Genomic DNA, 115,343 nt, shown 5'->3' on the forward strand with positions numbered 1-115,343 from the left:
CGGCCGGCAGGCGCTGGTCGGCGATTTCGCGGCCACCCATCTCCAGCAATGCGCGCAGCTTGCCGGCCGGATCGGCGTCAGCCGGCTCGAAGTGCCGGCAGGCCTGGAGTGGATCGACGAGGCCGTCGCCCTGATCGAGCGCGATCTGGCCCGGGCAAGGTGAGCAGCGGCATGGCCTGGTCCTCGAAACTTCGCCTGACACTTTTGCGGGACGTGGCCGGCTTCGGTGGTGTCATGGCGCATATCGGCGGGCAGCGCACGCTGACGGCGCTTGCTTTCCTGGTCCTCGGGAGTCTGACCGAGGGCCTTTCGATCCTGCTTTTGATCCCGCTCTTGCATCTGATCGGCAGTGCCGACCAGGATTTCGCCGTGCGCGTACCGGGCGCCTTGCGCTGGCTGGTGCCGGGCGGGACGCTCTCGCTGGCGACGGTGCTCTGCCTGCTCGTCGCGCTGGTGGCGCTGCAGGCGATGTTCAACCGCTTCAAGTCGCTCTACATGGCGCGGCTGCTCTACGACTTCGTCAACCGGGTGCGCATGAACCTGTTCGAGAGCATCGGCAAGGCGCGCTGGGGTGTCTTCACCCGCATGCGCAGCTCCGATCTCGACCACGCGCTGACCGGCGACATCGACCGCGTTCAGGCCGCAGCCTTCTCGCTGCTGATGCTCGCCCAGACGGCGCTGCTGCTTGCCGGCTATCTCGTGGTGTCGGTGTTCATCTCGCCGGTGATGACGTGCTTCGCCATCCTGATCGGCGTGCTCTTGTTCATCGCGCTGCAGCCCTTCCGTGCGCGCGCCACCGCCTACGGTCGCGTGCTGACCGGCAGCCGCCAGGACCAATACCGCACGGTCTCGGAGTTCCTCGGCGGCATCAAGGTGGCCAAGAGCCTGAATGTCGAGACGAGCTATTTCGCGCAGCTCCGCGCGACGCTGGACAAGATGAAGACGGACAATGTCGCCTATGTCCGCAACAGCACCATCGGCACCGCGCTGTTCCAGGTCGCGAGCGTGATCGGGCTCAGCCTGTTCATCTATATCGCGCTGGTCCGCTTCCATCTCTCCCTTGCGGAAATCGTCGTGTTGCTCCTGGTCTTCATGCGGGTCGCGCCCCGCTTCATGGACATTCAGGTGCAGGCGCAGCAGATGCTGATCAACCTGCCGGCCTACACCGCCATGCAGGCCCTGCAGGCGCGCTTCGATGCCGAGCGCGAGATGGAGCCCGGCGATGCCGCGCCGAACGCAAGGCTGTCGCTCGACAGGGGCCTGGATATCCGCGACGTCTCGTTCGCCTATGGCGACGGCGATGGAAGGCCGGTGGTGAGCGGCATTAGCTTCGGCCTTCCCGCTGGCGAGGTGACGGCGCTGATCGGCCCGTCCGGTTCGGGCAAGAGCACGATCGCCGACATGCTGCTTGGGCTGCTCGAGCCGAGCCAGGGCGGGATCCTGGCGGACGGTGTCGAGATCACCGCGCAAAACCGCAGGGCCTGGCGCGGCCAGGTGGCCTATGTGCCGCAGGACGTGTTTCTGCTGCACGACACAATCGGCGCCAATCTGCGCCTGGCGGCGCCGCAGGCCGGCGACGAGGAGCTTTGGGCTGCGCTGCGCAAGGCTCATGCGGCCGACTTCGTCGAGCGGCTCGACCGGAGGCTCGAAACGGTGGTGGGCGATCGCGGCGTCAGGCTTTCCGGCGGCGAACGTCAGCGCATCGCGCTGGCACGGGCGCTGCTGCGCGAACCCTCGCTGCTCATCCTCGACGAGGCGACGAGCGCGCTCGACTGGCAGAATCAGTCGCTGATCGCTCAATCGATCGAGGAACTGCGCGGCAAGATGACTATCCTCACCATCGCGCATCGGCCGTCGATGATCGCCTTTGCCGACTGGGTCGTGGCCATCGAGGGCGGCCGCATCGTCGAGGTCGGGCAATATCAGCGGCTGAAAGCAAAGTCGGGCAGCCGGCTGGCCAGGATGCTCTCCGGCGAACGGGCCGAACGGGAAACCGCAACATGGGCCGACAATGCGCCGCCCCCTGCGCCGGCTGAACGATCAGCGGAGGCTGCCGCGCCGCGCGGTTAGCTTTTCGCCATCGGGCACCTTGATGCCACGGTCGGCCTGCCGCGCCTTGTCGGCGGGTATCGGCCCGCTCCTGGCGATCATGGCGAACACCAGAACGAAGTACCCCACCTGAATGACGACAGCGCAAATCACGGCGCGCATGATGATGGTGCCAAGCGAATCGCCGTCGAGCCAGGACCAGCCGACTACAACAGCGAGCGTGAATATCATCCCGACGATGAACTTTGGCAAAGACATGCTCGTCGGCCCGTCAACCGGCACGCGCATGCAAAGGCTGTGGCTTACCCACCCGCGTAACTCCCCGTTCCGCCAGAGAGCTATTTCTGGCTGCCCAATCCGACCGGTTGCTTCCGGCCTTTCCGACCCATCCAGACTATGACAGCAACAGTTTGCCACTCTATTAAGGCGAGACCTTTGCGGCAAGGCCAAATGCACATCAAGTCAAGGGTTTCGCGGCATCGACTCTGCCATGCTGCGGCGCACACCCCTGCATCGCCACCTATTCACTATAGCGAAATCCTCGACAGTAGAACCCGAAACATTAACCAGTATTTAATGCGAAGAACTTACCTGCGCGAGTGATTCCTACGACGTGCAACCGTCGTTCGTCTGCAGCAAAGAATGCATTGCCCAAAATCAGCCTGAAAGCTGTACTACATCTCCCAAAAAACCTCTCACCTTGTCATAAACATGCCACAAAGGCCAAAATTTGGGCAGGGCAGGTTTATTATTTGATCAATTCATGACGGGAACATTTCACGCGAATGGGAAATTGTGTGTTGCGCTGCAGCATTTTTTTGGTATCGTGCCGTAAACCATCCGTTCAACGTATGGAGCTTTTGCATGAGGGACGTCGCCAAGCCGGCTAATGCGGGTTTTTCGCAGGCCGGCATTGATTTTCCACCCCCCATCGGCGGTCTGCTCAAACGCAGTTTCGATATCGTCGGTTCCCTGGCGGGTCTGGTCCTGCTCAGCCCGCTTTTCCTGATGGTCGCCCTGCTGGTCAAGCTTTCCGACCGCGGCCCGATCTTCTACGGCCACAAGCGGATCGGTCGCGGCGGAAGGATTTTTGCCTGCCTCAAATTCCGCACCATGGTGCAGGATGGCGAGAAGGTGCTCGCCGCGCACCTGGCCGCGAATCCGGATGCCGCCGCCGAATGGGCGGCGACGCGCAAGCTGAAGGACGATCCGCGCGTGACGCGTGTCGGCGCGGTGCTGCGGAAGCTCAGCCTCGACGAGCTGCCGCAAATCATCAACATCCTGCAGGGCGACATGAGCCTGGTCGGGCCCCGCCCTGTCGTACGCGACGAGCTCGAGATCTACGGCAGCGCCGCAGTCTATTATCTGAAGTCGCGCCCGGGCCTCACCGGGCTGTGGCAGGTGAGCGGGCGCAACGACGTGTCCTACGACACGCGCGTCGCCTTCGATCGCCACTATGTCGAGAACTGGTCGATGGTCGAGGACATTCGCATCATCGTCAAAACCGTGCCTGCCGTGTGGATGGCGCGCGGCAGCTATTGACCGCCAGGCCTGTCCCGCCAATCTCGGGACAGGCGTCCGGCAGTAATCTCATCGGGCGGATGGGGCTAACGCGGATCGGAAACGTTCATTGAAAAACCACCCCCTCGGACTCCTTTCCAAGGCGCCCAGCCGATTTGCGGCCGTGGCGCTTGCCCTGTCTCTTGCGATTCCCACCATGGCGGTGGCTGGAGACTATCGTCTCGGGCCGCAGGACAAGCTCAACATCCGCATTGCCGAGTGGCAGACGGTCGACGGCACGTTCCGCGACTGGTCATCCATCAACGGCGACTATTCGGTCGGCCCCGCCGGCACGCTCTCGGTACCGTTCGTCGGCGAGATGCAGGCGGCCGGCAAGACGACCTCGGAGATCGCTGCCGCGATCGGTCTCGCGCTGCAGCGCAAGCTGGCACTGCCCGACAAGCCTGAAGCCTCGGTCGAGATGGCGCAGTTCCGGCCATTCTACATTTCGGGCGAAGTGCAGAACCCTGGCCAGTTCCCCTACGTGCCGGACCTTACGGTACTGAAGGCGGTGAGCATCGCCGGCGGCATCCGGCGCAACGCCGATTACGGCCCTCAGCTCGGCAAGGACCTGGTCACCGCCAAGGGCAGTTTCGATATCTATGACGACCAGCGGCTGCGGCTGATCATAAAGCGTGCCCGCATCGACGCAGACCTTGCCGGCAAGACGAGCTTCGAGATTCCGAAGGAGGCTGCGGACGACCCGAGAACGCAGGCCATCGTTGCCGACGAGATGCAGATCCTCACGGCCGACCAGAAGGCGCTGAAGCTGAAGCTGGACGCGCTCGATGACCTGAAAGGCGTGCTCGAAGGCGAGATCGAATCGCTGCAGAAGAAAATCGCCAATCAGCAGCAGCAAGTGGATCTGGCGCAGCAGCAGCTCACCAGCATCGGTCCGCTGGCCCAGAAGGGCCTTGTCGCCAATGCGCGACTGCTCGATTCGAAACAGTCGGTGGCGGACCTGCAGGGCAAGATCCTGGATTATGAGACGGCCATCCTCACCGCCAAGCAGTCGATCAGCAAAGCTGATCAGGACGCCATCGATGCCCGCAACACGCTCAATTCCAACCTGGCCGCGAGCCGGCAGCAGGCCGAGGCCGACCTGAACGAGGCGACGCTGAGGACTGCCATGCAGAAGGGCCTGATCGCCGCGGCCTCGGATCCCGCAATGGCGGCTGCCATAACAGGCGGCCAGGAACCGGCCCTGCTGTATTCGCTGGTGCGTGTTGCCGACGGCAAGACCAGCGAGATCGACGCCAAGGAAGACACGCCGGTGCTGCCGGGCGACGTCATCAAGGTGAAGCTGGCGCCGAGTGCCGGCGGCCCACCCATGGCCAGCCAGTAGCCGGGCGCCCGGGCCTCGCTCAGCGCGGTCCGCGGGAGGAACAAGTCAGGCTCGTTCGCGCCAAGGTGCGGGCGAGCAATCTGTTTGGACCGCTTGAAGGCATAGAATGCAGCCTGCCGCTCCGCGTCACGTCTACCTGAACCTCGACGCCATCCGCGGCGTGGCGGCGATCAGCGTGATGCTCTATCACTTCTCGCCCTTTCTGGCCGACGGCAAAGTGCTGCCGTCGAGCTATCTTGCGGTAGACCTGTTCTTCCTGCTCAGCGGCTTCGTCATCGCCCACGCTTACGACCGCAAGATCGAGAACGGCATGGGCTTCGGCACCTTCCTGGCCATCCGCTTGATACGCCTCTACCCGCTCTACCTCGCCGGCACGTTGCTCGGCTGCTTCTATCTGCTGGTCAAGAACAGGCTGATTGCGACGGAATACATGCCGTTGTCGGAGATCGGCACGCAGCTCACGACAGGCATGCTCTTCATTCCGCTGGTCGGCGATGCCTACCATACGATCTTTCCGCTCAATCCCGCTTCGTGGTCGCTGTTCTTCGAGCTGATCGTCAACATCGCCTATGCCGCCGTCTTCTTCCTGCTGTCGAAACGTGTGCTGACGGTGCTGGTAGCCGTCAGCCTGGTGCTGCTGATCGTCGCCTCGGCACTTGCCGGCACGCTCGATTTCGGCATGACCGGCAAGACCATCATTAGCGGGCTCCCGCGCGTGTCGTTCTCCTTCTTCCTCGGCGTGCTGCTCTGCCGGTCGATGGCGCGCTACCAGGATGGCCTCGGCTTTCTGCGGCGCGGCTGGTGGGTCGAGGCCGCGATCCTGCTTACGCTGATCGTCTTCGCCATCGCGCCTGCGGGTGCTGCCGGGCGTGTCGCCTACGACCTCGCCTCTATCGCCGTCGTGTTCCCGCTGATGGTGGTGACCGGCGCGGTGGCACCCACGGCGCCGCGGCTGGCTAGCTTCTATGGCTGGCTGGGGCGGGTCTCCTACCCGATCTACATCATCCACACGCCGATGCTGATGATCATCGCGGGGGCCGGCAAGGCGGCGTCGGTCGACCCGTTCGCGCATCATCCCTGGTTCGGAATCGTGATGGCCGTTGTAGTCATCGTCATCGCCGACATTGCCACCCGCGTCTATGACGAGCCGGTGCGCCGCTTCCTGCAACGGCAAATGCAGCGCTCGCGAGCCGTGGCCTAAATCGCGTCGCAATCCTTCAGATTTGCTCCGTGCTCTTTTAGGCTTTTGGTCTTACGCATGTCCTTGACCCGAAACCGGTTCTCGCTTTCGGGGGACTAGGCGAAAACCGCGATCAGACCGGCGCCGGCATGTGGCCGTTGGCAGATTTTTCATCCTGGACAGGAATGGCAACCCGCCGTCGCCGGGCAACCGGCAGCGGGGTCAGCTTGAACAGGCCATAATAGACGATGAAGGAGGCCATGAAATAAGGGCCGAGGATCTCGACCTCGAAGAAGGAGCGGATCAGCATCAGCCCGACGGCGCCGGCGAGCACCACCGAATCGGCGCTCCAGACCCCGAACACCACCTTCGAGATATGGCCGTAGAAGGCGCGCAGGATGATCAGCGCCAGCATGGTGACGCCGACGAAGCCGATCTCGACCAGGGTCTCGATATAGGTGTTGTGGAAATGGAAGCCGGTGCGGGTCGTGATATAGAACTCCGCCCACAACCGTTCCGGATCGGCGAACCCTTGCACCCAGTAGGCGGCATAGCCGTAGCCGAGCAGCGGGTGCAGCTGCGCCGCCTCCCAGCCCTGCTGCCAGAGATAGGTGCGGCCGGTCAGCGTCGAATCCTTGCCGAAGATGCCGAGCACGACGTCCAGCAGGCCGAGGTTCAGCGCGGCCACCACGCCGGCTACCAACGCGCCGCCGCCGACCACGAACAGCACGCGGCGGTAGCGCCGCGACAGGACCCTGCTCATGGTGAGCAAGATGACGATGCCGAGCACCGCCGGCAGCGAGGCGACGGATGTCGCCGAGTGGGAGATTGCCAGCATGTATGCCGACATCAGGATGATCGGCGCGGTCCAGAAGAAGCTCAGCCAGTTGCGCCGGTAAAACATCAGGAAGACGAAAGACAAAAAGATGCCGAACGACGAGAAGAACCCGACCTGGTTCTTGGAGGCGAAGGCGCCGACGAAATTGAAAGTGCCGTCCATTATGTCCAGCGCGTAAGCGTTGACTTTCAGCGAGTAGAGCAGGACGACGAATATCCCGATCAGCGATCCCAGGACCAGCGTCCGCACGCTGATGGTGCGGGCCGCGATATAGGCACAGACGATATGCGAGGAATATTGCACCGCCGCACGCGCGCTGATGCCGGCGGCCTGCGACCAGAAGACCGACAGGCAGACATAGGTCGCGAAGAGTATCGGCAGCCAAGCGTTTGAGAGCTTCCAGGTGAAACGCCGGTAGTCGACGAAGAACAGCGGCAGCCAGACCGCGTAATAGGCGAGGATCAGGACCTGACCGAAATTGCTGGAATAGGCAAAGGCAAGAACGGAAACCGCGACGGCAAAGGCGCCATAGGCCTTGTTTGCCTCCGGATCGAGCAGAATGGATTTTGGAATCTTCATGCCGGATTTTTCGTCCGTTCAGCCTTGGAGCAATTCCAGGAAAAGTGTGTGACTGTCTTTCGTCGGGAATTGCGTAAACAACAGTTAGCGCGGTTCAGTGTCTGATAGCCGGCACGAGCCGACGTTCGGCCCTACCGGGTTCATTGTGCACTGCAGCATAATCTATCGCCCTATCGCCGGTGGCTCAACCGGAAATGTTGCCACGGGCAAAGAGGCGTTATCACAGGCATATTGCATAGCGAAAAGGCCGGAATGGGGCGGCCTGTTGCTCGTTGGCGGATGATCCTTCCCGAAAATCGATTTCGATTATGGCTCATGCGAGAACAGGTCCCCGAGCATCACCACCGAGCGCGAGCTCTTCCTGCAGTTCTTCCAGCACCGCGCGGAGGTGTAGCTGGAGGCGTGCCATGGTAATGCGGTCGTTGCAATGAGATAGGACAACCGCCTACGCTGTGAGGAGTCTATTGCGCCGGAGAGAGACGAATGGCCAAACCGCGAATCTTCCTGGGCTCGTCAGGAAAACAGAAGAAGCTGTTGCAGGCGCTGCAGCGTGGCCTTGAAGATATTGCCAATGTCGAACCTTGGACGACATCCTTCAATCCCGGGACGACAACACTGGGGCGTCTCCTCGAGCTGACGCGCGAGGTCGACTTCGCCGCTTTCGTGTTCGCCCAGGACGACTGGACGAGCGCGAGCCAGCCGGAATCGACCACCACTGTTCCCGCCCAGGCTTCTCCGCGAGACAATGTGGTTTTCGAGGCCGGCCTGTTCGGCGGGGTTCTCGGCATGCGCCGGACCTTCATCCTGCATGCGAATGGTGCCAAGCTTCCCAGCGATCTGCTCGGCCTGACGTCGGTACGCTACGGCGAGGCAGCGACCGCCGCGGAGACCAGAGCGATCAATCAAAAACTGCGAAATGCCATCGAAAATGAGGGGCGAGTCGCCCGCATAGAGGGGTTTTGGTGGCAGTTCTCCCTGTCAGAGCGCACAGCAAGGGAGCCTTCCGCGGTCAGTCTGCTCAGGATCTCGCGGGACCGCAACGGCGCGCTGGAGCTGAACGGCCGCTCATGGCAAGAGAATGGCAGCCTGTCGGCCAGATACTGGAGCGAGGCGTCGAAGGAGAAAGGAGAGTCTTCGGGCATCTTCTACTATTGGAACGGGGAACGGCCGTTGGACGCGAACGCGCCGCAGCTGCACGGGACAGGCGAAATCCGGCTGGAATCCGCCGAGCGCGCGTCCGGATATTTCACCACACGTTCGGACACGAATCCGGAGGTGAATGCGCGAACGTCCGGCGTCTATCTGCGCGCCGATCCGCAGGACTTAACCATCCTGGACGGGAACGACAATCAGCGGCGCGTGGAGTTGATCGCAGAACGGCTAAGTCACTGGAAGTCGATCAAGAATGTCTGACGACAGTGCGGGCGATCGCGGCGAAGGCGCCGGCGCTTGACGAACGCACCGTTCGGCCCAACAGATTGTCGGGAACGTCTCGATCCCGGAACATTGGCGGATGCAGGCTGGGGCACTGACCGACTATACCATAAGGCTGTTCGAGCGCGGCTATATCTGCCTGCCGCTTCGTGCCGGCGGCAAGCATCTCGACCTCGCGGCCATGGAGTATGATCCGTTGCACCTGCGGACGCTGCGCAAGGACCTGAAGGAACTGGCGTTCACCTCCATCACCTTCCAACTGGCGCAGAAGCCGCCGGGCCGCAGCGACATCGCGCGCTGGTTTGGCGACTTTGCCGGCAATGTCGGCATATTGGGCGGATTTGCGAACCTGATGATCCTCGATTTCGATGACGACGCCGGCTACCGTGCCTGGCGGTCCGGTCACAAGGCGATTGCGGACGGCACGCCGATAGCAAAATCGCCGAGCGGATTTCATGTCTATCTAAGAACGCGGGAACCGGTGATCTCTTCCAGCCTCCATTTCGGCTTGCGCCGGGTGGGTCACGCGAAGGCGCTGGGCGGTTATGTCGTGGGCTGCCCGTCGGTGCTGAAGGACGGCTCCTCCTACAGCTGGATCGAAGGCCAGTCGCCATTCGACATCGAACCTCAGGTGGTGGGCAATCTTGACAGTCTTTCGCTGCGCCCGGTGTCGGTGCTCAAGCATTGCTATGACCGCCTGCTCAAGCGTGGCTTCTTCGAACAGCAATGAGCGGCTCACCTGTGGCGGCTGACATTACCGTCGTTATCCCGGCAAGAAATGCGGCTGCAACCATCGAAGCGGCAGTCGGCAGTCTGGCCTCCGACAGAGCGGTCATCCGCGAGATTCTCTTGGTCGACGACGGATCGGACGACCAGACGGCTGCGATGGCGAGGCAAAGCGCGCACCGCCACGGCTTGCCGCTGGACGTGGTGGGCGTTCAACTGCGCAGAGCGGGCGCCGCGCGCAATGTCGGACTCGAGCGGGCAAGCGGCACATCCATATTCTTTCTCGATGCCGACGACGAGGTGATGCCCGGCAGCCTGTCGCGGCTGAGCGCGGCGCTGGCAGGCCGGCCTTGCGCCGGCCTTGCCGTCGGGGCCAGCATACGGCGGACAAAAAGCCGGCCGGACAAGCTCAAGGCACCGCAAGGCTACGGCGCGGACCGGCGAGAGAATGTGCGACACTACCTTCGCAACGAAGTGTGGCCAATCGCGATGGGAAGCGCGTTGGTCGCCGACTGGGCGACCGCAAACCTCCGCTTTCCGGAAACGATCGGCCTCGATGAGGACACCTGCTACTGGACCGCCGTGCTGGCCCGTGCCGACGTGGTTACCGTCGAGACCCCGGTGCTGCTCTACCACCATGACGAGGAACGTATGGCGCGCCGCTTCATCACGGCACCGCGCAGGACCTTCCTTGCCATAGCGCTGGAACTGAACGGGCTGGCTGCCGCCGGCGTCGAACGGGAGGCGGTGCAGTGGCGCAAGGCCTGGATAGCTCAGCGGATCGCCCGACAGCTGATCAGGCACCGCAAGTTCGCCGATGCTGGCGGCATGATGCGCGCGGTCCGAGCGCATAAGGAGCTGGGCCGCAGTTGGAAGGCGATGCGATATCTGGCCAGGATCCGAATCGGGCGACTGACCGAGACTGAGGCTAGGATGTCGCCAATGCCCAATTCAGCGACGTCGCGCCGCACGCTGATCATATGCCACGACCCGCCGTTTCCGCCGAGGTCCGGCGCCGATCTCAGGAATTTCGGCAACGCCATGGCGGCAGCCGCGTTCGGCCCGGTCTGCCTGGCCTCGCTCCTGCCGCGAAGCAGCGACGTCCAACCTGCCGGGCCAGACATTCGCGTGACCGAGCTTATCAACAAGCCCGAACCGCGAGCGCCTTCGCTCGCCCGCTGGAGGGCCAAGGGCGAGAGCCGGATACCGCTCCCGGCGCTGGCGCGGCTCAAGGCGCTCGTGGCGGATTTTCGCCCGGATACTATTGTCGTCGAAGGCGTTGGTCTGTTCAGATTTCTCGCTCCGTTGCGGCCGATGGTCCGGCAACTCGTTCTGGACATGCACAATGTCGAATCGGATCTCGCCGGTCAGTTGCCGCGCAAGAAGCGTTGGCGGCCGTTTTCCTCAGACCTCAGGGCGCTCGAGAGAAAGGCGGCAGCCATCGTCGACCGTATCTGGGTGTGCTCGCAACGGGACCGTAAGCGGCTGGAGGCGTTTGTCCGGCCGCAAGTCCCCGTCCACATCGTGCCAAACGGCATCCCGCGAGCGGACGATCTGCCGCGGCTACTGCCGCTGCAACGAGCCGTCTCGGATGCGTTTCCGCTCATCCTTTATGTTGGCCATCTGAGCTATCAGCCGAACGTCGACGCCGCCGAGCGGCTGGGGCACACCATCTTGCCCCGCATTCGCCAGACGCTGCCGACCGCGAAGCTCGTTCTTGCCGGGCGTTCGCCCGAGTCGCGCGTTCGCGCCCTGGCAGGACTGGACGGGGTCAGTCTGGTCGAGGATCCGGACGATATCAGACCTCTGTTGTCCGTTGCCCATCTCAGCATCGTCCCGCTTGCCATGGGCGGAGGCACGCGCATCAAGCTCCTCGAAGCAATGGCCTGGGGGGTCCCGGTCATTGCAACGCCGCTGGCAGCCGAGGGTCTCGACCTGATCGAGGGCGACGAGGTGCTTCTGTCGGACACCGACGAGGGATTGGCCGACATGGCGGTCAGACTTTGTTCCGACGATGCGCGCATGGCCAGCCTTCGCGCCCGGGCCCACGACGCCGCATGGTCGCGGTTCGGGCCGCAAGCGATCCGCGAGGCCGTCGGTCAGGGCCTGGGCCTGGATGCCACCCGCGTCGACGCCGACTGTGACCAAGTTCAAGCCGTGAGCCGCGGATGATCCCGAAAATCCTGCACCAGACGTGGAAGACCGACATCGTCCCGGCCCGCTTCCAAGGCTATGTTGAGAGCTGGAAGCGGCATCATCCGGACTGGACGATGATGTTCTGGAACGATCGGACTTTGCTCGAGTTCGTGGCCGCACACTATCCCAGCTTCCTGCCGACCTTTTGCAGCTACGAGTATGGTATCCTGCGCGCCGACGCGGGCCGCTATCTGCTTCTCCACCATTTCGGCGGCGTCTATGCCGATATCGATTGCGAATGCGTGGCGCCGTTCGATCCGATCCTGGGCGAGGATCGGATCGTGTTCTGCACGGAGCCGGACGCCCACGCACGCCTCCAGGCCGACTTTCGCGGATTGCCTTACCTTCTGTTCAACGGGACCATGGCCAGCCCGCCGGGGCACCCGTTCTGGCTTCATTTGCTGTCGTTCCTGCCCGGGCTCGTCCGCGCAAAACAGGCGATCGACGCCACCGGGCCTTGCGTGCTTACCTCCGCGCAACTCGCCTATCCAGACCAGACGGCGTTTGCGATCCATCCGGCCGAGTTGTACTCGCCTCTCGATTCGTCGGGAAAGCGGGCGGGCAGCGGCGGCATGACGTTGTCGATCCACCACTGGGCGGGCACATGGTGGACGCCGGAGAGGCCCACCCGGTTGCGGCATAGGCTGCGCAAGTTGATCTACCAGGCCCGGCACCGCCTGACGCGCGGGACTGTTTCCGATGAGCAAGCCGCCCGGCAAAGCGTCAGCCAAGCGGCCATCGCGGCGCCGCCGCCATCGGGATCCAACCTCGCCGTGCTGGTGCCGCTGCGCGATGCGGCCCAACACATAGAGCCATTCCTCGCCGCGTTGCGGCAGCTCGACTTCCCAAAAGACAAGATGAAGCTCGTCTTTTGCGAAGGCGACAGTTCAGATGGCAGCTGGGAGCGGTTGCAAGGCGCCACTGCGGCCCTGGGCAAGGACTATCGCGATGTCGTGCTGCTGCGGAAAAAACTCGGCACCGAGCTTGATCGCGACAAGCGAGCGAACCGGCAGCTGCAACGCTTCAGGCGCAGCGGCATCGCCAAGGTGCGTAACCATCTGATCGATCATGGGCTGAGAGACGAGGACGACTGGGCGCTGTGGATCGACATCGATGTCTGGCGTTTTCCAGCGGATGTCGTGACCCGGCTGATTGCAAGGGGGCACCGCATCGTCGCGCCGCACTGCGTGAAAGTCCCAGGCGGCGACAGCTTCGACCTCAACAGTTTCGTCACGGTGCGGCACAACAGAGATCATAACTACTTCCGCCATGTTCACGACGGTCTCTATCAGCCTCCGCGGCACACCCATGCAAGGCTGCATATGAGCGATGTCCGCCACCTCGACAGCATCGGCCTGGACGGTGTCGGCGGCACCATGCTCTTGGTCGATGCCGCCTTGCATCGCGGCGGCCTTCGCTTTCCGGAGATCCCCTATCGCGACCTGATCGAGACCGAGGGTTTCGGTGCCCTGGCGAACGATCTCGGCATCAGGCCGATCGGACTGCCGCGGCTGGAGATACAGCACGTCCCTTGGTGAGGCCCGTCTTTCCCAGTTTCCTTCCAGAAACGGCCGGCCGCGGAGGGCAGCGTCGCAGGTGCGCGCGGGCAGCGCCGCGCCACTATCAATCGTGCAACTCTCTCGCGATTGGCGGGCCAACGCTGAAGCCCGAGAACATCACCTCGAAGCCTTCGCGCTGCGGCGAGCAGCACATCATGCCGACGTTGACGCTCCGCGAGACCGGGAAATGGGCCAGCCGCACCGGTTTCCAGCGGCCGTCCGCGGCTTCGAGGTACTGAACGCAAATGGCTTCGGCGTGGCGGGTCAGACGAATCCGTACGCCGTCGGGGTCGGTCGGAATGCTGACCAGCGACCAGTCGGAGGCGTCGTTGGTGACGACAACGGAAAAATAGGCGAGGCCGTCCGTGTATTCGATACCGGCCTTGATCCAGTGCGTTTCGCTGAGCCGCAGCATCAGGCCGGCCTGATCGTAGAGCGCCTTGTATTCGCCCTTGACGGTGACCTCGGCGCTGAAGTCGCCCGCCACGGGACGATAGAGGAAATGGCCATTGTCGCGGCGGAAGCCGTAGAAGGTCTCGCGCCAAAAATCCGTCTCCTTGCCGGTGCGGACATGAAGCGTCCCGTCGCCAAACACATGGCGCGGCGGCGGGTTGAGCCAGGCCATTCCGGCGAAGTCGGACGTCATGACGCCTGCCCGTCAGCCGGCGAACGTATAGGCCGTCTTGACGGTGGTGTAGAACTCCATGGCGTAGCGGCCCTGCTCGCGCGGGCCGTAGCTCGAGCCCTTGCGGCCGCCGAACGGCACATGGAAGTCGACGCCCGCCGTCGGCAGGTTGACCATTACCATGCCGGCTTCGGAGTTGCGCTTGAAATGCGTCGCGTGCTTCAGGCTTGTCGTGCAGATGCCGGAGGTCAAGCCGAACGGCGTGTCGTTGCCCACAGTCAGCGCCTCATCATAATCCTTGACGCGGATGACATTGGCGACCGGGCCGAAGATTTCTTCGCGCGAGATGCGCATGGCGTTGGTGGCGCCGGTAAACAGCGCCGGCCTGAGATAGAAGCCGGGAGTCTCGCGCTCCAGCCGCTCGCCGCCGAAGGCGAGCTCGGCGCCTTCCTGGCGGCCGATGGCGATATAGTCCTCATCCTGCTTGAGCTGGGTCTGGTCGACGACCGGGCCGATCTGGGTCTTGGCGTCCAGCGCGTCGCCGATGACCAGCTTGTCCAGGCGCTCCTTCATGGCGTCGACGAAGCGGTCGTGGATGCCTGCGGTGACGATGAGGCGCGAGGACGCGGTGCAACGCTGGCCGGTCGAGAAATAGGCGCCGTTGACGGCGCAATCGACGGCCACCGCAAGGTCCGCATCGTCGAGCACGACGAGCGGGTTCTTGCCGCCCATCTCGAGCTGGAACTTGCGCATATGCTCCACACTCGCCGCGGCGACACGCTTGCCTGTGCCGACCGAGCCGGTGAAGGAGATGGCGTTGACGTCCGGGCTGTCGAGCATTGCCTGGCCGACGACAGAGCCCTTGCCCATGACGAGGTTGAGCACGCCCTTGGGCAGCCCGGCACGATGCAGGATGTCGACGATGGTCCAGGCGCTTTCGGGAACCAGTTCCGCCGGCTTGAAGACGATGGTGTTGCCGTAGGCCAGCGCCGGCGCAATCTTCCAGGCGGGAATGGCGATCGGGAAGTTCCACGGCGTGATGATGCCGACGACGCCCACGCCTTCGCGGGTCATCTCGACGCCGATGCCGGGCCTGACGCTCGGCACCATCTCGCCCGACAGTCGCAGCGTCTCGCCGGCGAAGAAGTCGAAGATCTGCGCGGCGCGGATCGTTTCGCCGACGCCTTCGGCCAGGGTTTTGCCTTCTTCACGGGCGAGAGACCGGCCGATCTCGTCCTTGCGTGCCATGATCTCGTCGGAAGTCTTCTTCAGCACGGCATGGCGTGCCAGGGGGCCGGAGCGCGACCAGCCCGGGAAGGCCGCCTTGGCGGCCGCGATGGCCTGCTTGGCCTCCTCCGGCCCGGCCGAGGCGTATTCGCCGACCACATCGTTGGTGTTCGATGGGTTGATGTTGCGCGAGCCGGCCTCGCCCAGCCACTCGCCGTCGATCAGGTTCTTGCGGAGCACGGTCATCTTCATTCCTTCGAGATTGGCTTGTTTCTTCGAGATTGGCTGGCGTGGCAAAGCGCCGGTCATTTGTCAGACAAATGATATAGCCATGGTCTGCGGAAACGTCTACCCGAGAAGCTTTCGATAAAGGTAGGCGCGCGGCGGTGGAAGTCCACCGGCTTCGTCCGCGCCCTGTCACGACAAAGGCCTGACGGCCTCCTTCAGACGGAAAACGACCAGAACAGGCAGGCGAGCGTGACCGCGGCGAAGATGACGAAGAACAGGCTTCTGAGCAGGATGTTGCGGCGAAGCTCATTCATGGCGAGATGCGCGCCGACGATCGCCGGGACGAACAGGAATCGCCAGTTGAGAAGGGTCCAAGGCACCTCACGCTGGCCGAGCGCCCATCGAGCGAGAAGCGAACCGACAATGGCGGCGAACAGCACGATCGTTGCCCAGAAGATCGCGTCGGCGGCATGCGTAAGCACAACCCCGGCGGCGCGGATGGGCAGGATCATCATCAACAGCGCGCTGAAGAAATAAATGGCGGCGATGGCCAGGAACGAACCCGCGTCGGCAATGCCGTCGAGGCGCTTAACGCCGAAGGCGCCTTGAGGGTAGCCGTGCTTGGCGACCGCCAGCGACAGCGCCATCAGCAAGGCGCTCAGAACCGTGACCAATGCGAATGTGCCGAGAGCCTTGCTCATGTCGTTCCCTGTCGAGACGAATCACGGGAGTCTAGCAGAGCGCGGCTGCCGAAAACCGCAATTCACCTCGCGGCAGTATCGAAGCGTCAGGGCTCTTGCGAGACCGAGTGGAGTTCGGCCTTGCGCCGGGCGGTCTCCAGGCCGACGTCGATGAAGCGGCGCGCATGGCGGGCCAATTCCATGTTGTCGGTCCACAATTGCGCCAGATCGCCGTCTTTCTCAAGAGGTTCTCGCCGACGATCTCGGAGGAGAAGGATTCGCGTCGAGCACGACAGCGCAGGCGGGGCCGGTGCAGGCGTGGCGACGACGCTGGTCTTGTCCGGGATATTGGCCGATCTAGGCGACCTGACCGGCCCGATTACACATTGGACGCCTTCCGCCGGCGCTGACCTATCCGATGCGAGCGCCGCTTGCCGGATCGAACAGATGCAGCGCCGCTGGGTCGGCGGCGAGGCGGACCGCGTCGCCCGGTTTGACATTGCTGCGGCCCATGACGAAGACGCAGATCTGCTGGTTGGCCAGCCTGACATAGAATTGCGTCGACAGGCCGAGCGGCTCGACGACCTCGACCTGACCTTTCAGCGGGCCGTCGTCGGCCAGCCGGATGTGTTCCGGCCGCAGCCCGACGGTCAGCGCATCGCCATCCTTCAGCGGCAATCCGTCCGGCAGCCTCAGCTTCTGGCCGTCGGCCAGCACGGCATCGACCTTGCCGCCCTTGGCGACCTTTGCCGGCAAAAAATTCATGCCGGGCGAGCCGATGAACCCGGCGACGAAAGTGTTGGCGGGACGATCGTAGAGCTCCAGCGGATGGCCGACCTGCTGCACATAGCCGTCATGCATGACGACGATGCGGTCGGCCATGGTCATCGCCTCGACCTGGTCGTGCGTGACATAGACCGAGGTCGTCTTCAGCTGCTGGTGCAGCGCCTTGATCTCGGCGCGCATGTGGACGCGGAGCTTGGCGTCGAGGTTCGACAGCGGCTCGTCGAACAGGAAGACTTTGGGATCGCGCACGATGGCGCGGCCCATGGCGACGCGCTGGCGCTGACCGCCGGAGAGCTGGCGCGGCAGGCGGCCGAGAAACGTCTCCAGACCGAGGCGCTTGGCGGCGGCGCCCACCCTGCTGTCGATCGTCGTCTTCTCGGCCTTCTTCAGCATCAGGCTGAAGCCCATGTTCGAGGAGACGTCCATATGCGGGTAGAGCGCATAGGACTGAAACACCATAGCGATGTCGCGGTCCTTCGGCGCCACATCGTTGACCAGCCGCTCGCCGATTCGGATCTCGCCGCCGGTGACCTCCTCCAGGCCGGCGATCATGCGCAGCAGCGTTGACTTGCCACAGCCGGACGGGCCGACCAGCACGACGAACTCGCCGTCGGCGATCTCGAGATCGACGCCGTGCAGGATGCGCAGCGCTCCATAGTCCTTCTCGACATGTTGCAGGGTGACGGAAGCCATCGATTATCCTTTGACAGCGCCGGCGGTAAGGCCGGTGACGAGATAGCGTTGCAGGAAGGCGAAGAAGATGCAGACCGGGATCAGCGCCAGGATGGAGGCCGCCATCATCTGCCCCCAGTCGACGGCGAACTTGCCGATGAAGGTGAGCAGGCCGACGGCAAAGGTCTTCTGCTCGTCGCTGGAGATCAGCATCAGCGCGAACAGCAATTCGCTCCAAGCGGCGGTGAAGACGAAGCCGAGCGTCGCCCCCATGCCGGGCAAGGTGAGCGGCACGATCACCCGGCGCATGGCCTGGGCGCGCGTGCAGCCGTCGATCATCGCCGCCTCCTCCAGATCCTTCGGAATGCTGTCGAAGAAGGACTGCATGAGGAAGGTGGCGAAGGCGGTGTTGAAGGCGGTGTAGATGATGATCAGCCCGGTCAGGCTGTTGGTCAGGCCGAGATCGCCCATGATGCGGTAGATCGGCGGGATGACCATGACCAACGGGAAAGTCTGGGTCAGCAAGAGCAGGATCGCTAAAGTCGCCTTGCCGCGGAAGGTAAAGCGCGACATCGCATAGCCGGCAAGCGTGGCGATGACCGTGACCAGTGCGGCCGTCGACACCGAGACGATGACGCTGTTCAAGAAGTAGCGCGGGAAGTCGGAAGCCTCCAGCACGGTGTCGAAGTTCTTGAGCGTCATTTCCGATGGCCAGAAGGTTATGCCTTCGGAATAGAGCAGCCGCTCCGGCGTCACAGAGATCTTCAGCGTCCAGAAGATCGGGAACAGCGCGAAGACGACATAGGCGGCGATCGCGGCGTAGAGGCCGATGCCGCCAGCGATGCGCGAGGAGGTGGAGCGGCCGGCAATCATCAGACATGCCTCACAAGCGTGCGGCGGATGGCGATCAGGCCAACCGCATAGGCAATGAGCAGCACCAGCAGCAGCACCGCGACTGCGGACGCATAGCCTTTGTCCAGCGACTTGAAGGCGCTGACATAGATGTAGACCGGCACCGTGCTGGTCGAGCCTGCCGGTCCGCCCTCGGTCATGACGAAGATCAGGTCGGCGAAGGTCGCGATCCAGATGGTGCGCAGCATGACGGTGATGACGATGGTCGGCGCCAGGAACGGCAGCGTCACCTTGGTGAAGCGCTGCCAGGGCGAGGCGCCGTCGATGGCTGCCGCCTCATGCAGTTCCGACGGGATCGACTTCAACGCCGCAAGCAGAGTGATGGCGAAGAAGGGAATGCCGAACCAGATGTTGGCGACGATCGGCCCCCACATAGCTGTGGCCGGATCGGAAAGCACGTTGGTCGGCTCGGCCTTCAGGCCGAGCGCGAAAAGCCAGTGCGGCAGCGGGCCGATGATCGGGTTGAACAGCCAGGCCCAGGTAAGGCCGGAAAGAAAGGACGGCACCGCCCAGGGCAGGAACACCACGGCCTGCACGACCTTGCGGCCATAAAAGGGCTTGTCGAGCAGCAGCGCCAGACCAAGCCCGAGGAAGAACTGGAAGAACAGGCTGGCGGCCGTCCACCAAAGCGTGTTGACCAGCGCCTGGCCGAGCACCGCGTCGGAGAGCATCGCTTGGTACTGGCCGAGCCCGACATATTCCGATTTGAAGGCGGAGAATTTGCGGAAGGAATAGCTGATGCCGATGATCAGCGGCACCAGGAGCACGACGACCAGCAGGACGATAGCCGGCGAAAGATAGAGCCAGGGCTCGATCGCGGCCTTGCTCAGCCGCTTCTTGCGCGGCCGGCCGGTCGATCGGATTTCGGACACTGCGTAGGTCATTCGATTTGGCTCTACGGGTGATGGTGAGGCCAGCGTGGCGACAGCGTCCTTCTCCCCGTTCACGGGGAGAAGACGCCGGTTCACCCTCCGTAGCTGCAGCGCAGCTGCTGCGGAGGAGGGCAGGCAGATGAGGAGCGGAGGCGACTTTCAGGATTCGGCGCTGCCCTCATCCGTCACTTGTCCGTGAATGTCGTTCTCCCAAAACCGCTTCGCACTTTTGGGCGACATTCATCGGGTGACACCTTCTCCCCGCAAGCGGGGAGAAGGAAGAAAGGTCACTTCTTGTTCTTGGCTAGCCAGGCCTGCTGCTCCTTGGTCAGGAACGCCGCCCACTCGTCGGCCACCTGCTTGGCCGGCTTCTGGCCAAGCAGCACTTCCTGGAAGTTCTTGATCGCCACCTGGTCGACGAAGTTGCCGAGGTTTTCCAGATGGGTCGGCGGCGTCACCATTTCATATTTCGAGCTGTCGTTGAGCTCGGTGAACCAGCCCTTGAACTGCTCGGTCTTGAAGTGGGCGTCCTGATCGGCGCCGTTGTGGATCGGGACGACGCCGACTTCCTTGGCCCATTCCAGATTGTCCTTGGGCGACAGCAGCGTCGCCATCAGCTTCCAGGCTTCGTCCTTGTGCTGCGAATTGGCGAACATCGCCCAGCCGGCATAGCCCAGCGTCGGATAGGATTTGCCGCTCGGGCCGACCGGCAGCGGCGCGACCGCAAAGTCGTCGGCGCTCATCTTGTCGGCGATGCCGAGCAGCGCGTCCGGATCCTGGTTGAGCATGGCGCAGGTGCCGGAATAGAAGCCGGTCACCGTCTCGTTGAAGCCCCAGCTCACGGAATCCTTCGGCGCCAGGCCGTTCTTGTACATGTCGGCCAGCATCTGCAGCCCCTTGACCGAGCCCTCCTCGTTGATGGTCGAAGTGCCGTCCTCGGTGAAGTAGCCCCCCTTGCCGTTGGCGATGTTCATGAACATGTGCATGCCGTTGAAGGCGCCGGGCCCGCCGCGCAGGCAATAGCCGTATTTGCCGGGGATGGCGGAGATCTTTTTGGAGAACTCGACGAACTCGTCGAGGTTTTCCGGCGGACGGTCAAGACCCGCTTCCTTGAACAGCTTCTTGTTCCAGAACAGCGCGTTCACATAGTAGCCGTAAGGGATCATGAACTGGGTGTTGTTGACTGTCGAGCCGAACTGCTTGGCCCGGTCGCCGAGCGTCTTGGCGTCGTCCCATTTGGCCATGTAGGGGCCGAGATCCTCGAGCTGGCCGTTGTTGGCATAGAGGCCCATCCAGCGCTCCGGCATCTCGACCACGTCGGGCGTGTCGCCGGCCTGAACCATGGTGAGAAACTTCTCGAACGCCTGGCCCCAGGGCAGCGAGACGAGCTCGACCTTGATCCCGGGATTGGCCTGCTCGAATTCGGCGATCTGCTTCTTCAGGAATTCGGTGCGCGGCGGGCTGGTGATGACCTCGACCATCTTGATGGTGGTGTCGGCCAGCGCGGCCCCGGCGGAAATCGCGAGGCCGGCAGCGGCGGCAAGCAGGATTGTCAGTCTTTTCATGTTCGGAACTCCCATTTTGAACACCTTATTTTTTTGCCTTGTCGAAGGCCTGGGCGATGTCGGCCCAAAGATCCTCGACATTCTCCAATCCGACGTTGAAGCGGATGGTTCGGGGGCTGACGCCGAAGCGCGCCATCGAATTGAGACCCGGCGTCTGCTCGAGCGAGGCCTTGGCGGGCACGACCAGGCTTTCATGGCCGCCCCAGCTGACGCCGATGCGGAACAGCTTCAGCGCGTCGATGAAAGCCGGAATGTCGACATCCTCCGCGACCTCGAAAGAGAACAGCCCGGCATAGCCGGCAAGCGTCTTCTTGCCGGGATGATTGGAGTAGGCGGGATGGTTGACCCGCTCGACCTTGCCATGCGCCTTCAGCCGCTCGGCGAGCGTGAGACCGCTCTTCATATGATGCGGCAACCGCAGCGGCAGCGTGCGCAGGCCGCGCAGCAGAAGCCAGCCCTCGAAAGGCGACAGCTTGCCGCCAAGCGATGAATAGGTCTGCTCGTTAATGTGCTTGATATGCGCGGCCGAGCCCGCCACCACCCCGGCGACGGTGTCGCTGTGGCCGCCGAGATATTTCGAGGCCGAGTGCAGCACCAGATCGACACCATGCGAAATCGGCTTCTGGAAGACGGGCGTCGCCCAGGAATTGTCGATGGTGGTGACGATGCCCTCACCCTTTGCCAGCCGCGTCAGGTGCTCAATGTCCTGCAGCTCGAACATCATCGAGGTCGGGCTTTCGAGGTAGAGCAGCTTGGCGCCGGGAAGTGCTGCCGCCACCGCATCGGGGTCCGAGCCGTCGACATAGTCGACCTTGATTTGCAAGCGCGGGAACAGGCGCTCGAACAGGCGGTAAGCGTCGCCATAGCAGTTGCGTACGGCAACGATCCGCTCGCCGGCGCCGACGAAGGCGAGCACGGTGGCGCTGATAGCCGCCATGCCGCTGGAGAAGCCCCGCGCGGCTTCCGCGCCTTCCAAGGCCGCAACACGCGCCTCGAATTCCATCACCGTTGGGTTGTCGCCGCGCGAATAGATCGGCTGCCTTCTCCTGCCGGCAAAGGTGTCGGCCATGTCGGCGTAATTGTCGAAGGTGAAGAGCGATGTCTGGTAGATCGGCGGCACCACAGCGCCGCCGGGGAACGGATCGTCATGCGCGAGAAGAGTCGCCGCCTCGCCGAGATAGTCGCTGGCCAAAGAAGCCGGGTCGAACCCTGTGGGATGCTCGTTCATTTGCGGTCCAAAAGCTTGAGGTTGGCGGCGCCGCGCTTGAGGTCGTTTTCGACAGTAGCGATGAGCTTCAGCGCTTCGGCCCGGGCTCCCTCCGGGTCGTGCGCGGCGATGCGGTCGAAGATGGTGCGGTGATAGGGAAAGCTGGCATGGCCGAAATCGCGCACGCCGAGCGGATGCTCCCAGAAGCGGTGGAACAGCTCGTGCATGGCGCTGATGATCTGCTCGAACAGCGGATTGCCGGAGGCGCGGTAGACCGACTGGTGGAACTCCCAGTCTTCCTCCGACGACATGCCGGCGCGGCTGTGGAAGGCTTCTTCCATGATGTCGAGCTTGCTTTCGATCTCGGCGACCTCAGCCTTGCCGGCGCGGACGGCGCAAAGAGCGGCGGCCTCGGCCTCCAGCGCGCGGCGGATCTCCAGGGTGCGCATCAGGCCGGCAAAGTCGTTGCCGCCGGCAAGGGTCAGCGGCATGTGCAGCATGTCGGGCGAAACCGCCGCCTTGAGGTAAGTGCCGCTGCCCTGGCGCCGCTCTACGAGGCCCAGCCCCTCCCAGCGGGTGAGTGCCTCGCGAACCGTGTTGCGGCTGACCTTAAGGCGCTCGGCCAGGATGCGCTCGGTCGGCAGTTTTTCACCGGGACCCAACGCCTCCTGCCGCACGAAGCCGGCCAACGCCTTCAGGACCGCATCATCGCGGGCCGTCGTCTGGATCGGCGGGAGAGGGTCGGTCACGCTGGTGAATTCCGAAAGTGGTTCAATGGTCCAACCAATTTCTGCATGAACGAAGAGGTGAGTCAACCACGCATGGTGCGATTCGACGATCTCGATCGGTAGCCGACACTGCGCGAGCGGCGTCAGCCGCTCACGCGCCGAGCTTCGCTCCAAGTTGCTCGACTTGAAACGGAGCGACCTGCGGCGGACCGTCGAGGACCCCTTGCGACTGCAAGGCAGCCTGCCCGAGTTCGGTCAGAGCGTAGATGCCGCGCTCGGCCCTGGCGAACCAGCCATAATAGTTGTGCAGCAGGATGCTGGCCGCGCGGGGGGCAACGAGTTTCAAATCGCGCGGCCGCTTCGGGCCGTCGGCCATGGCGGCGGCGCAGGCAATTGCTTCCTGGCGGTATGCGGTCATGATCGGCTTTTGCCGCGTGCTGCCGCCGATGGACGGATCGCCCTTGCGGCGGTGATGCTCCTCGACCAGCCGCGAGCGCCGCCTCGGGTCGCGCCGCGGCGGCACGGCGGCCGGGCTGAGCAGCAACTCGACCTTGCCTTTCCCATTGACCGCGAGCAGGCCGAAGCCGAGCCGGCGGCAGAGCGCGCGAAAACGTCGATCGTGCTCGCGGCCCTTGCCGCGCGCCGACATCCGCGCGGCGAGCCAGACCTCGTCGCAGGCCGCCGCCCGATCGACGCCTTGCAGAACGAGCTCGAGATTGAACTGCAGCTTCAGCTCGCAGATGACGACCACGGGCGGCTCGCCTTCGCGCAACCCGACGATGTCGCAGCCGCCGACCTCGCCTTTGACGGTGAAGTCGAGGCTCTCGAGGAACCGCTTCACCGGTGCATAGAGGGACGTTTCCTGCATGGGAGAGGCATAGCCGATTCGAGCCCGGCCGACACGGCAGAAGGCGACGCGACCGCCCGCCGCTATTGCTTGGCGAACTGGCCCCTATAGGTCTGGCCGGCAAGCGTGTAGGTGCCGGCCAGCGTTTCGTCAGGCTGCATCGTAAACGTGATGTCTGCGCCGTTCGGCAGGCGTCCAAGCTTTAATGTGTTCCCGGCGATCCTGCCGGCGCCGTCGGCGATCCCCGGCTTGTTGTCGGCCATATCGCCCCACGCGTAGCTGACCGTCACCTGCCCGCCCGGTGAAACGGTCAGCACGGCCAGCTTGCCTTCAAAGGTGCCATCCAGCCGTCCCGCCCAAATGCCTGAAAACGCCGCATATCGGGCGGGGACACTCTTGCCCGGAGGCGTGATCGCCACGGTTTGGTCGAGCACCGCAGTGTCCGGGACAGCGGAAGCCGCGACAGCAGCCGGGGCAGGTTGAGGAGGAGGCGGGGCCTCGGATACCGATTCACAAGCGACAAGCGCCAATGCCGCGAAACCGAGCATCACAGAAAGACTGTTTGGTGGAGCCAATCGGAATCGAACCGACGACCTCTTGAATGCCATTCAAGCGCTCTCCCAACTGAGCTATGGCCCCACTCCCGGCAGTCAGCCGGCGCCGTTTCCGGCGAAGAGATCCGGCGCGGTTGGGCACCGCGCCGTCGTTTAGTGCTGGCGGCTTCTAGCGCCGCCTTCGGTCAAGATCAAGCCTTGAAAAGCCGCTTTTTCGTCACAGGTCAAAATGGCCGGCAAACAATCGCGCCGGGGCCGAAATCAGACCTCGTCCTCGTCGTCGCCGACGCCGATCATATCGGAAACGTCGTCGTCCTCTTCCTCCTCGTCGGCAAGGAAGGTGTCATCGTCATCGTCACCGAGATCGACATCATCCTCGTCGTCGCCGAGATCGGGCAGATCGTCGCCGCCGCCCTTGGTCTCCTCGTCCGCATCTTCGAGCGAGACGATTTCGGCGCCTTCTTCCTCCTCGGAGTCGACTTCCTTGTCGGCGACGTCCTCATCGTCCTCGATCGCGGAAATCTTGCCTTCCTCGAAATAGGAGCGCGGATAGCTCTTGCCGGTGTAGGGCGAGACGATCGGGTCCTTGTTCAGATCGTAGAATTTCCGCCCCGTTTCGGGGTCGACACGTTTTGTGCCAAGTTCAGGTTTTGCCACAGCAAGCCTCGTCAAAAAAAGAATGGTCCCCTTAACCGCAGTTTTCCGCGCTGTCAAAGCCAAAAGCCGGCATCGCAAAACCTTGCATTCGAAGGCCCGCGTGAGGGGATGACCATTGCGGCGCGCCGTGATACGAGACCGCCGCAACACGACGAATTGAGCCGGCCCGCCGGCACCCGCATTTGGAAAAGACAATGTCTCACGCTGCCGCCCCGAAGCCGGCTACGGCCCGCAAATCCCCTGCCCTTGCCGGCACGGCGCGGGTGCCGGGCGACAAGTCGATCTCGCACCGCTCCTTCATGTTCGGCGGCCTGGCTTCCGGCGAGACGCGCATCACCGGCCTGCTGGAAGGCGAGGATGTGATGCGCACGGGCGCCGCCATGAAGGCGATGGGCGCGCATATCGAAAAGAAGGGGGCCGAATGGGTGATCCGCGGCACCGGCAACGGCGCGCTGCTCGAGCCGGAAGGCCCGCTCGATTTCGGCAATGCGGGCACCGGCTCGCGGCTCACCATGGGCCTGGTCGGCACCTACGACATGGAGACGACCTTCATCGGCGACGCCTCGCTCTCCGGCCGGCCGATGGGCCGGGTGCTGGAGCCGCTGCGGCAGATGGGCGTGCAGGTGCTGAAGGCGGCGCCCGGCGACCGCATGCCGATCACGCTGCGCGGCCCGAAACATGCCGCGCCGATAACCTATCGCGTGCCGATGGCGTCCGCCCAGGTGAAGTCGGCGGTGTTGCTTGCCGGGCTCAACACGCCGGGCATCACCACCGTGATCGAGCCGGTGATGACGCGCGATCACACCGAAAAGATGCTGAAAGGCTTCGGCGCCAACCTGACCGTCGAGACCGACGAGCGCGGCGTGCGCCACATCTTCATCGAAGGCCAGGGCAAGCTCACGGGGCAGACCATCGCCGTGCCCGGCGACCCCTCCTCCGCCGGCTTCCCGCTGGTGGCGGCGCTCATCGTGCCGGGTTCCGATATCGTGATCGAGAACGTGCTGATGAACCCGACCCGCACCGGGTTGCTCCTGACATTGCAGGAGATGGGCGGCCGCATCGACATCCTCAACCCCCGCATTGCCGGCGGCGAGGACGTGGCCGACCTGCGCGTGCGCTCCTCCGACCTCAAAGGTGTCGTGGTGCCGCCGGAGCGGGCGCCGTCGATGATCGACGAATATCCGGTGCTGGCGGTTGCCGCTGTTTTCGCCGAAGGCGAGACGCTGATGCAGGGTCTGGAGGAGTTGCGCGTCAAGGAATCCGACCGGTTGTCGGCGGTGGCCAACGGGCTGAAGCTCAACGGCGTCGACTGCAGCGAGGGCGAAGCCTCGCTCGCCGTGCGCGGCAAGCCCGGCGGCAAGGGCCTGGGCGCTCATCCCAACGGGCCGGACACGGCGGTGAAGACGCATCTCGACCACCGCATCGCCATGAGTTTCCTGGTGATGGGGCTGGCGACGGAAAAGCCGGTGACCATCGACGAGGCCAACATGATCGCGACGAGCTTTCCGGAATTCATGGAGCTGATGAAGGGGCTCGGCGCCGAGATCGAGTGACGGGCGATGGGTTGGAGCCGAACCGAGATGCAGGTGGAACAGCACCCCGCTTTTTCCTGCCGGACATCTCCCCCGCAAGGGGGGAGATCAGATGTCGCGCAGGCTTTCGCCAATCTCCGACGCCGGACGGAATGCGCCGGTATCGGAACTGCCAATCTCCCCCCTTGCGGGGGAGATGTCCGGCAGGACAGAGGGGGGTGTGAAGGATCGCGGCGCTTGTCATATTCATCGCGCTCTTCGACTACGTCGGCCGACCCATGACTCACCCCTTCACCATCGCAATCGACGGCCCCGCGGGCGCCGGCAAGGGCACACTCGCTCGCCGGCTCGCCGATCATTACCGGCTGAACCTGCTCGATACCGGCCTCACCTATCGCGCCGTCGCCCATAAGCTGCTCGAGCTCGGTCTGCCGCTCGACAATGTCTCGGCGGCGGAAACCGCGGCACGCCAAGTCGATCTTTCGAACCTCGACCGTACGGTGCTTTCGGCGCATGCGGTAGGCGAGGCCGCCTCAAAGGTCGCCGTCATTCCGTCGGTCCGGCGCATCCTGGTCGACAAGCAACGCGAGTTCGCCAAGGCGCCGCCAGGCGCGGTGCTCGACGGACGCGACATCGGCACGGTCGTGTGTCCCGACGCCGATATCAAGCTCTATGTCACAGCGAGCGCGGAAGTGCGGGCAAGGCGCCGGCTGGCCGAGATCGAAAGCATGGGCGGCAGCGCCGATTTTGCCACGATCCTCGCCGACATCGAGCGCCGCGACGAGCGCGATATGGGCCGTGCCGACTCCCCGCTCAAGCCGGCGGCGGACGCGCACTTGCTCGACACCAGCGACATGGCAGTCGAGGCCGCGTTTCTGGCGGCCATGGCAATCGTTGACCGAGCCATGGCCGCGAAAGACCTCGCCTGAGCTTGGCTATCACGACCGGATCGTGCCTTCGATCGCATGTCTGCCTGACCTGCTCACGACGGCTACGAAAACCGCCGCGGTGACATAGGCAATCAAGGCGTAAAGCGCTGGCGAGATCGCCATTTCGGCATTGTTGAGCAGATATTCGCTAAGCGCCAGGGCTATGACGAACGCGGCGTTGTGGATGGCCGTTGCCATGGTGATGGCGACCGCCTGCCGCCTCTCCAGGCGCAGCAGCGACGGAACGGCGTAGCCGAGCGCCATGCTCACCACGTTGAACGCAAAGGCGGCAAAGCCGACAACAGGTCCCCAGGTCACGATGACCTGCCGCTGATCGACGACGGCAAAAATAACGACCGCCGCAAGAAAAAGCGTCGCCAGTAGCTTGACGGGCCCTTCCAGGCGCTCGGCCAAGGCCGTGTAGCGGTGCCGGACGGCAACTCCGATCGAGACCGGGACAAGCACAACGGCAAAGAACTGCAGGAATTTCTCGATCGGCAGCGGGATGACGTGCCCGGCGCCATAGAAATGCAGCAGCGAAAAATTGGTGATCAATGGCACCGACACCAGCGCCACCATTGAGCTGATCGCCGTCAGCGTCAGGCTGAGCGCCGTATCGCCCTTGGCAAGGTGGGTGAAGAGAACCGCGGACGGGGCGCCGGGACTGGCCGCGAGCAGCATCATGCCGACCGCCATGGCAGGCGGCAAAGCCGAAACCGACACGATGCCGAAGCAAAGGACGGGAAGAACCAGTATCTGCACGATAAGAGCCACCAGGAGGGCCTTCGGTCGCAGCACCACCTGCAAGAAGTCCTGGAGCTTGAGCGACAGGCCAAGCCCCAGCATGATGATGACGAGGGCAACCGGCAGGAAGATGTTGAAAGTGGCGCTTGACTGCATGGTGATGCTCCCCGTGACAATCCATGTCGGCAAAAAAGAACTGCAACCGCGAACGCGTAATCGCAAAAACATTCGGGCGGAGCACGCGCACCGCCGCGACGCGCACTTGCCTGACACCGGCGAAGTGTCTATAGAGACCGCGTTTCTGGCGGCCATGGCTAACCATCAAAGACTGCTGGCCAAGAGAAACAAGGCCTGATCCGGGTTTTCCTCGTGTTTTCCGTTGCCGGAGGCGATGAAAATACCCATATCGGGCACGAACCAGCCTGCCAGCATTCTCTATGCGCCGGACTTGCCGCTTAAGCGGCCGAGGGCTCTTCAGCCCGGAACGCCGGCAGGCTCACGCAACGCTAACCCACGGCGCCCGCTTCGCTTGTTGTGCGAAGCATTCCAGGAGAAACAATGTCAGCTGCAAATCCCACTCGCGATGATTTCGCGAGCATGCTCGAAGAATCATTCACCGCCGGCCATTCCGGCGAGGGCCAGGTTGTCCGGGGCACGATCACCGCGATCGAAAAGGACATGGCCATCATCGATGTCGGCCTCAAGGTCGAAGGCCGCGTGCCGCTGAAGGAATTCGGCGCCAAGGGCAAGGACTCCTCCCTCAAGGTCGGCGACACCGTCGAGGTCTATGTCGAGCGCATCGAGAACGCGCTTGGCGAGGCCATGCTGTCGCGCGAGAAGGCCCGCCGCGAGGAGAGCTGGGTGCGCCTCGAAGAGAAGTTCACCAAGGGTGAGCGCGTCGAAGGCGTCATCTTCAACCAGGTCAAGGGCGGCTTCACCGTCGATCTCGACGGCGCCGTGGCGTTCCTGCCGCGCAGCCAGGTCGACATCCGTCCGATCCGCGACGTCTCGCCGCTGATGCACAACCCGCAGCCCTTCGAGATCCTCAAGATGGATCGCCGCCGCGGCAACATCGTGGTGTCGCGCCGCACCGTGCTCGAGGAGAGCCGCGCCGAACAGCGTTCGGAAATCGTGCAGAACCTCGAGGAAGGCCAGGTGGTCGAGGGCGTGGTCAAGAACATCACCGACTACGGTGCTTTCGTCGACCTCGGCGGCATCGACGGCCTGCTGCATGTCACCGACATGGCATGGCGCCGCGTCAACCATCCGACCGAGATCCTCAACATCGGCCAGACGGTTAAGGTGCAGATCATCCGCATCAACCAGGAAACCCACCGCATCTCGCTCGGCATGAAGCAGCTCGAGAGCGATCCGTGGTCGGATATCGGCACCAAGTTCCCGATCGGCAAGAAGATCAAGGGCACCGTCACCAACATCACCGACTACGGCGCGTTCGTCGAGCTGGAGCCGGGCATCGAGGGCCTTATCCACGTTTCGGAAATGTCGTGGACGAAGAAGAACGTGCATCCCGGCAAGATCCTGTCGACGACGCAGGAAGTCGACGTGGTGGTGCTCGAGGTCGATCCGGCCAAGCGCCGCATCTCGCTCGGTCTCAAGCAAACGCTGGAGAACCCGTGGGAAGCCTTCGCGCGCAACCATCCGGTCGGCAGCCAGGTTGAGGGCGAGGTCAAGAACAAGACCGAGTTCGGCCTGTTCATCGGCCTGGAAGGCGACGTGGACGGCATGGTGCACCTCTCCGACCTCGACTGGACCCGTCCGGGCGAGCAGGTGATCGAAGAGTACAATCGCGGCGACATGGTCAAGGCGCAGGTGCTCGACGTCGACATCGAGAAGGAGCGCATCTCGCTCGGCATCAAGCAGCTGGCCCGCGACACGGTCGGCGAGGCGGCGAGCAGCGGCGAGCTGCGCAAGAACGCCGTCGTCACCTGCGAGGTCACCGCGGTGAAGGATGGTGGTCTGGAAGTGCGGCTGGTCGACAGCGGCCTCGATACCTTCATCAAGCGTTCGGACCTTTCCCGTGACCGCGACGAGCAGCGCCCCGAGCGCTTCACCGTGGGCCAGAAGGTCGACGCCCGCGTCATCGCCTTCGACAAGAAGACCCGCAAGCTGCAGGTCTCGATCAAGGCGCTGGAAATCGCCGAGGAGAAGGAAGCGGTCGCCCAGTACGGCTCGACCGACTCCGGTGCCTCGCTGGGAGACATCCTGGGCGCGGCGCTGAAGAAGCAGGGCAACTAAGCTCCTTCCTCTACCGAAAGCAAAAACCCCGCCGGAGCGATCCGGCGGGGTTTTTCATTGCACTTTGATCTGTGAGCTCAGGCTCGCCCGTAGAGCGGCACCAGCGTGCCGCTCATCGCCTGATTGGCGGGCGAGGCGAGATAGGCGATCGCCTCGGCGGCGGCCTCGAGGCTGACCCATTTGGTGAAATCGGCGTCGGGCATGTCGGCGCGGGTGGCGGGCGTGTCGAGCGTCGAGGGCGCGACCGCATTGACCAGGATGCCCTTGTGCTTCAGCTCCTCGGCCATCGCCTGCGTCATCGCGGCGACCGCCGCCTTGCTCGCGGCGTAGGCGACCATTCCGGCGCCGCGCCTGGGATCAAGCCCGGCGCGCGCGCTGACGTTGACGATGCGCCCCGCGGTGCCCGACGTCAGCATCGAGCGCACCGCGGCGCGGCTGCAAAGGAAGGTGGTCCGGGCATTGGTGTCCATCATCTCGGCAAAGGATGCCGTCTCGATCTTTTCGACCGGCGCCATGGTGAAACCGCCGGCAAGATGGATCGAAGCCCAAAGCTCCGGAACCTGATGGTAGAAGGCCTCGACCTTGGCGGAGTCCGACAGGTCGACATTGTGTGCCAGATGGACGCTGGCGTGAGCCGCGTAGGGAAAATGCGGCGGAGCCGCGGCATGCGCATTGGGCACGTGGCAAATCGCGCCCTGCTCCAGCAACCTGCCGACAACCGCGCCGCCGAGCGCCCCGGTGCCGCCCGTCACCACGACATGCCTGCCGTTAAGCGTTTCCGTCATATTTCGACCGCTCCTGTCGTATTCTTATGGTTATGCCGCCCCAGCCTCGAACGTCGCGCCTTTCGCGTTGTCACTCAATTGAAATATCGACATGGCAGGCGTCCCGTCTTTGCATGCGTCGACACGCAGCCGCGTGACGTGACGCGGGCCGCGTCTCGGCCGGATGGGACGATCGCCAGGAGCCTCAATCGAAGGTGATTTCTATAACCCGCGGCTTGCCGCCCGCCCGCGCGCGCTTCAGCGCACCGGCCAGGTCACCGACCCCTGTTAGCCGCTCGGCTTCGATGCCGTAGGCCTCGGCGAGCTTGCAGAAATCCGGCGGTGCCGGCGACACGCCGACCGGCTCGACGCCGGCATCAAGCATCGAGGTCTCGATCTCGCGATAGCCGCGATTGTTCCAGACGACGAAGATCACCGGCGCCTCGGCGTCGAGCGCCGCGCCGAGCTCCGGCAAGGTGAACTGGAAGCCGCCGTCGCCGGTGAGGCACACGACCGGCGCTTCGGGCACGGCAAGGGCGGCACCGATCGCCGCCGGCGGACCGTAGCCCAGCGCGCCGAAACCGGTCGCGGCATTGAACCAGCCGGCCGGACGGTCGTGGTCGTAATAGAGGTTGGCGGCGTAGATCGGTTGCGTCGAGTCGCCGACGATGATGGCGCCGGGCAGCGCGTCACGGATCGTCTCCACCGCGCGCAGCTGCGCCAGGTAGTCCGGCCGCAGCTCCGCCAGCGCGGCCTCTCGCCCTGCGGCAGCGCGGGCTTCGCCCTCTTTCGCGGCGACATGAGCGGCGCCGAGTGCAGCCAGCAGGGCAGAAAGCGCCTCGGCACAATCGGCGTGGATGCCAACCGTCACCGGACGGCGCGCGAGTTGGTCGGCGCCGATATCGATGCGGATGAGGCTCGGCGGCAGCACGAAGCCGCCATCGCCATAACCGTCATAGTCGGTGGGGCCGAATTCGGTGCCGGCGGCGATCACCAGATCGGCGTCCGCCATCATCGCGCGCACCGCCTTGAGGCTTGGGCTTGCCGGCACCAAGAGCGGGTGGCCATGCAGCAGGCCGCGCGCATTGGCGGTCTCGACCACCGGCGCGCCGAGCGCTTCGGCGAAACGCGTCAGCGCCGCGTCGGCTTTCTTGGCACCGCCACCGGCAAGAATCAGCGGACGGCGAGCCGCCTTGATCAACCTCGCAGCCTCGGCAACAGCCGCCGCGTCCGGAGCGGGCGGCGCGGCGTTGCCGAGCACCGGCGCGAGCCCCTCGGCGGGCTTCACCATGACGTTTGTCGGGATCTCGATGTGAGCCGGACCCGGCCGCGACGAGGAGAAGACGGCGAAGGCTCGGGCGAGCGCACCCGGCAGTTCCTCGGCCTCGGTGACACGCTCAGAAGACAGCGCCACCTTCTCCATCATGCCGCGCTGGTCCGGCAGTTCGTGCAGGAAGCCCAAACCCTTGCCGAGCGTATCGGTGGCATTGACACCGGAGATCACCAGCATCGGCACCGAATCGGCGCGCGCCTGTCCCATCGCGGTGATGGTGTTGGTGAGGCCGGGTCCGGTGATGACGAAAGCCACGCCCGGCCGGCCGCCGGCGCGGGCGTAGCCGTCGGCCATGAAGCCGGCGCCCTGCTCGTGGCGCGGCGTGATGTGGCGGATCTTCGAACGCGCCAGGCCGCGATAAAGCTCGACCGTATGCACGCCCGGAATGCCGAAGACGGTGTCGACGCCATGCGCCTCGAGCAAGGTGATGAGCGCTTCGCCGAGCGTGGTCATTGGTTTTCTCCCTTTGGAGCGGATCACCGTTTAACGGAAACAGTGATCCTCCGCTCTATCTCTTTAGTTTGTTACGCAATCCCGGGCGGGAAACCGCTTCTCACCTTTTCCTGGAATTGCTCCAGACCGTGATGGCGTTTCGTTGAATTGCCATCCCGATCTAACCTTTGTTGAGCATGATCTTTCTCCGAAAACCGGGTCCTACTTTTCGGGATCATGCTTCAGCGGCGCGAGGCCGAGTTCGGCCTCGACAGCCTTGATGCCAATCGCCGCCAACTCGCCGGGCGAGAACATCTCACCGGCCAGGCAGCCTTCGATCCAAAGCCCGTCGATGATCGCATTGATGGCGATGGCATGACGGCGAAGCTGACTTGCGTCCGGTTCGCGCTGTTCGGCGGCGAGCACCTCGGCGACGACCGCTTCCACCTCGTTGCGAAAGCCAAGATAGCCTTCGCGGTGAGCGCGGGCGAGTGTCGGATCCGCGCTCGCACGGCCGATGAACGTCGCCCAGAGCGAAAACACCCGCTGGTCGATGATCGGCGCGCTGAGATTGGCGGTGACGAAAGCTGCAAGGCATTGACGAGGCGACGCCTCTTCCATGACCAATGCCGCTTTCGCCTGCTCGGTCATGCGGCCGACCAGCGCCGTATAGGCCCCCTGCAGCAATTCTTCCTTGCCGGGGAAATAGTGCCGGATCAGGCCGGCGGTGACGCCGGCACGCAATGCGATGGTGCGCAAAGTGGCGCCCTGCAGGCCATATTCCGCCACGCAGTCCAGAGTCGCTTCGATCAGATCCTGCCGCCGCCGCTCCTCGCCCTCGCGACGGAACTTGCGGCGCGCCGTCATCGGCGCAGGATCGGCCGCGTCAGGCATGTCGGCCCGCCTTCGCAGGCGATACAGAGCGCATCCGCCTCGAAAATCTCAACCGTGCAGCCGGCGGCCTCCATCGCGGCTTTGGTCTTGGGAAAGCCCGCAACGGCAATGACCTTGTGCGGGCTGGTCGGCAGCACGTTCAGGCTGAGGCCGTTGGAAGCGGCGAATTCTCCGGCGTCGCCTTCGACCAGCCTGATGCCGCGCGCCTTCAGCATCTGATAGAACGGAGCCGGCAACAGCGGCGAATAGACCAGCGCGAGATCGTCGGCCAGCGGGCTGATCACCGACATCAGATGCAGGCACGCCTCTTCCCCCTGCCACAGCGGCAGATCAAAACCGTAGACGGAAATTCCCAGCGGCGTCAGCAGGTTCGAAACCTGCTGGATGCCTTCCTGGTTGGAGCGGACCCCGCGCCCGATCGCCAGCGTGCGGGCATCCACCCATACGCAATCACCGCCTTCGACCTGGCCAGGAGCCTCGACGCGGCCAAGGATCGGAATGCCCAGCCCTCTGTAGGTTTCCTCATGAAGGGAGGGCTCCCTGGCGCGCAATGGCTTGCCCATGGACAGGATCAGCGCACCGCGGTCGGTCATCAGCGATGGGTCGTGCGTGAACACCGAATCCGAAAGGCCGTCCGCCTTGTCCTCGATCCATTCGATTTCGGCGCCGGAAGCGGCTACCAGTTCAGCAAGGGCCGCGTGCTGCGACGCTGCCTTCGCCGGGTTGAACCCGGGGCCATAGTGCCATTGAGCTCTGTCGGCGTCGCGCATCGCGTTCGCCGCCGACCGCATGAGCACGCGCCGCAGTGGCGCCGCCATGGATTGTGATCCGAAAGCGCTCATCAATGCCCTTTTGAGATGAAAAAAACCGAAAAAATTTCATGAACGGCTATTTATACACTTGCGCAACAAGGTCGCAAGTGCCGTAATGAACGGGATTGACGGGCTCGCGCTGCCGGGTCCATGCTGAAGTGAGGAGCGGGACAGTACAGCGTATGTTGATGAGCCGGATGGACGTTCGACGAACTGCCGTCGCCCCTATAGAGGTTACCCGGTGAGCGCGGTGGAAGCCGCCGCAGTCCCAGCCGACCAAGCGCAGAGCGGCGCCGCCGAAGCCATCCATGTCGAGAACCTGCACAAGAAGTTCGGCCAGTTGCATGTGCTGAAGGGCGTTTCGCTGTCGGCGCGCGACGGCGAGGTGATCGCCATCATCGGCGGCTCGGGCTCCGGCAAGTCGACGCTGCTGCGCTGCATCAACTGCCTGGAAAACCCGACCAGCGGCATCATCCGTGTCAATGGCGAGGAGATCAAGCTGAAGGCCGACAGCCACGGCCATACGGTTCCTGCCGACCGCAAGCAGATCGAGCGCATCCGCTCGAGACTCGGCATGGTGTTCCAAAACTTCAACCTGTGGAGCCACATGACGCTGATCGAGAACGTCATCGAGGTTCCGGTGCACGTGCTCGGCGTCAAGCGCGACGAGGCGATCGCCCAGGCCGAGAAGCTGCTCGCCCGGGTCGGGCTGGCGGAGAAGCGTGACGTCTACCCGGCATTCCTGTCGGGCGGCCAGCAGCAGCGCGCCGCGATCGCCAGGGCGCTGGCGATCAATCCGCGCGTCATGCTGTTCGACGAGCCGACCTCCGCGCTCGATCCGGAACTGGTCGGCGAGGTGCTGAAGGTGATCGGCGACCTGGCGCGCGAGGGGCGCACCATGGTGCTGGTGACGCATGAAATGAAATTCGCCCGCGAGGTCGCGACCCATGTCGTCTACCTCTACAACGGGCTGGTCGAGGAAGAAGGCCCGCCGGAACAGCTGTTCGGCGCGCCGAAATCCGAAAGGCTCAAGCAATTCCTCCGCAATGTCGGCTAGGGCCGGCGTCAAGCGGAGCGAAAACCGGGAACGACAACAAACTGGGAGTCCTGAAATGAAGACTGTTCTCAAGACCTTCGCCGCGGCGCTGCTGTTCGGCGTCGCCGCGATGGGCGTGGCCAAGGCCGATCAGGTCAAGATCGGCGTCGCCGCCGAGCCCTACCCGCCGTTCACCTCGCCGGATGCGACGGGCAAGTGGGTCGGCTGGGAGATCGATTTCATCGACGCCGTCTGCGCCGAGGAGAAGCTCGACTGCGTCATCACGCCCGTTGCCTGGGACGGCATCATTCCGGCGCTCACCACCAAGAAGATCGACCTCATCGTCTCCTCGATGTCGATCACCGACGAGCGCAAGAAGACGATCGACTTCTCGGATAAGTACTACAACACGCCGACAGCAATCATCGGACCGAAGGATCAGAAGTTCGGCGCCACGCCGGACGATCTTAAAGGCAAGGTGATCGGCGTTCAGGTGTCGACCGTGCATGCCGTCTACGCCAAGAAGCACTTCACCGGCGCGCAGGAGATCAAGGAATACCAGACGCAGGACGAGGCCAACAACGATCTCGCCGCCGGCCGTCTCGATGCGGTGCAGGCCGACTCCATCGCGCTCGGCGAATTCCTCAAGACGGACCAGGGCAAGGCCTGCTGCGATCTGAAGGGCATGGTCGCGCCGGACGACGAGGTGCTGGGACCGGGCGTCGGCGCCGGCGTGCGCAAGGAAGACACCGCGCTCAAGGAAAAGATCAACGCCGGCATCAAGGCCATCCGCGCCAACGGTAAGTACGATGAGATCTCGAAGAAATACTTCGACTTCGACATCTATGGCGGCGCCACGCAGTCGAACTGACGCCTCCTTTTGATGTTGGGGGCATGGCCAGCGCCATGCCCCTTGGCCCAAACCTTGCCACGCATGCCCGCCGCTGAACGCTGCGGTCGGCGGCTGCCAGCAATTCGGGGGCGAAGCTGATCAATGCCTTTCTTCCGGCCTCGGCGGCCGGCATCATCGAGCTCCTGTCGCCCGTGCCGCCCGGCTGGGGCGGCACCCTGCTGGTCGGATTGCTGCATTCGATCGAGATCGCCATCGGCGCCACCTGCCTTGGCCTTTTGATCGGCACCGGCGGCGCCTGGGGCAAGCTCTACGGCGGACCGGTGGCGCGCGATCTGCTCGCCGTCTACACCACGGTGGTGCGCGCCGTGCCGGAACTGGTGCTGATCCTGCTGCTCTATTACGCCGGCACCGATCTCATCAATCAGCTGCTGACCGCGATGGGTTACCAGCGCGTCGACATCAGCGGGCTGGCCGCCGGCATCTTTGTCCTTGGCGTCGTGCAGGGCGCCTATTCGACGGAAGTCATCCGCGGCGCCATCCTGTCCATCCCACAAGGCCAGATCGAGGCCGCCCGCGCCTATGGCATGCCGCCCGGCCTGATGTTGAGGCGCATAACATTGCCGGCAATGCTGCCTTTCGCCATTCCCGGCCTTGCCAATCTCTGGCTGATCGCCACCAAGGACACCGCGTTGCTTGCCGTCGTTGGCTTCTTCGAACTGACGCTGGCGACGCGTCAGGCGGCCGGCGTCACCAAGGCCTATCTGGTCTTCTATCTTGCTGCCGGCGCGCTTTATCTGGCGCTGACGCTGTTTTCCAACGTGATCATCGGCCGCGTCGAGGCCTGGTCGCGGCGCGGCATGCCTTCCGTCAAGGAGGCGCGCTGATGTCGGCCGAAGCGACCGCGATCAACATGGCGGCGCGTGCCTCGCTCTGGCTGAAGCCGCACCGCATCGTGCTGATCCTAATCGCGCTGGGATTGGTCCTCTGCGCGGCCTTCTTCATGCGCTGGGACTGGCTGCCGCAATATTGGCAGATGGGGCTGCTCGGCATCTGGCGGTCGCTGTGGATCCTCGTCGTGACCTGCGCGCTGGGCTTTATACTGGCCGTACCGCTTGGGCTGGCGCAGGCCGGTGGGCCGTTCTGGCTCGCCGCACCGGCCAAGATCTTCTGCACCATCATTCGCGGCACGCCGCTGCTGCTGCAGCTCTGGCTGCTCTACTACGGGCTTGGATCGCTTTTTCCGCAATATCCATGGATTCGCGAGTCCTGGATGTGGCCCTATCTCAGGCAAGCCTGGCCCTACGGCGTGTTGGCGTTGACCTTGTCATTTGCCGGCTATGAAGGCGAGGTGATGCGCGGCGCCTTCGCCGGCGTGCCGAAAGGGCAGCTGGAAGCCGCGCGCGCCTTCGGCATGAGCCGCTTCAAGATCTTCCGCCGCATCTGGCTGCCGCAGGCCTTCTTCCGTGCGCTGCCGACACTGACCGGCGAAACCGTGCTGCAGCTCAAGTCGACGCCGCTGGTGGCGACGATCAGCGTCATCGATATCTTCGCCGTCTCGTCCAAGGTGCGGCAGGACACTTATCTCACCTACGAGCCCTTGCTGCTGCTGGCGCTGATCTACATGACCATCACCGGCATCCTGGTTGTCATCTTCAGCCGCATCGAGGCCCGGATTCCGGTCAAGATCGGTTAGTAGGGGAATAGGGGAATAGGGGAGTGTTCAGCCACGATCCGCGTTCACATTTCCATCCCCATTCGCTATTTGCTCCACAATTTCCCCCTACTCCCTTATTCCCTTACTCCCCTACTTCCTCAGGACGGCTCCGATGCAACTCACTCTCGACCAGGCAACAGGGCTGTGCCGCATGGCGGCGCTCGGCGCCGGCGCCAATGAAGAAGTGACGCAGTCGCTGGTTGCCTCGATCATCGCCGCGCAAGCAGAAGGCCTGTCGGCGGTCGGCCTGTCGCATTTCATCGACTATCTGGAAGCCATCGAGGACGGCCGCATCGACGGCGATGCCGATCCGGTCGTCACCCGGCCGGCGCTGGCCGTCTACCTCTCCGACGCGCGCGGCGGGCTTGCCCATACCGGCTTCGACCGCACTATCGATGACCTCGTCAAGGCGGCGAGGCTGTTCGGCGTCGCCATCTTCTCGCAAAGGAACGCCTATACCTGCGGCGCGCTCGGCTATTTCACCGGACGGCTGGCAGCGCAGGGGCTGGTCTCGTTCGCCGCCACCAACGGGCCGGCGGTGCTTGCAGGCTCGGGCTCGGTCAAGCCGGTCTACTGCACCAACCCGATGTCCTTTGCCGCGCCTGCCGCGGACGGGCCGCCGTTGGTGATCGACCAATCGTCGAGCGCCACCGCCTTCGTCAACATCCGCAAGGCGGCGGAAGACGGAAGGAAGATCCCCGAGGGCTGGGCACTCGATGCCAGCGGCAACCCGACCACCGATCCGGCGGCGGCGATGAAGGGCGCGATGCTCGCCTTCGGCGGCCAGCGCGGCGCCAACATCGCGCTTATGGTCGAGGTGCTGGCGGCGGGGATTTCCGGCGCCAACTGGTCGCTCGACGCACCCTGGTTCTCAGGCGGGCCGGACAGCCCCGGAACCGGGCTCTTCGTGCTCGCTATCGAGCCCAAATTGGTCGACCCGGATTTTGAACAGCGCATGAAGGACCAGCTTGACCGGCTGCGGCGGCGCTACGGCGTGCACATCCCCGGCCGCGCCCGGGCAGAGGCCGCTGAAAAGGCGACGGCGCGTGGAGTCGATATCCCGAAGGCGGTCGTGCAGCGCATTTCCGAATTCGCCGAACGCTACTCGGCCTGATCGGGGCATCGCCCGGCAACAAGGCGCGCATTTGCTTCGCGCCCTTTGAACCTTTCTTAGCCCGGCAGCGACCCATCAGCGGCACCCCACATCGCAAGCCGCAAAAGGGTGGCTTGGGTCGCGGCTTGCGATTGGCGGCCGTCGCGCCGGGCGTCCAGGTCCGGGGCGGGCGTGCTTGCTTCACGCCGCCTTGATACGGTCTCAGGTCAAGCCGCCTCGTTGGACCCTGTTTCGGTGCGCTCACTGCCCGGAAACCCCGCTTCGGCGGGATTTTCTGTTTCTCACTGCGGCAATAAAACATGCGAAAGTTCGTCAGGTTTATCCTATTTGACGGAGTGGACGCCTTTGCGTCCGTCAAATCAGCAAAAAGGAGACCGCATGTTCGCCAGCACCGACACGTCCAGACCAAGGCTTATCGTTCCGGCCCTAGGCGGACTCTATGCGACGCTGAACAATGCGGCCGAAACGCTGTTGCGCGCCGTTGCCGGGGCCTTCCTCGCCATTCATGGCTCGCAGAAGATCGTCAATCCGTTTGGCGCCACGAAAATGGTCGAAGGTCTGGGCTTCTATCCTGGCGTCTTCTGGTCGCCGCTGCTCGCCTGCACCGAATTCTTCGGCGGCATTTTGATTGCCATCGGCCTCGTCACCCGCCCGGCCGCTTTCGCCGGCTTGATCGTGCTTCTGGTCACGGTATGGTTCCACTGGGTCACCATGGGCCAGGGCTTTTCGGGCGCGGAAAAATCGCTGCTCTGGGCGGCAATCCTCGCCTTCTTCGTCATCCGCGGCGGCAACCGGCATTCGCTCGACGCGCGCATCGGCCGGGCGTTCTGAGCGGCTTTTACCCTGACGCAATTCGGCACGGAAAACCGCTCCACACTTTCCTGGAATTACTCAAAAACAAGGCGGCGGCGACCTCCGGTCGCTCTTTGCCTTTGACGCGAAACGGATTAAGAAGCGGCTCAGCCAAGCTTTTGCGCGCGGAGCCAGCCATGACCGAAATCCTGCAGACCCCCAAGCTCGTCGTCGTGTTCGGCGGCTCGGGATTCGTCGGCCGTCATGTCGTTCGCGCGCTCGCCAAGCGCGGCTATCGCATCCGGGTCGCCTGCCGGCGACCCGACCTTGCCGGCCATGTGCAGCCGCTCGGCAATGTCGGCCAGATCCAGCCGGTGCAGGCCAATGTGCGCGTGCGCTGGTCGGTCGACCGCGCCGTTCAGGGCGCCGACCACGTCGTCAACCTCGTCGCCATACTGCATGAGAGCGGCCGGCAGAAATTCGGCTCCGTGCACGAGTTCGGCGCGCGCGCCGTCGCCGAGGCCGCGCGATCGGTCGGCGCCGGCCTCACCCATATATCGGCGCTCGGCGCCGACCTCAACTCGCCGTCGGGATATGCCCGCACCAAGGCTCTCGGCGAGAAAGCAGTGTTCGAGACGGTGCCCGACGCCGTCGTCTTGCGGCCCTCGATCAATTTCGGACCCGAGGACGCCTTCTTCAACCGCTTCGCCAACATGGCGCGCTTCTCGCCCGTGCTGCCGCTGATCGGCGGCGGGGAGACGAAATTCCAGCCGATCTATGTCGGCGACGTCGCCGAGGCGGTGGCACGCTCGGTCGACGGCAAGGTCGAGCGTGGCCAGACCTATGAGCTCGGCGGCCCGCAGGTGTTGACCTTCAAGGAATGCATGCAGGAGCTGCTCGCCGTTATCGACCGCAGACGCCTCCTGGTGCCGGTGCCGTGGTGGGTGGCCAATATCCAAGCCTCGATCCTGCAGCTGTTGCCCAATCCGCTGCTGACCAAGGACCAGGTGCTGCAGCTGCGCGAGCACAACGTCGTCTCCGAAGCCGCCGCCCAGGCGAACAGAACGATCAATGGCCTCGGCATCCAGCCGCAGGCGATCGCCGCGATCCTGCCGAGCTATCTCTGGCGCTTCCGCGCCGCCGGCCAGTTCCAGCAGCGCCGGCCGATCGCCGACCGGTAGACTGTTCCCGATCGGGACCCGTTCCAATCAGGCGCGGCGGGAAATCTGCATCGGCAGGCCGCCCTGCGGCTGCGTGGTCAGCTTCTGCACCGGCCATGGCCGAGTTTGTGACGTTACGTCGAAACGGAAGCGCGACAACAGGATGGCCAAAGCAATGATCGCCTCCTGCATGGCGAAGCTGGCGCCGATGCAGACGCGCGGCCCGGCGCCGAAAGGCAGATACTGGAAGCGGTCGATCCGTTCGCGGTTCTCCGGATGGAAGCGCTCCGGCATGAAGGCGTCCGGCCTGTCCCATAGCTTGCGATGGCGATGCACCACCCAGGGCATCACCAGCACGGCGGCGTATCTCGGGATATAGAGGCCGTTCCAGGTCTCCGGCTCGATCGGCTCGCGATTGATCGAGGGCGCCGGCGGATAAAGCCTCAGCGCTTCCTCGAAGGCGGCGCGGGTGAGCGGCATGGCGTCCAGCCATCTTGTCGGATCGGGCTCGCGCGCCAGTACCGCATCGATCTCCTGCTCGACCTTGTCGCGCTCCCAGGGCGCTTCGGCGAGACAGTAGATCGTCCAGCCGAGCGCGCGCGCCGTGGTCTCGTGCCCGGCGCCGATGAAGGTGATGATGTTGTCCTCGACTTCGGCGCGGGTCAGGCCGTCCGGCCCCTCGGCTTTCAGGAGTAGCGTCAGGAAATCCTGCGGCACGCCGTCGGGATCGCGCTTCAGCCGCTGCTCGCGCATTTTCACCGTGTTGGCAACGATGTTGCGGAAATAGGCCATGGTCTTGCGGCCGCGGATGCGCGTCAGCCGCGGCAGCCATTGTGGCGCGCGCAACAGGTCGAGCGGATCGACCCGGCCCATGGTCTCGAACAGGCGGTCGATCTCCTTGGCGAAGCTGCCGGGCTCGCCGGCGATCTCGCCCGAAAACAGCGTCTCGGCCAGGATATCATAGGTGAGCATCGTCATGTCGCGGGCGACGTCGGTCGTACCGCCGACCTCGTAGCGGGTGGCGAATTCCAGCGTGCGCTTCAGCATCGGCTCGGCGAAACCGAAGATGTGGCGCGGCGTGAACACCGGCGCCATCGCCTTGCGGGAGCGCTTCCACACCTCGCCCTCGGCGGTGAGCAAGCCGTCTCGCAGGATCGGGCGCAGGATCAGCTGGCGCACCGTCGCCATCTTGTAGTTCCTGGCGTTGTCGATCAGCACGTGGCGGATGAGGCCGGGATCGTTGGCGATGACCAGCGGCCCGCCGATACCGGTCACCGAGATCCAGGGCTCGTTGTAGGTATGCTCGCCCCACAGCTCGAGCGGGTTGCGGTAGACGATGCGCATCATCTCCAGCGTCGAGGGCGGCTGGGTGCGCGGCTTCGGCGCAGGCGGCACGAAGGGGGCGGGCTTTGTGTCCATCGGATGCTCCGCTACGGCGGCAAATGTAATGCGCGGCAAAGCGGGCGTCCATGTGACCGAACGGAAAGCCCATGGAGAGACCGCCTCGCCTGAATGTGAACGGCGCCCTTCGATGGCTGCTTGTTGACGGTGACCGGTTCCTTTAGTCGCCAACGGATACCGTCAATCGAGGAGCCACCCGTGAAGCACCAGTTGAGCATCATCATCGGCAGCACGCGACCGGGACGCGCCGGACCGATCTTCGCCGAGTGGCTGGAGGGGTTCGCGCGCGAGCACGGCAAGTTCGAGCCGGCGCTCGCCGACATTGCCACCTTCAAGCTGCCGCTGCTCGACGAGCCGCATCATCCGCGCCTGCGCAAATACGGGAACGACCACACCAAGGCCTGGTCGACGGCGATCGACGCCGCCGACGCCTTCGTGTTCGTGGCGCCGGAATACAATTATTTCGCCGCTCCGGCGATTGTTAACGCCGTCGACTATCTGCTCAAGGAGTGGCGCTACAAGCCCGCCGCCATCTTCAGCTATGGCGGGGTGTCCGGCGGCCTGCGCGCGGCACAGGCGCTGAAGCCGCTGCTGACCTCGGTCGGCGTCATGCCGATCCCGGAAGGCGTGGCGCTGCCTTCCTACAGGACCTTGCTCGACAAGGAGGGCGCGTATCATCCGAGCGAGCAGGTGCTGGGCGGCGCCAAGGCCATGCTGGACGAGTTGTTCCGCTGGAGCGAGGCGCTGAAGGCGCTGCGCGCCGGCCTCCGGGCGGAATAGCAGACGCCCCGATGTGACTGTCGCAAGGCCGCGCTCGGGCGCGGCTTTCGCGCCGGCATAGCCCGCTGCCCGCACCGCGCTTCCCGGTGTATCGCGCCCGGCCTGCCAACGGCCGCTCGCCAAGCCGGCAAAACGCCTGCAAACCTTGGAAAAACGGCCATTTGCGCCTATATCTAGGACATCAAAACGGCGCGATTCGGGACCATTTTTCCGCGCCGGATCAGCGACATCAATCAGACAGGTATTTATGAGCGATCAGACCGAAAGCGCCATTGGCGCGGAAGCCGAGTATGGCGCCGATTCCATCAAGGTTTTGAAGGGGTTGGACGCTGTCCGCAAGCGGCCGGGCATGTATATCGGCGACACCGACGACGGCTCGGGCCTGCATCACATGGTCTATGAGGTGGTGGACAACGCCATCGACGAGGCGCTGGCCGGGCATGCCGACCTCGTCTCGGTGACGCTCAACCCCGACGGCTCGGTGACCGTCATCGACAATGGCCGCGGGATTCCGACCGATATCCATCCCAGCGAGGGCGTCTCGGCGGCCGAAGTGATCATGACCCAGCTGCATGCCGGCGGCAAATTCGACCAGAACTCCTACAAGGTTTCGGGCGGCCTGCACGGCGTCGGCGTCTCGGTGGTCAACGCTCTTTCGGCATGGCTCAAGCTCAAGATCCGTCGCAACGGCGAAATCTTCGAGATGAGCTTCACGCACGGCAATGCCGACGCTCCGCTGAAGGTGACCGGCACCTACGAGCAGGACAAGCGACCGGGGACCTATGAAGGCCGCAGCGGCAGCGAGATCACCTTCTTCCCGTCGGCCGAAACCTTCACCATGGTCGAGTTCGACTACAACACGCTCGAGCACCGGCTGCGCGAGCTCGCCTTCCTCAATTCCGGCGTGCGCATCGTGCTGACCGACGCGCGCCATGCCGACCTCGTGCGCCACGAGTTGCATTATGACGGCGGCCTAGAGGAGTTCGTGAAATATCTCGACCGGGTGAAGAAGCCGCTGATCGAGAAGCCGATCGCCATTCGCGCCGAGCGCGACGGCATCACCGTCGAGGTGGCGATGTGGTGGAACGACAGCTATCACGAGAACGTGCTGGCCTTCACCAACAACATCCCGCAGCGCGACGGCGGCACGCATCTGGCCGGCTTCCGCGCCGCGCTGACCAGGCAGATCACCGGCTATGGCGAGTCTTCCGGCCAGACCAAGAAGGAAAAGGTTTCGCTCACCGGCGACGACTGCCGCGAAGGCCTGACGGCCGTTCTGTCGGTCAAGGTTCCGGATCCGAAATTCTCCTCGCAGACCAAGGACAAGCTGGTCTCCTCCGAAGTCCGGCCGGTGGTGGAAAGCCTGGTCAACGAGGCGCTGGGCACCTGGCTGGAAGAGCATCCAAGCGAAGGCAAGGTGGTGGTGGAGAAGGTGATCCAGGCGGCCGCCGCGCGCGAAGCCGCGCGCAAGGCGCGCGACATAACCCGCAAGAGCACGCTCGGCGTCACCTCGCTGCCCGGCAAGCTTGCCGACTGCCAAGAGCGCGATCCCGCGAAATCGGAAATCTTCATCGTCGAGGGCGACTCGGCCGGCGGCTCGGCCAAGGGCGGGCGCTCGCGCCAGAACCAGGCGATCCTGCCGCTGCGGGGCAAGATCCTGAATGTCGAGCGGGCGCGCTTCGACCGTATGCTCAGCTCCGACATGATCGGCACGCTGATCACGGCGCTCGGCACCTCGATCGGCAAGGACGAGTTCAACGCCGACAAGCTGCGCTACCACAAGATCATCCTGATGACGGACGCCGACGTCGACGGCGCCCACATCCGCACGCTGCTGCTCACCTTCTTCTTCCGGCAGATGCCGGAGCTGATCGAGCGCGGCCATCTCTACATCGCCCAGCCGCCGCTCTACAAAGTGACGCGGGGCAAGAGCTCGCAATATCTCAAGGACGAAAGCGCCTATGAGGAATATCTGATCGAGTCCGGGCTGGAAGAGGCTTCACTGACGCTCGCCTCCGGCGAGGTGCGGACCGGACAGGACCTGCGCGGCGCGGTCGACGACGCGTTGGCGGTGCGGCACCTGATCAACGGGCTGCACACGCGCTACAACCGCAGTGTCGTCGAGCAGGCGGCGATCGCCGGCGCGCTCAACGCCGACGTGCTCGCCGATCTCGGCCGCGCCACCGCCATGGCCGAACACGTCGCCAGGCGGCTCGACATGATCGCCGAGGAGACCGAGCGCGGCTGGAGCGGACGGCTGTCGACCTCCAATGACGGGTCGGGCGGGTATGTCTTCGAACGCACCGTGCGCGGCGTCAAGGACGCGGTCCAGCTCGATGCCGGGCTGATCAACTCGGCCGATGCGCGCCAGCTCGACCGCTATGCAGCGCGCCTGGCGGAAGTCTATGGCGAGCAGCCGACGCTGCGCCGCAAGGAGACTTCCGAGCTCCTTTCCGGACCGCTGGCGCTGCTCAACGCGGTGTTCGCGGCTGGCCGCAAGGGACTGACCATGCAGCGCTACAAGGGCCTTGGCGAGATGAACGCCGAACAGCTCTGGGAAACCACGCTGGATCCGAATGTGCGCTCGCTGCTTCAGGTCAAGGTGGCCGACGCGACCGACGCCGACAGCCTGTTCTCACGGCTGATGGGCGACGAGGTGGAGCCACGGCGCGAGTTCATCCAGGACAATGCGCTGTCGGTGGCCAATCTGGATATTTGAGGACCGTGCCAGCCTGCCGTCGGTCCGCCGTCCGTGGCGGATGGGGTGATCCGACCGGAACAGAAGGTCGCCTGAAACATTGTGACAGATCGATCACAACTTGTTTCAGGAGGTTTCGATGGGCCGCGGTATCTTGCTCTGGTTGCTCGGGGTTCCGATTCCGATCATCATTCTCATCATGCTTTTTGCCCGCTAGGAGGCTTCGATGCAGCCCACCCTATCGGCAACCGATCCTCCCGGTACGCTAGAATCCTCCGCCACCGCCGTCAGTTGGGGGCCGATTATCGCTGGCGCTTTCGCAGCCTCGGCTTTGACTCTCATCCTTACCTTGCTCGGCTCCGGACTCGGGCTGACGATGGTTTCGCCCTGGTCCGCGTCGAATCCTTCGGTCACCACCTTCGCGGCTACCACGGGCGCCTGGTTAATCGTCGTGCAATGGCTGTCGGCGGGCCTAGGCGGTTATCTTGCCGGGCGGTTGCGGACCAAATGGGTTGGCGTCCACACTGACGAGGTCTATTTCCGCGACACCACCCACGGCTTCCTTGCCTGGGCGCTGGCCACGTTGCTTGTCGCCGGTGTTCTCGGCTCGGTCCTGTCGGCTGCAGTTGGGACGGGCGTGCAGGCGGCATCCACTGTCGCGTCGGGCGCCGCGATGGGTGCCTCGGCAGGCGCGTCGGCAAACGCCAACGGCGCCTCGGTCGACAATGCGACATCGTATTTCGTCGACACGCTGTTCCGTCCGGCGGATGCGAGCAAGCTTGCAGCCGCCAATCCGCAAAACGACGCGGCGACCACGGCGCAAGCGTCTCGCATCCTGGTCGCAAGTGCCGCCTCCGGTGAGGTGTCGGCCGACGACAAGACCTACCTGGCGCAGCTTGTGACTGCCCGCACAGGCCTTCCGGAAGCCGACGCAAAGGCCCGTGTCGATGCGGTGCTTGCAAAGGTGGAGGAGGCTAAGACCAAGGCCAAGCAGGCGGCAGACACGGCCAGGAAGGCAACGGCCTCATTTGCCCTGATCGGCGCCTTGGCGTTGGTCATCGGCGCATTCATCGCCAGCGCTGCCGCAGCTCTCGGCGGCAAGCAGCGCGACGAAGACGAGGCGCTTTTCCTGTCCAAAGGCTAGACTGAACCATCCGGTGATTGAAAGACAAAGCCCGGCTCACGGCCGGGCTTTTCGGTCTTTGAGATGGCAAGCCGGATCAGTGATCGAAGGCCTTGACGATTTCCTCGGTCATCTTCTTGGCGTCGCCGAGCAGCATCATGGTGCCGTCCTTATAGAACAGCGTGTTGTCGATGCCGGCATAGCCCGAACCCAGCGAGCGCTTGACGAACAGGCAGGTGCGGGCCTTGTCGACGTCGAGGATCGGCATGCCGTAGATCGGGCTGCTCTTGTCATCTCGCGCGGACGGGTTGGTGACGTCGTTGGCGCCGATGACATAGGCGACATCGGCCTGGGCGAATTCGGAGTTGATATCCTCCAACTCGAACACCTCGTCATAGGGCACATTGGCCTCGGCGAGCAGCACGTTCATGTGGCCAGGCATGCGGCCGGCAACCGGATGGATGGCGTATTTGACCTCGACGCCATTGGCCTTGAGCTTGTCGGCCATCTCGCGCAGCGCGTGCTGGGCCTGCGCCACCGCCATGCCATAGCCCGGCACGATGATGACCTTCTGCGCGTTCATCATCAGATAGGCGGCGTCGTCGGCCGAGCCCTGCTTGACGGTGCGCTCGATGGCGTCGTCGGCAGCCGCAGCCGTCTCGCCGCCGAAGCCGCCGAGAATGACGGAGATGAAGGAGCGGTTCATGCCCTTGCACATGATGTAGGACAGGATCGCACCGGAAGAACCGACCAGCGCACCGGTGATGATCAGCGCCAGATTGCCGAGCGTGAAGCCGAGCGCCGCTGCCGCCCAACCGGAATAGGAATTCAGCATCGACACCACGACCGGCATGTCGGCGCCGCCGATCGGGATGATCAGAAGCACGCCGAGCACCAGCGAAGCGGCGACGATCAGCCAGAAGATTAGCTTGGATTCGGTGGTGACGAGCAGCACGATCAGCACCACGAGGGCTACGCCGAGCGCGATGTTGATCAGGTGGCGGCCGCCGAACATGATCGGCTTGCCGGACATGCGGCCGTCGAGCTTGAGGAAGGCGATGACCGAGCCGGTGAAGGTGATGGCACCGATCGCGACGCCGAGGCTCATCTCGATGAGCGCCTGGGCATGGATGTCGCCGGCCGTGCCGATGCCGAAACTTTCCGGCGCGTAGATTGCTGCCGCCGCCACCATGACGGCGGCGAAACCGACGAGCGAGTGGAAGGCGGCGACCAGCTGCGGCATCGAGGTCATGGCGATGCGGCGCGCCACATAGGCGCCGACGCCGCCGCCGATGGCAAGCCCGAGCACGATCAGGCCGAAGCGGCCAGCCGAGGGCAGCGCCAGCGCCAGCGTGGTGGCGATGGCAATGCCCATGCCGATCATGCCGTAGAGATTGCCCTGCCGGCTGGTGGTCGGATGCGACAGGCCGCGCAGCGCCAGGATGAAGAGGATGCCGGAGACCAGATAGAGGAAGGAAGCGAGATTGACGGTCACGTCACTTTTCCTTCTTCTTGTACATGGCGAGCATGCGCTGGGTGACGAGGAAGCCGCCGAAGATGTTGACCGACACCAGCACCAGGGCGATGAAGCCGAAGCCCGCGGCAAGGCCGGAGGCCGCGATGCCGACGGCGAGCAGCGCGCCGACGACGATGACCGAGGAGATGGCGTTGGTGACGGCCATCAGCGGCGTGTGCAGCGCCGGCGTCACCGACCAGACGACATAATAGCCGACGAAGATCGCCAGCACGAAGATGGCGAAGCGGAAGACAAAGGGATCGATGGCGCCGCCCGAGAGCGCGTGCGCCGCGTTGCCGGCAGCCTCGGCGCCGGCGGGCGCATTGGCCAGATCCTGCACCGCGAGGCGTACGGCAGCCGTCGCCTGATCGAGCTGGTCGAGGGCTTTCTGCAGCTGTTCCATCACGCGGTCCCTTCTGGCTTAGGCGAGGGTGACTTGGCTGCGGCCCTCCTCCTGGGCGCCGGTTTCTTGTCGGCGGCATCCGCGACCAGGACCGTGGCCGGGATCGCAGCGGGCTCGGTGCGCGGCTGCCCGGCGGCCTTGGCGAAACTGGGGTGCACGATTTGGCCGGCATCGGTCAGCATCGTCGCCTTGACCAGCTCGTCATCGCGCTTGATGGCAAGGGTCTTCGTCGCCTTCTCGACCATTGTCTCGAGGAAGGCGTAGAGGTTCTTGGCGTAGAGAAGCGAAGCGGATGCAGCGACACGACCGGGCACATTGAGATGGCCGACGATCTTGACGCCGTTTTCCGTCGTCACGACCCTGCCTGGCACCGCGCCTTCGACATTGCCGCCGCGTTCGACGGCGAGGTCGACGATCACCGAGCCCGGCTTCATCGAGGCGACCATGGCGGCCGACACCAGCTTCGGCGCCGGACGTCCAGGGATCAGCGCCGTGGTGATGACGATATCCTGCTTGGCGATGTGCTCTGCGGTCAGTGCCGCCTGCTTGGCCTGATATTCCTTTGACATTTCCTTGGCGTAGCCGCCGGCGGTCTCCGCCGCCTTGAACTCCTCGTCCTCGACCGCCAGGAACTTTGCGCCGAGCGACTGCACCTGCTCCTTCACCGCGGGGCGCACGTCGGTGGCGGTGACGACGGCGCCGAGACGGCGCGCTGTGGCGATCGCCTGCAGACCGGCGACGCCGACGCCCATGATGAAGGTTTTTGCTGCCGGCACCGTGCCCGCCGCCGTCATCATCATCGGCAGCGCGCGGTCATATTCGGCCGCCGCATCGACCACCGCCTGGTAGCCGGCAAGATTGGCCTGCGAGGAAAGCACGTCCATCACCTGCGCGCGGGTGATGCGCGGCATGAACTCCATCGAGAAGGCGGTGATGCCGGCCTTGGCCATCGCGGCCAGCGCCGCATCGTTGCCGTAAGGATCCATGATGGCGATGACGGCCGCGCCCGATTTGTAGCCCTTGAGCTCGGCATCGGTCGGCCGGCGCACCTTCAGCACCACATCGGCGTTCTTGGCGTCCCCGGCAGTTCCAATCGTGCCGCCGGCGGCGGCAAATTCCTGATCGGTAATGCGCGAGCCGAGACCGGCGCCCTTCTCGACGATCACCTCGAAGCCCAGGCCCGCCAGCCGTTTCACCGTCTCGGGCGAGGCCGCGACTCGCGGCTCGTTCGCGTCAAGCTCACGAGGGATGAATACCGTCTGCCCCACCGCATGATCCTTTCGGCTGGAACCTTGCTGCGCAAGGCGTCGGCCGGGACCTCCGGCGGAACGTCGAACGCAATGGCTTGGAAAGTCTACCGCAGAATGAAATAGCCGACGGCCATGATCACGATGAACAGGATGGTCGCCGAGAAGAAGCCGCCCGCGAAGAAGCCGAAGGCCATGGCCAGCAGAATGGCGGCGCAGACGAGCGAGCCGTATTTGGCGAGCGCCAGGAATGCGTTGTAGGTACGATCATGCTCGGCATAGTCCATCTGCGCGCCCAGTTCGACAGGACCGGTCGGCGTGTGATCAGCCATAGGAATACCCCTTCGAAAATGCCTTCGAGGCACATAGCGAAAAGCCCGAGCAAGAGCAATGGCGCTATTGCCGCACGGCCCGCGACAACAGCCTCAAACGAAAGTTGAAATGGGCGGAAGCTAAAATTGCGATGGGAGGCTCTCGCCGTGGCGAGGGGCGTCGTGGATCTTTAAAGCGCGTCGCGCTGAATCGGATTCAGGCGAGACGCTTCAAAGCTCTTTTTGATGGGTGCCGTTGCCCAGAACCGCTGCACAGTTCCGGGCGAGATACATTAGGCGGCGAGGTGCGGAAACAGGCCGAGCAGGCCGACCGCGATCAGATAGAGCGCGACGATGTAGTTGAGCAGGCGCGGCATCACCAGGATCAATATGCCGGCGATCAGCGAGATCAGGGGCGTGAGCGCAAGCGAGTGGATGGTCATAATCGTACTCCTTCCCGTGAAAAACCCGATTTGAGCCGGCGACAAGCCTGGGGCAAGAATGCGGCGCCGTCGATGATCAGTGACGCCGGTACTCGTAACGCGGGAGCCGCGGGGAAGGTTCACGAGGCGCGGAAGGACGCCCGTTCAGGCGGCATCGCGATAGTATTTGGCCGTCGGTACGATCGACAGAGGGGTGAGCCGGTTGATGGCCGGATTGGCGAACATCATCCGCTGCTCCACCGGCGTCGACTTGAAGAACGGGAAGCGGTCGAGCGTCTGGCGCAAGTTTTCACCGCAGGGGATCTCGAACAAGGCGATCGGCGCAAGGACACCCGGAAACACCTTGCCTTCTGTCCGCTGCACGGCATGGAAGATGCGGGCGTAGTAGGCGGAATGTTCGACCTTGACCGGCGTCAGCACGGCCGTCTGGCCAAAATAGCTGGAAGCCACCATGCCGAGCCTCAGCGTCAGGAAAGGCAGGACTCCGGGCGCGGGCGCGCTATCCGCGTCGGTTGCGAACCGGGTTCCGTCTATGAAGGTTTCTCCGCGGGCAAGCCGCTCTGCCAAGATTTCCGGATAGGCGTCGACAGAGGGCGAATAGGGGTGCTCGCGGGAAATGTAATGGAGCCGCAGCGTGCTGACCAAGTGGCCATCGAAATAGACGCCGAACCGGTAGGAATTCGGCAGGTTGTCCCAGCGATCCTCGAACATCCCGCTGGCGATCGGGCCGCACATGCCTGAGCGCAGGTAGGACTGATAGCGAAGGCGGTAGATCGCCTCCAGATCCTCGCCCCCCGTGATCAAACGATAATCGACATGCTCCAGCAATTGCATGATCGAACGATTCAGCGCCGAGCCAGCATTTGCGCCGGCGTCAGCCTGCGCATCGTTTCTTGCAGCATCCATCCTCAAGTCCTCGTATCCGCCTGTAAACAGGCTATTCGAGTCAAAATGAGACACAAGCCGAAAATTCGATACTGCTGGTTTACCTTCCGTTAACCTTAACAATGCGCCGGAAAGGGTTGGGCGGAAAAGTCGACCGCACACTCGGACCTTGGCACGCATCCGATGTCAAGGAGTTCACAGATGCCAGAGCTGAAAGGACTTGGCTGCCGCAGCTACCGGTAATATAGGGCATCAAACCAAAATACTTTGCCGTATTGAATTGCTTAGAGAAAACAAATGTGAGCTTTTGATCCTGAACAATCGGGTAAAAACTGTCCGATTGGACGAAAATTGCTGCGTAGCCAACGCAACGCGCATTCTTAATCCTGAATGATGAAATTCCCTATCTGGCCGACCGTCTGGGGGCGAGGCGCAGGTCCGCGGCGAATGGCCAGGTGACGTTCGACATCGTCTCGATGCCGGACGCGCTGAGCGCGGCGCCGAACAGGAAGCCTTGCACGAGGTCTGGCTTGACCGAACGCACCAATATCTTCAGCTGCTCGAAAGTCTCCACCCCTTCGATCGTGACGACCAGGCCCAGCGTCCGGGTCAAGCCGACGATACCCTTCAGAAGATCGAGCGACTGGGGGCTCTGGGTCACGTCGATCAGGAAGGAGCGATCAATCTTGATCTTGTCGAGCGGCAGCTTGTGCAGGTAGCTGAGGCTGGAATAGCCGGTGCCGAAGTCGTCGAGCGCGATGCGGACGCCCAGCGCTTTCAGCTCTTCGATCAGCTCGCGGGTCAGTGATTTGTCGTCGAGCAGGGCAGTCTCCGTCACCTCGATCTCGAGCCGGTGCGGCGCAAGGCCCGACGCCGCCAGCGCATCACGCACCTTCTGCACGACGTCGCGGTTGCGGAAGTCCTTGGCCGACAGGTTGATCGAAACGCTGGTCTGGGCCGGCCATTTGGCGCATTCGGCGCAGGCCGCCTGCAGCACGAAAGAGCTGATCTCGGAGATGATGCCCATCTCCTCGGCCAGCGGAATGAAGACGCCCGGCGAAATCGGGCCGAGATCGGGATGATCCCAGCGGCAGAGCGCCTCGCAGCTGGCGATGCGCATGGTGCTCATCGACACGATCGGCTGGTAGACGACGCGCAACTCCTTGGCTTGCACGGCGCTGCGCAGATCGGCCTTCATCAGCTGGCGATTGCGGAAGGCGGCGTCCATCGATGCCTCGAACAGCCGCCAGCTGTTCTTGCCGAGCTCCTTGGCTTTGTAGAGCGCGAGGTCCGCCTTGACGATCATGCCGTCGACGTCGGTGTCCTTGACCACGGACAACACCGCGCCGCCACTGGTCTGGATGCGCAGGCCGTGACCGGCGACGTCGACTTCGCCCTGCAGGCCGGCGAAGATCTCGTCGAGCAGGCTGCTGAGATGGCTCTCATCCTCGATGCGGTCGAAATAGATCATGAATTCGTCGCCGCCGAAGCGGCTGACATTGATGCCCGGCCCGGCGACCGCTGCCAGGCGCTCGGCTACGGCGTAGATCAGACCGTCGCCGACCGGGTGGCCGAGCGTGTCGTTGACGCTCTTGAAATCATCGAGGTCGAGCACCGCCAAGCCGCAGAGCCGGTCGCGGTCGCCGGACGCCATGGCTTCGCCGACCAGCTCGTGGAAGTAGGCACGGTTCGGCAGGCCGGTGAGGTTGTCGTAGCGCGCCATGAAGCGGATCTTTTCCTCCGCCTCGACCCGGGCCGTGACGTCCTCGAAGGTGATGACGCCGAGTTCCTGGCTGCCTTCGCGCGCGGAGAACTCGTAGTGCTGGCCATTGGCGAGCGACACGAGCACCTTGCGGTCCCGGCCCTCGCGCAAGGCGCGCGTCAGCTGCGCCTCGATGTAGCGGCAATCCTTCGGTGCCAGCATGCCGCCGGCGACGCCGCGCATCAGAAGGCCGTGGATCGAGCGCCCGAGCAGCGCGTCGGCCGATTTCAGCGACATCAGATGGGCGGCCTCGGCATTGGCGACGGCGACGCGCCCGTCGGGGCCGAGCATGACCAGGCCGTGCGACATCGTGTTGAGCGCGCGGTCGAACCTGCGCGTCAGGTTTCTCGCCTGCTTGTGGCCGATGACCGCCGAGAACAGCACGTTGCGGACATGATCGGCGCCGGTGATGGTGATGAACGTCATCGGGATGATCATCAGGCCGAGGACGACGGAGGGCGCGTCCATGCGCAGCAGGAGCGCGAGAGCCGCCGGACCGATGAAGGTCACGGAAAAGATCCGCACCATGCGCGGCGACCCATAGTTGCGGGCGACAACGGTGACCAGGGTCGCCAGCGTGAGCGACATTGCCGCGAGCTCGGCGAACGGTTCGGGATATATGTAGATCGACACGAAACACAGCGCGCCCAATCCGAGACCCTGAAGGCAGCCCTTCAGGATGTAGCTGCGCTCCAACCGCTGCGCGTGTTCGACATCGGCAATCGCGCCGCCTGTCCTCAGGAAGCCGCGAATGCCGAAGTAACGGATAAGGCTGACGGAAAGCAGGGCAAAAGAAAACGCCAGGAACAGGGGATTGTGGGTGCGCAGATAGATCATGAATCCGAGGATCCAGTAGCACGCGCCACCGATCAACAACATGTGCGCGTTGTCGAACAACGACCGCACAAATTGGATATAAACATCCGCGGGGATGCTTTCGGTCTTTGTTTTGCCCATAGGGTCGGCCCAACGCTAAGCCTTGTCATGACACAACCGCCTTAAGAAAGGCTTAGAACAGAACCGCCTTGAGCAGCGGCTTCGGTCTGCCGGCCAAGGGCCGCAAAGGACCTAACGCATGTCACCCACAAGTGCGCAGCGGTTTTGGGAGAACGACCTGCATCGAACAAAGGCCTAAAGCGCCTCGCCTGGATCCATTTCGACGCGAGGCACTTTAGGCGGACCGACGAAAACTTCGGGATTGGTCTGGCGCAATCACTCGGCAGCGCTGAGAACGGGCACCGGAGCGGCCTCGGTCAGCCGCTGCAGCAGCCTGGAGCGCTCTTCGGACGCCTTGGCGGCGCTGGCCTGCTGGACATGGCCATAGCCGCGGATGAGCGCCGGAACGGAGGCCAGAGCGGCGGCGGCCTCGACCTTGCCCGGCGCAAGTGCTGCGGCGATCAGATCGAGATCGGCCTCGTATTGCGCAAGCAGTTGCCGCTCGGCGCGCCGTTCGGCGGTATGGCCGAACAGGTCGAACGCGGTGCCGCGCAGGCCTCTCATGACAGCAAGCAGGCGAAATGCCTTCATCATCCACGGGCCGAAACTCGACTTCCTCGGCTTGCCGTCATTGCCGCGCCGCCCGAGGATCGGCGGCGCGAGGTGAAATTCCAGCTTTTCGTAGCTTTGGAACTGCCTTGCGAGATCGGCGGCGAAGCTGCCGTCGGTGTAAAGCCGGGCCACCTCATACTCGTCCTTGATCGCCATCAGCTTGAAGAGGTTTTTCGCGGCCGCCTCGGTGACGGCCGTTGAGCCGGGAACCGCTGTCGCCTCGGCTGCGCGCAGCGCCGCGATCCTGTTGGCATAGCGCTTGCCATAGGCGGCGTTCTGGTAGGCGGTGAGGAAAGCCACCCGCCGGGCGACAATGTCGTCGAGCGTTTCCGGTGCCGACGCCGGCTTGCCGGTACGACCGACCAAGCCGCGCACGAAATCCGGCTGGTGCGCGGCGCGACGGCCCCAGCGGAAGGCGGCGATGTTCATCACCACCGCTTCGCCGTTCAATTCTATCGCTTTTTCAACGACTTCGGCCGAGAGCGGTAGCCCGCCATGCTGGAAGGCGAAGCCGAGCATGAACATGTTGGCGCCGAGCGAATTGCCGAACAGCGCGGTCGCCGTGCGGGTGGCATCGAAGAAGTGGGCCTTGTCGTCGCCGGCGGCGGCACGGATCGCCTTCTTCAGCCGCTCGACCGGCAGCGAAAAATCGGCGGAACGGGTGAATTCGCCGGGCATGATCTCGGCGGTGTTGGCGAGGAACATGGTATGGCCCTCGCGCACCGCGGCGAGCACCTTTTTGGCGCCGGAGACGACGAGGTCGCAGCCAAGCACAAGATCGGCCTTGCCGGCGGAAACGCGGATGGCGTGGATGTCCTCGGGCGTCGGGGCGATGCGGACATGGGTGAAGACCGAGCCGCCCTTCTGGGCAAGGCCCGCCATGTCGATCATGCCGCAGCCCTTCCCCTCGATATGGGCAGCCATGCCCAGCACCGCGCCGATGGTGACGACGCCGGTGCCGCCGACACCGTCGATGATCGCCGCCCAGCCCTGAGATCCGAGTGGAAATTCGCCGGGTGACGGCACGCCTTCGAGCGGATCGCTCTTGCCGGCAATCCCCTCGGCCTTCCTGATCTTGCCGCCATGCACCGTCACGAAAGAGGGGCAGAAGCCGTTGAGGCAGGAAAAATCCTTGTTGCAGCTCGACTGGTCGATCCGGCGCTTGCGGCCGAATTCGGTCTCGACCGGCTGGATCGAGACGCAGTTCGACTGCACGCCGCAATCGCCGCAGCCTTCGCAGACCAGCTCGTTGATGAAGACGCGCTTGTCGGGATCGGGGAAGGTGCCGCGCTTGCGGCGCCGGCGTTTTTCCGCGGCGCAGGTCTGGTCATAGAGAAGCACCGACACCCCCTTGACCTCGCGCAGCTCGCGCTGCACGAGGTCGAGGTCGTCGCGGTGATGGATCGTGGCGCCGGGCGGGAAATCGGCCTTGCCGGCATATTTGGCCGGCTCGTCGGTGACGACGGCGATGCGCTCGACCCCCTCGGCGCGCACCTGTCTGGCGATCATATCGACGGTGAGGCCACCTTCGTGCGGCTGGCCGCCGGTCATGGCGACTGCATCGTTGTAGAGGATCTTGTAGGTGATGTTGGCGCCTGAGGAGAGCGCAAAGCGGATCGCCAGCGCGCCGGAGTGGTTGTAGGTGCCGTCGCCGAGATTCTGGAAGATATGGCCGCGCTTGGAGAACGGCGCCTGGCCGACCCATTGCGCGCCCTCGCCGCCCATGGCGGTGAAGCCGACCGTGTTCCGGTCCATCCACAGCGCCATGAAGTGGCAGCCGATGCCGGCGGCGGCAAGCGAGCCCTCCGGCACCTTGGTCGAGGAATTGTGCGGGCAGCCCGAGCAGAAGAACGGCGTGCGCGAACCGATGTCCGCGGTATCGGCGAGCATCGCCTGGAACTGGCGCAGCTTCGCCACCCGCGCCGCGATCTCCTCCGAGGGGCCGATGGTGCGCAGGATACGCTCGCCGAGCGCGATCGCGATCTCGTTCGGGTCGAGCGCGCCCTTGGCCGGAAACAGCCAGTCCCCGCGCTCGTCCTTCTTGCCGACGATGGCAGGCTGAATAGCGGAGCCGTAGAGGTTCTCGCGCAACTGCACCTCGATCAACGAGCGCTTCTCCTCGACGACGACGATGGTCTCGAGGCCGCGGGCGAAGTCGGCGATATGCTGATAGTCGAGCGGCCAGGGGCAGCCGACCTTGAACAGGCGGATGCCGAAGCGATTGGCGGCCTTTTCGTCGATGCCGATATCCTCCAGCGCCTGGCGGACGTCGAGATAGCTCTTGCCTATGGTGATGATGCCGAGCTTCGGCTTGCGGCCGCCCGAATAGACGGTCCGATTGAGCCCGTTGGCGTGGATGAAGGCGGAGGCGGCGGCGCGCTTGTGCTCATGCAGGCGCTCCTCCTGGCCGAGCATGTCGATCTCGTGGCGGATATTCAGGCCGCCCGGCGGCATGTCGAAGTCGGGAATGACGATGTCCAGCCGCGCGATCGAGGCGTCGACCGAAGCGGTCGATTCGATGTTGTCCTTGACGCATTTGATCGCCGCCCAGGTGCCGGCGAAACGCGACATGGCGAAGCCAAAGAGACCGTAGTCTATGATCTCCTGGACGCCGGCGGGGTTGAGGATCGGCACCATGGTGTCGACGAACAGGAATTCGGTGGCATGTGCGTTCGTTGAGGATTCGGCCATGTGGTCGTCGCCCATCAGGGCGAGAACGCCGCCATTTTTCGACGAGCCGGCGAGATTGGCGTGGCGGAAAACGTCGCCGGAGCGGTCGACGCCCGGCCCCTTGCCGTACCAGACGGCAAAGACGCCGTCATGGGTGCCTTCGCCGAGCAGCTCGGTCTGCTGCGAGCCCCAGCAGGCGGTGGCGGCGAGCTCTTCGTTGAGGCCCGGCTGAAAGACGATGTCGGCCTGCGCAAGCTGCCGCTTCGCCTTCCACAGCTGCATGTCGAGGCCGCCCAGCGGTGAGCCGCGATAGCCGGAGACGAAGCCTGCGGTGTTGAGGCCGGCGCGGCGGTCGCGCTCACGCTGCATCAAAAGCATGCGCACGACGGCTTGCGCCCCGGACAGGAAAACGCGCTCCTTGCCAAGGTCGAACTTGTCGTCGAGCGCGACGTCATGCAGCGTCATCAGGCATGTCCTCTGCGGAGGCGCGCCGCGGATCGGCGGCCAACGTCGGAGTGAGAGGCCGCAGTCTTTCTTCCCTTGCGGGACAGGTCAAACGAAATCGCAGCGGCCAGAGCGCACGCAACAAACGGTCCCGCTGGAAGCGGTCGCCGCATTCAATCGCACGCTAAACGCTTTGCAGCGCACGAAAATTTCGACCGGTCAACGGGCCTCACGCCGCCTTCGAGCAATCCGGCTTTGGCGCATCCGGCAGCTTGCCGTCGGGATGCCCGGCAAGGTCCGGGTTGAGCTCGTATTTCGGCCCGATCACCAGCGGCCGGTCCGGCAGCATGGTCTGGTCCGCCGAGGAGGTCATCGTCGTCTCGAGGCTTTGAAGCAACGTGCCGCTCGAATCCTCGATGCGGATCGTGACGGAATAGGGCTTGTCCTTGACCACGCAGGTGAGCGGCGGGCTGGTCAAGGTGATATGCGGGAGCTTCGGCCAGATCTTCTGGTTGACGATGAGCGGGTCGCCGCCGGCCGGATTCTGGAAATTCACCACCGCAATCTGTCCCTCGCCCATCGGCCGCAGCGGTCTCAGCGTGATGACATAGGTGGCGATGCCAAGCCGGTAGTTGAACTCGAACAGCTTGCCGGAAATGGCGAAGAGCTGCTCCTTGCCGGTGTCGCGGCAGGCGCCGAGCGCCGTCGCGGCGATCAGGGCCGCGCCGAGGGCGATCGAACGGAATTTTCTAGGCATTGGTGGCCTCCCTGGCCGCCGTGCGGCGGCGATAGTAGCGGTTCGCTTTCTGGCGGTTGCCGCAGACGGCCATGTCGCACCAGAGGCGGCTTGAGTTGCGGCTGCGGTCGACGAAGAGCCAGCTGCAGTTCGGACAGATCCTGAGCCTCGCAACGGTGTCGTCGCGCAGCAGCGAAAGCGCCGAGACGGCCAAAGCCGCCTCGAAAGCGATCGGCGTCGCCGGATCGCCAAAGGGCCGGCCCGTCGCGCCGATCTCGATGCTGCTGCCGGAGAGGCCTTTGGCGCAGGCGGTCAGGAAATCGGGCAGATGGCCGGCGGCGATCGCGCGTTTCGCTATGGCATCGCGGAACAGGCGGTCCGTCGCTTCGCGGATCGACAGCACGACCGCGGCGATGTCGCCCGGCTGAGGGGCCTCCAGCCGCCGGCCGCCAAGCTCGGCGGCGCGAAAGCCGCTCGCCGCCTCGGCGAAGCGGGCGATCTCGGCCGGATCAGCGAAACGGTCGAAGGTCCTTCCGGGATCGTTGCGCAGGACGACCGTGTTCGCCGTGTCGAGCGCGAGGATGCCGCCGGTGAAGCGGTGCGGGGTCCAGGAAACCGTCATGCCGGAAATCTAACCGATAAAACGTATTTGACAAGTTAGATTCCGGGTGCAACGCTCGAAACGGGGGCCAGCTCGCACGGCCCTAGGGATGCTCCATGCTCTATTTCTATCAGCAGGTGCTGAACGGCCTGCATTCGGGCGCGCTCTATGCGCTGCTCGCCTTCGGCTACGTGCTGACCAACGGAATCCTGCACCGCACCAACCTTGCCTATGGCGCGCTGTTTGCCTTTTGCGGCCACACCATGATCCTGACCGCCGCCTTCGGCTATCAGGCGCTGTGGCTGACCCTGTTCGCCTCGGTCGCGCTCGGCATCGTTGCCGCCCTGCTCTATGCGGCGCTGATCAGCCAGGTGCTGTCGCGCAGCGTGTTCGAGAGGCTGGCGGACCGGTCGCCCAACGCCATCGTGGTGACGACGCTCGGCATCTTGCTGTTCCTGTCGGAAGCAAGCCGCATCGCCGCCGACACCCATGATCTCTGGCTGCCGCCGATGCTCGCCCAGCCCGTCGTCTTCGCGCAGGGTGCCGGCTTCAAGGTGACGCTGACCGTTATCCAGCTCTTGGATTGCGCGGCGGTGATGGCGATGGTGGCGGTGGCCGCGTGGCTGTTTTCGCATTCGCGCTTCGGACGGGCCTGGCGGGCCGTGTCCGACGACCCGAAGGCGGCCGCGATGTGTGGCATCGATGTGACCGCGGTGTTCCGCCGCGCGGTGCTCTATGGCGGCTTCTGCGCGGCTTTTGCCGGCATGCTCGCCGGCATCTATTACGGCAACATCAGCTTCGGCACGGGCCTTGTCTACGGCCTCAAGATCCTGTTCGTGACGGCGGTCGGCGGCTACATGTCGCCGCTCAAGGCTGCTCTCGGTGCCGCGGCCTTCGGCATGGCCGAATCGCTGTGGGCCGGTTATTTCCCGCTCGAATGGCGCGACGGCTGGATATACCTCTTCCTCGTCGCCATGCTGGTGCTGATCGGCGCCGGCCGCGACCAGGCCAAGGTCGCCTGAAACCCATCAGACTTTGGTTGCATGACGCGCCGTGAGGTGACCGGTTTTTACCGTTGCTCGCCGCGTGGATCGCCGGCACGTGCTTTGCCATGTTGACCAACCGGACCACGCACTGCATACCGTTGGGCCAAGCGGCGCGACACCGGAGGGGGACTCGGGCGCGGCGCCAGCACTTTGAGTTAGGCATCGTGCTTCTCGAAAATCGAACGCGATTCTCGGGGCCGGTGCGCGAGGGAGGAAATGCATGGCAGGGCTGCTCGCTCTATCCACGACGATCGACCGCATCAACGAGTTCATCGGCCGCTGGGTCTCGTGGCTGATCCTGCTTGCGATCCTGGTGAGCGCCGGCAACGCCGTCATCCGCAAGATGTTCGACATCTCCTCCAACGCCTGGCTCGAACTGCAGTGGTATCTGTTCGGCGCCGCCTTCATGCTGGCCGCCGCGTATACGCTGAAACAGAACGACCATATCCGCATCGACATCGTCTACGGCATGTTCCCCCGCCGCGTGCAGCACTGGATCGACCTCCTCGGCCATCTCCTCTTCCTGATGCCGTTCGTGGTGCTGATGGTTTTCTACTTCGTGCCTTACGTGTCGCTGTCCTTCCGCAGCGGCGAGATGTCGACCAATGCCGGCGGGCTGATCGTCTGGCCGGCCAAGGCCATCCTGCTCGTCGGCTTCTTCCTGCTGGCCATCCAGGGTGTCTCGGAGATCATCAAGAAGATCGCCATCATGCGCGGCGACATGGAGGATCCCACTCCCTATGTCTCGGCCCACGACCAGGCCAAGCTCGAGGCCGAAGCGCTTGCCGAAGAAGCCAAGGCGCTGTCCGGCGAGGTGCGCTCATGATCGAGTTCATCGCGCAGAACATGGCGCCGATCATGTTCGCCTCGCTGATCATCTTCCTTTTGATCGGCTACCCCGTCGCCTTCTCGCTCGCTGCGAACGGCCTGTTGTTCTTCTTCATCGGCGTGCTCTTGTCGCCCTATTCCGGCGGCTCGATCAACCTCGCCTGGCCGCTGCTGCATGCGCTGCCGGATAATTTCTACGGCACAAGGGTGATGTCGAACGACACGCTGCTGGCCATTCCATTCTTCACTTTCATGGGAATCGTGCTGGAGCGATCCGGCATGGCCGAGGACCTGCTCGACACGGTCGGGCAGCTGTTCGGCCCGATCCGCGGCGGGCTTGCCTATGCGGTGATCTTCGTCGGCGCACTGCTTGCCGCAACGACCGGCGTGGTGGCGGCCTCCGTCATCGCCATGGGGCTGATCTCGCTGCCGATCATGCTGCGCTACGGCTACGACCGGCGCCTCGCCTCGGGCGTTATCGCGGCTTCCGGCACACTGGCCCAGATCATCCCCCCCTCGCTGGTGCTGATTGTGCTGGCCGACCAGCTTGGACGCTCGGTGGGCGACATGTATGCGGGCGCGCTGATCCCCGGCCTCGTTTTGACCGGCATCTACATGCTCTACATCCTGATCATGTCGATCGTCCGGCCGAACTCGATGCCGGCATTGCCGCTCGAGGCCCGCACGCTCGGCCACGGCGTGATTTCGCTGATCGTGGCGCTGCTGGTGACCGGCGCGATTTCCTATGCGGCCTATCGTTACCTCGCGCCGACTCATGGCGACAATGCGGACATCCTTGGCGCCACCGTCGGCGTGATCGTCATCTACATCGTGGCGATCGCCGACCAGCGCCTCCACATCAACATGATGTCCAAGCTGGCACAGCAGGTGGTGATCGTGCTGATCCCGCCGCTGGCGCTGATCTTCCTGGTGCTGGGCACCATCTTCCTCGGCATCGCCACCCCAACCGAGGGCGGCGCCATGGGCGCCGTCGGCGCGCTGATCATGGCGGGCTTCAAGGGGCGACTGACGATGGATGTCATCAAGCAGGCGCTGGCCTCGACGACGCGGCTCTCCGCCTTCGTGCTGTTCATCCTGATCGGCGCGCGCGTCTTCTCGCTCACCTTCTACGGCGTCAACGGCCATATCTGGGTCGAGCATCTCTTGACCTCGCTGCCGGGCGGCGAGACCGGCTTCCTGATCGGCGTCAACGTGCTGGTTTTCGTGCTCGCCTTCTTCCTCGACTTCTTCGAGCTCGCCTTCATCATCGTGCCGTTGCTGGCGCCCGCCGCCGACAAGCTCGGCATCGACCTGATCTGGTTCGGCGTGCTGCTTGGCGTGAACATGCAGACCAGCTTCATGCATCCGCCGTTCGGCTTCGCGCTGTTCTACCTGCGTTCGGTCGCGGCGCGCGTGCCCTATCTCGACCGCATCACCGGCAAGCAGATCGCGCCGGTCACCACCGGCCAGATCTACTGGGGCGCGGTGCCGTTCGTCTGTATCCAGGTGATCATGATCGGGCTTACCATCGCCTTCCCGCAAATGGTAATGCGCTACAAGGGCACCGCGGTCGAGCCGAGCACGATCGACCTCAAGCTGCCGGACATGCCGGGACTTGCGCCGCTCGGCACGCCGCCGGGCGACAATGGCGCGGCGCCCGCCAGTGGCGGCTCGGCGCCCGCCGCGCCTGGCACCCCGGACTTGTCACAGCCGCCGAATTTCGGCGATACGGCCCCCGCCAACCCGGCGACGCCGGCACCCGATCTTTCCAAGCCGCCGAGTTTCAACTGAGGTGACCAAGTCATGAGAGCCGTACGGCTGGAAGCAATCGGCGGCATCGCCCTTCGTGCGGTCGACAAACCTGCGCCGGGGCCGGAGGATGTTCTGGTGCGGATCGAAGCCTGCGGCGTCTGCGGCACGGACCGCCACCTGTTCCATGGCGAATTCCCGTGCACGCCGCCGGTCACGCTTGGCCACGAATTCTGCGGCATCGTCGAGGCGGTCGGCGACGCGGTGTCCGGCATCGCCGTCGGCGATCGGGTCACGGGCGACCCCAACATCGCCTGCGGGCGCTGCAGCCAGTGCCGGGCCGGCCGCGTCAATTTGTGCAGCAATCTCAGGGCCATCGGCATCCACCGGGACGGCGGTTTCGCCGATTATGTCGTGATGCCGCAAGGCCAGGCCTTCCTCCTGCCCGGCAACCTCCAGCCGACGCATGGCGCCTTCTGCGAGCCGCTGGCCTGCTGCCTGCACGGCATCGACCTCGCCGGAATCAGGCCCGGCGACTCGGTGGTGGTGCTCGGCGGCGGCGTCATCGGCCTGCTCACCGTCCAATTGGCGAAGCTTGCCGGTGCCGCGACCATCATCCTATCGACCAGGCAGGCCTCGCGCCGCGCGCTGGCCGAAGAACTCGGCGCGACCGCTACGGTCGATCCCAGCGCCGTCGATCCCATCGAGGCCATCGCCGGAAAAGCCGGGCTTGTGCCGGGCGGCGTCGACGTGGTGCTGGAATGCGCCGGGGTTCGCGACACGGTCGAGCAGTCGATGCGAATTGCCAAGGCCGGAGGCACGGTGGTGATCGTCGGCGTGATGCCGCAGGGGCAGAAGGTGGCTTTCGAGCCTTTCGACGTGCTGTTCCGGGAGTTGAAGGTCCTCGGGTCCTTCATCAATCCCTTCACGCATCGACGCGCCGCGGACCTCATCGCGTCCGGCGCGATCGAGATCGACAAGCTGATTTCCAGGCAGGTGCCACTCGAAGAGGCGCCGCAGGTGATCTCGAACCCAGCCGCCCCCGGCGAGGTCAAGGTGCTGGTCGTGCCGGGCCGGACCTGAAGTCCTGCAACGTTGGCGATTGGCGAAACCGGCGGTGACAGCGCCCTCTCCCCGTCACCATAGGGGAGAGGGCTAATCCCCGGCTACAGCTTGCCGTTACGCTGCTGCACCATCATGAAGGTATCGTAGTTGTATTCGGCGACCTGGGCCCAGAGATAGTGCTCCTTGCGGAAGCCTTTGATGGATTCCCAGATCTTCTTGAACGGCGCGTTGTTGGCCTCCATTTCGGCATAGACTTCGTTGGCCTTTTCGAAGCAGGCAGCCATGATTTCCTGGCTGAAGGGGGCCAGCTTGGCGCCGCTGGCGACCAGCCGCTTCACCGCCGCCGGATTGAGGTAGTCGTATTTCTGCAGCATGTTGGCGTCGGCGGCTTGCGCGGCCGTGTGCACCAGCGACTTGTAGGCGGGCGACAATTCCTCGTATTTGGCCTTGTTGAACATCAGATGCACGGTCGGGCCGCCTTCCCACCAGCCGGGATAGTAGTAGTAGGGCGCGACCTTGTAGAAGCCGAGCTTCTCGTCGTCATAAGGGCCGACCCATTCGGCGGCGTCGATCGTGCCCTTTTCCAGCGCCGGGTAGATGTCGCCGCCGGCGATCTGCTGCGGCACGACGCCGAGCTTCTGCACCACCTTGCCGGCAAAGCCGCCGATGCGCATCTTGAGGCCGGAAAGATCGGCGACCGTGTTGATCTGCTTGCGGAACCAGCCGCCCATCTGCACGCCGGTGTTGCCGCCCGGCAGGCCGAACAGGCCTTGCGTTGCAAGGAATTCGTTGAAGAGGTCAATGCCGCCGCCATGATAGTGCCAAGCGTTCATGCCGCGCGCGTTGAGCGAGAACGGCACTGCGGCACCCAGCGCCCAGGTTGGGTCCTTGCCCCAATAGTAATATGCCACCGTGTGGCATGCCTCGACGGTGCCTGCGGCGGTGGCGTCGGCCGCCTGCAGGCCGGGAACGAGCTCGCCCGAGGCGAAGACCTGAACCTGGAAATTGCCGTCGGTCGCTTCCGACAGCATTTTTGAGAACACTTCCGCACCGCCATAGATCGTGTCGAGCGATTTCGGGAAGGACGATGCCAGCCGCCAGGTCACTTTCGGATTGGACTGGGCTATCGCCGGCGTGGCAAGCGCGGCGGCCGCTGCCGCGACACCAACACCGGATGCACCGGCCTTACGGATGAACGAACGACGATCCATGCATTTTCCTCCCGTTTAGAACCAACAGACCGATATTCGGACATCCGCGGTGCCCTGATCGGCTGCGCGAAACAATACACGGGCAAGATGTCGAGTCCAGCACCGCGGGCAACGTGCAACTATAGTCTAACGCCGACCGTCCTGGCCCATTCGGAGAACCGAAACTTGCCATGGCAAAGTGCCGACTGATCGCCTATTTTGTAGGCAGAATAATTCGTTAGCCCTCGATGGAACCCGGATCCAAAATGCAGCAGCCGCTCGTTGCCGTCTCAACCGATGTCCGCCAGTTCGACAACTACACATGGCATGCCGCGCCCCAGCAATATATCGAAGCGGCGATCGCCGGCGCCGGCGTGTTCCCGCTCCTGGTGCCGTCCTTCGGCGACCGGCTCGATTTCGACGAGCTGCTGTCCTCGGTCGACGGCGTCATGGTGACGGGTTCGAAATCCAACGTGCATCCCTCGCTCTATGGCGGCGATCCCAGCGAGGCCAACGGCCCCTACGACCCGGCACGCGACTCCACCACGCTGCCGCTGATCCGCAAGGCGATTGAGCGCGGCGTGCCGCTGCTCGCCATCTGCCGCGGCATCCAGGAGCTCAACGTGGCGCTGGGCGGGACGCTCGGCACCGAGATCCAGGAGCGCGAAGGCTCGCTCGATCACCGCGCGCCGGTGAGCGACAATCAGGACGAGCGCTTCGGCATCCACCAGACGATTTCGATCAAGCCTGGAACCTGCCTCGCCGGCGTGTTCGGCGCCGGCGACATCAAGGTCAACTCGCTGCATCGCCAAGCGATCGACCGGCTCGGATCGAAACTGCAGGTCGAGGCTTTGGCGACCGACGGCACGATCGAGGCCGTCTCGGTCAAGGAGGCTCGCGCCTTCGCCGTCGGCGTCCAGTGGCACCCCGAATATTGGGTGAAGTCGGACAGCAACTCGGCAAAGATCTTCCGCGCCTTCGGCGATGCCGTGCGCCTGCATGCGGCGGCGAAGGCCGGTGCACGCGCGGCGGCGGAATAGCCGAACTCAGTCGCTGGTCGTCGCGTTCAGCGCCAAAAGCGGGGCGGCCGGCGCATAGGATTCGTAGCCGTCGCCATCAGCAACACCGAAGGTGACGATCGGATCGATGCCGTTCTCGCTGAACGCGACCGAGCCGTCGGCCTGCTCGCGCCAGAATTTCACACGCTCGATGCCGGGCATCAGCTTGCTGCAGTTCGGAGCAATTGTCAGCAGCGACAGGCCGTCCGAGACCTCGGCGCCGCGCTTGATTGCGCAGGCCGCTTCGTCGCCATTGGCTGTCAGCCGATAGCTGTTGGAGAGGCCGGCTTGCTCGACCGCGCTTTGGCCGTTGCCGTCGTGCAGGGACTGAACGCCCCCGTATAAGGCGACTGACGCAACCAACCCGGCTAACAGCTTCACTCCGCCTCTCCACATCCTGGCTTGCCGTGCCATGCTGTTCTCCAAACCACGCGCCGATTTGGACAACATGCATAACGAAGTATGCAGAATGATGGTTAAGCAGGCGTTAATAAACGTGGCCGGCCTTCCGCTCAGGCGCGTGGCTTGACGTTGATCGTTTCCGGCACCGGGGTCAGCGGCCGGCGCTCGCCGAACCAGGAGATGAGATTGTCGACGCACAGATCCGCCATGGCCCGGCGGGTGTGGTCGGACGCAGATCCGACATGCGGCAGAAGGGAGGTGTTGGGCGCATCGAGCAGCGCTTTGGGCACATTCGGTTCGTCGGCAAAGACATCGAGCCCGGCGGCAGCGATGGTGCCATTGGAGAGTGCTGCAGCCAGAGCCGCCTCATCAACCGTGCTGCCGCGGCCGATATTGACGAAGACGCCGTCGGGACCGAGCGCCGCCAGGACCGCCGCGTTGATGGCTTTCTCCGTCGCGGCCCCGCCCGGCGCGATACAAATCAGCGTGTCGACCGCTTCGGCCAGGCCCTTCAGCGTCGCATGGTATTCATAGGACAGGCCATCGACCTTGCGGCGGTTGTGATAGGCGATCGGCAGGCCGAACGCCTCGAGTCGACGGGCGACGGCAAGGCCGATGCGTCCCATGCCGAAGATGCCGACGCGGCGGCCGCGCAAGGTGAGCCGGCTCAGGCGATAGTCGCCCTTCTTCACCCAGTCGCCGTCGCGCAGCCATTTCTCGGCGGCGTACATTTCGCGCACCGTGTTGATCAACAGGCCGATGGTGGTGTCGGCGACCTCCTCGGTCAGCACGTCGGGCGTGTTGGTGACCATGACACCGCGGGTCGCCGCGTGACGAGCGTCGACGGAGTCATAGCCGACGCCGAAATGGGCGATGATCTCGAGATTCGGCAGCGCGTCGATCATGACCGCGCTGATGCCGCCGAAGGAGGCGATGCCGCGCACGCTCTCGCGCATCTCGCCGGTGACGAGCGACGGATCGGCGCGCTCGATCCGCACGCGCTTGAACGCCTTGTCGATCCGGCCGATGGCATGGTCGTTGAAACGGCCCGGCACCAGGATGGCGACCGGCGACTTCGCTTCTGTCTGTGTCATTGACGCTCCACCGGCTTGCCGGTGGACTGGCGTACGTGCAGCTCCGGCTTGATTAATTCCTGCGACGGCCGCACGGCCTGCCCGTTCAGCTTGTCGAGCAGCGCGCTGGCGGCTCGGCGGCCGACCTCGCGCTGGCCATTCCAGACCGTGGTCAAGGCCGGCGTTGCTATCGCAGCCTCCTCCAGGTCGTCGTAACCAGTGACGGAGATATCGACGCCCGGCACCAGACCGGCGCGCGCGATGCCGTTCATCAGTCCGATCGCAACCAGATCATTCCAGCAGCAGGCGGCGGTCGGCTTGTCCTTCAGCGCCAAGAACTGTCCTGCAGCCTCGAAACCGGCCTGCTTGGTGCGCGGTCCAGGAATGCGCCAGGACGGCTTCACCTCCAGCCCGGCCGCTTCCATGGCGTTGACGTAGCCCTGGTAGCGGTCGCGGCCGGTCGAGGTCTGGTCCGTGCCGCCGATCATGGCGATGCGTTTGTGGCCGAGCGAGATGAGATGGTTGGTCGCGAGTGCCGTGCCATAGGCATCGTCGCCGCGGAAGACCGGCACGTCGGCGCCGGTAACGGTGCGCGCGATCAGCACCGCCGGGAGGCCGTTTTCCTCGGCCATGATGATGTCCTCGGCCGGCGTGCCTATGGCCGGCGACATGATGACGCCGTCGGCGCCGAGCTGCAGCAGCGTGTCGATGAAGGTGCGCTGCTTTTCCAGCTGGTCATAATGGTTGGACAGGATGAAGGTCTGGCGGCTGCGGTCGAGCTCGCTTTCTATCGAGCGCAGAATCTCGGCGAAGAACGGGTTCATGATGTCGTGCACGACGACGCCGACAATGCCGGAGCGTGAGGTGCGGAGCGACGCGGCCCGTCGGTTGTAGATATAGCCGATGGCGCGCGCGTGCTCCTTGATACGCTCGCGCGTCGAGCCCGCGACCAGCGGGCTGTCGCGCAGCGCCAGCGACACCGTTGCCGTGGATACGCCAAGCGCATCCGCGATCGTCGAAAGCTTGATCTTCTGTGCCAGCCTTGGTCCCCGAGGCCTTTAAACTGTTTAAATGGGCTTATGCCATCGATTGAGGGCAAATCAAAGTTTTTTTGCCAAGCCCTCGGCTTCCGTGTCCAAGGAAGCGGAATTGCGCAGGCGAAGCCTGTGCTCGCGGTGGATGATGTAGAGGCCGCTGGCGACGATGATGGCCGCCCCGAGCAGGGTCCAGCGGTCGGGAAACTGGTGGAAGATCAGCCAGCCGGAGATGATCATCCAAATCATCTGCGAATAAGGGTAAGGCGCGAGCGCCGTCGTCGTCGCCAGGCGATAGGCCTGGACCAGGAGCCAATGGCCGCCGGCGCCGAAGACGCCGAGCATCAAAAGGATCACCCAGTGCCAGCCGTCCTGCGGCAGGGACAATGAGAAGGGCAGCATGGGCAGGAGCAGCACCGCCGGCGCCAGCGCCGAGAACAGGATCAGGCTTTCGGATGTCTCCGTCGACGACATGCGCCGGGTCATGATGACGTAAAAAGAGTTCGACAGCATCGAGCCCAGCGCGAAGAGATGGCCCATGCCGAACACGCCGACGCCGGGCCGGGTGATGATGAGGACGCCGACGAAGCCGGTGAGGATCGCCAGCCAGCGCCGCCAGCCCGCCCACTCGCCGAGCAGCGGGCCGGCCAATGCGGTGATCACCATCGGGCCGAAGAAATAGATCGAGGTGGTCTCGGCGAGCTGCAGCGTCCTGAGCGCCAGGATGTTGAACATGGTCGAGCCGAAAAGCAGGCATCCGCGCAGGATGTGCGCCGGCAGATTGTTGGCGCGGAAGCGCGACGGCTCGCGCCAGCCGCGCAGGAAAACGCCGACAAGCAGGACATGCACGACGAAGCGAGCCCAGGCGACGATCAGCGCCGAGACGCCGGCGAGCACTAGATATTTGCTTGAGGTGTCGAGAAAGGTGAAGCAGACATAGACGCAGAGCATCAACAGCATCGCCGCGGGCGGCGTCGCGCTGTCGTCGTAATTTTTGGGAACGCTCAAAATCGGGCCGGAGGAGAGGTAGACGCCGTCCTTTTGCGGCAATCGCCGCCGGCCGGCAAGCCAAAAGCGACTGGCCAACAAGACGTGCCGACAGGCTTAGAGCGCAGTGCCTTGGCGGTCACCAGAACGTTCCTTGTTCGTCCGCCCGAGCGGAGCAAGGAGCGAAGCGACGCGCGCAGCCCAGGCTGACGAAACAAGGAGGTCGCGGCCAATCTCGAACGTGCGCGACGTCGTCCGGACGAATGGTCAATCAGCCACCAAGACCATCCTCCCCGCCACTCAAGCATGCATGCGGACGCCCTTGGTAATCTTGTCGACCAGCTTCTTTTCGGCGCGCAGCGCGATGCCGACGATCTTGGCGTCGTCCGGTGCGAATTCGGCGAAGACGGCGCGGTTGGCCAGGTCATGGCCGGTGCAGAACATCTCCTCGACATAGGCCGATGTCGTCACGCCGCGCTCCAGGGCCCGGCGGTGGATCGCGGCAAGCGTCGACCCGTCCGCCGACAGCACGATAACGGGCTGGATCGAGAGCGGATTGAAGAAATTGCCGGCGCGGTCGCGATAGGGCTCGCCGATGATTTGAGGAGATTGCGCGACGATGCCGCTGGTCAGGAAAGCGGTGACGTTGAGCTTCTGCCAGACGGCGAGGTCTTCCTTGAGCACGATTGCAAATTTCGTGTCGAACACCAAAATGTTTCTCCGAGATGTGGATCAGGGACCATGGCGCACGATCTAGGCAATGAGGCGCTGGGAGGTCTTGAACGTTCGTGCGCTGAGGACGACCGGATCGTTTCGGCGCCCGGTGCCACGGGCCTCGAGCGCATCGAGGCGCGTTTCCACGGCAATGCCTTCGAATTGCACCGCCACGACACCTACGCCATCGGCGTGACGCTGGACGGCGTGCAGCGCTTCCACTATCGCGGCGCGCTTCGGCACAGCCTGCCCGGCCAGGTGATCGTGCTGCATCCCGACGAACTGCATGACGGCGGCGCCGGCACCGAGCACGGCTTACGCTACAGGATTCTCTATCTCGAGCCGTCGCTGCTGCTTGACTGCCTCCACGGTTCGCCGCTCCCTTTCGTTAAGGATGCTGTGGTGAGCGACCCTCAGTTGCGCGGCACGCTGCTGTCGGCGCTAACACCGCTCACCGAGGAACTCGACGACCTGTTCGTGGCGGATTTCATCGCGCAGCTGGCGCAGCGATTGAAACGCCATGCCGGACAGCCGGCAAAATCAGCGGGAAAAATCGCGTGGCGGGCTGCCGCGCTGGCCCGCGACTATCTCGAAGAAAACGCTGAACGGCCGGTGCGCTCCGAGGAGCTGGAGGCGGTTACCGGCCTCGACCGCTACGCGCTGTCGCGCCATTTCCGCGCGACCTATTCGACAAGCCCGCATCGCTTCCTGTTGATGCGTCGGCTGCAGCGGGCGCGGCGCATGATCGAAGCGGGAGAGCCGCTTGCCGAAACCGCTGTTGCGGCCGGCTTCAGCGATCAGAGCCATTTCAACCGGCATTTCAAGAAGGCGTTCGGGCTGACGCCGGGACGCTGGGCGACGCTGGTGCGCGACGCGTAGCGTCGTCGCCCTTTCCGCTGAGCTGCCGATGCTTGGGTGGTGCCTGAAGCGACGATGCTGTGCATCGCGCTTGGGTCGCTCGAGACGACGTTGCGCGTCGCTCGTGGGTCACCAACGCCGGCGGCTAAGCGACGATGCTGCGCATCGCGCTCACGCGTCGCTCGAGACGACGCTGCGCGTCGCTCGTTAATCATCCAGCTCGGCGTCGTCGTCGATGAGGATCAGGTCCTCGTTCGACAGGTTGGCCTCGATGCGGGCGAGCAGCTTGAACAGCGCCTTCTGGTCTTTCTTGTCGAGACCTCTCAGCGCCTGCTTCTCGGTCTTCTTGACCGATTTCTCGATGGCGCGGATGGTTTCGCGGCCGGAGCCGGTGAGGAAAATATGGGCCTGGCGGGCATCGGCGTTGGAGGCGCGCTTTTCGAGAAAACCCTGCGCCTGCAGCCTGTTGATGGTTTTTGTGATCGTCGGCGGACGTACGCCGAGCTTGTCGGCGAGATTGCCGGGTGTCTGGCCGTCTTCGCGGTCGAGCGCCAGCATGATCTGGTCCTGGCCGGCGTAGAAGCCATGTGCCAGAAGCCGCGCAGCAAGCACCGTGCGCGCCAGCCGCGCTGCCGAATGCAGCCGGCTCATAGTCGCCGTTCTGTCCGCCTTGGCCATGGTCATTCCCTCTTCGGCCGAACCGGCGCGGGCAGCATAGAGGCTGTCCGGCGGCTGGCAAATGACGATTTAACGAGTCCGGCCTGCAAACACTTTGCCGGCAAGCATTGCGGTGCCCGCGCAGGTGATGCCAGATGTTTATTTCAGTTAGATGACAAACGACTTTTGGCCCGCCGGCATTCACAGCGGAACATCCCGGAGGGGCTCTGATGCCGTGCGGCTGCCCTGTTACTTTAACCCACTGCGGCTGCCCCGATCGGGACCGGCTGGCCCATCGGTTTGGCGCGTGCAAAAGCGCGGCTCACATCCTATATGAGGGCCGACAAATCCTTCGAGCACAGATTTTTCGAGGCAGGCCATGAGCGATGCACAGACGCAGATCCCCGTAACCGTTCTCACCGGCTATCTCGGCGCGGGCAAGACGACGCTGCTCAACCGCATCCTGTCGGAGAACCACGGCAAGCGTTACGCGGTCATCGTCAACGAGTTCGGCGAGATCGGCATCGACAACGATCTGATAGTCGAATCCGACGAGGAAATCTATGAGATGAACAATGGCTGCGTGTGCTGCACGGTGCGCGGCGACCTGATCCGCGTCGTCGAGGGCCTGATGCGGCGGCCCGGCCGTTTCGATGCCATCGTGGTCGAGACCACTGGCCTGGCCGACCCGGTGCCGGTGGCGCAGACCTTCTTCATGGACGACGATGTGCGCTCCAAAACCAAGCTCGACGCGGTGGTGGCGCTGGTTGACGCCAAGCACCTGCCGCTGCGCCTGAAGGACTCGAAGGAGGCCGAGGACCAGATCGCCTTCGCCGATGTGGTGGTGCTGAACAAGACCGATCTCGTCACTCCCGAAGAGCTCGAAAAGGTCGAGGCGACGATCCGCGCCATCAACCCGGCGGCCAGGATCCATCGCACCCAGCGCGCCGGTGTGGCGCTCGGCGAAGTGCTCGACCGCGGCGCCTTCGACCTGTCACGCGCGCTGGAGAACGATCCGCATTTCCTCGAGGCGCACGACCACGATCACGACCATGAATGCGGCCCGGATTGCGATCACAACCACCACCATCACCACGACGGGCACGATCACCATCATCACGACCATCCTTCCGACATCCACGATGTCACGGTGAAGTCGGTCTCGCTGCGCGGCGGCGAGATGGATCCGAAGAAGTTCTTCCCATGGATCGAGAAGGTGACCCAGATGGAAGGGCCGAACATCCTCAGGCTTAAGGGCATCATCGCGCTGAAGGGCGACGAGGACCGCTATGTGCTGCAAGGCGTGCACATGATCCTCGAAGGCGACCACCAGCGCGCCTGGAAGGACGGCGAGAAGCATGAAAGCCGGCTGGTCTTCATCGGCCGCGATCTCGACGCCGAGCGCCTCAGGAAGAGTTTTGAAGCCTGCCAGGCGGCTTGATTTCCGGACTTTCAGGCGTTAGCGCTGCCCCTACTTTCCTTCTCCCCTTGTGGGAGAAGGTGGCCGAGCGAAGCTCGGTCGGATGAGGGGTGTTCCAGCTTGGCGATGACGGCACTCCGTCGAACACCCCTCAACCGTCTTGGCGCTACGCGCCAATCCACCTTCTCCCACAAGGGGAGAAGGGGGAGTCACACCTAGCCGCGCCGGCTGGTGAAATCGAATGGATCATCCCCATGCCGACAGTCGCCCCGCTTGATCTCGAAGGCCATTGCGTCGCCGCCGTCTTCCTCAACGATGTGCCGCATTTCGCTTTGGCCGACGGCGCGATCCATCGGCTCGACCATGGGCACAAGACCGTACAGGCGAATGACGGGCTGCTCGCCGCCTTCCACGATGCGGCGAACGACCGCCTGATCACCGGCGGCGAGGACGGCAAGGTGTTTGCGGTCAAGGCCGGCGGCGAGGCGAGCGAACTTGCCAGCGCCGGCAGAAAATGGATCACCAGCGTTGCGGCGGGCCCTCAGGGTGCGGTCGCCTATGCCTCGGGCAAGACGGCGTTCGTCCGTTTCGCCGACGGCAAGATCAAGGAATTCGCGCATCCGCGCTCGGTGGAAGGGCTCGCCTTCTCGCCCAAGGGCATGCGCTTCGGCGTTGCCCGCTACAATGGCGCGACGCTGCATTTCCCGGCGGCGGAGGGCAAGCCGGTCGATCTGGAATGGGCCGGCGCCCATACCGGCATCACCTTCTCGCCGGACGGCGCTTTCCTGATCACCACCATGCAGGAAAACGCGCTGCATGGCTGGAAGCTGGCGGACGGAAAGCACATGCGCATGAGCGGCTATCCGGGCAAGGTCAAAAGCCTGTCCTGGAGCGTGAAGGGCAAATGGCTGGCGAGCTCCGGCGCGCCGGCGGCGATCGTGTGGCCTTTCGCCAGCAAGGACGGGCCGATGGGCAAGGCGCCGCTGGAGCTCGGCACGCGCGGCAATACCATGGTGACCTGCGTTGCCTGCCATCCCAGCCAGGAGGTCACGGCGATCGGCTATGAGGACGGCATGGTGATCGCGGCCCGCTTCGCCGACGCCAAGGAAGTGCTGCTGCGCCGTCCCGGCAAAGGCGCAATCACCTCGATGATGTGGGACAGGGAAGAGCGCCGCATCGTCTTCGGCAGCGCGGCCGGCGATTGCGGTGTGATCGACATCACTGCGTAAGGGATTAGGGGAATAGGGCAGCAAGGGAATAGGGAAAACAGAGACCTCCTGCACTTCCTCCCCCTGCCTACTCCCCTACTCCCCTTAATCCCTACTGCCTGAGCCAACGCCCGCCCCCTGCGCGGCCAATTGCGGTTTTGCCGACCGGTTGGCAGAGTGCCGCGCGAGAAAGAGGGGCTTCATGCATTCAATCGACCGGACTTCCATCGGCGGCATCGCCGCCGCCCGCATAGCCGAGCTGCGCGAGGCCGAGGCGGCCGCCTTCCGCAAGGCGCGGCCGAAGTCCGAGGCCAAGGTTGGCAACGGCATGGCCGGCTTCCTCGGCGGCGTGCCGATGCATTGGATGACTGACTGGCCGACGCCTTTCCCGATCCTGGTCGACAGCGCCAACGGTGCCACGATTACCGATGTCGACGGCAACAAGCTCGACGATTTCTGCCTGGGCGACACCGGCTCGATGCTCGGCCATTCGCCGCCGGCGGTCGCCCGCGCCATCCGCCGGCAAGCAGCACGCGGCTTGACCTATATGCTGCCCAGCGAGGATGCGCTGGCGATCGGTCCGCTCTTGCAGCAGCGCTTCGGCCTGCCGTATTGGCAGATCGCCACCACCGCCACCGATGCCAACCGCTTCGCCTTGCGGGTCGCCCGCGCGGTGACGGGGCGCGAAAAGATCCTGGTCTTCAACGGCTGCTATCACGGCTCGGTCGACGAGACGATGGTGCGACTGATCGACGCCAAGCCGGTCAACCGGCTTGGGCTGGCAGGCGAGTTCCGCGATCTCACACGGGCAACCAAGGTTATCGAATTCAACGATATTGCAGCATTGGAAGCGGCACTTGGCGACCGCGATATCGCCTGCGTGATCACCGAACCGGTGCTGACCAATTCCTGCATGGTGCTGCCGGAACCCGACTTCCACGACGCGCTGCGGCGCCTCACCCGGGCCGCCGGCACGCTGCTTTTGATCGACGAGACGCACACCATTTCAACCGGGCCCGGCGGTTACACGCGACGGCACGGGCTGGAGCCGGACCTGTTTGTGCTCGGCAAGCCGGTGGCCGGAGGCGTGCCGGCCAGCATCTGGGGCATGAGCGAGGAGATCGCGACGCGCTACGGCGCTTACAATCGCAGCAAGGAGCCCGGCTATTCCGGCATGGGCACCACGCTGTCGGCCAACCCGCTGCAATTCGCGGCGATGCGGGCGACGCTCGAAGAGGTAATGACCGAGGAAGCCTATGCGCATATGGACCGGCTGGCGCGCCGCCTCGACGCGGGGCTCTCCGCCGTCATCGAGCGAAACAAGCTGCCTTGGCATGTCGCGCGCGTCGGCGCCCGCGTCGAGTTCATCTGCGCGCCCGGGCCGCTCAAGAACGGCGGCGAGGCGGAGAAGGCACATGCGCCGGAACTCGAAGCCGCCGTCCATGTCGCGCTGGTCAATCGCGGCGTGCTGATCGCGCCGTTCCACAATATGATGCTGATCTCGCCGGCGACGACCGCGGCGCAGGTAAGCCGCCTGATCGCGGCTTTCGCCGCGGTTGCCGCCAGGCTTACGGCATGAGACAAGCGGCTATGGACAATCCGAGCACAGTTGCGACCTCCCCTTCGGGCTCGACGCCGGCCGAGGCGAAAGCGTTTCTCGCCGCCCATCCCGACATCGAGGCCTTCGACATCGTGCTCACCGACGCCAACGGCATCGGCCGCGGCAAGATCGTGCGCCGGCACGAGCTGATGAGCATTTTCGAGGGCGGAAGGCATATGCCGATCTCGATCCTCGGCCTCGACATCACCGGTGAGGATGTTCACGAGACCGGGCTGATCTGGGACACCGGCGACGGCGACCTCAGGGCATGGCCGGTTCCAGGCACGCTGGTGCCGCTGCACGGCACCAAGCCGCCGCGCGGCCAGGTGCTGATGGCGATGTATCGTCTCGACGGCCAGCCGATGACCTCCGATCCGCGGCTGGTGCTGGCAAGGCAAGTCGAGATCCTGGCGGCGCGCGGCCTGCATCCGGCCGGCGCCTTCGAACTGGAATTTTTTCTGCTTGCCAATGAGCGCGATGCCGACGGCAAGGTGCAGGCGGCGCGCGCGGTGCTCGACGGGCGCCGCTCGGGCAAAACGGAAGTCTATTCAGTCGACCACCTGCACGGCATGGAGCCGCTGTTTTCCGACATCTACGCCGCCGCCAGGGCGCAAGGCATTCCGGCCGAGACGGTGATTTCCGAATATGCGCCCGGACAGTACGAGCTGACGCTCAACTACCGCAAGGACGTGATGCGGGCGGCCGACGACCTGGTCATGCTGAAGCGGCTGGTGAGGGCGCAGGCGCGCCGGCACGGCGTCACCGCCTGCTTCATGGCCAAGCCGATCGAGGCCTATGCCGGTTCGGGCATGCATTTCCACGTCTCGCTGCAGGACGATGCCGGCCGCAACGTCTTCACCGAAGCTGCCGGCGAGAAATGGTCGCCAAGCCTGCTCAACGCGCTTGGCGGCCTGATCCACACCATGGCGGAATCGATGCTGGTGTTTGCGCCGCATGCCAATTCATGGCGGCGTTTCGTGGCGCAATCCTATGCGCCGGTGGCGCCGACCTGGGGCGTCAACAACCGCTCCGTGGCGTTGCGCGTGCCGGCGGGCGATGCGATGAACCGGCGTATCGAGCACCGGCCGTCCGGCGTCGACGCCAACCCTTATCTTGTGGCGGCGACGGTGCTGGCGGGCATCGTTAACGGCCTCGACGAGGCCCTTGACCCCGGACCGGAAACGACCGGCAACGGTTACGAGCAGACAGCGGAAGCCTCCACCATGCCGACCGATTGGCGCGCCGCGATCGAGGCGGCACGTGGCTCCGAATTCCTGAAATCGGCGCTCGGTCCCGACCTGCACCGGACCTTCGTGGCGATCAAGCAGGCGGAATATCTGCGCGTCGCACGCACCGTCAGCGAACTCGACTACCACCTCTACCTCCACGAGGTCTGAGGACTTGGCCTCGCAGACGGAGTGATCACGTTTCGCCGCGACACTCAAAAGTTATAGCTAGGCGACTTTCTGGAACATATCATGAACGAATGGCTGTGATTTCCGTCCGCGAGAAACTGGCGATCCTGTCCGACGCCGCCAAATACGACGCCTCCTGCGCATCGTCCGGTTCGGCGAAACGCGATTCGCTGAAAACAGGCGGCATCGGTTCGACCGAGGGCTCGGGCATCTGCCATTCCTATGCGCCGGACGGGCGCTGCATTTCGCTGCTGAAGATCCTGCTCACCAATTTCTGCATTTACGACTGCAGCTATTGCATCAACCGGTCCTCCTCGAACGTGCGGCGAGCCCGCTTCAGCGTCGACGAGGTGGTGCGGCTCACCATGGATTTTTATCGCCGCAACTACATCGAGGGTCTGTTCCTGTCCTCCGGCGTCATCCGCTCGCCGGACGAGACGATGGGCGAGATGGTCGAGGTGGCGCGACGGCTCAGGATCGAGGAGAAATTCGGCGGCTATATTCACCTCAAGACCATTCCCGAAGCGTCAGCCGAACTGATCGAAAAAGCAGGCCGTTATGCCGATCGCCTGTCGATCAATGTCGAGCTGCCGACCGACGAAGGGGTGAAGAAGCTGGCCCCGGAAAAGAAGCCGGAAACGATCCGGCTTTCCATGGCCAAGCTGCGCTGCAAGATCGAAGAGAAGGCCGAACCAACGTTGCAGAGCCGCAAACGCGAGCGCTTTGCGCCGGGCGGCCAGTCGACGCAGATGATTGTCGGCGCCGACAAAACGTCCGACGACGGCATCCTGCGCGCCAGCGCCCGGCTTTATGGCAGCTATCATCTGCGCCGCGTCTATTATTCCGCCTTCAGTCCGATCCCGGATTCGTCTGCGGCGCTGCCGTTGCAGAAGCCGCCCTTGATGCGCGAGCACCGGCTTTACCAGGCGGACTGGCTGATGCGCTTCTACGGCTTCTCGCAGCCTGAAATCCTGGCCGGCAGCAATGACGGCATGCTCGACCTTGCCATCGATCCCAAACTTGCCTGGGCGCTGCGCAACCGCGGCCGGTTCCCGGTCGACGTCAATCGCGCCGATCGGGAGGCGCTGCTGCGTGTGCCGGGGTTGGGCACCAAGGTGGTCGACAGGATTCTGCAGACGCGCCGCCATCGCCGGCTGCGTCTCGAAGATGTCGGACGGCTCTGCCGTTCGGTCGCCAAGGTACGCCCCTTCATCACTGCGGAAGGCTGGTCACCAGGCGCGCTCACCGACAAGTCGGGCTTGCGCCAGATCATCACCCGATCTTGCGAGCAGCTTTCGCTGTTTTGACCATGGCACGGACCCAGCTCAGCCTCGCATCTCATCTCGCCCGTCTCGAAAGCGAGACCGATTTCGCCGGTTGGCGCGATGCGGCGCGCCGGCTGGCCACGAATGATATTCCGCCGGAAGAGGTCGCTTGGCAGGTTGGCCACGACGATGATGATCGCGGCAACGATTTGCCGGCTTGCCGACAGGATGCGCGGCTTGTCGTCCCGCGCGAGTTCATCGAACGTGCAGAGACGGTCATCTGCCATTCGGACCCCGACCGTTTCAACTTCCTCTATCGGTTGCTCTGGCGGTTGCGCGTCGACCCGAAGCTGCTGTCGATCGCTTCCGACCCGGATATCCGCAGGCTCGAGTCCATGGAAAAGGCGGTTCGGCGCGACATCCACAAGATGTGCGCCTTCGTGCGCTTCCGGAAGATCGGCGACGGCGCGGAGGAACGTTATGTCGCCTGGTTCGAGCCCGATCATTTCATCGTCGAGCGCAATGCCGATTTCTTTGTGCGCCGCTTCGCCGGCATGCGCTGGACGATTCTCACGCCGCACGCCTCGGCCGAGTGGGACGGCGAGCGGCTGGCGATCGGCCCAGGCGCCAGCAAGCGCGACGCGCCGGCGGAAGACGACGCCGAGACGCTGTGGCGGACCTATTTCGAGAATATCTTCAACCCGGCCCGCCTCAAGGTGAAGGCGATGCAGAAGGAGATGCCGAAGAAATATTGGCGGAACCTTCCCGAGGCCTCGCTCATTCCAGACCTGATAGCAGGAGCGGACAGAGCCGCGACAGCCATGATCGCCCGGATGCCAACCTCCCCAGCGCCGCGCCACGCCAAAGTGAAGGCAAAACACTGGCCTTCGCCGGAGCCGGCGGATGTGGTGGAGCCCGAAAGTACGGATATTCCGGCATTGCGCGAAGAGGCGAGCGGTTGCCGGCGTTGCCCGCTCTGGCGCGATGCCACGCAAACCGTGTTCGGCGAGGGACCGGAGAATGCCGACGTGGTGTTTGTCGGAGAGCAGCCCGGCGACCAAGAGGACCTTGCCGGCAAGCCGTTCGTCGGGCCCGCGGGCAAGGTGTTCGACAGCATTTTGGACCAGGCCGAGATCGACCGCCGCAAGGTCTATGTGACCAATGCGGTGAAGCATTTCAAGTTCGAGCCGCGCGGCAAGAGGCGGATCCATTCAAAGCCCAATGCCGGCGAAATTCGTGCCTGCCGCTGGTGGCTCGACAAGGAACTCGACCTCATCAAGCCAAATCTTGCGGTGGCGCTCGGCGCGACAGCGGCGCAGTCGCTGCTCGGCAAGGCGGTGCCGATCACCAGGATGCGCGGCGACGTCATCCAGCGCGAGGACGGCTTGCGGGTCTTTGTCACCGTCCATCCCTCCTTCATCCTGCGCATCCGCGAGCATGAGGACAAGGAGGCCGAGAGGGAGCGGTTTCTCACCGATATGAGGAAGGTGAAGCAGTTGATGGCTGCTTGACCGATCTGCGCGCCTAAACGGGACCTTGCGCGGACGGATGCTGTTGTACGAGTCGTGCGACTTGGGAGAATTGGGCGAGATGCCCGTCGCCTCGTCGTCCACGGGCGAAGCAAGGAGCGGAGCGACGCGCGCAGACCTGAGGATCATTCCGTTACCTGCAGGCGTCGCAACGATGCACAATTCTGCTCCGCTGCATTCCATGCCCGAGGTCACGGAATGGATTCCAGGGTCTCCGCGACGGAGCTTCGCTCCTGCTTCGCCCTGGAATGACGACTTCAGCCGTTTATTGCGCTACCGGACGAGTATCGCCCTTAGATCATTGACGTTGGTCCCGGTCGGACCGGGCACGAACAGATCGCCGACCGCGTTGAAGGCGGTCCAGGCATTGTTGCCGGCAAGCATAGCCTTAGCATCGACGCCTGCGGCACGCATGCGCGCCAGGGTCGTGCCGTCGGCGAAGGCGCCGGCATTGTCCTCGGAGCCGTCGATGCCGTCGGTGTCAGCGGCTAAAGCATGGATGCCGCTGACCCCATCGATACCGATGGCGAAGGCAAGCAGGAATTCGGAGTTCCGGCCGCCCTTGCCCTTCGCCCGCAGCGTTACCGTCGTCTCGCCGCCGGAGAGGATCAGCATCGGCTTCTCGAAAGGCCGGTTACGGGTCGCCACCTCGCGGGCAATCGCGGCATGCACGCCGCCGACCTCGCGCGCCTCGCCCTCGATCGAATCCGACAGGATGACGGCCTCGATGCCTTGCCGCTTCGCTGCGGCGGCCGCGGCTTCCAGCGAGACGCCGGCCGAGGCGATGAGATGCACTTGATTGCCGGCAAAGCGCGGATCGTCGGAGCGTGGCGCATCGGCTGCGGCAGACTGGATATGCGCCATGACCGCATCCGGCAGGCTCATGCCGTAGGCGGCGATCGACGCCAGCGCATCCGCGCGGCTGCCGGTGTCGGGGACGGTCGGCCCCGAGGCCACCAGCGCCGGATTGTCGCCGGGAATGTCGGAGACGACCAGCGATACGACTCGGGCCGGATGAGCGGCGCCGGCCAGCCGGCCGCCCTTTATGGTCGAGATGTGCTTGCGGATGGTGTTCATCGCCGCGATCGGCGCGCCGGAAGCGAGCAGCGCCTCGTTGACGGCGATCTCGTCGGCAAGAGTCAGGCCGGGAGCGGGCGACGGCAGCAGCGCCGAGCCGCCGCCCGAAATCAGCGCCACGACCAGATCGTCCGCGCTCAGTCCCCGCACCTTCTCCAACAGCCGACGCGAGGCTTCGAGGCCGGCGGCGTCCGGCACCGGGTGCGCCGCCTCGATGATCTCGATGCGCTCGCATCTGGCGCCATAGCCGTAGCGGGTCACGATCAGCCCATCGATCGGACCATCCCAGACCTTCTCGAAGGCCGCCGCCATCTGCGCCGAGCCCTTGCCGGCGCCGATAACGATGGTGCGGCCCTTCGGCTTTGCCGGCAAATGATTGCGGATCGTCTTTTCCGGATCGGCAGCGGCGACGGCGGCGTTGAAGATCGACGTAAGGAAAGTTTTTGGATCGGTCATTGCTCTTCCGGCGGCAACTTGAGCTTGCTCGCATCGACTCCGAGATGGGCGCAGAGCGCATCGACAACGACACCGTGGTCTTCTCGTTCGGGCAGACCGGAGACGGCGATGACGCCGATCACGCCTGCGCCCTTCACCGCGACGGGAAAGCCGCCGCCGGCCAGCACATAGTCGGCAATGTCGAGTGCTTCGCCGACCTTGAAGGTGCGGTCGGGTCGCTGCTGCTCCAGCACCATGCGATAGGTGCTTCTGAGATAGCGCTTGACGACATTGATCTTGCGCCGCGCCCAGTCGGGGTTGGAGGCGTTGGAGCCCGGCATAGCGGCATAGAATAGGGGACGGTCGAAGGTCCTAATATCGACGATAATCGGCAGGTTTTCGTTGAGCGCCCGCTCCCTGATCGCCGCGCCTATCTGGAAGGCCACGGCTTCGTCGAAGGCCGGAAAGACCAGCGTGGCTTCTTGTTTCTTGATCAGAGCGATGTCGTCGGCGGCAGCCATGGCGTTTCCCCTGTCAATGTCGACGCACGCTTTGGCCGATGGCTGACGCGGGGTCAAGCGACGAGCACATGTAATCTATGCGACAATCGCGCTCTTGGCCGGCCGGCCCGCCACATAGACCTCGCTCACGGCGCGATCGTCGCCCAGCGTCTGTAGCAGGAAGAGCTCTTCCGCAAGGGTCTCCACCGTCTCCATCCTCAGCCGCATCGCCGGCGTGGCGTTGGCGTCGAGCACGACAATGTCGGCATCCGTGCCTTCTTCCAGCGTGCCGATTTTTTCGGCGACAGACAGCGCCTCGGCATTGCCGCGCGTCAGCTGCCAGAAGGACTGGAAGGGGTTCAGCTTCTCGCCATTCAGCGCGATGACTTTGTAGCCCTCCTCCATGGTCCGCAGCATCGAATAGTTGGTGCCGCCGCCGACATCGCTGGCGGCAGCGATCCTGAGCGGCTTTTCGCGGCGGCGGTAGCGCTGGTAGTCGAACAGGCCGGAGCCGAGGAAGAGATTGGAGGTCGGGCAGAACACCGCAACCGAACCCGATTGCGACAGCGCATCGGCTTCGCGCTCGGAAAGATGAATGCAGTGGCCGAACAGGCTCTTTTTGCCCAGCAGGCCGTAATGCTCGTAGACGTCAGTGTAGTCGCGCGACCAGGGGTAGAGCTCCTGGGTGAAGGCGATCTCGGCGTGGTTTTCCGACAGATGCGTCTGCATGTGCAGATCGGGATGCTCACGGCAGAGCGCGCCGGCCATCTCCATCTGCTCGGGCGAGGAGGTGATGGCGAAGCGCGGGGTGGTGGCATAGAGCTGGCGTCCCTTGCCGTGCCATTCAGCAATCAGCGCCTTGCTGTCGTCATAGCCGGTCTGCGGCGTGTCGAGCACGCCCTCCGGCGCATTGCGGTCCATCATCACCTTGCCGGCGATGTTGAGCATATTGCGGTCGTGCGATTCGGCGAAGAAGGCTTCGGCCGAAGATTTGTGCACCGAGCAATAGGCGACGACCGTCGTCGTGCCCTGGCGCAGCATCTCGTCGAGGAAGAGCCTGGCGATGCGGCGGCCATGCTGCGCGTTCGCGAATTTCGACTCCTCCGGAAAGGTGTATTTGTTCAGCCAGTCGAGCAGCTCGGCGCCGTAGGACGCGATGATCTGCATCTGCGGAACATGCACATGCGCATCGATGAAGCCCGGCAGGATGAGATGCGGGCGATGATCGATCGTCTCGACGCCGGCGCCGGCGCGCTTGGCGATCTCGGCATACGGACCGGCGGCAATGATCTTGCCGTCGTCGATCAGCAGCCCGCCATCCTCCTCGTAGCGCCAGGCGGAATGGTCGTCGATTGCTTCGGGCCAGCGCAGGAAGGAGAGCGTGCGGCCGCGCAGGAGTTTCGAGGTCATGCTTACTTTCCGGCGCCTTCGAACCAGGCCACCAAAAGGGCCCGTTCCTGGTCGGTTATCTGAGTGACGTTGGCGGGCGGCATGGCATGCGCGCGGCCGGCCTGGAGGTAGATCTCCCGGGCATGCTCGGCGATGCGCGCGTCGGTGTCGAGCAACACGCCCTTCGGCGCATGGTAAATTCCTTCATAGGCCGGCTCTTCGGTATGGCACATCGAACAACGGCCGAGCACGGTGTCGCGCACGGCCGGGAAATGCGCCGAGGCAATGTAGACCTGGGCAGCAGCGGATGCCGCGGAGGTCTTGGACTCCCCCGTCAGCACCTTGGGCACGGTCGACAGCCAGATGACGACCATGAACAGCACGGCGGCACCCAGCCAGGTCCAGGTCGGGTTCCCCTTCCTCGCGTGCACGGTGTTGAAATAGTGCCGAATCAGCACGCCGATGATGAAGACCAGCGAGGCGATGACCCAGTTGAATTGGGTGCCGAAGGCCAGCGGGTAGTGGTTCGACAGCATCAGAAACAGCACCGGCAAGGTCAGGTAGTTGTTGTGCAGCGAGCGCTGCTTGGCAATCTTGCCGTATTTCGGGTCCGGCTTGCGGCCGGCGATCAGGTCGGCCACGACGATCTTCTGGTTGGGGATGATGACCATGAAGACATTGGCCGACATGATCGTGGCGGTGATGGCGCCGAGATGCAGGAAGGCGGCGCGGCCGGTGAAGAGGTGCGTCAGCCCCCAGGCGATGAAGACCAGCACGAAGTAGAGCACCAGCATCAGGCCGGTATCGCTTTTGCCGAGCGGCGAGCGGCAGAGCAGGTCATAGACGATCCAGCCGACGCCGATCGTTGCCAGCGACAAGAGGATGCCGACGGGTACCGAGATGTTGAGCACGTTGGGGTCGATCAGGAAGAGGTCGGCGCCGGCATAATAGACCACGCAAAGCATGGCGAAGCCCGACAGCCAGGTGGCGTAGGATTCCCATTTGAACCAGGTCAGGTGCTCCGGCATCTCCGCCGGCGCCACGAGATATTTCTGGATGTGGTAGAAGCCGCCGCCATGCACCTGCCACTCCTCGCCGAAGGCGCCGGCGGGCAGGCCGGGACGCTGGCGCAGCCCGAGATCGAGGGCGACGAAATAGAAGGACGAGCCGATCCAGGCGATGCCGGTGATGACATGCAGCCAGCGGACGGCGAAGCTCAGCCAGTCCCAGAAAATCGCAAAATCCATCATCGAGTCGCCCCTGGGAAATCGTCCCTGCCGATCAGGCGACTTTACGGTCTGGAGCGCAAACGAAAAGAGGCGGGGCGCGCGATGACTTTCAAAAAAAAATGGAAAATACTAGGGTCGTCCCACGCAGCCATTTGAGAGCCACGACCGTCGCATGGCCTATCTCGACAACATCGCCGTCTTCGTCCGCGTCGTCGAGCTCGGCAATCTGTCGGCGGCCGGGCGCGACATGCGCATCTCACCGGCGGTCGCCTCCAACCGCATCAAGGAGTTGGAGAAGCACCTCGGCGTGCGGCTGTTCAACCGCACCACGAGGCAGCTGATGCCGACCGAGCACGGCACCGTGTTCTACACCGGCGCCAAGCAGGTGCTGGACGCGATCACCGAGGCGGAGGCCGCGGTCGCAGCACTCTCCGGCCAGCCGCGCGGCACGATCAAGGTAACGGCGCCGCTCGGCCTCGGCCGGCGGCTGATCGCCTCGGGCATTCCGGATTTCCACGACAAATACCCCGATATCGAGGTGCGGCTGAGACTCTCCGACCACAATGTCGACATCATGAAGGAAGGCATCGACGTCGCCTTCCGGCTTGGCATCATCGAGGATTCCAGCCTTCGGATGCGCGGCATCATGGAATGCGAGCGCGTGCTGGTGGCGGCGCCGAAATACCTCGAGGCGCGCGGCGAGCCGGTCGAGCCGCAGGAACTGATCGGCAAGAAACATGATTGCCTGATGCTGCGCTATTCCGGCACGCGCGAATATGTCTGGACGCTGCAGACGCCGAACGGTCCGCAGAAATTCGAGGTGCATGGACCCTACGATACGGACGATGGCGATGTGCTGACAGGCTGGGCGCTGTCGGGGCGCGGCATCATCAACAAGCCGCGCTTCGAGGTCGAGCCGTTCATCCGCGATCAGCGGCTGAGAGTGATCCTGGCAACGACGCCGCCGACGCCGGTGCAGTTCGCTGCCGTCTATCCGCACAAGAAGCTGCAGGATCCGAAGGTGCGCCTGCTGCTCGACTTCATGGCCGATCGCTGCCAGCGGCTGATCAAGGACATTCTTGCCGGTAGGTAGGGCTGGCGGGCACGCGCCTTCGCGTGGGTGACCACACTCAGTCTTCGTCCATCAGGCGGGCTGTGCCGGATACCCGGATCGAGCTGCCCGGGGTGGGCGGAATATCGGCATGCAGCCGCGAGCGCATGCCCATATCCTCGCCCTGAGCGATATCGATCGCGCCGCCATGCGCCCAGCCAATGTCGCGCAGATAGCCGGCAAAGGCGGCGGCGGCAGCGCCGGTCGCCGGATCCTCGTAGACGCCGCCGGAAGCGAAGGGATTGCGCGTGTGGAAGAGACGCGGCGTTTCGGCATAGGCGAGCAGGATCGTTACCAGTCCCTCGCGCCGCATCAGGGCCCGGCCCTGTTTCAGGTCATAGGCCATGGCGGCGAGCGCCTTGCGCGACTTCAAGGCCAGCACCAGATGGTCGGCGCCGCCATGAATCAGCGCCGGCGGAATGGCGGGATCGAGATCGCCCGGCTGGTAACCGAACATGGCCAGGGTCTCGCCGGCCAGCTCCGACGGGGCCGGCCGGCTGCGCGTCGGCGGCGACTGCAGGGCGGCGGCAAAGTTGGCGCCGCCGCGAAACCCTTCGACGGTGATGGCGGCCTGATTCAGGAGCAGCTTGAAAATTCCGTCACCGAACTTTCTAACGAGGGCCGCGCCCAGCGCGATGGTGGCATGGCCGCAGAACGGCACTTCCGATTCGGGCGAAAAGTAGCGGACACGCCAGCCGTCGCCTTCACGTGCGGCAAAGGCGGTCTCGGAAAAGCCGACCTCTGCAGCGACGCGCTGCATGTCTGCGGCGTCGGGCAGAACCTCGCCAATCACCACGCCGGCCGGGTTGCCGCCGCTGTTGCCGTCCGAAAATGCCGCTATGCGCAAGACATCCATGTCGCTCGTCCCGTGTTCGTCATTCGTGTTCGCCAGGCGTGCAGAAAACACGGTTCAATCCGGTTTGGGAAACGAAGAAAGCGACGAGCAGCTGTGAGCATCAGTCATACCTTCGCCAGCTGTGCGCCCCTCGATCCGACGCGGAACGAAACCCGCTCCGTCGCCGTTCTGGCGATTGGCGGCTGCACGGCCGCCCTTCGAGACCAAGTCCCCAGCTTTCACAGCGACCCAGCGCCACAGGAGCCGACCATGGACGCCATTGTCACCAAGAACGACCTCAAATCCGACGCCAAGAAGGAATCGATCGATCTTCTCAATGCCAGGCTTGCCGATGCCATCGACCTGGCGCTGGTCACCAAGCAGGCGCACTGGAACGTCAAGGGCCCGCAGTTCATCGCCATCCATGAGATGCTCGACGAGTTCCGCGAGGAGATCGACGGCCATGTCGACATCATCGCAGAACGCGCCGTGCAGCTTGGCGGCACCGCGCACGGCACCTCGCAGGAGGTGTCGAGGGCAACGAAGCTCCAGCCCTATCCGACCGACATCCACAAGACCAAGGATCATCTGGCGGCGCTGATCGACCGCTATGCCACCGCTGCCAGGCTGGCGCGTGAGGCGATCGACGAGGCGGACGACGCCGGCGATGCCGACACCGCCGACATTTTTACCGCCTACTCGCGTTCGCTCGACAAGTTGCTGTGGTTCCTCGAAGCGCATACGCAGGAAAAGGAATAGCCGGCTAGGCTCCTCCCCGGCTGAATCAGCCGGCCATCGCCTTTGCGGGCGCGGCCGAGGCCTGGACCGCATGCGACACCAGCGCCGTCATGATCTCGGCGGCGGCGAGCGCGGCGATCACCGGCGGGCGCTTGTCCTTCACGGCATTGCCGCCGATCGGCGAGACGAGACGGTTGAACTGGGCCTCGCTGCCCTCGTCGGACTTCAGGAACCAGTTCTTGAACGTCGCCTTCTTGGTCTTCGAGCCGATCATGCCGACATAGGCGGCGTCGTCGCGCTTCAGCGCCTCGGCGACGATCAGGAAATCCAGCGCATGGTCATGGGTGAGGATGGCGAAGGCCGATCCCGCACGGGCTTCGCGCACCACCGCTTCGGGCATCGGCGTCAGCCGCGTCTCAACCGTTTCCGGCATGCCTTCCAGCGCATCGGCCCGCGTCTCGACGACCTCCACATGAATGGGCAGCAGCGCCAACGACGCGGCCAGCGCCTGGCCGACATGGCCGCCGCCAAAGACATAGACATGCGGCAGATGCGCCTCCTCGGCCTCGGCCTTGGCTACCAGTTCCTGTTCGATCTTAGCGTCAACCAAGCGGATCAGAACCTCGACTCGGCCGCCGCAGCATTGGCCGATTTCAGGACCCAGTGGAACATCCAGGGTCGCGCAGGTTTCGTCGACCTCGATGCGGGCTTCCCTCCCCCTCCAGGGCAGGGTGGCGGCGGAGCCGCCAGGTTGGGTCACCGGGGCAGTGCTCGGCGCTCGCTTGCCTTCTGAGAGCACCCCCTCTGGCCGCTTCGCGGCCATCTCGCCCTCAAGGGAGGAGAAAAGCATCTGCCGCGCCTTGTCGATCGCCATGAATTCAAGCTGGCCGCCGCCGATGGTGCCGAAAATCGCCGATGGTGAGACGAGCATGAAGGCGCCGGCTTCGCGCGGGGTCGAGCCCTTGGTGGCCGCGACCTCGACGAGCGCGGCCCGGCCGGCCTGGCCGAGAAACGCCTTCAGGCTTTGCACTTTCGAGTTCATCGTCTGCATTTCCACCCAGGAAATATAGCGTTTCGCACCTCGAATTGCACGTTTTGGCCGGTTCAGGCCGGCTTTGCGGCTTCCCGCTTCAGCCTTTCGATCGCCATCAGCACCCGTTCCGGCGTCGCCGGGGCATCGAGGCGCGGGCAGATCCTGTGATCGGCGACACTCGCCACCGCGTCGGAGAGCGCATGCAGCACCGACATGCCGTGCGGCAGCGGCGGCTCGCCGACCGCCTTGGAGCGATGGATGGTCGGCTCGTAGGCCGATGACCAGTCGGTCAACTTGACGTTGAAGATTTTTGGCCGGTCGGAAGCGAGCGGGATCTTGTAGGTCGACGGCGCATGCGTGCGCAGCCGGCCGCTGTTGTCCCACCAAAGCTCTTCCGTCGTCAGCCAGCCCATGCCCTGGATGAAGCCGCCCTCGACCTGGCCGAGGTCGATCGCGCGGTTCAGCGAGCGGCCGGCATCGTGCAGGATGTCGGTGCGCTCGACGACATATTCGCCGGTCAGCGTATCGACCGAGACTTCCGAGCAGGCCGCGCCATAGGCGTAGTAGTAGAAGGCATGGCCGCGGCCCTTGCTGCGGTCCCAATGGATCTTCGGCGTCTTGTAGAAGCCAGCCGCCGAGAGCTGGACGCGGTTCATGTAGGCTTGCTTGACCAGATCGTTGAAGGCGATTTCCTGGTTGCCGATGCGCACCCGGTTGGGTAGGAACACGACCTGGTCGAGCGGCACCTGGTATTTTTCGGCCGCGAAATCCGTCAGCCGCTTGCGGATCTGCCGAGCGGCATCCTGCGCCGCCATGCCGTTGAGGTCGGCGCCGGAAGATGCCGCCGTCGGCGAGGTGTTCGGCACCTTGGCTGTGGTGGTGGCGGTGATCTTGACCCGGTCGAGATCGATCTGGAATTCCTCGGCGACGACCTGCGCCACCTTGAGATGCAGGCCCTGGCCCATTTCGGTGCCGCCATGGTTCATATGCACCGAGCCGTCTGCATAGACATGCACCAGGGCGCCGGCCTGGTTGGCCTCGGTCTTTGTGAAGGAAATGCCGAACTTGACCGGAGTCAGCGCCAGGCCGCGCTTGATGAAGCGGCTGTTGTTGTTGAAGGCGCTGATCTCGCGCCGCCGCCGCGCGTAATTGGCGCTTTCCTCCAGCTCAGCGACGATGCGGTGGATGATGTTGTCCTCGACCTTCTGGTGATAGGGCGTGAGGCAGCGTTCGCCGATCGCATCCATCGGGTCATAAAAATTGAGCTTGCGGATTTCGAGCGGATCCTTGCCGACCGCGAAGGCCACTTCGTCGATGACGCGCTCCGCGCCGACCATGCCTTGCGGGCCGCCAAAGCCGCGGAAAGCGGTGTTCGAGACCGTGTTGGTGAAAAGCGGCGCCGATTTCGCGTGCACCGCCGGATAGAAGTAAGCGTTGTCGCAATGGAAGAGCGCCCGGTCGCCGACCGGACCGGACAGGTCGGCGGAGAAGCCGCAGCGCAGGGCATAGGTGAAATCGACGCCGAGGATGTTGCCCTCGTCGTCGAAGCCGACCTCGTAGTCGATGGCAAAATCATGCCGCTTGCCTGTGGCGGTCATGTCCTCGTCGCGGTCGAGCCTGATCTTCACCGCGCGCCCCAGCTTCTTGGCCGCGATGGCGGCTATGGCCGCGCATTGGTTGGCCTGCGTCTCCTTGCCGCCGAAGCCGCCGCCCATGCGGCGCACTTCCACCGTCACCGCATGGCTCGGCACGCCGAGCGCATGCGCAACCAGATGCTGCGTCTCGCTCGGCCCCTGCGTCGAGCAATAGACGATCACCTCGTCGTCCTCACCGGGGATCGTCAGCGAGACCTGGCCCTCGAGGTAGAAATGGTCCTGGCCGCCAAGCCACATGCGGTTCTTGATGCGGCGGGGTGCCGCCGCAATCGCCGCGGCCGCATCGCCGCGCTTCAGGATCAGCGGCGTGGTGACCTGCTTGTCCTTGACCGGGTCGAGGTCCCAGATGTCGATCACAGCCGGAAGCTCGTCATATTCGATCCTAGCCAGGCGTGCCGCGCGGCGCGCCGCCTCGCGTGTCTCAGCTACCACGGCGAAGATCGGCTGGCCGTAGAAGTGCACCTTGTGCTCGGCGAGCACCGGATCGTCATGCATGTTGCTCGGCGAGACGTCGTTCTCGCCGGGCACGTCGGCACAGGTCAGCACATCGACGACGCCTGGCGCTGCGCGCACCGCCGACAGATCGATGCTCTTCAGCATGCCGTGCGCGACATTGGCGAGGCCAAGGCCGACATGCAGCGTGCCGGCAGGCTCAGGCATGTCGTCGATATAGACGGCGGCGCCGCTGACATGCTTGTGCGCGGAATCGTGCCGCTGCTCGGTGGCGACGCCGCCGACGATTTTTTCGGCCTTGAGGTTGGAAGTGGCGTGCTTGTTCATCAGGCCGCCTCGGTGCGGGTCACTTGAAACGGCGCCCCGGTGCCGGTGGTTTCGATATAAAAACGCAGCAAAAGATTTCTCGCCGCCAGCGCCCGATACTCGGCCGTTGCACGCATATCGGTAATTGGCGTGAAGTCGCTGGCGTATTCGGCCATCGCGGACTCGACACTCGCTTCGGTCCAGACTTTGCCGATAAGGGCGGTTTCAACCGCAGTCGCCCGCTTCGGCGTCGGCGCCATGCCGCCATAGGCGATATGGATATCCGCCACGGTGCCGTCCTTGGCCTCGGTCAGATAAAAGGCGCCGAGGGTAGCAGTAATGTCCTCGTCGCGGCGCTTGGTGACCTTGTAGACGGCAAATTTCGTGCCCTCTGCCGGCACGGGCACATGGACGGCCTCGACGAATTCGCCGGGCTGCCGATCCTGCTTGCCATAGGCAATGAAGAAGGTTTCGAGCGGGATCGTGCGTCGGGCTTTGCCCTTGCGGAGCGTGAGCTGCGCGCCGAGCGCGATCAGCGGCGGCGGCGTGTCGCCGATCGGAGAGCCGTTGGCGATGTTGCCGCCGATGGTGCCCATGTTGCGCACCTGCTCGCCGCCGATGCGGTCGACCAGCGGTCCCAAGGCCGGGATACGCCTGGAAAGCGTGGCGAAGGCTTCGCTGTAAGTCACGCCGGCGCCGATCGTAATCACGCCATCGGTCTCCGAGATCGTGCGCAAGCCGTCGAGGCCACCGATGAAGATAGCCGGCGAGATGTCGCGCATATGCTTGGTGACCCACAGCCCGACATCGGTTGAGCCGGCAACGATGGTGGCGCCAGGCCCCTTCTCGAGCACCATGGCGAAATCGTCGACGTCAGCCGGCACGATCAGCCGCTGCCTACCCGAACCGACCTCGACCCTGGCGCCGTCGCGCAGCGCTCCCAGCCGTGCGGTGATATCCTTGCGCTCCACTGCCAGCGGGTCCTTCGCCGCCTTGCCGTAGCTTGATATGGCGCGCGCCGCGCGCATGATCGCCTCGTAGCCGGTACAGCGGCAGAGATTGCCCTGCAGCGCCTTTTCGATCGCCGCGTCGGACGGATTGGGCGTCTTCATCCAGAGCGCATAGAGTGACATGACGAAACCGGGCGTGCAGAAGCCGCATTGCGAGCCATGGAAATCGACGATCGCCTGCTGCACGGGGTGAAGCTGTTCGCCATTGCCGCGCAGGTGCTCAACGGTGACGACATGCGTGCCGTCGAGCGAGCCCATGAAGCGGATGCAAGCATTGACGCTTTCATAGACCAGGCCCTCGACCGACAGCTTGCCGACCAGCACCGTGCAGGCGCCGCAATCGCCCTCGGCGCAGCCTTCCTTGGTGCCGCGCAGCGAGCGGTTCAACCGCAGCCAGTCGAGCAGGGTCGCGTCGGGGGCGATGTCGTTCAGCGCGACATCGTCGCCGTTCAGGATGAAGCGTATCTGGTCACGGGTCTTGTCGGCCATGTCTCAGCTCCCGCGATAGGTCGAGTAGCCGTAGGGCGAGATCAAGAGCGGCACATGATAATGCCGCTCCTCCGCCATGCCGAAGCGGATCGGCACGGTGTCGAGGAAAGCCGGCTCCGGCAGGCTGGCGCCCTGCCCGCGCAGATAATCGCCGGCAGCGAAGACCAGCTCGTACTCGCCGGTGCGGAAGTCGGCGCCGGCAAGCAACGGCGCGTCGCAGCGGCCGTCATCATTGGTGGTGACGGTCTTCAAATGCGTGCGGGCCTGGCCTTCGAGGCGGAAAAGCCCGATCGAAAGGCCCTTCGCCGGCCTGCCGGTCGCGGTATCGAGGACATGGGTCGTCAGACGCCCGCCATCGGCTTTCGACGTTTCTGCCACTGGCCGCCTCCCATCCCAAGTAGTCGAACGTTTTCAGGTCAATTGTGCGCCAATTAAAGGCGATGCATAAGCCCCGGTCGAGCGGAGTGCGGCAAAAAGGACTTTCAAAAATTTTCGGGGGAATGCACGAGCACTCCTTTCGATATCTTCATCTCAACAGTCGGGCAGGAGCGATCATGCGTTACGAACGGGACATGCGCGGTTACGGAGCCAATCCGCCAGACCCGAAATGGCCCGGCGGCGCCTATGTCGCGGTGCAGTTCGTCGTCAATTACGAAGAAGGCGGCGAGAACTGCGTGCTGCACGGCGACAAGGCTTCCGAAGCCTTCCTGTCCGAGATCGTCGGCGCCGCCCCCTGGCTCGGCCAGCGCCACTGGAACATGGAATCGATCTATGAATACGGCGCCCGCGCCGGCTTCTGGCGGCTCTACCGGCTGTTCACGCAAGCTGAGGTGCCGGTGACCTGCTACGGCGTCGCCACGGCGCTGGCACGCTCCCCCGATCAGGTCGCGGCGATGCAGGAGGCCGGCTGGGAGATCGCCTCGCACGGGCTGAAATGGATCGACTACCGCGACCATAGCGCGGAGGACGAGCGACGCGACCTCGAAGAGACGATCCGTCTGCATTACGAAGTGACCGGCGCGCGGCCGACCGGCTGGTACACCGGCCGCACTTCGGTCAGCACGGTGCGACTCGTCGCCGAGGAAGGCGGCTTCGATTACGTCTCCGACACATATGACGACGAATTGCCCTACTGGTTCGACCGGGGTGGTCTGGAGAAGCCGCAGCTCATCATCCCCTACACGCTCGACGCCAACGACATGCGCTTTGCCACGCCGCAGGGCTTCAATTCGGGCGACCAGTTCTTCGCCTATCTGAAGGACAGTTTCGACACGCTCTATGCGGAGGGCAAGGCGGGGCGGCCGCGCATGATGAACATCGGCCTGCATTGCCGGCTGGTCGGCCGTCCGGGCCGCGTGGCGGCGCTGAAGCGCTTCGTCGACTATGTGAAGTCGCATGACAAGGTGTGGCTGACCCGGCGCATCGATATCGCAAAACACTGGCGCGAGACGCACCCCTACCAGGCGCCGGCGCTGCGCCCGTCCCGGATGGAATTCGAGGAATTCGTGCATGCCTTCGGCGGGGTGTTCGAGCATTCGCCGTGGATCGCCGAGCGGGCCTACGAGCTGGAGCTCGGCCCGGCCCATGACAGCGCCGGCGGCCTGCACAACGCGCTCTGCCGCGTCTTCCGCGCGGCGACCGAAGCCGAGCGGCTTTCCGTGCTCAACGCCCATCCCGACCTCGCCGGCAAGCTGGCGGCGGCCAAGCGGCTGACGGCGGAATCGGCCAAGGAACAGGCCTCCGCCGGGCTCGACGCGCTGACCGACAAGGAGCGCGAGCTGTTTTCGAAGCTCAACGCCGCCTATGTCACGACCTTCGGCTTTCCCTTCATCATCGCGGTCAAGGGCAAGACCAAGGACCAGATCCTGGCGGAGTTCGAGGCGCGCATCGGCAACAGCCGCAGCAATGAATTCGAGACCGCGTGCAAACAAGTCGAGCGCATCGCGCTGCTTCGGCTGAAAGACATGCTTCCAAAATAGGCTTCAACACATGGACAGGATGAACATGGCCGAGCGAACCTATTACGCGCCGCATGGCGGCCATCCCGGTCAGCACGAGCTGTTGACCGGCCGCGCCGTCTTCACCGAAGCCTATGCGGTGATCCCCAAGGGCGTGATGCAGGACATCGTCACCAGCCCGCTGCCGTTCTGGGACAAGACGAGGGCCTGGATCATCGCAAGACCGCTTTCGGGTTTCGCCGAGACCTTTTCGCAGTACATCGTCGAGGTCCTGCCCGGCGGCGGCAGCGACCGGCCTGAGCTCGACCCCGAAGCCGAGGGCGTGCTGTTCGTGGTCGAGGGCGAGCTTACGGTCTCGCTTGCCGGCAAGAACCATGTGCTTCGCCCAGGCGGCTTCGCCTTCCTCCCGCCGGGCAGCGGCTGGACGGTGCGCAATGAGAGCAGCGGTGCGGTCCGCTTCCACTGGGTCCGCAAGGCCTATGAGGCGGTCGACGGCCTCGACGTTCCGGAAGCCTTCTTCAGCAGCGACAAGGAGGTCGAGCCGAGCCCGATGCCCGGCACGGGAGGCCACTGGGCGACGACGCGCTTCGTCGACCCGGCCGACATGCGCCACGATATGCATGTCACCATCGTCACGCTCAAACCCGGCGCGGTCATCCCCTTCGCCGAGACCCATGTCATGGAGCATGGGCTCTATGTGCTCGAAGGCAAGGCAGTCTATCGCCTCAATCAGGACTGGGTCGAGGTCGAGGCCGGCGACTTCATGTGGCTGCGCGCCTTTTGCCCGCAGGCCTGCTACGCCGGCGGTCCCGGGAATTTCCGCTACCTGCTATACAAGGACGTCAACCGGCACGCCAAGCTTGGCGGCGCCCTTGGGGCTCGCGCGCGGTGACCAAAATCGTGGCCCAGCCGCTGACACGCGAAAACTTCGCGCCGTTTGGCGACGTGATCGATATGGGCGGCGAGAACCGCTACCCGATCAATGGCGGCAAGGCGATGCGCTACCACGATCTCGCCACTGCCGAGGCCACCGGGCCGAATGCCAAGGTGCTGATCTCGATGGTGCGCGGCACCCCCTACGAGATGCCTCTGAAACTGACCATGGTCGAGCGCCATCCGCTCGGCAGCCAGGCCTTCATTCCGTTGTCGCCGCGGCCGTTCCTGGTTGTCGTCTGCCATGACACTCTGGACGGCCCAGGCGAGCCGCACGCCTTCATCACCGCGCCCGGGCAGGGCATCAACTACCGGCGCAACCTCTGGCACGGCGTGCTGACGCCGATCGGCGAGGAACAGGACTTCCTCATCGTCGATCGCGGCGGCGACGGCGCCAACCTCGAAGAGTGCCATTTCTCGCACCCTTACGAGATCCATCTTCCCTGAAAGCTGCCAGTTTTTCCCGATGACAGACATTTCGCTGATCGACCGCCTGCTCGACGTTATCGAGCACGATATCGTGCCGAAGACCGCTGAAGGCGTTGCCCATGGCAACAAACTCTTCGGCGCCGCCATCCTGCGGAAAGACAACCGCTCGCTGGTGCTCGCCGAAACCAACAACGAAATCGAAAATCCGCTCTGGCATGGCGAGATGCACTGCCTGAAGCGATTTTACGAAATGCCCAGGGCCCAGCGCGTCGACACCAGGGATGCGCTGTTCCTGGCCACGCACGAGCCCTGCTCGCTGTGCCTGTCGGCGATCACCTGGACCGGCTTCGACAATTTCTACTACCTCTTCAGCCACGAGGACTCGCGCGACAGCTTCGCCATCCCGCATGACCTGAAGATCCTGAAGGAGGTCTTCACACTCGATCCCGGCGACTACAACGCCGAGAACGCCTATTGGAAGAGCTTTTCCATACGCCGGCTGGTGCGCGCTTTGCCCGAGGCGGAACGCAGGCGGCTGGAGGCGCGCATTGCCAAGATCTCCGCACGCTATGACGCGCTGTCCGGCACATACCAGGCGAGCAAGGCCGACAACGACATTCCGCTGAACTGACGCTTTGAACTGACGCTTATTGACCAGCCGATTTCGCCGGCTGGCCCACGACGCCTCGGCGACGGTTCCATCATGTGCCTTGCATGAAAACCGTCACAGAATTCCCTCGCAAGGTCGTCGAATTTCCCGATATGGGCATCGTCATGCCGGATGGCTGCCGGCTGTCGGCGCGCATATGGATGCCTGAGGATGCCGGCGACAACCCGGTGCCGGCGGTCCTCGAGCATTTGCCCTACCGCAAGCGCGACGGCACCATCTTCCGCGATCAGCTGACGCATCCCTATTTCGCCGGACACGGCTATGCCTCGATCCGCGTCGACATGCGCGGCAACGGTGATTCCGAAGGGCTGATGGACGACGAATATTCCGAGCAGGAATTGCAGGACGCCTGCGACGTCATCGCCTGGGCGGCCGCGCAGCCCTGGTGCAACGGCAATGTCGGCATGATGGGCATATCCTGGGGCGGCTTCAATTGCCTGCAGGTCGCGGCAAAGCAGCCGCCTGCGCTGAAGGCGGTGATCAGCCTGTGCTCGACCGTCGACCGCTATGCCGACGACATCCACTACAAGGGCGGCTGCCTGCTGCTTGAGAATTTCGGCTGGGCCTCGACGATGCTCTCCTATTCGTCGCGGCCGCCGGATCCGGAAATCGCCGGCGGCAACCGCTGGCGCGATCTGTGGCTGAGCCGGCTGGAGAACCAGGCTTTTCTCGCGCCGCTTTGGCTCAGCCACCAGCATCGCGATGCCTACTGGAAACGCGGCTCGATCTGCGAGGACTTTTCGGCCGTTAAGGCGGCAGTGCTGTCGATCGGCGGTTGGCATGACGGCTACCGCAACACGATCTCCAATCTGGTCACCAACATCCAGGCGCCGGTGAAGGGCATCGTCGGCCCCTGGATCCACAAATATCCGCATTACGCGGCACCCAATCCGGCCATCGGTTTCCTGCAGGAGGCGCTGCGCTGGTGGGACCGCTGGCTGAAGAGCGCGGCGACCGGCGTCGAGGCCGACCCGGACTACCGCGCCTATGTGATGGACAGCGTGCGTCCGGCCCGCTGGCATCCCGAACGGCCAGGCCGCTGGGTTGCGGAACAGCAATGGCCCTCGCCCGACATCAAGATGAAGGCAACCGAGCTCATTCCCGAAGGCGCCGGGCCGGCAATCGTCGCCTCGCCGCAAAGTTGCGGGCTTGCGGGCGGCGAGTATTTTCCCTTCACCTTCGGTCCGGAACTGCCGGGCGACCAGCGCCCCGACGACGCGCTTTCGGTATGCTTCGACCAGGTCGAACTCGAGGAGGCGATCGACATCGTCGGCGCGCCTGAAGTCGAAGTACGGGTTGCCTCGGACCGCCGCCAGGCCAACCTCGCGGTGCGTCTCTGCGACGTGCATCCGGACGGCGCCTCGGAGCTGATCTCCTATGGCGTGCTCAACCTCACCCACCGCAACTCGCACGAGTTCCCGGAAGCGCTGGTGCCAGGCGAGACGGTTTCGGCACGCGTCGTGCTCGACCAGTGCGCCTACCGGGTGCCGGCCGGCCACCTGCTGCGGGTCGCCGTCTCGACGGCCTACTGGCCGATGATCTGGCCGTCGCCGGAGCCGGCGACGCTCGAACTGTCGGCCGCGACGCTCAAGCTGCCGCTGCGTCCGCCGGCGACGGCCGACGAGGTGTCGTTTCCCGAACCGGAAGGGGCTACGCCCTGGGCGACCGAGACGATCAGGCCGACCAATTCCGAACGGCATATTGACCGCAACGAAAAGACCGGCGTCGTCACGCTTGCCGTAACGGACGATTTCGGCGAGGTGCGCGACCTGGAGCACGGGCTGGTCCACGGCAGCATGGTCCGGGAGACATGGGCGATCCAACCCGACGATCCGCTGTCGGCGACGGGCAGCACGCATTGGACGCAGACATTGTCGCGAAATGAATGGTCGGTGCGGACCGAGACCTTCGCTGAGATGCGCTCGGACGCGCAAGACTTCATCCTCAACGCCAGAATCGAGGCCTATGAGGGCGAAAAGCTGGTGTTTGAACGCGATTTCAAACAGACGATTCCCCGCGCTCTCGTGTGAGCGCTTACAAGATTGGTCCAAATGCGACGCGCCATTTACGCCACGGCATGTCGCATTCGGTCTTGCTTACAGCTTTCCGTTGCGCTCATTATCCCTCACAAGAACAAGAACCGACCACATGGTCGTACCATCAGAGTGAGGAACCCATAATGACAAACGAACTCGACTATCTCAGCCGGCGCGTCGCTGCCGGAAAGCTCAGCCGCCGCGACTTCCTTGGCCGCGCCGCCGCGCTCGGCGTCACCGCGCCCTTCGCCAACTCGCTGCTTTCGAGCGCTGCCCGGGCTGCCGGCCCCGTCAAGGGCGGCACGTTGAAGGCCGGCCTGGTCGGCGGTGAATCCACCAACAGCCTCGACCCGGCGCTGATGATGACCCAGGTGCCCTTCGCCTTCGGCAAGTGCTGGGGCGAAATGATCGTCGAACTGTCGCCCGACGGCAAGCTCGAGAACCGCATCGCCGAGGAAATCGGCTCTTCCGACGACGCCAAGGTCTGGACGCTCAAGATCCGCGACGGCATCGAATTCCACAACGGCAAGACGGTGACCGCCCAGGACGTGGCCGCCACGCTGGAGCGCCATTCGGACGAGAAGTCGAAGTCCGGCGCGCTCGGCTACATGAAGGGCATCGAGACCATCAAGGTTAACGGTAAGGAAGTGGTCCTGACCCTGAAGGAAGCCAACGCCGACCTTCCCTATCTGCTCAGCGACTATCACCTGATCGTGCAGCCGAATGGCGGCAAGGACAAACCCGATGCCGGCATCAGCGCCGGCCCTTACAAGGTCAAGGTCAACGAGCCCGGCGTGCGCCATGTCGGCGAACGCTTCGCCAACTACTGGCAGGGCGACAAGATGGGCCATGCCGACCAGGTCGAAGTCGTCGTCATCAACGACGCGACGGCGCGCACGGCGGCCCTGCAGGGCGGTCAGGTCAACATGATCAACCGCGTCGAGCCGAAGATCGTCGACCTGATCAAGCGCGTGCGGGGCGTCACCATCCGCAACCACTCCGGTCCCGGCCACTACGTGTTCATCATGCATTGCAACACGGCGCCGTTCGACAACAACGACCTCAGGATGGCGCTGAAGCTGGCGATCAACCGCGAAGAGATGCTGAACAAGGTGCTGCGCGGCTACGGCTCGCTCGGCAACGACTTCCCGATCAACGCCTCCTACCCGCTGTTCACAGAGATCGAGCAGCGCAAATACGATCCCGACAAGGCCAAGTTCCACTACAAGAAGTCGGGTCACGACGGCGCCGTGCTGCTCAGGACGTCGGACGTCGCCTTCCCCGGCGCGGTCGATGCCGCGCAGCTCTATCAGCAGAGCGCGGCCAAGGCCGGCATCAAGCTGGAAATCAAGCGCGAGCCCGGCGACGGCTACTGGAACGAAGTCTGGAACAAGCAGCCCTTCTGCGCTTCCTATTGGGGCGGCCGCTCGACGCAGGACCAAATGTACTCGACCGCCTACCTGTCGAGCGCCGACTGGAACGACACGCGGTTCAAGCGGCCGGACTTCGACAAGATGGTGCTGGCGGCGCGCGCCGAGCTCGACGAGGCCAAGCGCAAGCAGATGTACCATGACATGGCTGTGATGGTGCGTGACGAGGGCGGCTTGATTCTGCCGATGTTCAACCAGTTCATCGACGCAACTGGTCCCAAAGTCGGTGGCTGGGTGGACGATCCGCATCAGGAGCTGATGAACGGCTACGCCTTGGCGAAGTGCTGGATGGAAGCCTAAGGTCCGGCCTTGCGGAGATGTCCTCACCCGTCGTGAAACTGGTGGCCCAGCGCGTTGCGCTGGGCATCCTCCTTCTGCTGGCCGTTTCGGTCCTGATCTTCGCCGGCACGCAGATCCTGCCCGGCGACGTCGCCCAAGCCATCCTCGGACAATCGGCGACGCCGGAGTCGCTCGCCAATCTGCGCGAACAGCTCGGGCTCAATCAGCCTGCCTATATCCGCTACTTCCACTGGCTGGGCGGCGTGCTCACCGGCGATCTCGGCACTGCCATGTCGAGCGGCCAGGACATCGCGACATCGATCAAGGAACGGCTGTGGAACACCTTGTTCCTGGCCTTCTGGGCGGCAATCGTGGCCATTCCGCTGGCGATCACGCTTGGCCTGATCGCGGTGCGCTACCGCAATGGCTGGGTCGACAAGATGATCTCCGGCGTGGCGCTCGCCTCGACCTCGTTCCCCGAATTCTTCATCGGCTACCTGCTGGTCTTCTACTTCGCGGTCGAGCATCAATGGTTCCCAGCCATCTCGACCGTCTATGACGGAATGTCGTTAGGCGAGCGGTTGCAGGCGATCGCGCTGCCGGCGGCGGCGCTGACGCTGGTGGTGCTGGCCCACATGATGCGCATGACGCGAGCGGCGATCCTCAACGTCATGCAATCGGCCTATGTCGAGACGGCGGAGCTCAAGGGGCTCTCGGCTTTCGCGGTCATTCGCAAGCATGCCTTCCCGAACGCGATCGCGCCGATCATCAATGTCGTCATGCTGAACCTCGCCTATCTCGTGGTCGGCGTCGTCGTGGTCGAGGTGATTTTCGTCTATCCGGGCATGGGGCAATATCTCGTCGACCATGTCACCAAGCGCGACGTTCCCGTCGTCCAGGCGGTCGGCCTGATCTTTGCGGCCGTCTATATCGCCCTCAACATCATCGCGGACATTGCGGCGATCGTCGCCAATCCGCGGCTCAGGCATCCGAAGTAGGGGGCGCCGGTATGCTCGATATCAGACGCACTCCTGTCGCGGCGCTGATCGGCATTGTGCTGACGACGCTGTTCGTGCTGGCGGCGGTCTTGGCGCCATGGATCGCCCCGCACGGCAATGCCGAGATCGTCAGCGACGTCCCTTGGGAACCGATGTCATCGGTGCACCTGTTGGGCACCGACAATCTTGGCCGCGATCTCTTGTCCCGCATGATCTATGGCGCCCGCATCACGCTGTTCATCGCCGTGCTGGCCACCGCGCTGTCCTTTTCGCTCGGCGCCATTCTGGGCTTCTCGGCGGCGGTGTTCGGCGGCTGGTTCGACACGATGCTGTCGCGCCTCGTCGACCTGCTGATGTCGATCCCGACGTTGATCATGGGCCTGGTCGTCCTGTCGGTGCTGCCGTCCAACCTGGTGACGCTGATCCTGGTGATGGGCATCCTCGATTCGACCCGTGTCTACCGCTTGTCGCGCGCGGTGGCGGTGGACATCAACGTCATGGACTATGTCGAGGCCGCGAAACTGCGCGGCGAAGGCAGCGGCTGGATCATTTTCCGCGAGATTCTGCCGAACGCGCTGTCGCCCCTGGTCTCGGAACTCGGCCTGCGCTTCATCTATGCGGTGCTTTTCCTGTCGACGCTCTCCTTCCTCGGCCTCGGCGTGCAGCCGCCGGACGCCGACTGGGGCGGCATGGTGAAGGAGAACAAGGACGGCATCGTCTTCGGCATCCCGGCGGCGCTCATCCCGGCGGCGGCGATCGCAGCGCTGGCGATCTCGGTCAACCTTGTCGCCGACTGGGTGCTCAACCGCACGACCAGCCTGAAGGGAGGGCGCGGGTGATGGCTGACAGCAAAGCAAATTCCGGCCGACTCCTCGACATCCGCAATCTGCGCATCGAGGCGACCGTCTACCCGCCCGGCGAGGCGCCCAAGACCATCACCCTTGTCCATGATGTCTCGCTGACGCTGGAGAAGGGCAAGGTGCTCGGCTTGATCGGCGAATCCGGCGCCGGCAAGTCGACGATCGGCCTGTCCTCCATGGGTTATGGCCGGGGCGGCGTGCGCATTACGGGCGGCGAGGTGATCCTCAACGGCCGCGATATACTGAAGGGCGGCAAGGAGGGCTTGCGCAAGCTGCGCGGCCGCGAAGTGTGCTATGTCGCCCAGTCGGCGGCGGCGGCCTTCAATCCGGCGCACCGGCTGATGGACCAGGTGGTGGAGGCGACGCTTCTGCACGGCACGGCAACCCGGGCCGAGGCCGAAAAGCGAGCCGTCGCGCTGTTCAAGAAGCTCAGCCTGCCCAATCCGGAAACGATCGGTGAGCGCTTCCCCCACCAGGTCTCCGGCGGCCAGTTGCAGCGCGTCATGACGGCGATGGCGCTTTGCTCCGAGCCCGACCTGATCGTCTTCGACGAGCCGACCACGGCGCTCGACGTGACGACGCAGATCGATGTGCTGGCGGCGATCAAGGACGCCATCCGCGATACCCATGTGGCGGCTTTATACATCACCCACGACCTCGCCGTGGTGGCGCAGGTAGCGGACGAGATCATGGTGCTGCGCCATGGCCGGCTGGTCGAATGGGGCGGTACTCGCCAGATCATCAAGGAGCCGCGCCAGGAATATACCAACGCGCTGGTCTCGGTGCATGAGATCGAGCACAACGAACAGCAGCCCGGCACCACACCGATGCTCTCGGTGAAGAACGTGACGGCCGCCTATGGCGGCGGTCTCGTCAAGGTGCTGAAGAACGTCTCGGTCGACATCTACCCGGGCCAGACGCTGGCCGTCGTCGGCGAGAGCGGTTCCGGCAAATCGACGCTGGCGCGCGCCATCACCGGCCTCCTGCCGCCCGAGCAGGGCAGCGTCTTCTTCGACGGCCGAACGCTTGGCAACAGGCTCGCCGACCGGCCGAAGGAGGATCTGCGCCAGTTGCAGATGATCTACCAGATGGCCGATGTCGCGATGAACCCGCGCCAGACCGTGGGAACGATCATCGGCCGGCCGCTCGAGTTCTATTTCGGCATAAGAGGCCGCGAGCGCGACAAGCGCGTCGCCGAGCTGCTCGACCAGATCGAGATGGGAAAGGGCTTCATCGACCGCTATCCGGCCGAGCTTTCGGGCGGCCAGAAGCAGCGCGTCTGCATCGCCCGTTCGCTCGCCGCCAAGCCGAAGCTGATCATCTGCGACGAGGTGACCTCGGCGCTCGATCCGCTGGTCGCCCACGGCATCCTCAAGCTGCTGCTCAACCTGCAGCAGATCGAGAAAGTGGCTTATCTCTTCATCACCCACGACCTCGCGACAGTGAAGTCGATCGCCGATTCGATCGCGGTCATGTATCGCGGCGAGGTCGTCCGCTACGGCTCCAAGAGCAAGGTGCTGGCGCCGCCCTTCGATGCCTATACCGACCTTCTCTTGTCCTCCGTCCCCGAAATGGAGATCGGCTGGCTGGAAAAGGCGATTGCCGGCCGGCGCATGGAAAGCGCCGGCAACTAAGCTGGCTAGCTCTTCGCTGCACTTCTCGGACTTGGCCGGACCGGTCAAGCCCGCCGATCTCTCCCGCCAGACCGCATGGAATTGCCCGTGGCGCTTAAATCCAAATTGCTGCTCATCATCCTTGACGGCGTGCCCTACCGGAACTGGCGCCGGCTCATGGGCAATCTCGAAGGCTGGGTACAGTCTGGTGAGGCGCAAGTGTGGAGAATGCGCTCCGTGCTGCCGTCAACATCGGCCTGCTGCTACGCCTCGATCCATACCGGGGTCACGCCGCAGGTTCATGGCATCCTCTCCAACGAGAACCGGTTCCGGGTCAGGCAGCCCGATATCTTCTCGGAGGTCAGCAAGGCCGGCGGCAGGACCGGGGCGGTGACGCATTCCTACTGGTCGGAATTCTTCCGCTCCTATCCATTCGATCTCGTCGAGGACATGGAATTCGACGAGTCTGGCGGGCCGATCACGCATGGCCGCTTCCACACCATGACCGGCTACAATCTCAAGAACCAGATGACGCCGAGCGATGTCGACCTGTTCGCGACATTGACCATGCTCACCCGCCGCCACCGCATCGACTACGGCATCCTGCACAGCTGCACGCTGGACTCGATGGGCCATCGCTTCGGCCACAACTGCCACGAGATGGATCATGCCTGCTACGCGATGGACGGTATGCTCGCCGCCTTCCTGCCCGGTTGGCGCGAAGCCGGCTATGAAGTCATCGTCACCGCCGATCACGGCCAGACCGACCGCGGCCATCACGGCGGGCATGACGACGAGATGCAGGATTTCGCGCTCTACTATTTCGGGCCGGCGAAGGGTCCAGAAGCCGACGCGCTGCTCGACCAGCTGCAGCTCGCGCCGACGGTGCTGAGCCGGCTCGGCGTGGAGGTGCCGGCGACGATGAAGGGGAAGGTGTTTTTGATTTAGCTCCCCCTTCTCCCCTTGTGGGAGAAAGTGTCGCCAAAGGCGACGGATGAGGGGTGTTCCAGTGAACGCCAACACCTACTCCGCTGGAACACCCCTCAACCCGTCTCGGCGCTCCGCGCCGATCCACCTTCTCCCACAAGGGGAGAAGGGGGAGCCACCTCTGGCAACGCTCATCTTCTTCGGTTAGCTTCCGAAAATTCCCTGGCGGAGGATGAACCTTTTTGGACCGACCAGCGACAGAGCCACGAGGAGCCAGGCGGCTCGACCGGCCATGAACGCGGCGACCGAAACCGATCGCGCGCTTGTAGACCGGGTCGCGAAGGGCGACCGGGCGGCCGTGCGGCTCCTGTTCATGCGTCACCACGCGCGGATCTACCGTTTCGTGGCGCGCCAGACGGGATCGGACATGATGGCCGACGATATCACCAACGAGGTCTTTCTCGAGCTGTGGCGCCAAGCGCCGAGCTTCGAAGGCCGCTCCGAAGTCTCGACCTGGCTGCTCGGCATCGCCCGCTTCAAGGCACTGTCCTTGCTGCGCAAGAAGAAGGAAGACTGGATCGACGACGATGACGCGGCGCAGGTTCCCGACAGCGCCGACACGCCGGAAGTGGTCACCATGAAGGAAGACAAGGCCGCCGCCTTGCGCCGCTTTGTCGATGCCTTGCCGGAGGAACACCGCACGGTGATCGACCTTGCCTATTACCATGGCCAGTCGGTGACCGAGATCGGCGAGGTGCTCAACATCCCGGTTGCCACTGTCAAGACCAGGATGTTCTACGCCCGCAAGAAACTCGGCGAGGCCTTCAAGGCGGCCGGTTACGACAGGGGGTGGCCATGAGCGCCGCTGAAAAGATGTCGCGCCGCGACGAGATGGAGACGTTGCTGCCGTTTTACCTCAACGGTTCGCTGGAAGGCGCAGAACTCGAAGCCGTCGAGGAATGGCTGGCCTCCGATCCTGCGGCGATTGCCGCGCTCGGCGAGGCGGAAGCCGAATTCTCCGGCACCGCCGCCGCCAACGAGGCGATCCGACCGCCGGCCGACGCGCTCTCCCGCTTTGCAAGGGCGCTCGACGCCGAGGCCGGTCCGGCGCGCACGCCCCCCGGCCAGTCATGGCTGGCGAAGGTCTTCGGCCGGGTCACGGCAATCCCGTCGGGTGTCGCTTGGGCGGCGGCCGCGGCGCTGCTTGCACTGGTCGTCGCGCAGTCTTTCGAGCGGCCGGGCGGCAAGCGCAACGACTTTGAAATCGCCGGCGCTCAGGATGATCTAGCAAACCTGCCCTTCGCCCTGGTCAAGTTCAAGCCGGATGCCAGGATGTCGGATATCGCCGCCTTCCTTGGGCAGAACGGGCTGAAGATCGCCGGCGGGCCGACCGCCGACGATGTGTTTCACGTGACAATCCCGGCCAGCACGGCGGCCGACTACGACAAGCTCGTCGGCCTTATTGCCGCCCAGCCTTTCGCGGAAGCTGTGGTGCAGGGAAGGAAACCGGTCGATGGCGGCTAAGGCGGTCGTTCTTCATGCGGCAATCCTCGCGGCGACATTTGTAGGCGCTCCCGCCGTGGCGCAGACCAACGATCCGAACCTCTCGCAAAAGCAGATCGACTGCCTCAACCGCACGACGGCGGCCGGCGCTGACTGCGACGAGGACGGCGTCAGGAATGGCGGCGGGAAATCCGGCGCGGGCAATGCCGCCGTTGGCGCCGTGTTCCTGCCGGCGCTGATCGTCGACCTGTTCCCGAATCCGCCGGCACGGCCGACGCCTGCGCCAACGCAGCCGGCGCCTCCAAAGAGTCCAACAAGCACAGCGGCGCCCGCTCCGCCGCCAAGCGGCCCCATCACATCGCCTACCGGGCTCAATGTCGTCGCGCCGCCGCGTGCGGTCAGTGGCGAGTTCGTGCCCGACGAGGTGCTGGTGACGGTCGCCGGCGATGCCGGCGCGGTGCAGCAGATCGCCACCACCTTCGGCCTTCAGGTGCGCTCGCAGCGCCAGTCGCGGCTGCTCGGCACAACGCTGGTGCGCTACGGCATTCCGGACGGACGGCCGGTCGGCGTCGTGCTGGCGCAGCTTGCCGCCGACGGGCGCACGCAGCGGCGTGAGCCCAACCACATCTATTCGCTGCAGCAGGCAGCCGGCATCGTGAACTATGCCTTCGAGCGCATCGCGCTCGATTCGAAACAGGCGAGCGGCGAGAACGTGCGCGTCGCCGTCATCGACACCGGCATCGACGATACCAACCCAGCGCTAAAAGGCGTGATCGCCGACCAGTTCGACGCCATGCCGAACGTGCCGATCAAGAAGCGCGACCATGGCACCTCCGTCGACGGGCTGATCGCCGGCGTCGGCGCGCTGGAAGGCATCGCGCCGGGCGCCAAGATCTATCACGCACGAGCCTTCGAAGGCGGCAAGTCGAGTATGGACGTCATCCTGTCGGCGCTCGACTGGGCGGCGGAACAGGACGTGCGCATCATCAATATGAGCTTCGTCGGGCCGAAGAACGACCTGCTCGGCACGGCTTGCCGCAATGCGCGCGCGCTCGGCATGGTGCTGGTCGCAGCGGCCGGCAACAACGGGCCGAAGGCGCCTTACGGCTATCCGGCAGCCTTCGACGGCGTCATCGCGGTCACCGCGACCGACGCCAAGGACGGGCTGATGCCGCAAGCCAATCGCGGCGCCTATGTCTTCCTCTCGGCGCCGGGCGTTGAGATGGTTGCGCCGAGCGGCACCGGCTCGGACGTGGTGACCGGCACCTCCTTCGCCGCCGCGATCGTCTCAGGCGCGATCGCCAACCTGATCCATGCCGCGCCCGACCGCTCGGCCGATGAGATCGAGAAGGCGCTGGCGGCCACGGCCAAGGATCTCGGCCCGAAGGGGCGGGACAATGACTTCGGCTATGGGCTGTTGGATATAAAAGCAGCTGGGGCTGCGAAGAAATAGGCTCCCGAAAATCTGTGGCGCCGGCGGGACAGCACCCCCCTCTGGCCTGCCGGCCATCTCCCCCGCAAGGGGGGAGATCAGCAGTTTCAGCGCCGACCCCGCTCCTCAAAGTCGAGTATTGGCGAATACGGCTGCGACGTCCAATCTCCCCCCTTGCGGGGGAGATGTCCGGCAGGACAGAGGGGGGTGCGACGGAACTCAACGCGTCTCGTCTGTCGGAACACGATACCTACACCGGCGCGCCGGCCACCGACCCCCGCACCACCAGATCGACCGGCCAGACCTCGCCGCGCGCGCCCTCTTCCAGCCCTGATATGCGCGCCGCCAACCGCTCGGCAACACGCGCGCCGGCAAGGCGGATCGAGCAGCGCGTGGTCGACAGCGGCACCGGGAAATTCTCCGGCCGCAGCCAGGGAAAGACGTCGTCATGGGCGACCAGCGACAGATCGCCCGGAATGGTCAGGCCGAGATCGCGCACGGCGCGGACAACGCCGAGCGCCATGATGAGACTGGAGCAGACGATCGCCGTCGGGGCTCCGCTTTCTTCGAGCAGGCGGCGGGCGGCGCGATAGCCATTTTCCTCGGTCATGGTCGTGGAACAGATGTGGCGCTCGCCCAGTGTCAGTCCGCTGGCGGCAAGCGCCCGGCGCACGCCGCGCTCGCGATGGATGGCGAAGGTCTCGCGGTCATCGCCGTTGATCAGCGCCAGCCGCTTGTGGCCGAGCTGGACGAGAAGCCTGGCCGCTTCGTGGAAGGCGCCCTCGTTGTCGATATCGAGATAGGGATAGTCGAACTCAAAGCCCTCGCTGCGGCCATGGACGATGAAGGGGATGCCCAGCGTGTTGACCAGCGCCAGCCGCCGGTCGGCCGGGCGTGGCGAGGAAATGTAGACGGCGTCGACCTGCCGGTTGGCGACGATGCGCCGATAGGTCGTCTCCTGGTCGTCGGCGTCGGCCGGCGAGAGCACCAGATCGAGCTCGTGCGAGCGGGCATAGTCGCCGAGACCAGAAAGAAACTCGACGAAATGCGGATCGATGTCGACGGCGTTGCCGGTCGGCAGCACATAGCCGATCATTCCCGATTTGCCGGTGGCCAGCCGCCGCGCGCTGGGGTTCGGCCGGTAGCCGTGGCGCTTAGCGGCATCCATCACGCGACGCCGCGTCTCCTCGCTGACCTCCGGGTAGCCGTTCAGCGCCCGGCTTACCGTGGTTTGCGAAAGCGACAGCATGTGCGAGAGTTGCTTGAGGTTCATCGAGGCCTCCAGCCTCAAAGCGCTTTCAATTTGAATCGATCCGAGGATCGCTGGCACCGTCGTCGGAACGTCATGACCTTAGGGGCCGCCACAGGCAGTTTGAAGCCGAAATTGCTGCTGCAGCGCCAAAAAAGCTTGCTGCATTGCACTTTTTCCTTCACTCGCAAGCGGGTTTAAATCGATTAGCACGGCCGACCTCTTGACTTCCGCATGATTCAATGGCGAGATCAGATTTAGCCAAAGCGCTTTGGAAGACTCTTCGAAAGGTTGCGGTTGCCTTCTCGCTGAGTCACAGTTCCGTGGGCGTCGGCGGACGAGATGGAGGTTTCGTCCGAACTGTCTCAACACTGGGAGGACTGCCATGAAGAAAATGCTTCTCTTGGGTGCTGCGTTCGCTGCGCTCACCCTTGGCCTGCCGGCACATGCCGAACTGAAATTCAAGCCGGGCGAGGATTCGAAGTTTCATTGGGCGAATTACGACGATCTCAAGAAGGTCGACCTCAAGGGCGAAACGCTGACCATCTTCGGTCCGTGGCGCGGCGAGGACGAGACGCTCGTGCGTTCGGTGCTCGACTATTTCTCCGAGGCGACGGGAGCAGAGGTCAAATACTCCTCGTCCGAGAATTATGAGCAGCAGATCGTCATCGACACACAGGCCGGCAGCCCGCCCAACATCGCCATCCTGCCACAGCCGGGACTGATCCAGGATCTCGCTTCCAAGGGTGTGCTGACCCCGCTGGGCGACGACGTCGCCGCCTGGATCAAGGAAAATTATGCCGCCGGCGACTCCTGGGCCAAGCTCGGCACTTATACGGGCAAGGACGGCAAGCCGGGCTTCTATGCCTTTCCATACAAGATCGACGTGAAAGGTCTGGTCTGGTACTCGCCAGATAATTTCGAGGAGGCCGGCTACAAAGTTCCGAAGACCCAGGAGGAACTGGCCGATCTCGAAAAGAAGATCATTGCCGACGGCGGCAAGCCCTGGTGCATTGGGCTGGGTTCGGGCGGCGCCACCGGCTGGCCGGCGACCGACTGGGTCGAGGACATCATGCTGCGCACCCAGCCGCCGGAAGTCTACGACAAATGGGTGAAGAACGAGATTCCCTTCACCGATCCGGCCGTGGTCAACGCCCTCGACATCTTCGGCAAGATCGCAACCGACGACAAGATGGTCGACGGCGGTGCCAAGGCAGTCGCGGCAACCGACTTCCGCGACAGCCCAAAGGGCCTCTTTACGGTGCCGCCGAAGTGCTACATGCACCATCAGGCATCGTTCATTCCTTCCTTCTTCCCGGAGAATGTGAAGCTCGGCCAGGATGCGGACTTCTTCCCGTACCCGCCCTACGCCTCGAAGCCGGAACTGGGCACGCCGCTGGAAGTGGCCGGAACGCTGGTGATGATCACCAAGGATTCCAGGGCTTCGCGTGAGTTCATCAAGTTCCTCGAGATGCCGCTCGCGCATGAATTGTGGATGGCGCAGAAGAGCTTCGTCACGCCCTTCAAGGGAGCCAACAAGGACGCCTATGGCAGCGACGCGCTGAAGAAGCAGGGCGAGATCCTGGTCGGGGCCACCACGGTGCGTTTCGATGGCTCGGACCTGATGCCCGGCAAGGTCGGCGCAGGCTCCTTCTGGACCGGCATGATCGACCTGGTCGGCGGCAAGTCCGCCCAGGACGTCGCCGCCGATATCCAGAAGAGCTGGGATGCCATCAAGTAAGCAGAGAGGCCGCCGCGCGCGACCCGAGACTTTCCTCATCCTCCTACTGGATCCGGGCTACGGCCCGGGTCCGACCGGCAACGCACGCCGGAAGCCTTCGCGTTCCGAATAACTGAAAGTCGGCGCATGCGGCTGCCAGCCTTGGCCGGCCGGTCATGCCCAGGGAGAGGGACCCATGGCGGCTCAGATTTTCTCGGCCATATTCGTCATCATCATCGGCGTCGGCGGCTGTGTCGCGTATTTCTGGGGCGCCAACAAGCTGCTCGATCTCATCTTTCCGTCGCGCGGCGTCTCCGGCAGCGCCGCCGTCGACAATCTGCGCCGGCAAGGGCTGGTGCGGCCATGGCTGTTCGTCGGGCCGGCGATGATCATCCTGACCATCTATCTGATCTATCCGGTGATCGAGACGCTGCGGCTCTCTTTTCTCGACCGCGGCGGCGAGCACTTCGTCGGCCTCGCCAACTACCAATGGGCGTTCAGCGACCAGGATTTCCGCAACTCGATTTTCAACAACATCCTATGGCTGGCGGTGGTGCCGGCGGCCTGCACCTTCCTCGGCCTGATCATCGCCGTGCTCACCGACAAGATCTGGTGGGGGACGATCGCCAAGAGCCTGATCTTCCTGCCGCTGGCGATCTCTTTCGTCGGCGCCAGCGTGATCTGGAAATTCATCTACGAGTATCGCGGCGAGGGGCAGGTGCAGATCGGCCTGCTCAACGCCATCATCCAGTATTTCGGCGGCCAGCCGCAGGTCTGGATATCGCTGCCGTTCTGGAACAATTTCTTCCTGATGGTGATCCTGATCTGGATCCAGACAGGGTTCGCCATGGTGATCCTGTCGTCGGCCTTGCGCGGCATTCCGGAAGAGACGCTGGAGGCGGCCGTGATCGACGGCGCCAACCCGTTCCAGATCTTCTGGAAGATCATGGTGCCGCAGATCTGGGGGACGATCGCAGTTGTCTGGACCACCATCACCATCCTGGTGCTGAAAGTGTTCGACATCGTGCTGACCATGACCAACGGCCAATGGAACAGCCAGGTGCTCGCCAATCTGATGTTCGACTGGATGTTCCGCGGCGGCGGCGATTTCGGCCGCGGTGCCACGATCGCCATCATCATCATGATCGCGGTCATCCCGATCATGGTCTGGAACATTCGCCAGGCCAACAAAGAGACGGGAGGACACTGAGATGGCTGCGACCCGCGGAAAGTCCTTCGTCGGCCGATTCGGCGTTCATCTCGCCGTGCTGGTCTTCGTCGTCATCTGGACCATCCCGACACTCGGCATCCTCGTGTCGTCGCTGCGCGACAAGGACCAGATCATCGCGTCGGGTTGGTGGAACTCCTTCTCAAGCTCCAGCCAGACCGAGGCTGGGCGTCTGCCGGCTGCGTCCGCACAAACCCAGAAGGACGGCAAATACGTCATCGAAGGCAACGTCTTCGGCGACGGCGCCAAGCGTGCGATCAGCGCCTTCGGCACCAAGGCGGCGGCGCCGACACAATACAAGGCCGGCACGGCTGCCGATCTCGGCGATGGGGTGTCGCTGCAGGTCAACGCCGACGGCACCTTCGTGCTGTCTTCGCCGAAGGCCTTCGAAGGCGATCGCGGCCAGCGCGTCTACTATGCATCCTCGGCGCCGCCGAAATTCACCACGGAAAACTACGAGAACGTGCTTCTGTCGCAAGGCATCGGCCGCTCCTTCATGAACTCGCTGACCGTGACCATTCCGGCGACAGTGATCCCGATTCTGATCGCCGCCTTCGCCGCCTATGCGTTGGCCTGGATGCGCTTTCCCGGACGGGCGCTGCTGATTGCGGTGATCATCGGCCTGTTGGTGGTGCCGCTGCAGATGTCGCTGATCCCGCTGCTCAAGCTCTACAACGGCGTCGGGACCTTCTTCGGCGTGCCGTCGAAAACCTATCTCGGCATCTGGCTGGCGCATACCGGCTTCGGCCTGCCCTTCGCCATCTACCTGCTCAGAAGCTATATCGCCGGCCTGCCGCGCGAGATCATGGAATCGGCACGGATCGACGGCGCCAGCGATTTCGAGATCTTCGTCAAGATCGTGCTGCCGCTGTCCTTCCCGGTGCTTGCCTCCTTCGCCATCTTTCAATTCCTGTGGGTGTGGAACGATCTGTTGGTGGCGATGGTTTTCCTCGGCACGGCGCCCGACCAGATCGTGCTGACGGCGCAACTCAACGCGCTGCTCGGCTCGAGAGGCGGCAATTGGGAAATCCTCACGACATCGGCCTTCATCACCATCATCGTGCCGCTGATCGTGTTCTTCTCACTGCAGCGCTATTTCGTCCGCGGGCTGCTTGCCGGCTCGGTGAAAGGAGGTTGAGACAATGCAATCGGCTTTGAAGACGAGTTCGAGACCGGACCCCGCCGTAGACCGCGACTGGTGGCGGGGCGCGGTGATCTACCAGATCTATCCGCGCTCTTATCAGGACTCGAACGGCGACGGCATCGGCGACCTGCAAGGCATTGTCCGGCGGCTGCCCTACATCGCCTCGCTCGGCGTCGACGCCATCTGGATCTCGCCCTTCTTCAAATCGCCGATGAAGGATTTCGGCTACGACGTGTCGGACTATTGCGACGTCGATCCGATGTTCGGCACGCTGGCCGACTTCGACGCCCTGGTGGCGGAAGCCCATCGGCTGGGCCTCAAGGTGATGATCGACGAGGTGCTGTCGCACACCGCCGACATCCACCCCTGGTTCAAGGAAAGCCGCTCCAGCCGGACCAATCCGAAAGCCGACTGGTATGTGTGGGCGGACGCCAAGCCCGACGGCACGCCGCCCAACAATTGGCTGTCGATCTTCGGCGGCTCGGCCTGGCAATGGGATACAAGCCGCCAGCAATATTACATGCATAATTTCCTGGCCGAGCAGCCCGATCTCAACTTCCACAACGCCGAGGTTCAGGACGCGCTGCTCAACATCACCCGCTTCTGGCTGGAGCGCGGCGTCGACGGCTTTCGGCTCGACACCATCAATTTCTACTTCCACAGCCTGGGGCTGGAGGACAACCCGCCGCTGCCGCCGGAAGAGCGCAACGACCAGACGGCGCCGGCCGTGAATCCCTACAATTACCAGGACCATATCTACGACAAGAGCCGGCCGGAGAATCTCGGTTTCCTTGAACGCTTCCGCGCGCTGCTCGACGAATATCCGGCGCAGGCCGCCGTCGGCGAGGTCGGCGATTCGCAGCGCGGGCTGGAAGTGGTGGCCGCCTACACCGCCGACGGCAAGCGCGTTCACATGTGCTATTCCTTCGACTTCCTGGCACCGGAAAAGATCAGCGCCGCCAAGGTGCGGGCGGTGCTGGAGGCCTTCGGCCGGGTCGCCAGAGACGGCTGGTCCTGCTGGGCGTTCTCCAATCATGACGTGATGCGCGTGGCCTCGCGCTGGGCCGCCAACGAAGCCGATCCGAGCGCCTATCTCAAGGTGATCTCGGCGCTGTTGATGTCGCTGCGCGGCTCGGTCTGCATCTATCAGGGCGAAGAGCTCGGCCTCGGCGAGGCGGAACTGAAATTCGAGGACCTGCAAGACCCCTACGGCATCCGTTTCTGGCCGGAATTCAAGGGCCGCGACGGCTGCCGCACGCCGATGGTGTGGGATGCGGCGGCCAAGAATGGCGGCTTCTCGACCGCCAAGCCCTGGCTGCCGGTGCCGGGCAAGCATCTGGCGCAAGCCGTGAATGTGCAGCAGGGCGATCCGGGCTCGCTGCTCGAGCATTACCGGCGCTTTCTCGCCTTCCGGCGTCAGCATCCGGCGCTGGGCAAGGGCGAAATCGACTTTATCGAAAGCGATGGCGACACCGTCGCCTTCACGCGCCGCGAAGGCAACGAGCGCATCGCCTGCGTCTTCAACCTCGGCAGCAAGCCGGCCGAAGTTGATCTCGGCAAGGGCTCGCTGCAGCCCTTGCCGGGACACGGCTTTTCGGGACAAGGTGGCACCGGGCC

The 115,343-nt window shown here is 64.1% G+C and carries 101 protein-coding genes, 1 tRNA gene and 1 pseudogene (2 of these 103 cut by a window edge); 54 read left to right on the top strand and 49 right to left on the bottom strand.

What is annotated here, in order from left to right; all coding sequences use genetic code 11:
* Positions 1–163, top strand: the 3' end of a protein-coding gene (locus P9217_RS09055; protein ID WP_278052439.1) for a serine kinase. The gene continues 818 nt to the left of window position 1, outside the view; 163 of the gene's 981 nt are visible here — the last part of the coding sequence; its start codon lies beyond the left edge, outside the window; the stop codon is at positions 161–163.
* Between the two features lie 8 nt (positions 164–171).
* Entirely contained in the window at positions 172–2,070 is a 1,899-nt protein-coding gene (locus P9217_RS09060) for an ABC transporter ATP-binding protein (protein WP_278052438.1), read from the top strand.
* Here P9217_RS09060 and P9217_RS09065 read toward each other — a convergent pair.
* Positions 2,041–2,337 carry an exopolysaccharide production repressor exox gene (locus P9217_RS09065; RefSeq protein WP_336618888.1) on the bottom strand — a complete coding sequence of 99 codons (297 nt, stop codon included), beginning with the start codon at positions 2,335–2,337 and terminating at the stop codon, positions 2,041–2,043. The two genes, P9217_RS09060 and P9217_RS09065, sit on opposite strands and share 30 nt — an antisense overlap.
* A 576-nt stretch (positions 2,338–2,913) precedes the next feature.
* On the opposite strand from P9217_RS09065, the gene P9217_RS09070 reads away from it, so the two are divergent.
* The 3 genes from P9217_RS09070 to P9217_RS09080 all read left to right on the top strand — a co-directional run bounded on the left by P9217_RS09070 (position 2,914) and on the right by P9217_RS09080 (position 6,155).
* On the top strand, positions 2,914–3,591 hold the full coding sequence (locus tag P9217_RS09070) for a sugar transferase (protein WP_067003431.1): 678 nt from the start codon (positions 2,914–2,916) through the stop codon (positions 3,589–3,591).
* A 175-nt stretch (positions 3,592–3,766) separates the two neighbouring features.
* Entirely contained in the window at positions 3,767–4,954 is a 1,188-nt protein-coding gene (locus P9217_RS09075; protein WP_095777021.1) for a polysaccharide biosynthesis/export family protein, read from the top strand.
* 106 nt (positions 4,955–5,060) lie between these two features.
* Positions 5,061–6,155: an acyltransferase gene (locus tag P9217_RS09080; protein ID WP_067324218.1), complete on the top strand. Its 1,095-nt coding sequence runs from the start codon at positions 5,061–5,063 to the stop codon at positions 6,153–6,155.
* A 112-nt stretch (positions 6,156–6,267) separates the two neighbouring features.
* On the opposite strand, the gene P9217_RS09085 is transcribed toward P9217_RS09080, so the two are convergent.
* Positions 6,268–7,551: an O-antigen ligase gene (locus P9217_RS09085; RefSeq protein ID WP_278086176.1), complete on the bottom strand. Its 1,284-nt coding sequence runs from the start codon at positions 7,549–7,551 to the stop codon at positions 6,268–6,270.
* Between the two features lie 483 nt (positions 7,552–8,034).
* Between P9217_RS09085 and P9217_RS09090 the strand changes: the two genes are divergently transcribed.
* The 4 genes from P9217_RS09090 (at position 8,035) to P9217_RS09105 (ending at position 13,445) form a co-directional block, all read left to right on the top strand.
* Complete coding sequence (locus P9217_RS09090) at positions 8,035–8,964, top strand: TIR domain-containing protein (RefSeq protein WP_067324214.1); 930 nt, start codon at positions 8,035–8,037, stop codon at positions 8,962–8,964.
* A 100-nt stretch (positions 8,965–9,064) separates the two neighbouring features.
* Complete coding sequence (locus P9217_RS09095; RefSeq protein ID WP_278086175.1) at positions 9,065–9,715, top strand: bifunctional DNA primase/polymerase; 651 nt, start codon at positions 9,065–9,067, stop codon at positions 9,713–9,715.
* Complete coding sequence (locus P9217_RS09100; protein WP_278086174.1) at positions 9,712–11,883, top strand: glycosyltransferase; 2,172 nt, start codon at positions 9,712–9,714, stop codon at positions 11,881–11,883. The genes P9217_RS09095 and P9217_RS09100 overlap by 4 nt, the downstream gene beginning before the upstream one ends.
* Positions 11,880–13,445 (top strand): glycosyltransferase, encoded by a 1,566-nt coding sequence (locus tag P9217_RS09105; RefSeq protein ID WP_278086173.1) that lies wholly within the window; start codon positions 11,880–11,882, stop codon positions 13,443–13,445. The genes P9217_RS09100 and P9217_RS09105 overlap by 4 nt, the downstream gene beginning before the upstream one ends.
* A gap of 85 nt (positions 13,446–13,530) precedes the next feature.
* Here P9217_RS09105 and P9217_RS09110 read toward each other — a convergent pair whose 3' ends face one another.
* From P9217_RS09110 to P9217_RS09175, 14 genes and pseudogenes are all read right to left on the bottom strand, one after another.
* The gene (locus tag P9217_RS09110) at positions 13,531–14,112 is read right to left on the bottom strand and encodes a DUF1349 domain-containing protein (RefSeq protein WP_278086172.1); all 582 of its coding nucleotides are present in this window, start codon (positions 14,110–14,112) and stop codon (positions 13,531–13,533) included.
* Positions 14,113–14,124: 12 nt separating this feature from the next.
* Positions 14,125–15,564 (bottom strand): aldehyde dehydrogenase family protein, encoded by a 1,440-nt coding sequence (locus P9217_RS09115; protein ID WP_278086171.1) that lies wholly within the window; start codon positions 15,562–15,564, stop codon positions 14,125–14,127.
* 197 nt (positions 15,565–15,761) lie between these two features.
* A complete protein-coding gene (locus P9217_RS09120) occupies positions 15,762–16,247 on the bottom strand; it encodes a hypothetical protein (protein ID WP_278086170.1) in 486 nt (161 codons plus the stop codon).
* 86 nt (positions 16,248–16,333) lie between these two features.
* Positions 16,334–16,506, bottom strand: a pseudogene (locus P9217_RS09125) (sugar phosphate isomerase/epimerase); the annotation flags it as partial.
* A 131-nt stretch (positions 16,507–16,637) separates the two neighbouring features.
* Positions 16,638–17,705: a sn-glycerol-3-phosphate ABC transporter ATP-binding protein UgpC gene (gene ugpC / locus P9217_RS09130; RefSeq protein ID WP_127243077.1), complete on the bottom strand. Its 1,068-nt coding sequence runs from the start codon at positions 17,703–17,705 to the stop codon at positions 16,638–16,640.
* Between the two features lie 3 nt (positions 17,706–17,708).
* Entirely contained in the window at positions 17,709–18,557 is an 849-nt protein-coding gene (locus tag P9217_RS09135) for a carbohydrate ABC transporter permease (protein ID WP_067324203.1), read from the bottom strand.
* Complete coding sequence (locus tag P9217_RS09140; protein ID WP_095777012.1) at positions 18,557–19,480, bottom strand: sugar ABC transporter permease; 924 nt, start codon at positions 19,478–19,480, stop codon at positions 18,557–18,559. Before P9217_RS09140 ends, P9217_RS09135 begins: the two co-directional genes overlap by 1 nt.
* A gap of 275 nt (positions 19,481–19,755) precedes the next feature.
* Positions 19,756–21,033, bottom strand: coding sequence for a sugar ABC transporter substrate-binding protein (locus P9217_RS09145; protein WP_095824418.1), 1,278 nt, complete (start codon positions 21,031–21,033; stop codon positions 19,756–19,758).
* A 25-nt stretch (positions 21,034–21,058) separates the two neighbouring features.
* A complete protein-coding gene (locus P9217_RS09150) occupies positions 21,059–22,261 on the bottom strand; it encodes a PLP-dependent transferase (RefSeq protein ID WP_127239463.1) in 1,203 nt (400 codons plus the stop codon).
* Entirely contained in the window at positions 22,258–22,989 is a 732-nt protein-coding gene (locus P9217_RS09155) for a FadR/GntR family transcriptional regulator (RefSeq protein ID WP_127239464.1), read from the bottom strand. The genes P9217_RS09150 and P9217_RS09155 overlap by 4 nt, the downstream gene beginning before the upstream one ends.
* 130 nt (positions 22,990–23,119) lie before the next feature.
* Positions 23,120–23,836 carry a DUF2161 family putative PD-(D/E)XK-type phosphodiesterase gene (locus P9217_RS09160; protein WP_278086169.1) on the bottom strand — a complete coding sequence of 239 codons (717 nt, stop codon included), beginning with the start codon at positions 23,834–23,836 and terminating at the stop codon, positions 23,120–23,122.
* Positions 23,837–23,898: 62 nt separating this feature from the next.
* Positions 23,899–24,249, bottom strand: a complete 351-nt coding sequence (locus tag P9217_RS09165; RefSeq protein ID WP_278086168.1) for a hypothetical protein — start codon at positions 24,247–24,249, stop codon at positions 23,899–23,901.
* A gap of 129 nt (positions 24,250–24,378) precedes the next feature.
* Positions 24,379–24,454, bottom strand: a tRNA-Ala gene (locus tag P9217_RS09170).
* 176 nt (positions 24,455–24,630) lie between these two features.
* A complete protein-coding gene (locus tag P9217_RS09175) occupies positions 24,631–25,026 on the bottom strand; it encodes a TIGR02300 family protein (RefSeq protein WP_067003406.1) in 396 nt (131 codons plus the stop codon).
* A gap of 194 nt (positions 25,027–25,220) precedes the next feature.
* Between P9217_RS09175 and aroA the strand changes: the two genes are divergently transcribed.
* Positions 25,221–26,579, top strand: a complete 1,359-nt coding sequence (gene aroA, locus P9217_RS09180) for a 3-phosphoshikimate 1-carboxyvinyltransferase (protein ID WP_278086167.1) — start codon at positions 25,221–25,223, stop codon at positions 26,577–26,579.
* 257 nt (positions 26,580–26,836) lie between these two features.
* A complete protein-coding gene (cmk, locus tag P9217_RS09185) occupies positions 26,837–27,487 on the top strand; it encodes a (d)CMP kinase (RefSeq protein ID WP_278086166.1) in 651 nt (216 codons plus the stop codon).
* Between the two features lie 9 nt (positions 27,488–27,496).
* On the opposite strand, the gene P9217_RS09190 is transcribed toward cmk, so the two are convergent.
* Positions 27,497–28,387, bottom strand: coding sequence for a bile acid:sodium symporter family protein (locus tag P9217_RS09190; RefSeq protein WP_278086165.1), 891 nt, complete (start codon positions 28,385–28,387; stop codon positions 27,497–27,499).
* On the opposite strand from P9217_RS09190, the gene P9217_RS09195 reads away from it, so the two are divergent.
* Entirely contained in the window at positions 28,386–28,586 is a 201-nt protein-coding gene (locus P9217_RS09195; protein ID WP_067003398.1) for a hypothetical protein, read from the top strand. The genes P9217_RS09190 and P9217_RS09195 overlap by 2 nt on opposite strands.
* Before the next feature lie 203 nt (positions 28,587–28,789).
* Positions 28,790–30,487 (top strand): 30S ribosomal protein S1, encoded by a 1,698-nt coding sequence (rpsA, locus tag P9217_RS09200; RefSeq protein ID WP_067003396.1) that lies wholly within the window; start codon positions 28,790–28,792, stop codon positions 30,485–30,487.
* 77 nt (positions 30,488–30,564) lie between these two features.
* Here rpsA and P9217_RS09205 read toward each other — a convergent pair whose 3' ends face one another.
* The 4 genes from P9217_RS09205 to P9217_RS09220 form a co-directional block, all read right to left on the bottom strand.
* Positions 30,565–31,272 (bottom strand): SDR family NAD(P)-dependent oxidoreductase, encoded by a 708-nt coding sequence (locus P9217_RS09205; RefSeq protein ID WP_067003394.1) that lies wholly within the window; start codon positions 31,270–31,272, stop codon positions 30,565–30,567.
* A gap of 184 nt (positions 31,273–31,456) precedes the next feature.
* A complete protein-coding gene (locus tag P9217_RS09210; protein ID WP_278086164.1) occupies positions 31,457–33,037 on the bottom strand; it encodes a 5-guanidino-2-oxopentanoate decarboxylase in 1,581 nt (526 codons plus the stop codon).
* Between the two features lie 201 nt (positions 33,038–33,238).
* Entirely contained in the window at positions 33,239–33,910 is a 672-nt protein-coding gene (locus tag P9217_RS09215; RefSeq protein ID WP_278086163.1) for a TetR family transcriptional regulator C-terminal domain-containing protein, read from the bottom strand.
* Positions 33,880–34,752, bottom strand: a complete 873-nt coding sequence (locus P9217_RS09220; protein WP_278086162.1) for a dimethylarginine dimethylaminohydrolase family protein — start codon at positions 34,750–34,752, stop codon at positions 33,880–33,882. The genes P9217_RS09215 and P9217_RS09220 overlap by 31 nt, the downstream gene beginning before the upstream one ends.
* Before the next feature lie 211 nt (positions 34,753–34,963).
* On the opposite strand from P9217_RS09220, the gene P9217_RS09225 reads away from it, so the two are divergent.
* The 7 genes from P9217_RS09225 (at position 34,964) to P9217_RS09255 (ending at position 41,412) form a co-directional block, all read left to right on the top strand.
* A complete protein-coding gene (locus P9217_RS09225; protein WP_278086161.1) occupies positions 34,964–35,779 on the top strand; it encodes an ABC transporter ATP-binding protein in 816 nt (271 codons plus the stop codon).
* 55 nt (positions 35,780–35,834) lie between these two features.
* The gene (locus tag P9217_RS09230) at positions 35,835–36,629 is read left to right on the top strand and encodes a transporter substrate-binding domain-containing protein (RefSeq protein WP_067324186.1); all 795 of its coding nucleotides are present in this window, start codon (positions 35,835–35,837) and stop codon (positions 36,627–36,629) included.
* A 200-nt stretch (positions 36,630–36,829) separates the two neighbouring features.
* The gene (locus P9217_RS09235; protein WP_127216003.1) at positions 36,830–37,495 is read left to right on the top strand and encodes an ABC transporter permease subunit; all 666 of its coding nucleotides are present in this window, start codon (positions 36,830–36,832) and stop codon (positions 37,493–37,495) included.
* The gene (locus P9217_RS09240; RefSeq protein ID WP_278086160.1) at positions 37,495–38,304 is read left to right on the top strand and encodes an ABC transporter permease; all 810 of its coding nucleotides are present in this window, start codon (positions 37,495–37,497) and stop codon (positions 38,302–38,304) included. The genes P9217_RS09235 and P9217_RS09240 overlap by 1 nt, the downstream gene beginning before the upstream one ends.
* A gap of 133 nt (positions 38,305–38,437) precedes the next feature.
* Complete coding sequence (locus P9217_RS09245; RefSeq protein WP_067324184.1) at positions 38,438–39,439, top strand: Ldh family oxidoreductase; 1,002 nt, start codon at positions 38,438–38,440, stop codon at positions 39,437–39,439.
* 378 nt (positions 39,440–39,817) lie between these two features.
* Complete coding sequence (locus P9217_RS09250) at positions 39,818–40,270, top strand: DoxX family protein (protein ID WP_278086159.1); 453 nt, start codon at positions 39,818–39,820, stop codon at positions 40,268–40,270.
* A gap of 158 nt (positions 40,271–40,428) precedes the next feature.
* Complete coding sequence (locus P9217_RS09255; RefSeq protein WP_278086158.1) at positions 40,429–41,412, top strand: complex I NDUFA9 subunit family protein; 984 nt, start codon at positions 40,429–40,431, stop codon at positions 41,410–41,412.
* 27 nt (positions 41,413–41,439) lie between these two features.
* Here the strand turns inward: P9217_RS09255 and P9217_RS09260 are convergent, their stop codons facing one another.
* Entirely contained in the window at positions 41,440–42,810 is a 1,371-nt protein-coding gene (locus P9217_RS09260; RefSeq protein ID WP_278086157.1) for a cytochrome P450, read from the bottom strand.
* Between the two features lie 180 nt (positions 42,811–42,990).
* Here P9217_RS09260 and P9217_RS09265 point away from each other — a divergent pair, with 180 nt between their 5' ends.
* From P9217_RS09265 to P9217_RS09275, 3 genes are all read left to right on the top strand, one after another.
* The gene (locus P9217_RS09265; RefSeq protein WP_278086156.1) at positions 42,991–43,572 is read left to right on the top strand and encodes an NADPH-dependent FMN reductase; all 582 of its coding nucleotides are present in this window, start codon (positions 42,991–42,993) and stop codon (positions 43,570–43,572) included.
* Between the two features lie 247 nt (positions 43,573–43,819).
* A complete protein-coding gene (gyrB, locus tag P9217_RS09270; protein WP_127247793.1) occupies positions 43,820–46,291 on the top strand; it encodes a DNA topoisomerase (ATP-hydrolyzing) subunit B in 2,472 nt (823 codons plus the stop codon).
* 205 nt (positions 46,292–46,496) lie between these two features.
* Positions 46,497–47,414 (top strand): hypothetical protein, encoded by a 918-nt coding sequence (locus P9217_RS09275; protein ID WP_278086155.1) that lies wholly within the window; start codon positions 46,497–46,499, stop codon positions 47,412–47,414.
* A gap of 76 nt (positions 47,415–47,490) precedes the next feature.
* On the opposite strand, the gene P9217_RS09280 is transcribed toward P9217_RS09275, so the two are convergent.
* From P9217_RS09280 to P9217_RS09325, 10 genes are all read right to left on the bottom strand, one after another.
* A complete protein-coding gene (locus tag P9217_RS09280; RefSeq protein WP_278086154.1) occupies positions 47,491–48,888 on the bottom strand; it encodes an NAD(P)(+) transhydrogenase (Re/Si-specific) subunit beta in 1,398 nt (465 codons plus the stop codon).
* Between the two features lies 1 nt (position 48,889).
* Positions 48,890–49,312: a proton-translocating transhydrogenase family protein gene (locus P9217_RS09285; RefSeq protein WP_067003367.1), complete on the bottom strand. Its 423-nt coding sequence runs from the start codon at positions 49,310–49,312 to the stop codon at positions 48,890–48,892.
* The gene (locus P9217_RS09290) at positions 49,312–50,580 is read right to left on the bottom strand and encodes a Re/Si-specific NAD(P)(+) transhydrogenase subunit alpha (RefSeq protein ID WP_278086153.1); all 1,269 of its coding nucleotides are present in this window, start codon (positions 50,578–50,580) and stop codon (positions 49,312–49,314) included. The genes P9217_RS09285 and P9217_RS09290 overlap by 1 nt, the downstream gene beginning before the upstream one ends.
* Before the next feature lie 86 nt (positions 50,581–50,666).
* Complete coding sequence (locus P9217_RS09295) at positions 50,667–50,891, bottom strand: aa3-type cytochrome c oxidase subunit IV (protein ID WP_095799174.1); 225 nt, start codon at positions 50,889–50,891, stop codon at positions 50,667–50,669.
* Positions 50,892–51,163: 272 nt separating this feature from the next.
* Positions 51,164–51,313: a DUF3096 domain-containing protein gene (locus P9217_RS09300; protein ID WP_095824351.1), complete on the bottom strand. Its 150-nt coding sequence runs from the start codon at positions 51,311–51,313 to the stop codon at positions 51,164–51,166.
* A 144-nt stretch (positions 51,314–51,457) separates the two neighbouring features.
* Entirely contained in the window at positions 51,458–52,378 is a 921-nt protein-coding gene (locus P9217_RS09305) for a hypothetical protein (protein ID WP_245322337.1), read from the bottom strand.
* Between the two features lie 223 nt (positions 52,379–52,601).
* Positions 52,602–54,917: an EAL domain-containing protein gene (locus P9217_RS09310; protein ID WP_067003356.1), complete on the bottom strand. Its 2,316-nt coding sequence runs from the start codon at positions 54,915–54,917 to the stop codon at positions 52,602–52,604.
* A 255-nt stretch (positions 54,918–55,172) separates the two neighbouring features.
* On the bottom strand, positions 55,173–58,676 hold the full coding sequence (locus P9217_RS09315) for an indolepyruvate ferredoxin oxidoreductase family protein (RefSeq protein ID WP_278086929.1): 3,504 nt from the start codon (positions 58,674–58,676) through the stop codon (positions 55,173–55,175).
* Positions 58,677–58,851: 175 nt separating this feature from the next.
* On the bottom strand, positions 58,852–59,379 hold the full coding sequence (locus P9217_RS09320; protein WP_127323641.1) for a hypothetical protein: 528 nt from the start codon (positions 59,377–59,379) through the stop codon (positions 58,852–58,854).
* A complete protein-coding gene (locus P9217_RS09325; protein ID WP_127323642.1) occupies positions 59,372–59,980 on the bottom strand; it encodes a CGNR zinc finger domain-containing protein in 609 nt (202 codons plus the stop codon). The genes P9217_RS09320 and P9217_RS09325 overlap by 8 nt, the downstream gene beginning before the upstream one ends.
* Before the next feature lie 95 nt (positions 59,981–60,075).
* Between P9217_RS09325 and P9217_RS09330 the strand changes: the two genes are divergently transcribed.
* The 4 genes from P9217_RS09330 to P9217_RS09345 all read left to right on the top strand — a co-directional run bounded on the left by P9217_RS09330 (position 60,076) and on the right by P9217_RS09345 (position 64,665).
* Positions 60,076–60,981, top strand: coding sequence for a branched-chain amino acid ABC transporter permease (locus P9217_RS09330; protein ID WP_127323643.1), 906 nt, complete (start codon positions 60,076–60,078; stop codon positions 60,979–60,981).
* 244 nt (positions 60,982–61,225) lie between these two features.
* Positions 61,226–61,831, top strand: coding sequence for a TRAP transporter small permease subunit (locus P9217_RS09335; RefSeq protein WP_095824355.1), 606 nt, complete (start codon positions 61,226–61,228; stop codon positions 61,829–61,831).
* Positions 61,828–63,624, top strand: coding sequence for a TRAP transporter large permease subunit (locus tag P9217_RS09340; RefSeq protein ID WP_164747261.1), 1,797 nt, complete (start codon positions 61,828–61,830; stop codon positions 63,622–63,624). The genes P9217_RS09335 and P9217_RS09340 overlap by 4 nt, the downstream gene beginning before the upstream one ends.
* Positions 63,625–63,636: 12 nt before the next feature.
* Positions 63,637–64,665, top strand: coding sequence for a zinc-dependent alcohol dehydrogenase family protein (locus P9217_RS09345; RefSeq protein WP_067324152.1), 1,029 nt, complete (start codon positions 63,637–63,639; stop codon positions 64,663–64,665).
* 83 nt (positions 64,666–64,748) lie between these two features.
* On the opposite strand, the gene P9217_RS09350 is transcribed toward P9217_RS09345, so the two are convergent.
* Positions 64,749–65,858 carry a TRAP transporter substrate-binding protein gene (locus P9217_RS09350; protein WP_067003340.1) on the bottom strand — a complete coding sequence of 370 codons (1,110 nt, stop codon included), beginning with the start codon at positions 65,856–65,858 and terminating at the stop codon, positions 64,749–64,751.
* Between the two features lie 245 nt (positions 65,859–66,103).
* Between P9217_RS09350 and P9217_RS09355 the strand changes: the two genes are divergently transcribed.
* The gene (locus tag P9217_RS09355) at positions 66,104–66,877 is read left to right on the top strand and encodes a gamma-glutamyl-gamma-aminobutyrate hydrolase family protein (RefSeq protein WP_067324150.1); all 774 of its coding nucleotides are present in this window, start codon (positions 66,104–66,106) and stop codon (positions 66,875–66,877) included.
* Between the two features lie 6 nt (positions 66,878–66,883).
* Here the strand turns inward: P9217_RS09355 and P9217_RS09360 are convergent, their stop codons facing one another.
* From P9217_RS09360 to P9217_RS09380, 5 genes are all read right to left on the bottom strand, one after another.
* Complete coding sequence (locus P9217_RS09360) at positions 66,884–67,276, bottom strand: hypothetical protein (protein WP_164747262.1); 393 nt, start codon at positions 67,274–67,276, stop codon at positions 66,884–66,886.
* 131 nt (positions 67,277–67,407) lie between these two features.
* Complete coding sequence (locus P9217_RS09365; protein ID WP_127323644.1) at positions 67,408–68,391, bottom strand: 2-hydroxyacid dehydrogenase; 984 nt, start codon at positions 68,389–68,391, stop codon at positions 67,408–67,410.
* Complete coding sequence (locus P9217_RS09370; protein ID WP_067324144.1) at positions 68,388–69,410, bottom strand: LacI family DNA-binding transcriptional regulator; 1,023 nt, start codon at positions 69,408–69,410, stop codon at positions 68,388–68,390. The genes P9217_RS09365 and P9217_RS09370 overlap by 4 nt, the downstream gene beginning before the upstream one ends.
* A gap of 60 nt (positions 69,411–69,470) precedes the next feature.
* Positions 69,471–70,355, bottom strand: coding sequence for a DMT family transporter (locus P9217_RS09375; protein ID WP_189413708.1), 885 nt, complete (start codon positions 70,353–70,355; stop codon positions 69,471–69,473).
* Positions 70,356–70,691: 336 nt separating this feature from the next.
* On the bottom strand, positions 70,692–71,099 hold the full coding sequence (locus P9217_RS09380) for a DUF2000 family protein (RefSeq protein WP_278086152.1): 408 nt from the start codon (positions 71,097–71,099) through the stop codon (positions 70,692–70,694).
* Between the two features lie 33 nt (positions 71,100–71,132).
* Here P9217_RS09380 and P9217_RS09385 point away from each other — a divergent pair, with 33 nt between their 5' ends.
* Complete coding sequence (locus tag P9217_RS09385; RefSeq protein WP_278086151.1) at positions 71,133–71,984, top strand: AraC family transcriptional regulator; 852 nt, start codon at positions 71,133–71,135, stop codon at positions 71,982–71,984.
* Positions 71,985–72,170: 186 nt separating this feature from the next.
* Here the strand turns inward: P9217_RS09385 and P9217_RS09390 are convergent, their stop codons facing one another.
* Positions 72,171–72,641 (bottom strand): MarR family transcriptional regulator, encoded by a 471-nt coding sequence (locus P9217_RS09390; protein ID WP_278086150.1) that lies wholly within the window; start codon positions 72,639–72,641, stop codon positions 72,171–72,173.
* Positions 72,642–72,999: 358 nt separating this feature from the next.
* Between P9217_RS09390 and P9217_RS09395 the strand changes: the two genes are divergently transcribed.
* From P9217_RS09395 to P9217_RS09420, 6 genes are all read left to right on the top strand, one after another.
* Positions 73,000–74,061: a GTP-binding protein gene (locus P9217_RS09395; RefSeq protein WP_278086149.1), complete on the top strand. Its 1,062-nt coding sequence runs from the start codon at positions 73,000–73,002 to the stop codon at positions 74,059–74,061.
* A gap of 233 nt (positions 74,062–74,294) precedes the next feature.
* The gene (locus tag P9217_RS09400; RefSeq protein ID WP_278086148.1) at positions 74,295–75,269 is read left to right on the top strand and encodes a WD40 repeat domain-containing protein; all 975 of its coding nucleotides are present in this window, start codon (positions 74,295–74,297) and stop codon (positions 75,267–75,269) included.
* A gap of 181 nt (positions 75,270–75,450) precedes the next feature.
* A complete protein-coding gene (locus P9217_RS09405; RefSeq protein ID WP_278086147.1) occupies positions 75,451–76,827 on the top strand; it encodes an aspartate aminotransferase family protein in 1,377 nt (458 codons plus the stop codon).
* Between the two features lie 11 nt (positions 76,828–76,838).
* Positions 76,839–78,245, top strand: a complete 1,407-nt coding sequence (locus P9217_RS09410; protein WP_127216802.1) for a glutamine synthetase family protein — start codon at positions 76,839–76,841, stop codon at positions 78,243–78,245.
* Positions 78,246–78,334: 89 nt separating this feature from the next.
* The gene (locus tag P9217_RS09415; protein ID WP_278086146.1) at positions 78,335–79,570 is read left to right on the top strand and encodes a putative DNA modification/repair radical SAM protein; all 1,236 of its coding nucleotides are present in this window, start codon (positions 78,335–78,337) and stop codon (positions 79,568–79,570) included.
* 2 nt (positions 79,571–79,572) lie between these two features.
* A complete protein-coding gene (locus P9217_RS09420) occupies positions 79,573–81,039 on the top strand; it encodes a UdgX family uracil-DNA binding protein (RefSeq protein WP_278086145.1) in 1,467 nt (488 codons plus the stop codon).
* A 291-nt stretch (positions 81,040–81,330) separates the two neighbouring features.
* Here P9217_RS09420 and P9217_RS09425 read toward each other — a convergent pair whose 3' ends face one another.
* From P9217_RS09425 to P9217_RS09440, 4 genes are all read right to left on the bottom strand, one after another.
* Complete coding sequence (locus P9217_RS09425) at positions 81,331–82,590, bottom strand: glycerate kinase (protein ID WP_278086144.1); 1,260 nt, start codon at positions 82,588–82,590, stop codon at positions 81,331–81,333.
* Positions 82,587–83,090 carry a heme-degrading domain-containing protein gene (locus P9217_RS09430; RefSeq protein ID WP_067324128.1) on the bottom strand — a complete coding sequence of 168 codons (504 nt, stop codon included), beginning with the start codon at positions 83,088–83,090 and terminating at the stop codon, positions 82,587–82,589. The genes P9217_RS09425 and P9217_RS09430 overlap by 4 nt, the downstream gene beginning before the upstream one ends.
* Positions 83,091–83,165: 75 nt before the next feature.
* Positions 83,166–84,479: a guanine deaminase gene (guaD, locus tag P9217_RS09435; RefSeq protein WP_067324126.1), complete on the bottom strand. Its 1,314-nt coding sequence runs from the start codon at positions 84,477–84,479 to the stop codon at positions 83,166–83,168.
* 2 nt (positions 84,480–84,481) lie between these two features.
* Positions 84,482–85,708, bottom strand: a complete 1,227-nt coding sequence (locus tag P9217_RS09440; RefSeq protein WP_127214755.1) for a urate hydroxylase PuuD — start codon at positions 85,706–85,708, stop codon at positions 84,482–84,484.
* Positions 85,709–85,859: 151 nt separating this feature from the next.
* Between P9217_RS09440 and P9217_RS09445 the strand changes: the two genes are divergently transcribed.
* Positions 85,860–86,780 carry a LysR family transcriptional regulator gene (locus P9217_RS09445; protein WP_067324122.1) on the top strand — a complete coding sequence of 307 codons (921 nt, stop codon included), beginning with the start codon at positions 85,860–85,862 and terminating at the stop codon, positions 86,778–86,780.
* A 37-nt stretch (positions 86,781–86,817) separates the two neighbouring features.
* Here the strand turns inward: P9217_RS09445 and P9217_RS09450 are convergent, their stop codons facing one another.
* Positions 86,818–87,654 (bottom strand): PhzF family phenazine biosynthesis protein, encoded by an 837-nt coding sequence (locus P9217_RS09450; RefSeq protein ID WP_278086143.1) that lies wholly within the window; start codon positions 87,652–87,654, stop codon positions 86,818–86,820.
* 249 nt (positions 87,655–87,903) lie between these two features.
* Between P9217_RS09450 and dps the strand changes: the two genes are divergently transcribed.
* Entirely contained in the window at positions 87,904–88,392 is a 489-nt protein-coding gene (gene dps / locus P9217_RS09455) for a DNA starvation/stationary phase protection protein Dps (protein WP_067324121.1), read from the top strand.
* Positions 88,393–88,417: 25 nt separating this feature from the next.
* On the opposite strand, the gene xdhC is transcribed toward dps, so the two are convergent.
* From xdhC to uraH, 4 genes are all read right to left on the bottom strand, one after another.
* Positions 88,418–89,413 carry a xanthine dehydrogenase accessory protein XdhC gene (xdhC, locus tag P9217_RS09460; protein ID WP_127214761.1) on the bottom strand — a complete coding sequence of 332 codons (996 nt, stop codon included), beginning with the start codon at positions 89,411–89,413 and terminating at the stop codon, positions 88,418–88,420.
* Between the two features lie 62 nt (positions 89,414–89,475).
* Positions 89,476–91,839 (bottom strand): xanthine dehydrogenase molybdopterin binding subunit, encoded by a 2,364-nt coding sequence (gene xdhB / locus P9217_RS09465; RefSeq protein WP_278086142.1) that lies wholly within the window; start codon positions 91,837–91,839, stop codon positions 89,476–89,478.
* A complete protein-coding gene (gene xdhA, locus P9217_RS09470) occupies positions 91,839–93,317 on the bottom strand; it encodes a xanthine dehydrogenase small subunit (RefSeq protein ID WP_278086141.1) in 1,479 nt (492 codons plus the stop codon). The genes xdhB and xdhA overlap by 1 nt, the downstream gene beginning before the upstream one ends.
* Before the next feature lie 3 nt (positions 93,318–93,320).
* Positions 93,321–93,695, bottom strand: coding sequence for a hydroxyisourate hydrolase (gene uraH, locus P9217_RS09475; RefSeq protein ID WP_066995957.1), 375 nt, complete (start codon positions 93,693–93,695; stop codon positions 93,321–93,323).
* Between the two features lie 176 nt (positions 93,696–93,871).
* Between uraH and puuE the strand changes: the two genes are divergently transcribed.
* From puuE to P9217_RS09540, 13 genes are all read left to right on the top strand, one after another.
* Positions 93,872–95,296, top strand: a complete 1,425-nt coding sequence (gene puuE / locus P9217_RS09480; RefSeq protein ID WP_278086140.1) for an allantoinase PuuE — start codon at positions 93,872–93,874, stop codon at positions 95,294–95,296.
* A 10-nt stretch (positions 95,297–95,306) separates the two neighbouring features.
* On the top strand, positions 95,307–96,167 hold the full coding sequence (locus P9217_RS09485) for a bifunctional allantoicase/(S)-ureidoglycine aminohydrolase (protein WP_067324113.1): 861 nt from the start codon (positions 95,307–95,309) through the stop codon (positions 96,165–96,167).
* Positions 96,164–96,655, top strand: a complete 492-nt coding sequence (locus tag P9217_RS09490) for an ureidoglycolate lyase (RefSeq protein WP_278086139.1) — start codon at positions 96,164–96,166, stop codon at positions 96,653–96,655. Before P9217_RS09485 ends, P9217_RS09490 begins: the two co-directional genes overlap by 4 nt.
* A gap of 19 nt (positions 96,656–96,674) precedes the next feature.
* A complete protein-coding gene (locus tag P9217_RS09495) occupies positions 96,675–97,268 on the top strand; it encodes a nucleoside deaminase (RefSeq protein ID WP_278086138.1) in 594 nt (197 codons plus the stop codon).
* 83 nt (positions 97,269–97,351) lie between these two features.
* Positions 97,352–99,337, top strand: coding sequence for a CocE/NonD family hydrolase (locus tag P9217_RS09500; RefSeq protein ID WP_127323635.1), 1,986 nt, complete (start codon positions 97,352–97,354; stop codon positions 99,335–99,337).
* 149 nt (positions 99,338–99,486) lie between these two features.
* On the top strand, positions 99,487–101,073 hold the full coding sequence (locus tag P9217_RS09505; RefSeq protein ID WP_067324106.1) for an ABC transporter substrate-binding protein: 1,587 nt from the start codon (positions 99,487–99,489) through the stop codon (positions 101,071–101,073).
* Between the two features lie 17 nt (positions 101,074–101,090).
* Positions 101,091–102,050 carry an ABC transporter permease gene (locus P9217_RS09510; RefSeq protein ID WP_067324105.1) on the top strand — a complete coding sequence of 320 codons (960 nt, stop codon included), beginning with the start codon at positions 101,091–101,093 and terminating at the stop codon, positions 102,048–102,050.
* 11 nt (positions 102,051–102,061) lie between these two features.
* Positions 102,062–102,889, top strand: coding sequence for an ABC transporter permease (locus P9217_RS09515; protein WP_066995982.1), 828 nt, complete (start codon positions 102,062–102,064; stop codon positions 102,887–102,889).
* Positions 102,889–104,544: an ABC transporter ATP-binding protein gene (locus tag P9217_RS09520; protein ID WP_067324103.1), complete on the top strand. Its 1,656-nt coding sequence runs from the start codon at positions 102,889–102,891 to the stop codon at positions 104,542–104,544. Before P9217_RS09515 ends, P9217_RS09520 begins: the two co-directional genes overlap by 1 nt.
* 87 nt (positions 104,545–104,631) lie before the next feature.
* Positions 104,632–105,471 (top strand): alkaline phosphatase family protein, encoded by an 840-nt coding sequence (locus P9217_RS09525; RefSeq protein ID WP_278086137.1) that lies wholly within the window; start codon positions 104,632–104,634, stop codon positions 105,469–105,471.
* A gap of 271 nt (positions 105,472–105,742) precedes the next feature.
* Complete coding sequence (locus P9217_RS09530; RefSeq protein ID WP_278086136.1) at positions 105,743–106,309, top strand: sigma-70 family RNA polymerase sigma factor; 567 nt, start codon at positions 105,743–105,745, stop codon at positions 106,307–106,309.
* Positions 106,306–106,974: an anti-sigma factor gene (locus P9217_RS09535; RefSeq protein WP_278086135.1), complete on the top strand. Its 669-nt coding sequence runs from the start codon at positions 106,306–106,308 to the stop codon at positions 106,972–106,974. The genes P9217_RS09530 and P9217_RS09535 overlap by 4 nt, the downstream gene beginning before the upstream one ends.
* A complete protein-coding gene (locus P9217_RS09540; RefSeq protein WP_278086134.1) occupies positions 106,964–108,406 on the top strand; it encodes a S8 family serine peptidase in 1,443 nt (480 codons plus the stop codon). Before P9217_RS09535 ends, P9217_RS09540 begins: the two co-directional genes overlap by 11 nt.
* 229 nt (positions 108,407–108,635) lie before the next feature.
* Here P9217_RS09540 and P9217_RS09545 read toward each other — a convergent pair whose 3' ends face one another.
* Entirely contained in the window at positions 108,636–109,658 is a 1,023-nt protein-coding gene (locus tag P9217_RS09545) for a LacI family DNA-binding transcriptional regulator (RefSeq protein ID WP_278086133.1), read from the bottom strand.
* A 361-nt stretch (positions 109,659–110,019) separates the two neighbouring features.
* Here P9217_RS09545 and P9217_RS09550 point away from each other — a divergent pair, with 361 nt between their 5' ends.
* From P9217_RS09550 to P9217_RS09565, 4 genes are all read left to right on the top strand, one after another.
* Positions 110,020–111,375 (top strand): ABC transporter substrate-binding protein, encoded by a 1,356-nt coding sequence (locus tag P9217_RS09550; protein ID WP_278086132.1) that lies wholly within the window; start codon positions 110,020–110,022, stop codon positions 111,373–111,375.
* A 175-nt stretch (positions 111,376–111,550) separates the two neighbouring features.
* On the top strand, positions 111,551–112,564 hold the full coding sequence (locus tag P9217_RS09555; RefSeq protein ID WP_066996012.1) for a sugar ABC transporter permease: 1,014 nt from the start codon (positions 111,551–111,553) through the stop codon (positions 112,562–112,564).
* A 1-nt stretch (position 112,565) separates the two neighbouring features.
* Positions 112,566–113,720, top strand: coding sequence for a carbohydrate ABC transporter permease (locus tag P9217_RS09560; RefSeq protein ID WP_066996015.1), 1,155 nt, complete (start codon positions 112,566–112,568; stop codon positions 113,718–113,720).
* A gap of 4 nt (positions 113,721–113,724) precedes the next feature.
* Positions 113,725–115,343, top strand: partial view of an alpha-glucosidase gene (locus tag P9217_RS09565; RefSeq protein ID WP_278086131.1) — the 5' portion only. 46 nt of this gene lie beyond the right edge of the window; the window shows 1,619 of its 1,665 coding nt (coding positions 1–1,619); the start codon lies at positions 113,725–113,727; the stop codon falls past the right edge of the window.

Source organism: Mesorhizobium sp. WSM4989, from assembly GCF_029625795.1.
GTDB lineage: Bacteria > Pseudomonadota > Alphaproteobacteria > Rhizobiales > Rhizobiaceae > Mesorhizobium.

Excerpts from the sequence above, each read along its gene's own strand:
- P9217_RS09060 (WP_278052438.1), top strand. The coding sequence starts at position 172 with ATGGCCTGGTCCTCGAAACTTCGCCTGACACTTTTGCGGGACGTGGCC.
- P9217_RS09065 (WP_336618888.1), bottom strand. The coding sequence starts at position 2,337 with ATGCGCGTGCCGGTTGACGGGCCGACGAGCATGTCTTTGCCAAAGTTC.
- P9217_RS09070 (WP_067003431.1), top strand. The coding sequence starts at position 2,914 with ATGAGGGACGTCGCCAAGCCGGCTAATGCGGGTTTTTCGCAGGCCGGC.
- P9217_RS09075 (WP_095777021.1), top strand. The coding sequence starts at position 3,767 with ATGGCGGTGGCTGGAGACTATCGTCTCGGGCCGCAGGACAAGCTCAAC.
- P9217_RS09080 (WP_067324218.1), top strand. The coding sequence starts at position 5,061 with ATGCAGCCTGCCGCTCCGCGTCACGTCTACCTGAACCTCGACGCCATC.
- P9217_RS09085 (WP_278086176.1), bottom strand. The coding sequence starts at position 7,551 with ATGAAGATTCCAAAATCCATTCTGCTCGATCCGGAGGCAAACAAGGCC.
- P9217_RS09090 (WP_067324214.1), top strand. The coding sequence starts at position 8,035 with ATGGCCAAACCGCGAATCTTCCTGGGCTCGTCAGGAAAACAGAAGAAG.
- P9217_RS09095 (WP_278086175.1), top strand. The coding sequence starts at position 9,065 with ATGCAGGCTGGGGCACTGACCGACTATACCATAAGGCTGTTCGAGCGC.
- P9217_RS09100 (WP_278086174.1), top strand. The coding sequence starts at position 9,712 with ATGAGCGGCTCACCTGTGGCGGCTGACATTACCGTCGTTATCCCGGCA.
- P9217_RS09105 (WP_278086173.1), top strand. The coding sequence starts at position 11,880 with ATGATCCCGAAAATCCTGCACCAGACGTGGAAGACCGACATCGTCCCG.
- P9217_RS09110 (WP_278086172.1), bottom strand. The coding sequence starts at position 14,112 with ATGACGTCCGACTTCGCCGGAATGGCCTGGCTCAACCCGCCGCCGCGC.
- P9217_RS09115 (WP_278086171.1), bottom strand. The coding sequence starts at position 15,564 with ATGACCGTGCTCCGCAAGAACCTGATCGACGGCGAGTGGCTGGGCGAG.
- P9217_RS09120 (WP_278086170.1), bottom strand. The coding sequence starts at position 16,247 with ATGAGCAAGGCTCTCGGCACATTCGCATTGGTCACGGTTCTGAGCGCC.
- ugpC (WP_127243077.1), bottom strand. The coding sequence starts at position 17,705 with ATGGCTTCCGTCACCCTGCAACATGTCGAGAAGGACTATGGAGCGCTG.
- P9217_RS09135 (WP_067324203.1), bottom strand. The coding sequence starts at position 18,557 with ATGATTGCCGGCCGCTCCACCTCCTCGCGCATCGCTGGCGGCATCGGC.
- P9217_RS09140 (WP_095777012.1), bottom strand. The coding sequence starts at position 19,480 with ATGACCTACGCAGTGTCCGAAATCCGATCGACCGGCCGGCCGCGCAAG.
- P9217_RS09145 (WP_095824418.1), bottom strand. The coding sequence starts at position 21,033 with ATGAAAAGACTGACAATCCTGCTTGCCGCCGCTGCCGGCCTCGCGATT.
- P9217_RS09150 (WP_127239463.1), bottom strand. The coding sequence starts at position 22,261 with ATGAACGAGCATCCCACAGGGTTCGACCCGGCTTCTTTGGCCAGCGAC.
- P9217_RS09160 (WP_278086169.1), bottom strand. The coding sequence starts at position 23,836 with ATGCAGGAAACGTCCCTCTATGCACCGGTGAAGCGGTTCCTCGAGAGC.
- aroA (WP_278086167.1), top strand. The coding sequence starts at position 25,221 with ATGTCTCACGCTGCCGCCCCGAAGCCGGCTACGGCCCGCAAATCCCCT.
- cmk (WP_278086166.1), top strand. The coding sequence starts at position 26,837 with ATGACTCACCCCTTCACCATCGCAATCGACGGCCCCGCGGGCGCCGGC.
- P9217_RS09195 (WP_067003398.1), top strand. The coding sequence starts at position 28,386 with ATGGTGATGCTCCCCGTGACAATCCATGTCGGCAAAAAAGAACTGCAA.
- P9217_RS09190 (WP_278086165.1), bottom strand. The coding sequence starts at position 28,387 with ATGCAGTCAAGCGCCACTTTCAACATCTTCCTGCCGGTTGCCCTCGTC.
- rpsA (WP_067003396.1), top strand. The coding sequence starts at position 28,790 with ATGTCAGCTGCAAATCCCACTCGCGATGATTTCGCGAGCATGCTCGAA.
- P9217_RS09205 (WP_067003394.1), bottom strand. The coding sequence starts at position 31,272 with ATGACGGAAACGCTTAACGGCAGGCATGTCGTGGTGACGGGCGGCACC.
- P9217_RS09210 (WP_278086164.1), bottom strand. The coding sequence starts at position 33,037 with ATGACCACGCTCGGCGAAGCGCTCATCACCTTGCTCGAGGCGCATGGC.
- P9217_RS09215 (WP_278086163.1), bottom strand. The coding sequence starts at position 33,910 with ATGCCTGACGCGGCCGATCCTGCGCCGATGACGGCGCGCCGCAAGTTC.
- P9217_RS09220 (WP_278086162.1), bottom strand. The coding sequence starts at position 34,752 with ATGAGCGCTTTCGGATCACAATCCATGGCGGCGCCACTGCGGCGCGTG.
- P9217_RS09230 (WP_067324186.1), top strand. The coding sequence starts at position 35,835 with ATGAAGACTGTTCTCAAGACCTTCGCCGCGGCGCTGCTGTTCGGCGTC.
- P9217_RS09240 (WP_278086160.1), top strand. The coding sequence starts at position 37,495 with ATGTCGGCCGAAGCGACCGCGATCAACATGGCGGCGCGTGCCTCGCTC.
- P9217_RS09245 (WP_067324184.1), top strand. The coding sequence starts at position 38,438 with ATGCAACTCACTCTCGACCAGGCAACAGGGCTGTGCCGCATGGCGGCG.
- P9217_RS09250 (WP_278086159.1), top strand. The coding sequence starts at position 39,818 with ATGTTCGCCAGCACCGACACGTCCAGACCAAGGCTTATCGTTCCGGCC.
- P9217_RS09255 (WP_278086158.1), top strand. The coding sequence starts at position 40,429 with ATGACCGAAATCCTGCAGACCCCCAAGCTCGTCGTCGTGTTCGGCGGC.
- P9217_RS09260 (WP_278086157.1), bottom strand. The coding sequence starts at position 42,810 with ATGGACACAAAGCCCGCCCCCTTCGTGCCGCCTGCGCCGAAGCCGCGC.
- gyrB (WP_127247793.1), top strand. The coding sequence starts at position 43,820 with ATGAGCGATCAGACCGAAAGCGCCATTGGCGCGGAAGCCGAGTATGGC.
- P9217_RS09275 (WP_278086155.1), top strand. The coding sequence starts at position 46,497 with ATGCAGCCCACCCTATCGGCAACCGATCCTCCCGGTACGCTAGAATCC.
- P9217_RS09285 (WP_067003367.1), bottom strand. The coding sequence starts at position 49,312 with ATGGAACAGCTGCAGAAAGCCCTCGACCAGCTCGATCAGGCGACGGCT.
- P9217_RS09295 (WP_095799174.1), bottom strand. The coding sequence starts at position 50,891 with ATGGCTGATCACACGCCGACCGGTCCTGTCGAACTGGGCGCGCAGATG.
- P9217_RS09300 (WP_095824351.1), bottom strand. The coding sequence starts at position 51,313 with ATGACCATCCACTCGCTTGCGCTCACGCCCCTGATCTCGCTGATCGCC.
- P9217_RS09305 (WP_245322337.1), bottom strand. The coding sequence starts at position 52,378 with ATGCGTGCCAAGGTCCGAGTGTGCGGTCGACTTTTCCGCCCAACCCTT.
- P9217_RS09310 (WP_067003356.1), bottom strand. The coding sequence starts at position 54,917 with ATGGGCAAAACAAAGACCGAAAGCATCCCCGCGGATGTTTATATCCAA.
- P9217_RS09320 (WP_127323641.1), bottom strand. The coding sequence starts at position 59,379 with ATGCCTAGAAAATTCCGTTCGATCGCCCTCGGCGCGGCCCTGATCGCC.
- P9217_RS09325 (WP_127323642.1), bottom strand. The coding sequence starts at position 59,980 with ATGACGGTTTCCTGGACCCCGCACCGCTTCACCGGCGGCATCCTCGCG.
- P9217_RS09330 (WP_127323643.1), top strand. The coding sequence starts at position 60,076 with ATGCTCTATTTCTATCAGCAGGTGCTGAACGGCCTGCATTCGGGCGCG.
- P9217_RS09335 (WP_095824355.1), top strand. The coding sequence starts at position 61,226 with ATGGCAGGGCTGCTCGCTCTATCCACGACGATCGACCGCATCAACGAG.
- P9217_RS09340 (WP_164747261.1), top strand. The coding sequence starts at position 61,828 with ATGATCGAGTTCATCGCGCAGAACATGGCGCCGATCATGTTCGCCTCG.
- P9217_RS09345 (WP_067324152.1), top strand. The coding sequence starts at position 63,637 with ATGAGAGCCGTACGGCTGGAAGCAATCGGCGGCATCGCCCTTCGTGCG.
- P9217_RS09350 (WP_067003340.1), bottom strand. The coding sequence starts at position 65,858 with ATGGATCGTCGTTCGTTCATCCGTAAGGCCGGTGCATCCGGTGTTGGT.
- P9217_RS09355 (WP_067324150.1), top strand. The coding sequence starts at position 66,104 with ATGCAGCAGCCGCTCGTTGCCGTCTCAACCGATGTCCGCCAGTTCGAC.
- P9217_RS09365 (WP_127323644.1), bottom strand. The coding sequence starts at position 68,391 with ATGACACAGACAGAAGCGAAGTCGCCGGTCGCCATCCTGGTGCCGGGC.
- P9217_RS09375 (WP_189413708.1), bottom strand. The coding sequence starts at position 70,355 with ATGCTCTGCGTCTATGTCTGCTTCACCTTTCTCGACACCTCAAGCAAA.
- P9217_RS09385 (WP_278086151.1), top strand. The coding sequence starts at position 71,133 with ATGGCGCACGATCTAGGCAATGAGGCGCTGGGAGGTCTTGAACGTTCG.
- P9217_RS09390 (WP_278086150.1), bottom strand. The coding sequence starts at position 72,641 with ATGGCCAAGGCGGACAGAACGGCGACTATGAGCCGGCTGCATTCGGCA.
- P9217_RS09395 (WP_278086149.1), top strand. The coding sequence starts at position 73,000 with ATGAGCGATGCACAGACGCAGATCCCCGTAACCGTTCTCACCGGCTAT.
- P9217_RS09400 (WP_278086148.1), top strand. The coding sequence starts at position 74,295 with ATGCCGACAGTCGCCCCGCTTGATCTCGAAGGCCATTGCGTCGCCGCC.
- P9217_RS09405 (WP_278086147.1), top strand. The coding sequence starts at position 75,451 with ATGCATTCAATCGACCGGACTTCCATCGGCGGCATCGCCGCCGCCCGC.
- P9217_RS09410 (WP_127216802.1), top strand. The coding sequence starts at position 76,839 with ATGGACAATCCGAGCACAGTTGCGACCTCCCCTTCGGGCTCGACGCCG.
- P9217_RS09415 (WP_278086146.1), top strand. The coding sequence starts at position 78,335 with ATGGCTGTGATTTCCGTCCGCGAGAAACTGGCGATCCTGTCCGACGCC.
- P9217_RS09420 (WP_278086145.1), top strand. The coding sequence starts at position 79,573 with ATGGCACGGACCCAGCTCAGCCTCGCATCTCATCTCGCCCGTCTCGAA.
- P9217_RS09425 (WP_278086144.1), bottom strand. The coding sequence starts at position 82,590 with ATGACCGATCCAAAAACTTTCCTTACGTCGATCTTCAACGCCGCCGTC.
- P9217_RS09430 (WP_067324128.1), bottom strand. The coding sequence starts at position 83,090 with ATGGCTGCCGCCGACGACATCGCTCTGATCAAGAAACAAGAAGCCACG.
- guaD (WP_067324126.1), bottom strand. The coding sequence starts at position 84,479 with ATGACCTCGAAACTCCTGCGCGGCCGCACGCTCTCCTTCCTGCGCTGG.
- P9217_RS09440 (WP_127214755.1), bottom strand. The coding sequence starts at position 85,708 with ATGATGGATTTTGCGATTTTCTGGGACTGGCTGAGCTTCGCCGTCCGC.
- P9217_RS09445 (WP_067324122.1), top strand. The coding sequence starts at position 85,860 with ATGGCCTATCTCGACAACATCGCCGTCTTCGTCCGCGTCGTCGAGCTC.
- P9217_RS09450 (WP_278086143.1), bottom strand. The coding sequence starts at position 87,654 with ATGGATGTCTTGCGCATAGCGGCATTTTCGGACGGCAACAGCGGCGGC.
- dps (WP_067324121.1), top strand. The coding sequence starts at position 87,904 with ATGGACGCCATTGTCACCAAGAACGACCTCAAATCCGACGCCAAGAAG.
- xdhC (WP_127214761.1), bottom strand. The coding sequence starts at position 89,413 with ATGAACTCGAAAGTGCAAAGCCTGAAGGCGTTTCTCGGCCAGGCCGGC.
- xdhB (WP_278086142.1), bottom strand. The coding sequence starts at position 91,839 with ATGAACAAGCACGCCACTTCCAACCTCAAGGCCGAAAAAATCGTCGGC.
- xdhA (WP_278086141.1), bottom strand. The coding sequence starts at position 93,317 with ATGGCCGACAAGACCCGTGACCAGATACGCTTCATCCTGAACGGCGAC.
- puuE (WP_278086140.1), top strand. The coding sequence starts at position 93,872 with ATGCGTTACGAACGGGACATGCGCGGTTACGGAGCCAATCCGCCAGAC.
- P9217_RS09485 (WP_067324113.1), top strand. The coding sequence starts at position 95,307 with ATGGACAGGATGAACATGGCCGAGCGAACCTATTACGCGCCGCATGGC.
- P9217_RS09495 (WP_278086138.1), top strand. The coding sequence starts at position 96,675 with ATGACAGACATTTCGCTGATCGACCGCCTGCTCGACGTTATCGAGCAC.
- P9217_RS09500 (WP_127323635.1), top strand. The coding sequence starts at position 97,352 with ATGAAAACCGTCACAGAATTCCCTCGCAAGGTCGTCGAATTTCCCGAT.
- P9217_RS09505 (WP_067324106.1), top strand. The coding sequence starts at position 99,487 with ATGACAAACGAACTCGACTATCTCAGCCGGCGCGTCGCTGCCGGAAAG.
- P9217_RS09510 (WP_067324105.1), top strand. The coding sequence starts at position 101,091 with ATGTCCTCACCCGTCGTGAAACTGGTGGCCCAGCGCGTTGCGCTGGGC.
- P9217_RS09515 (WP_066995982.1), top strand. The coding sequence starts at position 102,062 with ATGCTCGATATCAGACGCACTCCTGTCGCGGCGCTGATCGGCATTGTG.
- P9217_RS09520 (WP_067324103.1), top strand. The coding sequence starts at position 102,889 with ATGGCTGACAGCAAAGCAAATTCCGGCCGACTCCTCGACATCCGCAAT.
- P9217_RS09530 (WP_278086136.1), top strand. The coding sequence starts at position 105,743 with ATGAACGCGGCGACCGAAACCGATCGCGCGCTTGTAGACCGGGTCGCG.
- P9217_RS09535 (WP_278086135.1), top strand. The coding sequence starts at position 106,306 with ATGAGCGCCGCTGAAAAGATGTCGCGCCGCGACGAGATGGAGACGTTG.
- P9217_RS09540 (WP_278086134.1), top strand. The coding sequence starts at position 106,964 with ATGGCGGCTAAGGCGGTCGTTCTTCATGCGGCAATCCTCGCGGCGACA.
- P9217_RS09545 (WP_278086133.1), bottom strand. The coding sequence starts at position 109,658 with ATGAACCTCAAGCAACTCTCGCACATGCTGTCGCTTTCGCAAACCACG.
- P9217_RS09550 (WP_278086132.1), top strand. The coding sequence starts at position 110,020 with ATGAAGAAAATGCTTCTCTTGGGTGCTGCGTTCGCTGCGCTCACCCTT.
- P9217_RS09555 (WP_066996012.1), top strand. The coding sequence starts at position 111,551 with ATGGCGGCTCAGATTTTCTCGGCCATATTCGTCATCATCATCGGCGTC.
- P9217_RS09560 (WP_066996015.1), top strand. The coding sequence starts at position 112,566 with ATGGCTGCGACCCGCGGAAAGTCCTTCGTCGGCCGATTCGGCGTTCAT.